At 39.1% G+C, this 111,755-nt stretch carries 116 protein-coding genes and 1 other annotated feature (1 of these 117 cut by a window edge); of the genes, 106 read left to right on the top strand and 10 right to left on the bottom strand.

The genetic code is table 11. The annotated features are described in order from the left end of the window. Positions 1-76: 76 nt before the first annotated feature. Positions 77-1,156, bottom strand: coding sequence for a sporulation integral membrane protein YtvI (gene ytvI, locus ACRX5O_RS08450; protein ID WP_433905521.1), 1,080 nt, complete (start codon positions 1,154-1,156; stop codon positions 77-79). Positions 1,157-1,288: 132 nt separating this feature from the next. Between ytvI and ACRX5O_RS08445 the strand changes: the two genes are divergently transcribed. Next, complete coding sequence (locus ACRX5O_RS08445; protein ID WP_433905520.1) at positions 1,289-1,627, top strand: hypothetical protein; 339 nt, start codon at positions 1,289-1,291, stop codon at positions 1,625-1,627. Between the two features lie 30 nt (positions 1,628-1,657). Here ACRX5O_RS08445 and ACRX5O_RS08440 read toward each other — a convergent pair whose 3' ends face one another. Further along, positions 1,658-2,017, bottom strand: coding sequence for a YugN family protein (locus tag ACRX5O_RS08440; RefSeq protein WP_433905519.1), 360 nt, complete (start codon positions 2,015-2,017; stop codon positions 1,658-1,660). Positions 2,018-2,236: 219 nt separating this feature from the next. Here ACRX5O_RS08440 and ACRX5O_RS08435 point away from each other — a divergent pair, with 219 nt between their 5' ends. After that, positions 2,237-2,668: a CBS domain-containing protein gene (locus ACRX5O_RS08435; RefSeq protein WP_433905518.1), complete on the top strand. Its 432-nt coding sequence runs from the start codon at positions 2,237-2,239 to the stop codon at positions 2,666-2,668. 195 nt (positions 2,669-2,863) lie between these two features. Beyond that, positions 2,864-3,901, top strand: coding sequence for a CAP domain-containing protein (locus ACRX5O_RS08430; protein WP_433905517.1), 1,038 nt, complete (start codon positions 2,864-2,866; stop codon positions 3,899-3,901). Between the two features lie 24 nt (positions 3,902-3,925). Here ACRX5O_RS08430 and ACRX5O_RS08425 read toward each other — a convergent pair whose 3' ends face one another. Together ACRX5O_RS08425 and ACRX5O_RS08420 are read right to left on the bottom strand one after the other, a co-directional pair. Beyond that, positions 3,926-4,288, bottom strand: coding sequence for a hypothetical protein (locus ACRX5O_RS08425; RefSeq protein ID WP_433905516.1), 363 nt, complete (start codon positions 4,286-4,288; stop codon positions 3,926-3,928). Positions 4,289-4,299: 11 nt separating this feature from the next. Continuing rightward, on the bottom strand, positions 4,300-4,785 hold the full coding sequence (locus ACRX5O_RS08420; protein WP_433905515.1) for a PaaI family thioesterase: 486 nt from the start codon (positions 4,783-4,785) through the stop codon (positions 4,300-4,302). A gap of 118 nt (positions 4,786-4,903) precedes the next feature. On the opposite strand from ACRX5O_RS08420, the gene ylbD reads away from it, so the two are divergent. The 5 genes from ylbD to ACRX5O_RS08395 all read left to right on the top strand — a co-directional run bounded on the left by ylbD (position 4,904) and on the right by ACRX5O_RS08395 (position 6,997). Beyond that, the gene (gene ylbD / locus ACRX5O_RS08415) at positions 4,904-5,353 is read left to right on the top strand and encodes a spore coat protein YlbD (protein WP_433905514.1); all 450 of its coding nucleotides are present in this window, start codon (positions 4,904-4,906) and stop codon (positions 5,351-5,353) included. A gap of 14 nt (positions 5,354-5,367) precedes the next feature. Then, positions 5,368-5,607 (top strand): YlbE-like family protein, encoded by a 240-nt coding sequence (locus ACRX5O_RS08410; RefSeq protein WP_119707426.1) that lies wholly within the window; start codon positions 5,368-5,370, stop codon positions 5,605-5,607. A 106-nt stretch (positions 5,608-5,713) separates the two neighbouring features. Continuing rightward, positions 5,714-6,127 (top strand): hypothetical protein, encoded by a 414-nt coding sequence (locus ACRX5O_RS08405; protein WP_433905513.1) that lies wholly within the window; start codon positions 5,714-5,716, stop codon positions 6,125-6,127. Between the two features lie 60 nt (positions 6,128-6,187). After that, the gene (locus tag ACRX5O_RS08400) at positions 6,188-6,625 is read left to right on the top strand and encodes a YlbF/YmcA family competence regulator (protein ID WP_433905512.1); all 438 of its coding nucleotides are present in this window, start codon (positions 6,188-6,190) and stop codon (positions 6,623-6,625) included. Positions 6,626-6,721: 96 nt separating this feature from the next. After that, the gene (locus ACRX5O_RS08395; protein ID WP_119707429.1) at positions 6,722-6,997 is read left to right on the top strand and encodes a YlbG family protein; all 276 of its coding nucleotides are present in this window, start codon (positions 6,722-6,724) and stop codon (positions 6,995-6,997) included. Positions 6,998-7,027: 30 nt separating this feature from the next. Here the strand turns inward: ACRX5O_RS08395 and ACRX5O_RS08390 are convergent, their stop codons facing one another. Further along, positions 7,028-7,417: a DUF7147 family protein gene (locus tag ACRX5O_RS08390; protein WP_433905511.1), complete on the bottom strand. Its 390-nt coding sequence runs from the start codon at positions 7,415-7,417 to the stop codon at positions 7,028-7,030. A 155-nt stretch (positions 7,418-7,572) separates the two neighbouring features. Here ACRX5O_RS08390 and ACRX5O_RS08385 point away from each other — a divergent pair, with 155 nt between their 5' ends. The 3 genes from ACRX5O_RS08385 (at position 7,573) to coaD (ending at position 10,355) form a co-directional block, all read left to right on the top strand. Next, positions 7,573-9,000: a stalk domain-containing protein gene (locus ACRX5O_RS08385; RefSeq protein ID WP_433905510.1), complete on the top strand. Its 1,428-nt coding sequence runs from the start codon at positions 7,573-7,575 to the stop codon at positions 8,998-9,000. A gap of 292 nt (positions 9,001-9,292) precedes the next feature. After that, positions 9,293-9,856: a 16S rRNA (guanine(966)-N(2))-methyltransferase RsmD gene (rsmD, locus tag ACRX5O_RS08380; protein ID WP_433905509.1), complete on the top strand. Its 564-nt coding sequence runs from the start codon at positions 9,293-9,295 to the stop codon at positions 9,854-9,856. Between the two features lie 13 nt (positions 9,857-9,869). After that, on the top strand, positions 9,870-10,355 hold the full coding sequence (gene coaD, locus ACRX5O_RS08375) for a pantetheine-phosphate adenylyltransferase (RefSeq protein ID WP_433905508.1): 486 nt from the start codon (positions 9,870-9,872) through the stop codon (positions 10,353-10,355). Between the two features lie 36 nt (positions 10,356-10,391). On the opposite strand, the gene ylbJ is transcribed toward coaD, so the two are convergent. Continuing rightward, a complete protein-coding gene (ylbJ, locus tag ACRX5O_RS08370; protein WP_433905507.1) occupies positions 10,392-11,606 on the bottom strand; it encodes a sporulation integral membrane protein YlbJ in 1,215 nt (404 codons plus the stop codon). Positions 11,607-11,816: 210 nt separating this feature from the next. Between ylbJ and ACRX5O_RS08365 the strand changes: the two genes are divergently transcribed. Both ACRX5O_RS08365 and ACRX5O_RS08360 read left to right on the top strand, forming a co-directional pair. After that, on the top strand, positions 11,817-12,599 hold the full coding sequence (locus ACRX5O_RS08365) for a patatin-like phospholipase family protein (RefSeq protein ID WP_433905506.1): 783 nt from the start codon (positions 11,817-11,819) through the stop codon (positions 12,597-12,599). A 6-nt stretch (positions 12,600-12,605) separates the two neighbouring features. Next, positions 12,606-13,634 carry a SepM family pheromone-processing serine protease gene (locus ACRX5O_RS08360; protein ID WP_433905505.1) on the top strand — a complete coding sequence of 343 codons (1,029 nt, stop codon included), beginning with the start codon at positions 12,606-12,608 and terminating at the stop codon, positions 13,632-13,634. A 9-nt stretch (positions 13,635-13,643) separates the two neighbouring features. On the opposite strand, the gene ACRX5O_RS08355 is transcribed toward ACRX5O_RS08360, so the two are convergent. Beyond that, entirely contained in the window at positions 13,644-14,870 is a 1,227-nt protein-coding gene (locus ACRX5O_RS08355; protein WP_433905504.1) for a nucleotidyltransferase, read from the bottom strand. A 164-nt stretch (positions 14,871-15,034) separates the two neighbouring features. On the opposite strand from ACRX5O_RS08355, the gene ACRX5O_RS08350 reads away from it, so the two are divergent. The 4 genes from ACRX5O_RS08350 (at position 15,035) to ACRX5O_RS08335 (ending at position 17,361) form a co-directional block, all read left to right on the top strand. After that, a complete protein-coding gene (locus ACRX5O_RS08350) occupies positions 15,035-15,559 on the top strand; it encodes a YceD family protein (RefSeq protein WP_119707438.1) in 525 nt (174 codons plus the stop codon). Positions 15,560-15,643: 84 nt separating this feature from the next. Further along, complete coding sequence (rpmF, locus tag ACRX5O_RS08345; RefSeq protein ID WP_023615018.1) at positions 15,644-15,817, top strand: 50S ribosomal protein L32; 174 nt, start codon at positions 15,644-15,646, stop codon at positions 15,815-15,817. A gap of 87 nt (positions 15,818-15,904) precedes the next feature. Continuing rightward, positions 15,905-16,672: an enoyl-CoA hydratase/isomerase family protein gene (locus ACRX5O_RS08340; RefSeq protein ID WP_433905503.1), complete on the top strand. Its 768-nt coding sequence runs from the start codon at positions 15,905-15,907 to the stop codon at positions 16,670-16,672. A 110-nt stretch (positions 16,673-16,782) separates the two neighbouring features. After that, positions 16,783-17,361, top strand: a complete 579-nt coding sequence (locus ACRX5O_RS08335; RefSeq protein WP_433905502.1) for an RsfA family transcriptional regulator — start codon at positions 16,783-16,785, stop codon at positions 17,359-17,361. A gap of 50 nt (positions 17,362-17,411) precedes the next feature. Here the strand turns inward: ACRX5O_RS08335 and ACRX5O_RS08330 are convergent, their stop codons facing one another. Further along, entirely contained in the window at positions 17,412-17,876 is a 465-nt protein-coding gene (locus tag ACRX5O_RS08330) for an N-acetyltransferase (RefSeq protein WP_433905501.1), read from the bottom strand. A gap of 240 nt (positions 17,877-18,116) precedes the next feature. On the opposite strand from ACRX5O_RS08330, the gene ACRX5O_RS08325 reads away from it, so the two are divergent. From ACRX5O_RS08325 to pyrE, 47 genes are all read left to right on the top strand, one after another. Next, the gene (locus tag ACRX5O_RS08325; protein WP_433905500.1) at positions 18,117-19,451 is read left to right on the top strand and encodes an acetyl-CoA carboxylase biotin carboxylase subunit; all 1,335 of its coding nucleotides are present in this window, start codon (positions 18,117-18,119) and stop codon (positions 19,449-19,451) included. A gap of 15 nt (positions 19,452-19,466) precedes the next feature. Next, on the top strand, positions 19,467-19,679 hold the full coding sequence (locus ACRX5O_RS08320) for an acetyl-CoA carboxylase biotin carboxyl carrier protein subunit (RefSeq protein ID WP_433905499.1): 213 nt from the start codon (positions 19,467-19,469) through the stop codon (positions 19,677-19,679). Between the two features lie 37 nt (positions 19,680-19,716). Beyond that, entirely contained in the window at positions 19,717-21,252 is a 1,536-nt protein-coding gene (locus tag ACRX5O_RS08315) for an acyl-CoA carboxylase subunit beta (protein WP_433905498.1), read from the top strand. A 111-nt stretch (positions 21,253-21,363) separates the two neighbouring features. Next, complete coding sequence (locus ACRX5O_RS08310; protein WP_433905497.1) at positions 21,364-22,266, top strand: 2-dehydropantoate 2-reductase; 903 nt, start codon at positions 21,364-21,366, stop codon at positions 22,264-22,266. Between the two features lie 2 nt (positions 22,267-22,268). Then, a complete protein-coding gene (locus tag ACRX5O_RS08305) occupies positions 22,269-22,658 on the top strand; it encodes a DUF3397 domain-containing protein (RefSeq protein WP_433905496.1) in 390 nt (129 codons plus the stop codon). Between the two features lie 96 nt (positions 22,659-22,754). Continuing rightward, the gene (gene bshC, locus ACRX5O_RS08300) at positions 22,755-24,389 is read left to right on the top strand and encodes a bacillithiol biosynthesis cysteine-adding enzyme BshC (protein WP_433905495.1); all 1,635 of its coding nucleotides are present in this window, start codon (positions 22,755-22,757) and stop codon (positions 24,387-24,389) included. A 208-nt stretch (positions 24,390-24,597) separates the two neighbouring features. Beyond that, the gene (mraZ, locus tag ACRX5O_RS08295; protein WP_251515898.1) at positions 24,598-25,029 is read left to right on the top strand and encodes a division/cell wall cluster transcriptional repressor MraZ; all 432 of its coding nucleotides are present in this window, start codon (positions 24,598-24,600) and stop codon (positions 25,027-25,029) included. A gap of 39 nt (positions 25,030-25,068) precedes the next feature. Continuing rightward, complete coding sequence (rsmH, locus tag ACRX5O_RS08290; protein ID WP_433905494.1) at positions 25,069-26,001, top strand: 16S rRNA (cytosine(1402)-N(4))-methyltransferase RsmH; 933 nt, start codon at positions 25,069-25,071, stop codon at positions 25,999-26,001. A 21-nt stretch (positions 26,002-26,022) separates the two neighbouring features. Then, on the top strand, positions 26,023-26,376 hold the full coding sequence (gene ftsL, locus ACRX5O_RS08285; protein ID WP_119707451.1) for a cell division protein FtsL: 354 nt from the start codon (positions 26,023-26,025) through the stop codon (positions 26,374-26,376). After that, positions 26,376-28,613: a penicillin-binding protein gene (locus ACRX5O_RS08280; RefSeq protein ID WP_433905493.1), complete on the top strand. Its 2,238-nt coding sequence runs from the start codon at positions 26,376-26,378 to the stop codon at positions 28,611-28,613. The genes ftsL and ACRX5O_RS08280 overlap by 1 nt, the downstream gene beginning before the upstream one ends. 97 nt (positions 28,614-28,710) lie before the next feature. After that, positions 28,711-30,660, top strand: a complete 1,950-nt coding sequence (locus tag ACRX5O_RS08275; protein ID WP_433905492.1) for a stage V sporulation protein D — start codon at positions 28,711-28,713, stop codon at positions 30,658-30,660. A gap of 148 nt (positions 30,661-30,808) precedes the next feature. Next, a complete protein-coding gene (locus ACRX5O_RS08270) occupies positions 30,809-32,278 on the top strand; it encodes a UDP-N-acetylmuramoyl-L-alanyl-D-glutamate--2,6-diaminopimelate ligase (RefSeq protein ID WP_433905491.1) in 1,470 nt (489 codons plus the stop codon). A gap of 147 nt (positions 32,279-32,425) precedes the next feature. After that, the gene (gene mraY, locus ACRX5O_RS08265) at positions 32,426-33,400 is read left to right on the top strand and encodes a phospho-N-acetylmuramoyl-pentapeptide-transferase (protein ID WP_433905490.1); all 975 of its coding nucleotides are present in this window, start codon (positions 32,426-32,428) and stop codon (positions 33,398-33,400) included. Next, on the top strand, positions 33,401-34,753 hold the full coding sequence (gene murD / locus ACRX5O_RS08260; RefSeq protein ID WP_433905489.1) for a UDP-N-acetylmuramoyl-L-alanine--D-glutamate ligase: 1,353 nt from the start codon (positions 33,401-33,403) through the stop codon (positions 34,751-34,753). A gap of 95 nt (positions 34,754-34,848) precedes the next feature. Then, the gene (gene spoVE, locus ACRX5O_RS08255; protein WP_433905488.1) at positions 34,849-35,949 is read left to right on the top strand and encodes a stage V sporulation protein E; all 1,101 of its coding nucleotides are present in this window, start codon (positions 34,849-34,851) and stop codon (positions 35,947-35,949) included. Positions 35,950-36,154: 205 nt separating this feature from the next. Further along, positions 36,155-37,261: an undecaprenyldiphospho-muramoylpentapeptide beta-N-acetylglucosaminyltransferase gene (gene murG / locus ACRX5O_RS08250; RefSeq protein WP_433905487.1), complete on the top strand. Its 1,107-nt coding sequence runs from the start codon at positions 36,155-36,157 to the stop codon at positions 37,259-37,261. A gap of 78 nt (positions 37,262-37,339) precedes the next feature. Beyond that, positions 37,340-38,248 carry a UDP-N-acetylmuramate dehydrogenase gene (gene murB, locus ACRX5O_RS08245; RefSeq protein ID WP_391558306.1) on the top strand — a complete coding sequence of 303 codons (909 nt, stop codon included), beginning with the start codon at positions 37,340-37,342 and terminating at the stop codon, positions 38,246-38,248. A gap of 164 nt (positions 38,249-38,412) precedes the next feature. Next, on the top strand, positions 38,413-39,207 hold the full coding sequence (locus ACRX5O_RS08240) for a cell division protein FtsQ/DivIB (RefSeq protein ID WP_433905486.1): 795 nt from the start codon (positions 38,413-38,415) through the stop codon (positions 39,205-39,207). Beyond that, entirely contained in the window at positions 39,185-39,886 is a 702-nt protein-coding gene (locus ACRX5O_RS08235; protein ID WP_433905485.1) for a DUF881 domain-containing protein, read from the top strand. The genes ACRX5O_RS08240 and ACRX5O_RS08235 overlap by 23 nt, the downstream gene beginning before the upstream one ends. A 52-nt stretch (positions 39,887-39,938) precedes the next feature. After that, positions 39,939-40,655, top strand: a complete 717-nt coding sequence (locus tag ACRX5O_RS08230) for a DUF881 domain-containing protein (RefSeq protein WP_433905484.1) — start codon at positions 39,939-39,941, stop codon at positions 40,653-40,655. Positions 40,656-40,669: 14 nt separating this feature from the next. Further along, positions 40,670-41,020, top strand: coding sequence for a small basic family protein (locus ACRX5O_RS08225; protein ID WP_119707461.1), 351 nt, complete (start codon positions 40,670-40,672; stop codon positions 41,018-41,020). Positions 41,021-41,148: 128 nt separating this feature from the next. Continuing rightward, a complete protein-coding gene (ftsA, locus tag ACRX5O_RS08220; protein WP_251515876.1) occupies positions 41,149-42,432 on the top strand; it encodes a cell division protein FtsA in 1,284 nt (427 codons plus the stop codon). 51 nt (positions 42,433-42,483) lie between these two features. After that, positions 42,484-43,629 (top strand): cell division protein FtsZ, encoded by a 1,146-nt coding sequence (gene ftsZ, locus ACRX5O_RS08215; protein ID WP_251515874.1) that lies wholly within the window; start codon positions 42,484-42,486, stop codon positions 43,627-43,629. Positions 43,630-43,870: 241 nt separating this feature from the next. After that, complete coding sequence (gene spoIIGA / locus ACRX5O_RS08210; RefSeq protein WP_433905483.1) at positions 43,871-44,809, top strand: sigma-E processing peptidase SpoIIGA; 939 nt, start codon at positions 43,871-43,873, stop codon at positions 44,807-44,809. 44 nt (positions 44,810-44,853) lie between these two features. Then, positions 44,854-45,573: an RNA polymerase sporulation sigma factor SigE gene (gene sigE / locus ACRX5O_RS08205; protein WP_066053008.1), complete on the top strand. Its 720-nt coding sequence runs from the start codon at positions 44,854-44,856 to the stop codon at positions 45,571-45,573. Between the two features lie 175 nt (positions 45,574-45,748). Continuing rightward, entirely contained in the window at positions 45,749-46,528 is a 780-nt protein-coding gene (sigG, locus tag ACRX5O_RS08200; protein ID WP_119707465.1) for an RNA polymerase sporulation sigma factor SigG, read from the top strand. A 99-nt stretch (positions 46,529-46,627) separates the two neighbouring features. After that, on the top strand, positions 46,628-46,900 hold the full coding sequence (locus ACRX5O_RS08195) for a YlmC/YmxH family sporulation protein (RefSeq protein WP_119707466.1): 273 nt from the start codon (positions 46,628-46,630) through the stop codon (positions 46,898-46,900). 75 nt (positions 46,901-46,975) lie between these two features. After that, on the top strand, positions 46,976-47,806 hold the full coding sequence (pgeF, locus tag ACRX5O_RS08190) for a peptidoglycan editing factor PgeF (protein ID WP_433905482.1): 831 nt from the start codon (positions 46,976-46,978) through the stop codon (positions 47,804-47,806). Next, complete coding sequence (locus tag ACRX5O_RS08185; protein ID WP_433905481.1) at positions 47,803-48,477, top strand: YggS family pyridoxal phosphate-dependent enzyme; 675 nt, start codon at positions 47,803-47,805, stop codon at positions 48,475-48,477. The genes pgeF and ACRX5O_RS08185 overlap by 4 nt, the downstream gene beginning before the upstream one ends. Positions 48,478-48,494: 17 nt before the next feature. Continuing rightward, entirely contained in the window at positions 48,495-48,944 is a 450-nt protein-coding gene (locus tag ACRX5O_RS08180) for a cell division protein SepF (RefSeq protein ID WP_119707469.1), read from the top strand. A gap of 7 nt (positions 48,945-48,951) precedes the next feature. Then, entirely contained in the window at positions 48,952-49,215 is a 264-nt protein-coding gene (locus tag ACRX5O_RS08175) for a YggT family protein (protein WP_119707470.1), read from the top strand. 71 nt (positions 49,216-49,286) lie between these two features. After that, entirely contained in the window at positions 49,287-50,060 is a 774-nt protein-coding gene (locus ACRX5O_RS08170; protein WP_433905480.1) for a YlmH family RNA-binding protein, read from the top strand. Between the two features lie 92 nt (positions 50,061-50,152). Continuing rightward, positions 50,153-50,677, top strand: a complete 525-nt coding sequence (locus ACRX5O_RS08165) for a DivIVA domain-containing protein (RefSeq protein ID WP_433905479.1) — start codon at positions 50,153-50,155, stop codon at positions 50,675-50,677. Positions 50,678-50,723: 46 nt separating this feature from the next. Continuing rightward, positions 50,724-50,960: a binding site (T-box leader), on the top strand. Between the two features lie 88 nt (positions 50,961-51,048). Continuing rightward, positions 51,049-53,820: an isoleucine--tRNA ligase gene (ileS, locus tag ACRX5O_RS08160; RefSeq protein ID WP_433905478.1), complete on the top strand. Its 2,772-nt coding sequence runs from the start codon at positions 51,049-51,051 to the stop codon at positions 53,818-53,820. Positions 53,821-53,995: 175 nt separating this feature from the next. Further along, positions 53,996-54,280 carry a TraR/DksA family transcriptional regulator gene (locus ACRX5O_RS08155; protein ID WP_119707474.1) on the top strand — a complete coding sequence of 95 codons (285 nt, stop codon included), beginning with the start codon at positions 53,996-53,998 and terminating at the stop codon, positions 54,278-54,280. 82 nt (positions 54,281-54,362) lie between these two features. Beyond that, on the top strand, positions 54,363-54,851 hold the full coding sequence (gene lspA, locus ACRX5O_RS08150; protein WP_433905477.1) for a signal peptidase II: 489 nt from the start codon (positions 54,363-54,365) through the stop codon (positions 54,849-54,851). Continuing rightward, on the top strand, positions 54,826-55,737 hold the full coding sequence (locus ACRX5O_RS08145) for an RluA family pseudouridine synthase (protein ID WP_433905476.1): 912 nt from the start codon (positions 54,826-54,828) through the stop codon (positions 55,735-55,737). The genes lspA and ACRX5O_RS08145 overlap by 26 nt, the downstream gene beginning before the upstream one ends. Positions 55,738-55,915: 178 nt before the next feature. After that, positions 55,916-56,458, top strand: coding sequence for a bifunctional pyr operon transcriptional regulator/uracil phosphoribosyltransferase PyrR (pyrR, locus tag ACRX5O_RS08140; protein WP_433905475.1), 543 nt, complete (start codon positions 55,916-55,918; stop codon positions 56,456-56,458). A gap of 142 nt (positions 56,459-56,600) precedes the next feature. Then, positions 56,601-57,902 (top strand): solute carrier family 23 protein, encoded by a 1,302-nt coding sequence (locus ACRX5O_RS08135; RefSeq protein ID WP_433905474.1) that lies wholly within the window; start codon positions 56,601-56,603, stop codon positions 57,900-57,902. A gap of 160 nt (positions 57,903-58,062) precedes the next feature. Then, entirely contained in the window at positions 58,063-58,995 is a 933-nt protein-coding gene (locus ACRX5O_RS08130; RefSeq protein WP_433905531.1) for an aspartate carbamoyltransferase catalytic subunit, read from the top strand. After that, positions 58,958-60,244 carry a dihydroorotase gene (pyrC, locus tag ACRX5O_RS08125; protein ID WP_433905473.1) on the top strand — a complete coding sequence of 429 codons (1,287 nt, stop codon included), beginning with the start codon at positions 58,958-58,960 and terminating at the stop codon, positions 60,242-60,244. Before ACRX5O_RS08130 ends, pyrC begins: the two co-directional genes overlap by 38 nt. After that, positions 60,241-61,344: a carbamoyl phosphate synthase small subunit gene (locus ACRX5O_RS08120; RefSeq protein ID WP_433905472.1), complete on the top strand. Its 1,104-nt coding sequence runs from the start codon at positions 60,241-60,243 to the stop codon at positions 61,342-61,344. The genes pyrC and ACRX5O_RS08120 overlap by 4 nt, the downstream gene beginning before the upstream one ends. Next, positions 61,323-64,538 carry a carbamoyl-phosphate synthase large subunit gene (gene carB, locus ACRX5O_RS08115; protein ID WP_433905471.1) on the top strand — a complete coding sequence of 1,072 codons (3,216 nt, stop codon included), beginning with the start codon at positions 61,323-61,325 and terminating at the stop codon, positions 64,536-64,538. Before ACRX5O_RS08120 ends, carB begins: the two co-directional genes overlap by 22 nt. After that, positions 64,535-65,314 (top strand): dihydroorotate dehydrogenase electron transfer subunit, encoded by a 780-nt coding sequence (locus tag ACRX5O_RS08110; RefSeq protein ID WP_433905470.1) that lies wholly within the window; start codon positions 64,535-64,537, stop codon positions 65,312-65,314. The genes carB and ACRX5O_RS08110 overlap by 4 nt, the downstream gene beginning before the upstream one ends. After that, positions 65,311-66,252 (top strand): dihydroorotate dehydrogenase, encoded by a 942-nt coding sequence (locus ACRX5O_RS08105; RefSeq protein ID WP_433905469.1) that lies wholly within the window; start codon positions 65,311-65,313, stop codon positions 66,250-66,252. Before ACRX5O_RS08110 ends, ACRX5O_RS08105 begins: the two co-directional genes overlap by 4 nt. Continuing rightward, positions 66,224-66,955: an orotidine-5'-phosphate decarboxylase gene (gene pyrF, locus ACRX5O_RS08100; protein WP_433905468.1), complete on the top strand. Its 732-nt coding sequence runs from the start codon at positions 66,224-66,226 to the stop codon at positions 66,953-66,955. Before ACRX5O_RS08105 ends, pyrF begins: the two co-directional genes overlap by 29 nt. Next, positions 66,936-67,571, top strand: a complete 636-nt coding sequence (gene pyrE / locus ACRX5O_RS08095) for an orotate phosphoribosyltransferase (RefSeq protein ID WP_433905467.1) — start codon at positions 66,936-66,938, stop codon at positions 67,569-67,571. The genes pyrF and pyrE overlap by 20 nt, the downstream gene beginning before the upstream one ends. A gap of 93 nt (positions 67,572-67,664) precedes the next feature. Here the strand turns inward: pyrE and ACRX5O_RS08090 are convergent, their stop codons facing one another. Continuing rightward, positions 67,665-69,374, bottom strand: coding sequence for an Rqc2 family fibronectin-binding protein (locus tag ACRX5O_RS08090; RefSeq protein WP_433905466.1), 1,710 nt, complete (start codon positions 69,372-69,374; stop codon positions 67,665-67,667). A 338-nt stretch (positions 69,375-69,712) separates the two neighbouring features. Between ACRX5O_RS08090 and ACRX5O_RS08085 the strand changes: the two genes are divergently transcribed. From ACRX5O_RS08085 to spoVM, 17 genes are all read left to right on the top strand, one after another. After that, entirely contained in the window at positions 69,713-72,391 is a 2,679-nt protein-coding gene (locus tag ACRX5O_RS08085) for a calcium-translocating P-type ATPase, SERCA-type (protein ID WP_433905465.1), read from the top strand. A 78-nt stretch (positions 72,392-72,469) separates the two neighbouring features. Next, positions 72,470-73,345, top strand: a complete 876-nt coding sequence (locus ACRX5O_RS08080; RefSeq protein ID WP_433905464.1) for a YicC/YloC family endoribonuclease — start codon at positions 72,470-72,472, stop codon at positions 73,343-73,345. Between the two features lie 59 nt (positions 73,346-73,404). Further along, a complete protein-coding gene (gene remA / locus ACRX5O_RS08075; RefSeq protein ID WP_066053091.1) occupies positions 73,405-73,668 on the top strand; it encodes an extracellular matrix/biofilm regulator RemA in 264 nt (87 codons plus the stop codon). 9 nt (positions 73,669-73,677) lie between these two features. Then, complete coding sequence (gene gmk, locus ACRX5O_RS08070) at positions 73,678-74,292, top strand: guanylate kinase (protein ID WP_119707490.1); 615 nt, start codon at positions 73,678-73,680, stop codon at positions 74,290-74,292. A 3-nt stretch (positions 74,293-74,295) separates the two neighbouring features. Next, positions 74,296-74,508 carry a DNA-directed RNA polymerase subunit omega gene (gene rpoZ, locus ACRX5O_RS08065; RefSeq protein ID WP_119707491.1) on the top strand — a complete coding sequence of 71 codons (213 nt, stop codon included), beginning with the start codon at positions 74,296-74,298 and terminating at the stop codon, positions 74,506-74,508. A gap of 108 nt (positions 74,509-74,616) precedes the next feature. Continuing rightward, a complete protein-coding gene (gene coaBC / locus ACRX5O_RS08060; RefSeq protein WP_433905463.1) occupies positions 74,617-75,825 on the top strand; it encodes a bifunctional phosphopantothenoylcysteine decarboxylase/phosphopantothenate--cysteine ligase CoaBC in 1,209 nt (402 codons plus the stop codon). After that, positions 75,822-78,224 carry a primosomal protein N' gene (gene priA / locus ACRX5O_RS08055; protein ID WP_433905462.1) on the top strand — a complete coding sequence of 801 codons (2,403 nt, stop codon included), beginning with the start codon at positions 75,822-75,824 and terminating at the stop codon, positions 78,222-78,224. The genes coaBC and priA overlap by 4 nt, the downstream gene beginning before the upstream one ends. Positions 78,225-78,290: 66 nt before the next feature. Then, the gene (gene def, locus ACRX5O_RS08050; protein WP_433905461.1) at positions 78,291-78,776 is read left to right on the top strand and encodes a peptide deformylase; all 486 of its coding nucleotides are present in this window, start codon (positions 78,291-78,293) and stop codon (positions 78,774-78,776) included. Continuing rightward, entirely contained in the window at positions 78,773-79,723 is a 951-nt protein-coding gene (gene fmt, locus ACRX5O_RS08045) for a methionyl-tRNA formyltransferase (RefSeq protein WP_433905460.1), read from the top strand. The genes def and fmt overlap by 4 nt, the downstream gene beginning before the upstream one ends. Beyond that, positions 79,720-81,066: a 16S rRNA (cytosine(967)-C(5))-methyltransferase RsmB gene (gene rsmB / locus ACRX5O_RS08040; RefSeq protein ID WP_433905459.1), complete on the top strand. Its 1,347-nt coding sequence runs from the start codon at positions 79,720-79,722 to the stop codon at positions 81,064-81,066. Before fmt ends, rsmB begins: the two co-directional genes overlap by 4 nt. A 4-nt stretch (positions 81,067-81,070) precedes the next feature. Next, the gene (gene rlmN, locus ACRX5O_RS08035) at positions 81,071-82,156 is read left to right on the top strand and encodes a dual-specificity RNA methyltransferase RlmN (RefSeq protein WP_433905458.1); all 1,086 of its coding nucleotides are present in this window, start codon (positions 81,071-81,073) and stop codon (positions 82,154-82,156) included. Between the two features lie 6 nt (positions 82,157-82,162). Beyond that, on the top strand, positions 82,163-82,924 hold the full coding sequence (locus ACRX5O_RS08030) for a Stp1/IreP family PP2C-type Ser/Thr phosphatase (protein ID WP_433905457.1): 762 nt from the start codon (positions 82,163-82,165) through the stop codon (positions 82,922-82,924). Next, the gene (pknB, locus tag ACRX5O_RS08025) at positions 82,918-84,885 is read left to right on the top strand and encodes a Stk1 family PASTA domain-containing Ser/Thr kinase (protein ID WP_433905456.1); all 1,968 of its coding nucleotides are present in this window, start codon (positions 82,918-82,920) and stop codon (positions 84,883-84,885) included. The genes ACRX5O_RS08030 and pknB overlap by 7 nt, the downstream gene beginning before the upstream one ends. 46 nt (positions 84,886-84,931) lie before the next feature. Further along, positions 84,932-85,816, top strand: coding sequence for a ribosome small subunit-dependent GTPase A (rsgA, locus tag ACRX5O_RS08020; protein ID WP_433905455.1), 885 nt, complete (start codon positions 84,932-84,934; stop codon positions 85,814-85,816). A gap of 2 nt (positions 85,817-85,818) precedes the next feature. Then, positions 85,819-86,463 carry a ribulose-phosphate 3-epimerase gene (rpe, locus tag ACRX5O_RS08015; RefSeq protein WP_433905454.1) on the top strand — a complete coding sequence of 215 codons (645 nt, stop codon included), beginning with the start codon at positions 85,819-85,821 and terminating at the stop codon, positions 86,461-86,463. Between the two features lie 56 nt (positions 86,464-86,519). Then, entirely contained in the window at positions 86,520-87,158 is a 639-nt protein-coding gene (locus tag ACRX5O_RS08010; protein WP_433905453.1) for a thiamine diphosphokinase, read from the top strand. A 93-nt stretch (positions 87,159-87,251) separates the two neighbouring features. Next, on the top strand, positions 87,252-87,332 hold the full coding sequence (gene spoVM / locus ACRX5O_RS08005) for a stage V sporulation protein SpoVM (RefSeq protein ID WP_019381739.1): 81 nt from the start codon (positions 87,252-87,254) through the stop codon (positions 87,330-87,332). 186 nt (positions 87,333-87,518) lie between these two features. Here spoVM and rpmB read toward each other — a convergent pair whose 3' ends face one another. Further along, positions 87,519-87,707 (bottom strand): 50S ribosomal protein L28, encoded by a 189-nt coding sequence (gene rpmB, locus ACRX5O_RS08000; RefSeq protein ID WP_066053137.1) that lies wholly within the window; start codon positions 87,705-87,707, stop codon positions 87,519-87,521. Between the two features lie 317 nt (positions 87,708-88,024). Between rpmB and ACRX5O_RS07995 the strand changes: the two genes are divergently transcribed. From ACRX5O_RS07995 to ACRX5O_RS07875, 25 genes are all read left to right on the top strand, one after another. Next, positions 88,025-88,387, top strand: coding sequence for an Asp23/Gls24 family envelope stress response protein (locus ACRX5O_RS07995; RefSeq protein WP_119707502.1), 363 nt, complete (start codon positions 88,025-88,027; stop codon positions 88,385-88,387). Positions 88,388-88,468: 81 nt separating this feature from the next. Further along, positions 88,469-90,145 carry a DAK2 domain-containing protein gene (locus ACRX5O_RS07990; RefSeq protein ID WP_433905452.1) on the top strand — a complete coding sequence of 559 codons (1,677 nt, stop codon included), beginning with the start codon at positions 88,469-88,471 and terminating at the stop codon, positions 90,143-90,145. A 169-nt stretch (positions 90,146-90,314) separates the two neighbouring features. After that, the gene (gene sdaAB / locus ACRX5O_RS07985; RefSeq protein WP_433905451.1) at positions 90,315-90,977 is read left to right on the top strand and encodes an L-serine ammonia-lyase, iron-sulfur-dependent subunit beta; all 663 of its coding nucleotides are present in this window, start codon (positions 90,315-90,317) and stop codon (positions 90,975-90,977) included. Positions 90,978-91,040: 63 nt separating this feature from the next. Then, the gene (gene sdaAA, locus ACRX5O_RS07980) at positions 91,041-91,937 is read left to right on the top strand and encodes an L-serine ammonia-lyase, iron-sulfur-dependent, subunit alpha (RefSeq protein WP_433905450.1); all 897 of its coding nucleotides are present in this window, start codon (positions 91,041-91,043) and stop codon (positions 91,935-91,937) included. After that, the gene (gene recG / locus ACRX5O_RS07975) at positions 91,918-93,975 is read left to right on the top strand and encodes an ATP-dependent DNA helicase RecG (protein WP_433905449.1); all 2,058 of its coding nucleotides are present in this window, start codon (positions 91,918-91,920) and stop codon (positions 93,973-93,975) included. Before sdaAA ends, recG begins: the two co-directional genes overlap by 20 nt. Positions 93,976-94,097: 122 nt before the next feature. Then, positions 94,098-94,661: a transcription factor FapR gene (fapR, locus tag ACRX5O_RS07970; protein ID WP_119707506.1), complete on the top strand. Its 564-nt coding sequence runs from the start codon at positions 94,098-94,100 to the stop codon at positions 94,659-94,661. An 18-nt stretch (positions 94,662-94,679) separates the two neighbouring features. Continuing rightward, positions 94,680-95,681, top strand: a complete 1,002-nt coding sequence (gene plsX, locus ACRX5O_RS07965; protein WP_433905448.1) for a phosphate acyltransferase PlsX — start codon at positions 94,680-94,682, stop codon at positions 95,679-95,681. A 2-nt stretch (positions 95,682-95,683) separates the two neighbouring features. Then, positions 95,684-96,631 (top strand): ACP S-malonyltransferase, encoded by a 948-nt coding sequence (fabD, locus tag ACRX5O_RS07960; RefSeq protein ID WP_433905447.1) that lies wholly within the window; start codon positions 95,684-95,686, stop codon positions 96,629-96,631. Further along, positions 96,628-97,371 carry a 3-oxoacyl-[acyl-carrier-protein] reductase gene (fabG, locus tag ACRX5O_RS07955; protein ID WP_433905446.1) on the top strand — a complete coding sequence of 248 codons (744 nt, stop codon included), beginning with the start codon at positions 96,628-96,630 and terminating at the stop codon, positions 97,369-97,371. The genes fabD and fabG overlap by 4 nt, the downstream gene beginning before the upstream one ends. A 67-nt stretch (positions 97,372-97,438) precedes the next feature. Further along, positions 97,439-97,672, top strand: a complete 234-nt coding sequence (locus ACRX5O_RS07950; protein WP_119707510.1) for an acyl carrier protein — start codon at positions 97,439-97,441, stop codon at positions 97,670-97,672. A gap of 151 nt (positions 97,673-97,823) precedes the next feature. Then, positions 97,824-98,603 carry a ribonuclease III gene (gene rnc, locus ACRX5O_RS07945; protein WP_433905445.1) on the top strand — a complete coding sequence of 260 codons (780 nt, stop codon included), beginning with the start codon at positions 97,824-97,826 and terminating at the stop codon, positions 98,601-98,603. Positions 98,604-98,622: 19 nt separating this feature from the next. Further along, the gene (gene smc / locus ACRX5O_RS07940) at positions 98,623-102,189 is read left to right on the top strand and encodes a chromosome segregation protein SMC (protein ID WP_433905444.1); all 3,567 of its coding nucleotides are present in this window, start codon (positions 98,623-98,625) and stop codon (positions 102,187-102,189) included. A gap of 14 nt (positions 102,190-102,203) precedes the next feature. Next, positions 102,204-103,196, top strand: a complete 993-nt coding sequence (ftsY, locus tag ACRX5O_RS07935; RefSeq protein WP_433905443.1) for a signal recognition particle-docking protein FtsY — start codon at positions 102,204-102,206, stop codon at positions 103,194-103,196. Positions 103,197-103,324: 128 nt separating this feature from the next. Further along, complete coding sequence (locus tag ACRX5O_RS07930) at positions 103,325-103,642, top strand: putative DNA-binding protein (RefSeq protein ID WP_066053186.1); 318 nt, start codon at positions 103,325-103,327, stop codon at positions 103,640-103,642. Between the two features lie 14 nt (positions 103,643-103,656). Next, positions 103,657-105,009, top strand: coding sequence for a signal recognition particle protein (ffh, locus tag ACRX5O_RS07925; protein ID WP_066053187.1), 1,353 nt, complete (start codon positions 103,657-103,659; stop codon positions 105,007-105,009). Between the two features lie 109 nt (positions 105,010-105,118). Further along, the gene (rpsP, locus tag ACRX5O_RS07920; RefSeq protein ID WP_119707515.1) at positions 105,119-105,391 is read left to right on the top strand and encodes a 30S ribosomal protein S16; all 273 of its coding nucleotides are present in this window, start codon (positions 105,119-105,121) and stop codon (positions 105,389-105,391) included. A 10-nt stretch (positions 105,392-105,401) separates the two neighbouring features. Then, the gene (locus tag ACRX5O_RS07915; protein ID WP_066053193.1) at positions 105,402-105,632 is read left to right on the top strand and encodes a KH domain-containing protein; all 231 of its coding nucleotides are present in this window, start codon (positions 105,402-105,404) and stop codon (positions 105,630-105,632) included. 67 nt (positions 105,633-105,699) lie between these two features. After that, positions 105,700-106,086, top strand: coding sequence for a YlqD family protein (locus ACRX5O_RS07910; protein ID WP_433905442.1), 387 nt, complete (start codon positions 105,700-105,702; stop codon positions 106,084-106,086). A 15-nt stretch (positions 106,087-106,101) separates the two neighbouring features. Continuing rightward, positions 106,102-106,620 (top strand): ribosome maturation factor RimM, encoded by a 519-nt coding sequence (gene rimM, locus ACRX5O_RS07905; protein ID WP_433905441.1) that lies wholly within the window; start codon positions 106,102-106,104, stop codon positions 106,618-106,620. Beyond that, positions 106,617-107,363, top strand: coding sequence for a tRNA (guanosine(37)-N1)-methyltransferase TrmD (trmD, locus tag ACRX5O_RS07900; RefSeq protein ID WP_433905440.1), 747 nt, complete (start codon positions 106,617-106,619; stop codon positions 107,361-107,363). Before rimM ends, trmD begins: the two co-directional genes overlap by 4 nt. Positions 107,364-107,499: 136 nt before the next feature. Next, positions 107,500-107,844 carry a 50S ribosomal protein L19 gene (gene rplS / locus ACRX5O_RS07895; protein WP_066053208.1) on the top strand — a complete coding sequence of 115 codons (345 nt, stop codon included), beginning with the start codon at positions 107,500-107,502 and terminating at the stop codon, positions 107,842-107,844. A 187-nt stretch (positions 107,845-108,031) separates the two neighbouring features. Next, positions 108,032-108,583: a signal peptidase I gene (gene lepB, locus ACRX5O_RS07890; protein ID WP_433905439.1), complete on the top strand. Its 552-nt coding sequence runs from the start codon at positions 108,032-108,034 to the stop codon at positions 108,581-108,583. A gap of 16 nt (positions 108,584-108,599) precedes the next feature. Further along, complete coding sequence (ylqF, locus tag ACRX5O_RS07885; protein WP_433905438.1) at positions 108,600-109,475, top strand: ribosome biogenesis GTPase YlqF; 876 nt, start codon at positions 108,600-108,602, stop codon at positions 109,473-109,475. Positions 109,476-109,562: 87 nt separating this feature from the next. Next, complete coding sequence (gene rnhB / locus ACRX5O_RS07880) at positions 109,563-110,336, top strand: ribonuclease HII (RefSeq protein WP_433905437.1); 774 nt, start codon at positions 109,563-109,565, stop codon at positions 110,334-110,336. Between the two features lie 21 nt (positions 110,337-110,357). Next, a protein-coding gene (locus tag ACRX5O_RS07875; protein ID WP_433905436.1) for a TP0910 N-terminal domain-containing protein crosses the window boundary here: on the top strand, positions 110,358-111,755 show its 5' portion. 360 nt of this gene lie beyond the right edge of the window; only the first 1,398 of its 1,758 coding nucleotides appear in the window; the start codon lies at positions 110,358-110,360; its stop codon lies off the right edge, out of view.

The raw sequence follows: 111,755 nt of genomic DNA, 5'->3' as shown, positions 1-111,755 counted from the left end.
TCTTGTTAATTTTACAAATCCATTATAGAACAAGAGTTCGTTGTAATCAAATATCAACAGAGTTATTTAACATAGCTTAAATTTTAAAATTTAGCTTAATTATTCCGGCTTCTTTTGCCGAATTGAATGCAATTAGTAGTAAAGGGCCAATAATAAATCCTAGTATTCCAAGCAACTTCAGACCAAGATACATCGCTATTAAAGTAGATAAAGGTGAGAGGCCAATATGTGTCCCCATCACTTTTGGTTCGACCGTTCGACGTATAATTAACAAAATAACTGCTAAAATAGCTAGTTTTGTACCTAAAACTACATCACCGGTAATGAAATGGAATAAAGCCCATGGTGCCATGATCACAATAGACCCAATAATTGGGATAAAATCAATAATCCAAATGATGGTGGCCATTAATAAAGCTACGTTTGGAGTGATAATGAATAGCCCAATTAATGTAACTAAGAAAATGAGTACAGAAACAAGAAATTGAGCCTTAACAAAGCCTATTACAACAAAGGATAGACGAGAGGTCATAAAATGAACTTTCTCAGCGGTTTTCTCAGTTAAGTGACTGTATAAAGAAATTTTTAACCTTGGTAAATCTAATAGGAAAAGAAATAAAGCGATCAAATACACTAAAAAACTGACAAGATAGCTAGGGATATTTGTGAGTAAAGACCGGACATTATCGATGTTTACGTAAGCTAATAAATCATTTTTCGTTCCGTTAAGAAAAGTTTGTACTTGGCTGCTTATTCCATCTACTACTTCCCTCGGTAATTCTTTTGCTGCTGAGGTTAATTTCTCTTCTGTATCTAACCAAGCTCGAGTAATTTCATTTATTAGCTGAGGAGCGTATTCAACTACTTGAATGGCTTCTGTGATTACCTTGGTAACAATGAAGTAGCCGGTAACCCCAACAAAGAGTAAAAAGCCCAAAAATACAACTAAGACAGATACTTTCTGATTAAGTTTGGTACGATTTTGTAACATTTGTACGAGCGGTTCGAGAAATAAAGCAGTTATAAATGCAGTAATCAAAGGGATAGAAACAGGCAGGATAAGATATAACAAAAGGGCTGCTATACAGACACCTAGAATAATTAAAAAATAACGTTTCTTAAAAAAGCTTAGTAACAAAAGATGTTCTCCTTCCATAAGTGAAAAATATTTGTTAATTTCGGAACACTTAAATTATAGTATGCATTTAATAAAATAACCAATGAAAATAATAAAAATATGAAGTTATATTTTTGAGGTGTTTATTAGACGAGCCTAAAAGGAGGGATTATGTTGGTAAGTATGTTTGAGCAAAATGAAAGCAATCGAGCCGTTCACAACATTATTTCAGCAATAGTCGAGTCTAATATAATTGAAAGCGATAACTACGTCGTACTCAAAAAAAGAGGAAATATCATTGATCGCATCCAAGGACAATTCCATCCGACAAAAAGTCAAACGTACGAAGTGATACTGAAAGAAAGCGTTGTTGGAATCATTTTAAGATTAAGTGCCATTAATTATAAAGGAATTATCGAAAAAATAGAAAATTTACAGGCAGCAATTCAAGAGGAAGTGTACTTGTTGACTGGGTATAAAGTAAGTTATATTCATGTGAAACTTAGTTAAAAATAAAAAAGACGCGAAAAAGCGTCTTTTTTATTTAGCGAATTTTTCTACTTCTACTTTTACTTCATTAAGAAGTTTTTCGCATTGGCTGACAAGTCCTTTTGGAAAGGTTTCACCTTCACCGTATTCTACACCGTGTGGATAATAATGCTTACCTAATAGTGGTGTCATTAATTGAACGGTTGCTTTGTGTGCTCCAACATCACCTTCTACAGCATATCCGAATACACGAAGGTAGAAAGTTCCTTCTTTTAGGATAAACTTACGGTCGTATGTTACTCTTTCATAGTCCCATTGTCCTTCACGAACTAACCCATGATCAAGCATAACTTCGTCCAAACGATTTAAATCCGCTTTTACGCTCTCAATGCCTACATTTTCAAACTTCATTATTTTCCCTCCTACAAACACGATACCCGTCTACTTGAAACTGAACTTTTCACTATGTAATGATAACTTCTTCATTTTTAATAATAGTAGAAATGATAGGAAGTTGCAATGAGAACGTTCACAAAAGTCAGATATGTTTTCCTCATATACAATGCGGGAATAGTTGACCATACAAAAGGGAACGATACAACTGACAGATATTTTTTAGGAGGGCTCAGGATGAAGACCATAAATGAATTGATGACTAAGGAAGTCGAATGCTGTACACTTCTTGATAATGTGTACGAGGTCGCACTTAAAATGAAAGAACTAAACGTAGGTGCGATTCCAATTGTTGATGATGATAAGTTAATCGGAATGATTACCGATCGTGATATTGTCGTTAGAGGTGTTGCTGAAAAACATCCTGGTTCGACGAAAGTAGAAGATATCATGAGTAAGCAGATTATAACTGTATCACCTGAAACAACTGCTAGAGACGCGGCTGAATTAATGGCCAAGCATCAAATTCGACGTCTTCCTGTAACAGAAGGAAAAAAACTAGTAGGAATAATAGCACTAGGGGATTTGGCTGTTGAAAAGATCACCGACTATCAAGCCGGTAGAGCCCTATCTGACATTTCCGAACATACTTCTTCTGACATGCATTAATGAAGGCACCTTTTTGGTGTCTTTATTTTATTTATGTACAGAGCCTGGTAGGGTATAATAAGATAAATAACTACCTTATTAACCTATTTTATTTTCTATGAAATACTATACTAATTATTTAATGCATGCATACAATGATAGAAAGAATGATAGAGAGGAGGATGGCCTCTGAGAAGTTTAGGAAGAATATTGATATTGATTACTGCTATATTAGGAATTGTATTTTATTTTAATATTCAAAATGGTGACGAGGAGATACTCTTAGAAGACGGGACACAAAAGAGAGGAAGTAACCAGGACTTATCAAATAATACGAGCGATGAAGGAACAAACTCTGAAAGACCAACGGAGGGAGTTTCAACTTATATCGGAATGTCTATAGAAAGCTTGGAGGAAAATTTAGGTCAACCTAACAGAGTAGATCAGACTTATTATGGGTTTGATTGGTGGATCTATAATGCTGACCCTGCCAATTATTCTCAGATTGGTGTGAAAGACGGGAAGGTAGTAACCGTTTATGCCATCGGTTCGGAAGTGAATATAAGTCCCTTCAAGATAGGACAACATGTAGATGAAATTTTTTCTTCAAGTTATGTAGAAACAGAAATAGGGTTAGATTATGAAGGAAGTTCCTATCAATTTGAGCTATCAGAGTCGGATCTAAATACAAGACCATTGTTGAAAATGGGGGATATCTTCGTTCAACTCTATATTGATAAATTTACGGCAACATTATCTAGTTTTAGGGTAATGGATGCAGAAACTTTATTGAAGCTAAGACCTTATGAATTGGTTTATTTTGGTGAGTTACAAGAAATAGAACCGGATGAGATGGCACCAGATGAAAAAGTCGAAGATGCAAATGAAAAACAAATATATGATATTACGAATATTATGAGAATGAGATTTGGACTTGCTACCTTACAATGGGATGAAAAAACGGCAACTGTAGCTTATGGGCATAGCAAGGATATGGAAGAGAGCAATACTTTTTCGCATACATCTGAAAAGTTCGGGGAGCTCTCCGATCGCTTAGAGGCCGGGGAAGTATTCTATCAGGTAGCTGGTGAGAATATTGCCGCAAACTATGCTGATGCTCCAGCAGTTACGGAAGGCTGGTTAAATAGTAAAGGTCACCGGGAAAGCTTATTAAACGAAGACTTTACACATATCGGTGTAGGTGTATATAAAAAATATTACACGCAAAACTTTATCCAAGCATGGGAAGAATGACGAAAAGGAGCTGAGTGCTCCTTTTTATTTTTGAAGAATTTCATATCTACCAAAACGAAAATGGCCTTCCTTCCAATTACCGTACACACGCACCTCATCACCCAGCTGAAAATCATTCATAAGGACTTTCCCTTTTACACTTGGAGTAATTTTTGAGACAACAGTCGTTGTCGGGTTATTTATAAGTGTGAGTTCGACAATAAGTACATATCGATGATAATAAAAACGTTCTTTTCTTATATGTATTTGTTGAATCTTTCCTGTTACGATCGCTTCTTCATATACTTGCTCTAGTGCTAACCATTGCTCCGTATGAGATTGTAACTCTCGCTTTGAAATAATATAAAAGTAAATAATAATGATAGGTATTACAATGGCAGTTACCAAATCGATTCACCCTATATTCTTTTTTCAATGACAAGAAAACTACCTGTCCCAATAGCTATCTTCACACCATCTGAACGATGAATTTCTGCGGACAATACGAGTGTTTTTGAGCCTTTATGTTCCATTTTTGCTCTACAGACCATATGTTCTCCAATTCCAGCGGCAATATAATTAATATTCAACTGGGTAGTGACGGCGCCATAGCCATCAGGAACAAGTGAATTTGCTAATACACCCATTGCTGTATCAAGTAAAGTCGCAGTAATTCCTCCATGAACAATATACAAAGTATTATATAAAAGCGGAGAAATGGGTATGGTTATTTCACAGTCATCATCCGTTATTTTACGTTCCATTTGCAAAAGACTAGAGATAAACGTGGTGTTCTTTCCTGATTTCCAAAGTTGAAAACCTTTTAGAAGCTGTTCGAGCATTACTAAGTCATGCTCGGTAGCATGAAGAGTAATGTCTTGGATTTGTTTTTGAATATTCTCCATTATATCCCTCACTTTATCTTTCCTTTCCTTTCCATTTTATCATGAAATCTGATGTGCACATATTTTTCTTTTTTTCATATCGTATTATAGGCATTCGTTTATGTTGAGGTGAAATATAATGGCCAAAAAGCAACTGCATCCTTCTGTGCAAGAGTTCAAGGAGTATGTTCGAGCCCACCCTGAACTCATTAAGCAGGTTAGAAGCGGGACAAATACGTGGCAAGAGTTATACGAGGAATGGTATCTATTCGGTGAGGATGATTCTAAAGGAAATGGAAACGTTGATGACCGTAACCAATCAACGGAAGCTTCAAAGGAAGAAACATCTCCAAAGGAAGAATCATCTCCAAAGGAAGAATCATCTAAAAAGGATTGGATGTCAACCGTACTAGGTGCTGTGAGGAATATGGATCCAAACCAGCTTCAACATCATATCGTGAGTATTAGTTCTGCCTTAGGTGCGATTCAAGGTGTAATTTCCTCCCTGCAAGGAGGGAGTAGCGTCCAAAATCCGCCTAAAAAAAATGTAAGCCCACCATCACATCCGTTTCAATTTAGACAAGACTAGAAGGGGGCTCTTGGATGCGAGAAGAAATTAATGAATATTTACGTATGCAACCACAATTAAAACAGTTCTTAAGGGAACAGCCCATTTGGTACAGAAAGCTCGGAAGAAACCCACATGATATACAAAGCTTTGAAATATCAGCTTTACACCATTATAAAAAGACCATTCCCCATCGTGTGGAGCAATTCAATCATAGTGTACAAATGGCGAATATGATGATGAGCATGTTTCAAGCCATGAATAGTAACCAATAAGGAGCCTTCACTTTACGAGAGTTTGAAGGCTTTTTGGTTGATTTTTGACTAAGCTTGCTGATAATTGCACAAGATATGTAAAATTGTGTGATTGGGGGCAGCCGAGTTGGTAAGGAAAATGGTCTTTGTTTTTCTGATTGGACTTCTGTTAAATGCTTGTCATAAAGATATCCCAGATCCTGAAGTGAAAAGAGAAGTATCTATTGTACCTATGCACACTGTAAGAGCAGAAAATGATGTGGTCGTATTAGGAATGAAATCAGAACATTCATTTACAGTTCAGCACCATGTGAAGGAAAATAATGTTTATGTAGAGTGCTTTATTCCTGATATTTCATTTACGAATCGTAATACGAGCTTAATTGTCTCAGTGGATGGGAAACAAAAAAAAGTAGTAACAACAGCTGCCTTTATTATTAAAGGGCTTTCAAAAGGCTCCCATCAAATTCAATTACAAGTAGTTGAAAGAAATCAAAAAAGAGAAGATATGAAAAAAGATTTTGAAGTTCTCGTACGGTAGGATGTAAAAAGTTCATTTCTGTGCTTATTCATGGTAAAATATGAAACGGAGGTGAGCGGATTGCTTGCTACATCAGAAAGTATGGAAATTCTAGAGTATGCGGATGAATTAGCTACAATGGTGCTCGAGTCAACAGTGGTTGAGGCTTATTATATATGCTTGAATAATGTAAAAAAAGATAAAGAAACACAAAAAAAAATTAATGCGTTTATACAAATGAAGGATCGTTATGAAGAGGTTGAACGCTTTGGAAGATATCATCCTGATTATAAAACAGTCATGATGGAAATCCGTAATTTGAAAAGAGAAGTCGATCTCGACCTTAATGTTGCTGAATTCAAAAAAGCGGAGAACGATCTACAAGCACTTCTTGATGAAATAAGTGTACTCATTGGCCGATCAGTATCTGATTTTATCAAGGTTCCAACCGGAAATCCGTTCTTTGAATCAAGTTGTGGTGGAGGCTGTAGCACAGGCGGAAGCTGTGGTTGCTCATAAACTAACTGTAAGCATAGGAGAATTCCTATGCTTTTTTTATATAAATGTATGTGTTAGAATAAAAAGACAATTGTGTAATTAAAAAGGAGTAAAGCGATGCTAGGTCAACGTCAAGGAATTATTGTATGGCTATTTTCTCTTAAGCAAGCGAAAATGCTTCGCAAATTTGGGAATGTTCATTATGTATCAAAAAGATTGAAGTACGTGGTCTTATATTGCAACCAAGATGAAACCGAAACAATCATGGAAAAAATAAAAAGCTACTCCTTTGTCAAAAAAGTCGAGCCATCCTTTAAACCTTTCTTAAAGGTTGAATACGAAAATTCGAGACCAGATAAAGCAAAGGAATACGACTATAAAATGGGAATTTAAAAGATCAGGAAGGATACCCTTCCTGATCTTTTATTGTAGTGGAGCGATATAATGATTTAAACGTAAGATACCTATTACATATTGATAGAATAATTCCTTTTCTGAAAAAGCAGTAGAAGGTTTTACATCAAATTGGATAATTTCTTTCCCATATTCAAAAGCTAACTTTTCGAATAACTCAAAACGCTTGTTTTTTGTTACATGTGGATTCGGAATTCCTTCGCGACAAACATACAGTGGTTGGAAGTTGCCAGGATCAGTGGGCTTTAAAACAACGATTAATGAAGTTACAGATCTTTTATTTATTTCTGTATGTAACGCCATGAAATGCATGAGTCGCTGTTTATTTGCTTTGGCAATTTCTAGTAACTCATAAATGTCTGAATAACCCTCTCCTAATTCAATAAACCTTTGGATCAATGAAATGACCTCCTTTTTAGTTATATTGTACTCACAGACTGGTGTCGAACTAAGTCAAATTTCGTAGTTTTTTCAAAAATTCTGTGTGACGTTAATCCTTCTATCTGCTATTGTAATGGTAAGAGATTTAAGAGATTTTAACAAGGGGAATGGATATGTGGAAGATACCGTTCACATTTTTTATCATATTATCAGCTGTCATCAGTGGCTTGTTATTTTGGCAATGGGATGCCTATTCTAAGGAAATGGAACAGCCTGCTGACATGGAGCTTGCAAGTCAAAAGATTTCTATTAAAACAGAAACAGACACGTTAGTAATCACACAAAAGCTAAGTGGTCTTACAGGAAAAAAGGAAATACCTTTTGCTCTTCCAAGTGGAGTGATTACCTGGGAATGTCTTCTTGAGGATGGAAGTGAATGTAAAAAACAGGAAGAAAGTGTAGCATCACTAAAGCCCGATAATAAAGGAAATATTCAAATACAATTCACACTACCGATAAAAGCGAACGAAAAAGCTTTTCTTTTCAATCAATGGTTAGCTTCGTTTACAAATGTTCAAGTGACAGATACAAAGGTCGAGCTTATCGATTCAACGAAGAGAAATGGAACATGGGTAATGGGTATTCCCTTAATAGGAAACAAAAAGCTTGATCTTATTGATTATTATGTTTTTGAGGGCCAATTGGCTAATCCCTCTCTTTATTGGCAGGCTAATTCTTTATTGCAAGAAGAAGTCGACAGCAAGCTTATGATCTACTCTGAGCAGGAAGGCAATCTTGGTCAAACATTTAACTCCCTACAGCAGATATCTAACAGACCTCACGTGACAGTGGTAATAACCAACCAACTACAAGAGGGCAATGGAAACGGAATGATTATTACTCGTCCGGACATAAAACCAGAAATGCTAGAAAAGAAACTTCTTTACTCATTATTAAAATTTAAATTTGACAATCTTCCGATGGAACAAAGCTGGTTAGTTGATCTTCATGTGTCATTGTTATTAAACAGTGAAAGTCAAATTTCTAAAAGTAATCAAATAATCCAAGAATTAAAATTGAAGCTGACTGAAGAGGAGCTAGAGAGCTATCTCCAAACATTTTTGTCAGAAGAAATTCTTTATACTCCTCAAAAGTTAGACGATATACTTGTAAGTGTAACGGGGAAACCAACTAGCTTCTTTGATGATAATAAAAATGAAGACACGAATTTGATTCCGTTGTATTTCTTAGAAAAGAGAAATATATCTGTAAACGGCAAAATCCAAAAAGATCTTCACATTATTTATATGGGAGATCAAAAGCTTTTTCCATTTGTTGAGACGTTATCATCCCTTGGTTTTCAAGTAAAAGTTCTTTCTGATAATGAGACCTTATTGCTCACAAAGGGACTAAATAGTTATCGCTTTTACGTTAACCAAAATATATTTATTTATAATGAAGAAGACTATGGACTGTTAGAAAATCCACTGACGAAGATTAATCATACCATTTATATTAATTATCAATGGTTAACCTCATTATTTAACATACAGATTGATGAGGATGAAAATACAGTCTATCTGAAAGAATCAACGGAATAAAAAAAGAAAACCCTGCAGAAAATTTTCTGCAGGGTCCTTCTATATCCTACTGGATAGAAGGCAAAGGGAGAGGAGAAACCGGAGGAAGAACTTATGGGGAAACGTAAGTCTTCTCCGCGGTTGGCAACAACATCTCGAATAGATGTTGTTATTTACATTATTTCCACTCCTTGGATGAATATACACGAAAAATCGATATTTTCTTTATAAGTTACAACTATTGGCTTCATAAGGACATTATGTTAGGATAAGAAGGAAATTTACATGAATATGAATTGATAGTGGTGAGACAATGAGGGTTGTATCTGGTGAATATAAAGGGAAAGCATTGAAAGCGGTTCCTGGAAACTCAACAAGACCTACTACAGATAAAGTGAAAGAATCGATTTTTAATATCATTGGACCTTATTTCAGTGGTGGAATAGGACTGGATTTGTTTGCTGGTAGCGGTGGGCTTGGGATTGAAGCGCTGAGTCGCGGAGTAGAAAAAGTAATCTTTGTCGATCGTGATGGAAAGGCAATTGCTACAATTAAGGAAAATCTGCAAATATGTGGATTGTTAGATCAATCAGAGGTATATAGAAACGATGCGGATCGAGCTTTAAAGGCAATAATGAAAAGGGAGATCATGTTTGACTATATTTTTCTTGATCCTCCATATAAAAAACAACAACTTGAGCACTTGCTTGAAACCATACAAAATGAAAAACTCCTTACGAATAATGGAATCATTGTTTGTGAGCACTCAAAGGATGTTGTCCTTCCTGTTGAGGTTGGACGTTTGCAGCAAGTGAAATTCGAGAATTATGGGATTATTTCCATTTCAATTTATGCTCTTAAATCGGAAGAAGAATAAGGAGTGACATCTTATGGCAAGTATTGCTGTTTGTCCAGGGAGTTTTGACCCGATTACATATGGCCATCTAGATATTATTACACGAGGTGCAAAAGTATTTGACGAGGTTTTTGTTGTAGTCTTAAGTAATTCATCGAAAAAACCTTTATTTTCAGTTGAAGAACGTACGGAAATGATTCGAGAAGTAACAAAGCACTTACCGAATGTTAAGGTGGACTCGTTTCAAGGGTTGCTTGTGGACTATGCTAGTTCAGTCGGTGCAAGTGCCATTATTCGTGGATTACGAGCCGTTTCAGACTTTGAGTATGAAATGCAAATCACTAGTATGAATAGAGTATTAAATGACCAAATCGAGACATTTTTTATCATGACGAATAGTCAGTACTCTTTCTTAAGCTCAAGCATTGTAAAAGAAGTAGCAAAATACAAAGGGAATATTTCTGAATTGGTTCCACCTCTGGTAGAAAGAGCACTTTTGGAAAAGAACACAGTTAAGTAAATACATAAGAAAACGAGCACCATGAAGTGCTCGTTTTTATTTTACATTCAATCTTCTTGAATATACAAAAATATAGATTACTAGAGAAACAATGGTCACGAGTGGACCGATTTGTGCTAGATAAGAATACGTGTTTAAAGCCCATGATCCTGTTTCTAGGACAGACACGGGGATGGCGTTCGAGGGCTGGTCACTCTTAGCTAGTCCTTCGTATACGGTTCCCCAAAGTAAAAAGGCATATATAGCAGCGAAAAAACCGTGCATAATTCGAGCAATAAAAAAAGGCTTAAAAGCAATATCGGTTTGCGAGGTGATACTTGCTACTTGTGCTTGTACACTAAATCCGCTAAAGGCAAGAATAAAGCTAGTAATGACCGCTTGTTGCATAAGGGTTGCTTCCTGAACCTGACTAGTCAGCTGACTTCCCAAGGTAATCTCAAACAATCCAGAAATATAGGGAATGCTTAATACATCGGGTAAATGTAAGCTAACAAGGATAAACTCAACAAACTGACCTAAAAAAGCTGTGATGTGCAGATGGAACAGAAGCTTATTTATCACTGAAAATAAAATGATAAACCCGCCAATCATAAGTAATGTCTGCACGGATGACATGACGGCATCTCCTAGCAGTCGTCCTAAAGGTCTCTGTTCTTTCAATCTTGTTCGATGCAGTTCTCTTAATGCGAGAATAATAGAGAATTTCTGCTCTTTGGTACGTTTTTTCTCCTCCGTGTCATTTCCGTAAAATCTCATAATTAACCCAACCGAAATATTACCAAGATAGTGAGCCAGAGCCAATAGGAAACCGAGTTTTGCATTTCCGAAAAAACCAATGGAAACAGCGCCAAATATAAAGAGGGGGTTTGAGCAATTCGTAAATGAAACCAATCTTTCTGCTTCTACTTTAGTTAATTGTCCTTCCTGCCTTAATCTTGCAGTGAGTTTAGCTCCTGAAGGGTATCCCGATGCCATCCCCATTGCCCAAACAAAGCCTCCAACACCAGGTACTTTAAATAGTGGACGCATAAGGGGCTCTAATAATACTCCAATAAACTTAACAACTCCAAAACCTATAAGCATTTCTGATACGATAAAGAAAGGAAGCAAAGAAGGAAAGACAATTTCCCACCACATGTCTAAGCCGCGAATCGACGCATCAACAGATTCTTGTGGGAAAGCTATCAATGAAATAGCCATTAATGTTACAGATAGTGCTAATACAACGGTTTTCAGTCTGGATCGAAACACACCTATATCCTCCCTTGAAGGTGAACTTACTGTGCAAGTATGGAAAGAAGTGATAAAATATGAGAAAAGTGGGGACCCCTACATGGAAGGTTACAAAAAAGGATTTCTTTTTATAGGTCTTGTCCTCATAAATCAATATACTCATACAAAATGAAAATAGACCATAAGATTAGAATATGTAACACAATCTTTTTAAAGGGGGAGGAGTACTTGTCTCGTCCGAAAATTGGATTAGCACTTGGTTCTGGTGGGGCAAGAGGCTTTGCCCATTTAGGTGTAATTAAAGTGTTACAAGCCGAAGGTATCCCTATTGATTTTGTTGCTGGAAGCAGCATGGGGGCACTAGTGGGCTGTTTTTATGGAGCAGGATTAGATGTAGAGAGGCTATACAAACTTTCAAAAGCATTTAAAAGAAAATATTATTTAGATTATACTGTACCAAAAATGGGCTTTGTTGCTGGAAAACGAGTAAAGGAGCTTATCCGCGTATTTACTCATGGGAAAAATATAGAAGAGTTAGACATTCCGGTTGCGGTGATAGCTACTGATTTAATGACTGGAGAAAAGGTCGTTTTCAAGGATGGGCCCATAGCAGATGCAGTTCGAGCTAGCATCTCCATTCCTGGGATTTTTGTGCCAGAAAAGCATAATGGTCGTTTGCTTGTAGACGGTGGCGTTGTTGACCGTATACCGGTTTCTGTCGTGGAAGAAATGGGTGCAGATATTATCGTTGCGGTTGATGTTAGTCCAGTAAAATCCACAGCAGAAATTACCACGATTTATGATGTGATTATGCAAAGTATAGACATTATGCAAATGGAACTCGTTTCAAATCGTGAGGTAAAGTCCGATGTCATGATTCGTCCTCCTGTACAGATGTATAATTCTCGCGCGTTTACAAATATCGAGGAGATTATAGCTATCGGGGAGGAGGAGGCTCTTAAAGCTGTACCAAAGATTAAAGAGCTGTTAAGTAATTGGAAGGGGTACTAGAATAAAATGAATAAAAAATGGATCGGGCGTATCGTACTATATACAATTGCCATCGCCTTATTAGTCGGCGCCTTTTTTTCACTACCATATTATATAACAAAACCCGGAATGGCAAAGGAACTCGAACCCATTATTGAAGTGGAAGGTGGGTACGAGGAAGAAGGAAGCTTTATGCTTACTACGGTTGTCATGGGGCAAGCAAATATTTATACGTATATGTTAGCAAAAATAAGTGAGTACCAAGAAATTTATCCTCTATCAGCCATTCGAGCGGAAGAAGAAAGCGATGAGGAATATAAAGTAAGACAATTGCATTCTATGTCTACTTCTAAGCTTGCCGCTATTGAGGTAGCTTATAAAAAAGCGAATAAACCGATCTCATTTGAATATAAAGGAGTTTATGTATTAAGTGTCATGGATGGAATGCCTGCCATGGGACAATTAGAGCCTGGTGATCGAATTTTTCAAGTAGATGAACTTACATTTCAATCATCAGAAGAATTTATCAACTATGTAAGTAAAAAACAAGCAGGCGATACAATCACTTTATATTTTGAACGTAACGAGAAAGAAGAAAATGTTACTCTTCCATTAAAAGCATTTGAAGCAGATCAAACAAAGGTAGGAGTAGGAATTGGTTTAGTAGATGATAAAGAAATTATTGTGGAGCCAGAGGTCACAGTTGAGACAAGTGATATTGGAGGCCCTTCAGCTGGACTTATGTTCTCTCTTGAAATATATAACCAATTGGTGAAAGAGGATCTAACAAAAGGTTACAATATCGCAGGGACTGGAACAATCGATGCAAACGGTACGGTTGGACGTATCGGAGGCATTGAACAAAAGGTAATTGCGGCAGATAAAGCAGATGCAGAAATTTTCTTTGCGCCAAATGAGGATGGTGCTGCGGACTCAAACTATTTAGCAGCCGTCGAAACGGCAAAGGATATTGATACGAATATGAAAATTGTACCGATTAATACATTTGAAGATGCAATCAAGTATTTAGAAGCATTAGAGAAAAAAGAAGAATAGCCGCCCGAGCTATTCTTCTTTTTTTGAAATGAACATTGGTGCTTGTTTATATTCTAAGGATAGAGCGCTATGACGATTGGTTTTCTCCAAACCGAGGGAATAGGTTTTAGCAGCCTTAATATCAAGTTCAATCTCTTTTCCGTTGTAGGAGGCAAGTCTTGAGACAATTGGTAGACTACTGTGTTTTTTCCACTTGTTTAAGTACTGCCTTCCCAAATCTGTCATACCGAGTAGGCGAAGATAACTAGCTCGGTCGCTCAGGGCTTTCATTTGCTCTTTATTTGTATTTGTCAAAATATGAACGCAAAGCCGTTGCAAACGTGTCCATGTATACCTTTTTGTTTTAAGCAAGGTCATAAGCTCGGAAAATGAATTTGCTTTTTCAACCATTTGTAAGACTCGATTTTCTATTCCCTCTTCCACTTCGTAAATTCTAGCGAGTTCACTTTTATCAGTTGTTAGTAAACGATACTGAAGAAGTGGCCAATAGTCTTCCCATCGAAGAAATTGCCCAAACTGTCTCTTATAGTCCACAAGTTCTGTGTACGTGGTGTTAGGGACATAAGAGGAAAGTTCATTCAACTGTCCGTCATTCGAAAAGATAGATTTACGAATGCTTGTCGCACTTGCAATATGGGTGGAGGATAATTCTGGATCATGATAACCCGCATTTTTTCTGGCAACAGTTAGCGGTGTTAAGCTTAGGTTTAACTTTTCAATTGCTCGAATATATTGAAAGCCAAGAATATTGTTTGGTTTTGATAGGTCCATCATCTGACTCGAAGGACTAAGCTCTTGGAAAGCGGAAGAAGTTGCTCTTGGATAGCTCATTCCTTCATCCATATTCTTTTTGATTAGATGGTCATACGTTTCTTGATGTGTATGAATAAAACGTAGTGTAGAATAAAAGTCTTCTAAGTGACCAGATTCACTACCAAAGCAGACGTAATCACAACCTGCTGCAGCTAAAATGTCAATCGCTCCACGAGCAAAAATTTCTGCCTTTTGTGTTGCAAAAGCGTAAGGAAGTTCAAATACAATATCAACTCCACCTAATAATGCCATCTTAGCTCGATGCCATTTTGATAAAAGGGCAGGTTCTCCACGTTGTAAAAAAGGTCCGCTCATGACAGCAATGACCACATCAGCACCTGACAAAATCTTTGATTGTTCTACATGGTAGAAATGTCCGTTATGAAATGGGTTGTACTCAACTACTACTCCAACAGCCTTCATAAAAAACTCCTTGATTTTATTGTGAAAAATAAAGATAATAAGCAAATAATGCTTTTTTACGATTAAGAACGAGGTTTAATGTCTACATTATAGTGTAAAGAAAAAATATTGACAAATAATTATATGAAAGCTATAATTACCTTTGTTGCCTTGAGGTGATTCGTATGAAATGGACATTAAGTCAGTTACAAAAATATCGAAGCAAGGACTTTCCTGTCGATGAAACAGTTAATATGGATGAGATTATGAAGATTGATCCAACCATACGTCGTGTATCACCAATTCGTGTGACGGGACGAGCTGATATAGATTCGTCAAAAGTAACCTTTCATTTAAAAATAAAGGGTTATCTCGTGTTGCCTTGTTCTCGTACGTTAGTTGACGTGAATTTTCCAATTGATGTCGAAACAACAGAAACTTTCCTCTTAAAAGGACTCGATTATGAGCTTGAAGAGGAAGTTCATCAAGTAAAAGGTGAAGTGATTGATCTTTTACCGGTCATACAAGAAATCCTTTTGCTAGAAGTACCTATGCAAGTATTTTGTGAAGACTATACTGGGACGGATGGTGCTCCTCAATCGGGTAAAGATTGGGAAGTTATTCACGAACAGGAGAAGCAGGATAAAATTGATCCTCGTCTAGCGGGACTTGCGAAATTACTGGATCAAAATGATCCTTCTTCACAATGAATGTGAAGAAGACAAGAAACATTTGAAGCTCAAGGAAACTTGGACTTCATAACTTTCTTAATACTCTTTAAGGAGGTGGGAAGAATGGCTGTACCTTTTAGAAGAACATCTAAAACTGCGAAAAGAAAGCGTCGTACTCACTTTAAACTACAAGTACCTGGTATGGTAGCATGCCCAAACTGTGGTGAAATGAAACTTGCTCACCGTGTATGTAAAGCTTGTGGAACATACAAAGGAAAAGAAGTTGTAAACGACTAATTTGAATGGCGTAAGCGTCTTACTTAATAGTAAGGCGCTTTTTGCATTTTTGTATTATTTACTCTTTTATCTGCAGGAGGGATTCTTTTGGCTTACGAGATTATAGAATTAGAAGAAGGCTTTTTGCAATTTGTTATCAAGCGGCATGAAAGAAGAAATGCAGTAAATTTTGAAGTTATGGACGGTCTTCAAAAAGCTATCGATACAGTGAAGAAATCCAACCATTTAGGACTGGTTATATCAGGTGAAGGAGATAAAGCCTTTTGTTCTGGTGGGGATTTGTCTGTTTTCCATAAATTAAAGACAGAGGAAGAAGCATACGCCATGCTCTCTAGAATGGCAAATATTCTGTTTGATTTATTTATGCTTCCAAAGCCGACTATTGCTTTATTAAACGGAATAGCGATTGGTGGAGGTTGTGAAATAGCAGCGGCATGTGATTTCCGATTTGCTCATTCCAGTGTTACAGCTGGATTTGTACAAGGAAATCTAGCCATTACAACTGGATGGGGTGGGGGAACGATGCTCATTGAGAGAATATCCTCTAGCCAAGCTCTATCAATGCTTATGAAAGCAAAAATATACGAAGCTTCCGAGTTAAAAGAAATGGGTTTTGTTGATTTTATGTATGAAGGCAGTCATTTAGAAGGCTTACGGGCAGGATTAGAGACGATGCCGTCCATAGAGACAGGTGTGCTTCAAGCTTATAAGCAAATCGTTCTTAGTAGAAGAGATCCGATTAGATTGCAGGAGCAAGTGATAAGGGAAGTTCGTCAATGTTCCATTCTATGGGAAAAAGAAGCCCACCATGAGAAGGTGAACCGTTTCATTAACAGAAAAAATAGTAATATATAAATATTTTTTACGTTTATAAGAGAAATTGTTACGAAACCTCTTACATTATCAGTCTATCTTTCCTAGTAGAAGCATATGAATGAATAAAAAACACTAGGAGGGATTTGACAATGCCAACAAATCGTCAAGATGCTTGGTCACAAGATGAAGATTTGCTACTTGCTGAAGTAGTTTTACGTAATATTAGAGAAGGTGGAACACAGCTGCAAGCATTCGAGGAAGTAGGAAAACAGCTTTCAAGAACCGCTGCTGCTTGTGGATTCAGATGGAATTCATACGTACGTAAGCAATACAAATCTGGAATTGAAATAGCAAAAAAACAGAGAAAAGAACTAAAGAAGAATGCTATTGCTCCAAGTGAATTTGAGGATTTGGAAGAAAGTGCTTTAACTGAGCAACCTGCAGTCGAAGTACCGCAGACACGCTCCTATCAAATAGAATTCAATGATCTTGTTGCTTTCTTAAAGGAACTGTACGAAAAAGCAGATTCAAGTCAAAGGGAAGAACATGAGAACTATAAAAAGCACATTCAAGAGTTAGAAAAACAGCTTTATTATTTAGCAGCAGAAAATGAGAAGCTTGAAAAGGAACTAAAGCTTATTGAACAAGATTATAAAGCGCTTATAGATATTATGGAGAGAGCTAGAAAGATGGTTGTTTTACACGAAGAAGATCGGCAGAAAAAATAAATAACAAACAGATAAAGCGGACAAATGTCCGCTTTTTAATTTGTTCACTATTATTCCTTTTCCAAATCGCTTGACCAGATTAATGGATTTTCTCCAAAGTCCCGTCCAAGATCGTATTCAACTGGTTGGAAGCCCATATGAATCCAAAAGTCTCTTGAATTTACTCTCGGGTTTGTCTTAATCGGAAGCCCGATATTCTTCGCAAATGCTACTAAGGCATAACCGTACCCTTTGTGCTGGTAATCTGGTAAAACTTCAAGCTTCCAAAGCTCTAAATAGTCACAAGGTGGTTCAAAGTAGCGGTTGTATTTAGCGTCCACTTGATACAAGCTCATTCGTGCTACAAGCTTATCTCCAAAATAAATTCCATAAAACGGAGATTCACTATCGTTCTCTATAATGTTTGCCTCTAAATCCTCTACCATCGAGAGCTCTTGTAATCCATATTCCTTAAACTTTTTAAACTCTTCTAGCGTTTTATAATTAACTTTTAGTTTTTCAACCTTGTACCCCATATACCTTCCCCCTTGTCTTGTTGCAGTGAAATTCGTTTTATTTTGTATAAGTTTATTTCCCCTTGAATAAACATGAATGGAATCTTCACTACTGCATATGAACTAGAATTGCTTTAATTATATAACAAATTAACGAAAAATTCTGCTTAATATTCGAGAAAACGCTTTCAAAATTAGAAGGAAATTGGCATGCTTATGAAGAAATGATTTTAGATGCTTCATTTAGAAAGGGGAACAATGATGCAAAAGATTCTAATTGCTAATCGAGGAGAGATAGCTTCAAGAATTATTAAAACATGCAGCAAAATGGGTATACAAACCATTGCTATTTATTCAGACGCGGACAAGGATTTACCTTTTGTATCCGAGGCAACAACCTCATATCGAATCGGTGAAGCTCCTGTCGGAAAGTCATATATGAATCAAAAAGTAATATTAGAGATAGCTAAAAAAGAGAAGGTAGACGCTGTTCATCCGGGGTATGGATTCTTATCTGAAAATGCTAGCTTTGCCGAAGAAATTAGAAAAGAGGGTATTATTTTTATTGGACCGAATTCCAAAACCATACAAATGATGGGAGATAAAATTCTTTCACGTGAAAAGATGTTGGAAGCAGGGATTTCTGTTGTACCTGGCAGTAATGAAGAACTTACGACAGAAGAAGAGGCAGTAGCAGCAGCAAATTCTATAGGTTATCCTGTGATTTTAAAAGCAAGTGGAGGTGGTGGTGGAATCGGAATGGTTAGGTGCGAGGACGAAAAAACTCTACGAAAAAACCTGGAAACTACCAAAAAAAGAGCAAAAACTTATTTTGCAAATGAGAAAGTATATGTTGAAAAGTACATACAATATGCACGCCATATAGAAGTCCAGATCTTTGGTGACAAAGCAGGGAATATCGTTCATTTATTCGAAAGGGATTGTTCGATTCAGCGTCGTCATCAAAAGGTTGTAGAAGAATCACCTTCTCCATTTTTATCAGAGGGTGCTAAAGAGAAAATGCTTCAGGCGGCTGTCCGGGCAGCGAAAGCAGTAGGGTATGAGAATGCTGGAACAGTAGAATTTATCGTCGATGAGGAGGAGAATTTTTATTTCCTTGAGATGAATACGAGATTACAAGTAGAGCACCCGGTTACAGAAGCCATTACTGGCATAGATCTTGTAGAATGGCAAATTCTCGTGGCGAGGGGAGAAACATTGCCGTATAAGCAGGAGGAGCTGGAATCAAAAGGGCATGCCATTGAGTTTCGATTATATGCAGAAGACCCTGTGACCTTTATGCCTTCACCGGGGCATATTGAGGTATTGGATTGGGGGAAGGGTGATACGAGAGTGGACTTTGGATATAAAAAGGGTGTAGCAGTAACTCCTTTTTATGATCCAATGATCGCGAAATGTATTGTTCATGGGGAAAATAGAGATGAGGCTATTGAGAAAGCATCAAGTTTTTTTAACCAACTTCAATTACAAGGAATAAAAACCAATGCTCCATTATTTAAGCATATTTTAAACGACACTGACTTTAAGATCGGCAAGTATTTTACTAATTACTTATCAGTAAAAAGATTTAACTAACAAGGGGGAGTTTTTATGTTACGAATTACTTCTACAATGGCGGGGACAATTCTTCAAATCAACATATCAGTTGGTGATCAAGTAGAAAACAACCAAGAAATTGCTATCCTTGAATCAATGAAAATGGAAATTCCTGTGGAAAGTCAAGAAGCAGGAAGAGTGAAGGAGATAAAGGTCGCTGAGGGTGATTTTGTTAATGAAGGGGACGTATTAATCGTACTGGAATAAAGGGGCAATTCCATTAACCGGCCGAGGAGGGATAAAGATGGAGAAGCATTTTTCGGAACAATTAGGGGAAAGAATTAGGAAGATTGAAGAAGGTGGTCACAAGAAATATCATGAGAAACTTGAGGAACAAAAAAAGCTTTTTGTCAGAAAGAGATTAGAGCTTTTATTCGATGATGGCATTTATGAGGAGGATGGAAAGTTTGCCAATTGTCAAAAGGAGGACCTTCCAGCAGATGGTGTCATTACAGCTTTAGGGAAGATAAAGGGGAGGACAGTTTGTGTCATGGCCAATGACTCCACTGTGAAAGCTGGTTCATGGGGAGCTAGAACGGTAGAAAAGATTATACGAATTCAGGAAGTGGCTGAGAAATTAAAGGTTCCACTTTTGTACTTGGTCGATTCAGCAGGGGCTCGGATTACTGATCAACTTGACATGTTTCCAAATCGTCGGGGTGCAGGGAAAATATTTCATAATCAAGTAAAACTATCAGGGATGATCCCTCAAATTTGTATTTTGTTTGGTCCATCTGCAGCAGGTGGAGCGTATATTCCTGCGTTTTGTGATATTGTGATTATGGTCGATGGAAATGCCTCGATGTACCTTGGGTCACCACGTATGGCAGAAAAGGTTATTGGGGAAAAGGTTACATTAGAGGAGATGGGTGGAGCAAGGATGCATTGTTCAGTCAGCGGCTGTGGGGATGTACTCGCTCAAAGTGAAGAGGATGCAATTGAAAAGGCTATTATCTATTTACAATACTTCCCGCAAAACTATCAGGTAGTGCCAAGCATAATCAAAGCCGTGGATGCAAAATTTGAAAAGCATCTGGAGGAGATCATACCCTCAAATCAAAATGCACCATTTAATATGTATGACTGTATTGACACATTGGTCGATGAGGGAAGCTTCTTTGAAATAAAAAAGCTGTTTGCAAGCGAACTTATTACCGGATTGGCAAGGATGAATGGTAGGGTTATAGGTATTATAGCCAATCAGCCAAAGGTAAAGGGTGGAGTCTTATTTATTGATTCAGCTGATAAAGGAGCAAAGTTCATTCAATTATGCGACGCATTTCATATCCCATTATTATTTTTAGCGGATGTTCCAGGCTTTATGATTGGTACAAAAGTAGAAAGGGCTGGAATTATTCGTCACGGTGCAAAATTAATTGCCGCCATGAGTTCAGCTACTGTTCCAAAAATCTCCGTCATAGTTAGGAAAGCTTATGGTGCTGGATTATACGCGATGGCTGGTCCCGCATTTGAACCTGATTATTGTGTTGCGTTACCAACAGCTCAAATTGCCGTCATGGGTCCGGAGGCTGCGGTAAACGCAGTGTACTCGAATAAAATTAATGAAATCTCTGATCCTAAGGAGCGGTTAGCCTTTGTGAAAGAGAAGCATGAGGAATATAAAGAGCATATTGATATTTATAAATTAGCTTCTGAATTAATCGTGGATGACGTTGTAGGAGCGAATGATTTGCGCCAGGTGTTGATTCAAAGATTTTCTATATATGAAACAAAGGATGTTGTATTTAGTACGAGAAAGCATCCGGTGTATCCTGTGTGAGTAAAGACCTCTCTTCCGGAGGTCTTTTTTGATACGAATGACCTTTCTAATACCTTCTTTCAAATAGTTCTGGTAAACTAATAGTAATATTGACGCATCGAGGTAGATAGAATGAAAATTGCGATCATTGGCGGTGGAGCTGTAGGTCTTTTGTTTTCTTCTTACTTACAAGAAGAAAATGATGTAATCCTTTACACGAGGTCAGAGGATCAGAGCGAAAGTATACGTACGAATGGTTTGGTAAGGAAAAGTGGTGAAGAATCTATTTGTTTGCCAATAAACGTTCGACCGATTAGTCAATGGGACGAAACCGGAATTGAACTTGTGATTCTTTGTGTGAAGGAATATATGTTAGATGAAATAATAAAGGACCTAACTTTTCCTCCCAACTTACCATTATTGTTTGTTCAGAATGGAATGGGACATGTATCTCTTCTGAAAAAAATAAATACAAGGTCCCTATTTATAGGTTCTGTTGAGCATGGAGCATTAAGAGTAAATAACCATACGGTGAGTCATACAGGTATAGGGGTTACGAAACTAGCAATATTTCGAACGGTTGAAGGAGACCGGTGGATTCTTGATGAGCTTATCTTACAGTCCATAATGAATTTTCCGGCTCAATTCGAACAGGAATACATGGTCATGCTAACGAAAAAGCTCGTTGTGAATGCGGTAATAAATCCTTTAACAGCTATATTAGGTGTTACCAATGGAAGTCTTTTAACAAATAAATACTATCAAATGCTATTTGAACAGTTGTTTGATGAGGTTTGTCTTGCACTAAGTTTAGACCGCCATACATATTATGAAAACCTTGTTCATGTGTGTAAAAATACAGCAAAAAACGAGTCGTCTATGCTTAAGGATTTAAAAAATGATAGAAGAACAGAAATTGATGCCATTCTCGGGTACGTTCTTGAGGAAGCACAAAGGAAGGAAATAAAAGTGCCGCTCACTTTAGCCTATTATCATTGCATTAAAGGCAAAGAAATAAAGGAGGAGGGGATGTAAAAATGGGAAGCTTTTTTGCTACAGTATTTGCCACATTAGTGACCGTTCCAATTATAGGGTATTTTGTTGTCTTTGTTATTGCTAAACAGATTACAAAAAAACATAGAAAAGCAGTTCATCTTGCTTTGGATATCACTACAGTACTTTTTATCCTTTCTGTTCATTATCTTATTGTTACAATCTGGGACTTTTCATTATTGTGGCTTATTCTTATTTTAATGATTGCCATGGCCATTCTATCTTTACTCCTTCAGTACAAATTAAATGAAGAAGTTGATTTGAAAAAAGTGTTTCGGGGATTTTGGAGGTTTAATTTCTTATTGTTTTTTTCTGCCTATATCATATTAATATGCGTAGGTATCTTTTTAAGCGTGACAAAATCTATTTCGTGAACGAATGCATGATGAAAATGCAAAGGTTTTTATTTTCCATAAACACAGTGCTATACTGAAGATTAGAAATACTGTAAAGAGAAAGGAAGTACATAAATGGAGATGGTTAATCTCTTTCTCCCATCAACGAATCAGTTTGCTACCGATTATAGTACTGGGAATTCATTCATACGTCCGTTATTTCATTATCAATTTCAAGAAACAGAGAGCTATAGGAAAAGAGTAAAGGATTTAGAAAATATAAGCTTTAAAAGGGAAGAGCTTGCTGACTATATTGGGGAGTACATGAGTAAGTTCCCTAGTTCGAATGAGGTTGTTGCATCAATTTCTAAACTAAGGAACCCGGATAGCGTGGTGGTCATTGGGGGACAACAAGCAGGTATCTTAACCGGACCTCTATACAGTATACATAAAATCCTCTCTATTATTTTATTTGCTAAGAAGCAGGAAGCAGAACTGTCTGTTCCGGTTGTTCCGGTTTTCTGGATAGCAGGTGAGGACCACGACTATGATGAAGTGAATCATATTTTTGTAGAAAAAGACAATCAACTTGAAAAGTCAATGTACCCTGAGAAGGTTCTTGATAAACGAATGGTTACCAATATTGACATCAAGAAGGATGTTTTAAAGAATTGGGTTACTGACATCATCTCCTCCTATGGGGAGACGGAACACACGAAATCCCTGCTTCAATTTGTGGATGCTGCTATTGAAAAGTCAGTAACGTTTGTTGACTTTTTTGCACATATTACGATGAGCTTGTTTAAAGATTATGGATTACTTATCGTTGATTCCGGTGATAAGGGATTAAGAAAGCTGGAAAAAGAATATTTTATTAATCAAATTAAAAGTACAAAAGAGATCACTGAAAAGGTAAAAAAGAAGCAGCAAGAACTTGAAGGCATAGGAATGACACAAACGATTGTGATAAATGATCTTTGTGCAAACCTCTTTTATTACGATGAAGTTTCTCATGAGAGAATTTTATTAGATTATATTCCACAGCAACAACAATTTGTAGGCGCGTCTGGTTCTGTCTCTTTTTCATATGATGAAATGTTAGAAATTGCTAGTGAGTTTCCTGAACGCTTAAGCAATAATGTCGTGACGAGACCTCTTATGCAAGAGTGCTTGTTTCCGACATTAGCGTTTATTGCAGGACCAGGAGAGATTGCTTACTGGGCTGAATTAAAGGAAGTGTTTGAGCATTTTGATATGAAAATGCCTCCGATTGTTCCGCGGCTAAACATTAGTTTGATTGAACGAAATGTGAGCTCAGACATGGAAGAACTAGGGTTAAAGTTAGAAGACGTTCTAACTGCTGGAACGGGAAAACAAAAGGAATTATTTCTAGATGCCAACCGTGACAGTAGTTTCCAGACATTGTTTACTCAAACAAAAGACCAGTTAGTCAAAAACTACATGGAAATCGAGAGAAAGACAGAGCAGCACTATAAAGGCATGCTTCCGTTGTTGAAAAAAAATGAAAGCTTACTTTTAAAGCAAATCGATTTTATGGAAAATCGACTTGAACTTGCGTTACTACAAAAGCATGAAGTGGCTATAGAAAAATACAATCGAATCGAACGTAAACTGAAGCCATCGGGTTCACCGCAAGAAAGAATGTGGAACCTCTTTTATTTTCTTAACCAGTACGGACTCTCGTTTATTGATGAATTATTAACACAACCGTATTTGTTTGATGGAAGTCACCAAGTGGTAAAATTATAAACTAGGAAAGACCTTGTCGTTATGATAAGGTCTTTTTTGTCGGTTTTTATAAATTTTTATATGATTTTAAAAGTTTTTATAAGAAAAAGAGGAATCATTCTCATTCTATTTTTGCAGGAAAATAACAGTGGGGGGAGAATTTATAAAAACATGTGGAGGAAAGTGGGGGATTGTGGTACATTTAGGGTAGAGAGTGGGGGTAGCGGGCATGTTTATGGGTGAATACCATCATAATGTTGATACGAAGGGACGTTTAATTGTGCCTGCAAAGTTCCGTGAACACTTAGGAGAAACCTTTGTGTTAACACGCGGCTTAGATCAATGTTTATTTGGTTATCCTCTTAGTGAATGGGATCAGATTGAGGAAAAGCTCAAAGGGTTACCATTAACTAAAAAAGACGCTCGTGCATTTACCCGGTTTTTCTTCTCAGGTGCGACTGAATGTGAAGTGGATAAACAAGGAAGAATAAACATTGCTACTCCACTAATGCAATACGCAAAGCTTGAAAAAGAATGCGTCGTTCTCGGAGTCTCAAACCGAATTGAAATTTGGAGTAAGACATTATGGGAAGAATACTTTACAGAATCCGAGCAATCTTTTGCTGAAATTGCAGAGAATATGATTGGATTTGATATTTAAGGATTCTATTCATGGGCGTAATTCGAAAGGTGGACAACAATGTTTGAACATACTACCGTGCTTTTGCACGAAACTGTTGATGGACTCAATATTAAACCAGATGGTATATATGTGGACTGTACAATGGGTGGAGCGGGGCATAGCGCGCTTATCCTATCAAAGTTGTCAAAGGAAGGAAGATTATTTGCCTTTGACCAAGATGACGTTGCCATTGAAAATGCAAAGGAAAAATTAGCTGCATATGAAGGGCAATTAACAATTGTAAAAAGTAATTTTCGATACCTACAAGAGGAATTACACAAGCGAGGGATTGAAAAGGTTGATGGAGTTCTTTATGATTTAGGCGTTTCCTCCCCACAATTAGACACACCGGAACGAGGATTTAGTTATCACCATGATGCCCCTTTAGACATGAGAATGGATCAACAGGCAGACCTCTCCGCATATGACGTTATTAATTCCTGGAGTTTTGAAGAGCTAGTAAAAATATTTTTTAAATATGGAGAAGAGAAATTCTCCAAACAAATTGCTAGGAAAATTGAGGCGGCAAGAGAAATAAAGCCGATTTCAACAACAGGTGAGCTAGTGGACTTGATCAAAGAGGGAATACCGGCTCCGGCTCGAAGAAAAGGTGGACATCCAGCTAAACGAATTTTTCAAGCAATCCGAATTGCAGTTAATGACGAACTAGGTGTATTTGAAGATTCGTTAAATCAAGCGATGGATTTACTAAACCCTGGTGGAAGAATTAGTGTCATTACTTTCCACTCATTAGAGGACCGAATTTGTAAGGTGATATTTAAGAAGGCTAGTGAAACACCAGACCTTCCAAAAGGATTGCCTATTATCCCGGATGAGTACAAACCAGAACTAAAGTTAATTACGAGAAAACCAATTGTGCCATCAGAAGAAGAATTAGAACATAATAATCGAGCACGTTCGGCAAAGCTACGTGTTGCCGAAAAGTTGTAAACCTATCTAGGAGGGAATAGGATGAGTAACTTAGCAAGGAAGCTTCAGCAGGAACAGCAGCAACAAACCGTACAAGCACCTCAAAAGGTAAGAAAGACCAACTCATGGTTGTCTCCTGGAGAGAAAATCCTTGGTGTCACTTTTTGTGCCGCTCTATGCTTTGGTGCCGTACATATTATCTCAAATCAAGCGGCGATTTATGAATTAAATAAGGATATACAAAATACCTCTGTTAAATTAGAGGACCAACAGAAGATTAATAATGATTTGAGAATGCAAGTGGGTGAGTTAAGCACTCCAGATCGAATCCGCAGCATGGCAGAAAAGCTTGGATTAAAGCTTAATGACAATAATGTTAAGGTTGTGCAGGAGTAATGACAAAGAAACAGCCCAATATGAATGTGGGAGCAGCGATATTATTTATAATATTTAGCCTGCTCTTTTTTGTCTTAATTTTTCGGTATGTAACGATTTTGGCAACAGGAGAAGTGCACGGGCAGAATTTGTCTGCTTTAGCTAAGCAAAAGTATGAGAAAGAGGCAACGATTGAGGCTACAAGAGGAACGATTTATGACAACAATGGTGAAGTGATTGCAGAAGATACAGCTTCCTTCAAGTTAGTTGCGATTCTGGATGAAACATTAACCACCAACCCTAAAAATCCAAGGCATGTTGTTGACAAAGAAAAGACGGCCAGAGAGCTGTCAAAGGTAATTGATTTAGAAGAATCAGAGATTTATAGAATTCTATCTAAAGAGGGTGCTAAGCAGGTAGAGTTCGGAACGAAGGGTAGAGATATTTCAATTCAAGTAAAAACAGAAATTGAGAATCTGAAACTTCCAGGAATAACATTTATACGTGGATCAAAGCGTTTTTATCCAAACGGCATTTTTTCCTCTCACGTAGTTGGCTATGTTGATGTCGATGAAGAAACGAATCAAACGGTTGGGCAGCTTGGAATTGAAAAATCAATGAACGAGGAATTAACCGGAATTAACGGGAAAGTAAATTACCCTGGTGACTTTTGGGGGTATATCCTACCCGGCGGTCAGGAAAATGTAACAGCGGCTAAAGATGGATATGATATTTATTTAACACTCGATAAAAAGATCCAGACTCTTCTTGAGGATGCTATGAACAAAGTGGATGAACAGTATGATCCAGCTAAAATGGTCGCGGTAGTAGCTGATCCAAAGACCGGTAAAATTTTAGCGATGGCGCAAAGACCAACGTTTCATCCAACAACAAGAGAAGGAATCTCCGACACCTGGCACAATGAGGTGATCGAAAACTCATTTGAACCAGGATCAACAATGAAAATTTTTACACTTGCTGCGGCTGTACAGGAGGGAGTTTTCAATCCGAACGAGGGGTACCAATCAGGTTCATATAAACCAACGGAAAATTCGCAAAGGATTCACGACCATAATGGTAGCGGGTGGGGTACAATTTCCTACTTAGAAGGATTACAAAGATCTTCGAATGTAGCATTTGCTAAGCTTGTAAAGGAAAAGATCGGTTATGATACGTTTCGAGAGTATTTAACGAAGTTTGGATTTGATCAGCCAACAGGAATTGATCTTCCAAACGAAACGAGTGGAAAGATTGTTTACCAATACCCAATCGATAAAATTACAACAGGATATGGACAAGGTACAGCCATTACACCAATTCAGCAAATCCAAGCAGCTACTGCTATAGCAAACGGCGGTAAAATGGTGAGACCCCATGTTATTGATAAGATTGTAGATCCAGCGTCAGGAAAGACGATTAAGCAAACAGAAACAGAAGTTGTCGGAACACCGATCTCAAAGGAAACCGCCAACCAGGTTCTTGAGTATCTAGAGACAGTGGTTAGTTCTCCGAAGGGAACCGGGTATAACCGATATAATATTGAAGGATATCAAGTTGCTGGGAAAACAGGTACTGCGAGTATGACCCAAAATGGTAAGTACTTAAACGGGAAAAATGACTATGTCTTTTCTTTTTTAGGAATGGCACCTGCAGATGACCCGCGATTAATTATTTATGTTGCAGTACAACAGCCGAAAGTAGACCATTATTCAGAGGGATCTATACCAGTTTCAATGATTTTTAATCCTGTTATGAAAAATAGTCTTCAGTATTTAAATATTGAACCAGCTGAGCAAAAAGAGGTAGAGCCAATTACTGTTCCAGATTTTCTAAATAAAAACGTTGGAGAGTCCGAAGAGCAAGTGAAAAGTTTTGGAGCTCATACCATTGTTATTGGGAATGGAACAAACGTAATTGCACAATCTCCACAAGCGGGAGAGAAAATACTCGCTGGAGAAAAGGTATTCGTTGTAACAGACGGCGATTTAACGATGCCAGATGTTACAGGATGGTCCTTAAGAGATGTTGTTAAGATTGCCTCGCTTGCTAATTTACAACTAAGTACAACTGGGAGCGGCTATGTGACAAAACAAAATATAAGTGTAGGAAGTGTTGTAGCAGCGGGTGATCATTTAGTGATTCACCTGAAGGCACCGACAGAAGAAGAAGCTAAGCTTGGTGATGATGCTTCTGAGGAAACTGAGAAAGAAACCGAGGAAGGCACAGAAGAACAAGCAGAAGAAGTGGAATCAGAATAAGCTTAGAACGTACAAGTAATGCTTGTGCGTTCTATTTTTTTTGGTACAAGCATATAGTGGAACGAGCCATATATGTTGTTAGGAGGTTCTAACGAAGATGCGAGTGTCAAATGTTACAGTACGAAAAAGACTAACGATCTCACTTTTAGTAGGGTTTCTCATTTTCTTTATTATTGATGTAAGGCTAGGGTATGTACAATTTGCCTTAGGAAATATTTTAACCGATGGAGCGAAAGATCTTTGGAGTCGGAATATTCCTTTTGAACCCGAGCGTGGTGAAATTGTCGATCGTAACGGTGTTGCACTCGCTACAAATAAAAGTGCACCGACCGTTTATGTAGTGCCAAGACAGGTGAAGGATCCTGCGAAAACAGCAGAGCAGCTAGCTGCAGTTTTAAACTTTTCAAAAGAGAAGGCGTACCAATATGTGACCAAATCAGCTTCCATCGTAAGAGTTAATGAAGGTAGAAAAATTACCCATGAAAAGGCAAATGAAGTCCGCGATTTGAACATAGAAGGTGTCTATATCGGGGAAGATTCTAAGCGTCACTATCCGTTTGGTAATTACCTCTCCCATGTTCTCGGTTTTGCTGGAAGTGATAATCAGGGGTTAACAGGCTTAGAAGCTGTTTATGACAAAGAGCTCATGGGGGAAGAAGGTTCTGTAAAATTCTATGCAAATGCCAAAGGACAAAGAATGAATGATATGGCAGATGACTATGAGGCTCCTGTGGATGGATTAGATTTAAAACTAACCATTGATTCAAAGGTACAAACAATAGTAGAAAGAGAGTTAGATAATGCGCAGGCACAATATAATCCTGACGGTATGATAGCCATTGCTATGGACCCGAATACCGGAGAGATTTTGGCTATGTCAAGCCGGCCGGGGTTTGATCCAGCTGAGTTCCAGGAGGTAAATCCTGAAGTGTATAACCGAAATCTCCCTGTTTGGAGTACGTATGAACCTGGGTCTACCTTTAAGGTTATTACACTAGCAGCTGCACTTGAAGAGGGGAAAGTAGATTTAGAGAATGATCACTTTCATGACTCTGGATCGGTCAAGGTTGGTGGAGCGACGCTAAGATGCTGGAAACGAGGGGGACATGGATCGCAAACCTATTTGGAGGTTGTGCAAAATTCCTGTAACCCAGGTTTTGTTCAATTAGGTGAAAGTCTCGGGAAAGATACATTATTTAAGTATATAAAGGATTTTGGATTTGGACAGAAAACAGGAATTGACTTACAAGGAGAAGGAAAAGGAATCTTATTTAATCTAGATCGAGTCGGACCAGTGGAATTAGCTACGACTGCATTTGGTCAAGGGGTATCAGTTACACCAATTCAACAGGTTGCTGCGATATCGGCAGCAATTAACGGTGGTACGTTATACACCCCATATATTGCGAAGGAATTAGTTGATCCGCGAACCGGTGAAGTCGTAATGAAAAAGTCACCAGTAGCGAAACGAAAGGTAATTTCAGAAGAAACCTCAGAGAAAATTCGATACGCTCTTGAAAGTGTTGTGGCACAAGGTTCAGGTGGAAGAGCCTTTGTTGAAGGCTATCGAGTTGGTGGTAAAACAGGAACAGCGCAAAAGGTAAAGGATGGAAGGTATATGGAAAATAATCATATCGTTTCTTTTATTGGATTTGCGCCAGCGGACGACCCGCAACTCGTTGTGTATGTGGCTGTTGACAATCCTAAGGGAACTACACAGTTCGGGGGAGTGGTTTCAGCACCAATCGTAGGCAGCATTATGGGTGATAGTTTGAGAGCTTTAGGAGTAGAACCAAGAAAGGGTCAGCTAGAAAAAGAGTACAAGTGGCCAGATGTACCAATGATTGAGGTTCCTGATGTAGTTGGTATGACCAAAACAGAACTTGGCGATTTATTTGTTAATCTAAAAATCGAAACCTCCGGAGAAGGTAATGTAGTTGTAAAACAGACACCGGAAGCAGGGGTAAAGTTAAAAGAAGGATCAACTATTCGATTGTATTTTGATAATGTGGAACAGAAAGAAGACGAGAAAGAGACAGAAGAATAGACTGATTCAGTGTGTAGGCGGCGAAGTTTTTTCGCCGTCTTTTCAAAATGCTACATTATAGAATAGCGAAAAAGGGTAACTTCATGTAAAATAGATAGGCGCATGCTTTTTTTTGGAAGTAGGTTAAATTATGAGAGGATTTGAGGAAATGAAACTACATACACTGGTCAATCACCTTCAACCGCTTGTTCCTTTCGAGGGTGAAAATCCAGACATATTACACATACATAATGACAATCGTAAAGTAACAGAAGGTAGTTTATTTATTTGTATAAAAGGCTTTACTGTCGATGGTCATGATTTTGCTGAGAATGCGGTGAAGTCTGGTGCGGTAGCCGTTATAGCAGAAAGACCGTTACAAGTGGGCGTACCTGTTGTAATTGTAAAAGATACAAAACGTGCAATGGCAGTTATAGCAGATGCTTTTTATGGACAGCCAAGTCAGAAAATGAAAGTTGTTGGAATCACCGGGACAAACGGGAAAACAACAACGAGTCATATTATCGACCATATTCTGAAAGAGGCAGGAAAGAAAACCGGGCTAATTGGGACCATGTATACGAAAATTGGTGAAGATGTTCTTGAAACAAAAAATACCACTCCTGAAAGCTTAACTTTACAGAACATCTTTCATCAAATGATAGAAAAGCAAGTTGATTGTGCTGTTATGGAGGTTTCCTCTCATGCGCTAGTGGAAGGGAGAGTTCATGGTACGGACTTCGATGTTGCTGTGTTTACAAATTTATCACAGGATCATTTAGATTTTCATGGTTCGATGGAGGAGTATAAGAGAGCAAAAGGTTTATTGTTTGCCCAGCTAGGGAATAAATTTACACTCAATCAACCGAAATATGCTGTACTAAATGCAGATGATGAGGCTAGTGAGCAGTACGCACATTCCACTTCGGCACATATCCTAACATATGGAATTCGGCATGATGCAGATATTAAAGCAACTAATATTTCCATGTCAGCAAAAGGAACCACTTTCTTATTAGTTACTCCAATCGGTTCCTCTAACGTGACGATCAAACTTGTTGGGAAATTTAATGTATATAATGTACTCGCGGCTATAGGTGCAGCAATGGCACTTGGAATTCCATTATCTGTTATAACAGACGCTTTAAGCATCATGGAAGGTGTAGCAGGACGATTTGAACTAGTCGATGCAGGGCAAAATTTTACTGTTATTGTAGATTACTCGCATACACCAGATAGTTTGCAGAACGCACTTGAGACCATTAAAGAATTTGCTGTAGGGAAGACTCATGTGGTCGTTGGCTGCGGCGGGGACCGCGACCGTACAAAGAGACCATTGATGGCAAGAATCGCTTGTGATTATGCTGATGAAGCCATTTTTACTTCTGATAATCCGAGAAGTGAGGATCCGTTTGCGATTCTAAAAGAGATGGAAACAGGGGTTTCAGGAAGAAAATATAAAGTCATTGAAAATCGAAAACAGGCGATTTACGAGGCGATTAACCAAGCCGAAAAAAATGATATTATCCTCATTGCTGGAAAAGGTCATGAAACATATCAGCAAATTGGCAAGGATATCCACCATTTTGACGACAGACTCGTTGCAAAGGATGCTATTTTAGAAAAAAATAAAGCGTAAAGCAAGAAAGGCTAGAATTTACATGATATTATACAAATTTTCACATGAAAAACTTCTGAATACAAAGGAACAAACATATGATATTGCTGTACTACATAAACAGCTTATTCATACTAGTGTTTCCGTGATGGAAAAAGTGGGGGGAAAGTGATGGAGCAAGTTATTTTATTCACCATATTAGTGGGATTTCTCATCTCGGTCATCCTATCCCCAATTTTGATTCCGTTTTTAAGAAGGTTGAAATTCGGACAAAGCATTAGAGAAGAAGGACCTAAATCGCATCAAAAGAAATCAGGTACTCCGACGATGGGCGGAACGATGATTTTATTATCTATCGTTGTTACGACTATTGTGATGACATCGAAGTATTCGGAGCTTTCCGTACAAACATATTTACTACTTTTTGTAACAATAGGGTTTGGTCTATTAGGATTTTTAGATGACTTTATTAAAGTGGTCATGAAGAGGAATTTAGGATTAACTTCTAAACAAAAGCTATTTGGACAAATCGTTATTTCGTTTATTTTTTATTTTATTTTAAGACAAAATGAATTCTCAACAACAGTCTCCATTCCTCTAACAGACATTAGTTTTGACCTTGGTTGGCTGTATGTATTTTTTATCATTTTCTGGCTGGTCGGGTTTTCGAATGCGGTAAATTTAACAGACGGTTTAGATGGGCTAGTTTCGGGGACAGCTGCTATTGCTTTTGGAGCTTTTGCTGTACTGTCTTGGAACCAGGGGGCATATGATGTAGCCATTTTCTCTTTAGCAGTTGTTGGTGCTGTACTAGGATTTCTTGTTTTTAATGCCCATCCTGCTAAAGTGTTTATGGGAGATACGGGATCACTTGCTTTAGGGGGAGCGATAGCTACTATTGCTATCTTAACTAAGCTAGAAATTCTGCTAATCATTATTGGAGGAATATTTGTTGTTGAAACATTGTCTGTGATTCTGCAGGTGATTTCTTTTAAAACGACTGGTAAAAGGATATTCCGTATGAGTCCTTTGCATCATCATTATGAGTTAATTGGTTGGTCCGAATGGAGAGTAGTTGTCACTTTCTGGACAGTTGGGTTATTATGTGCAGTATTAGGAATCTATATCGAGGTGTGGTTGTAATTGAGAGATATTAAAGATTATGTTCATAAAAAAGTACTTGTACTTGGTTTAGCGAAGAGTGGGGTCGGTGCAGCAAATTTGTTGCACCGATTAGGTGCGTTTGTCACTGTAAATGATAATAAGCCATTATCTGAGAATCCTGAAGCTCAGGGGTTGCTTGAACAAGGGATCACAGTTATTTGTGGAAGTCATCCAGTTGAGCTTTTAGATGAAGGATTTGAGCTTATCGTAAAGAACCCAGGTATTCCTTATCATAATGAAATGATCCAGGCGGCCATTGAAAAAGGAATTCCAATTATTACTGAAGTTGAGCTTGCGTATCAAATTTCTGAAGCTCCTTTTATTGCCATTACAGGTACGAATGGAAAAACAACAACAACCACTCTTATTTTTGAAATGTTAAAGGCGGGAAATAAGGCTCCTTTAATTGCGGGGAACATTGGAACGGTTGCGTCAGAAGTGGCTCAGGAAGCTACATCTGAAAATACGATTGTTATTGAACTATCATCGTTTCAGCTAATGGGAATTACAACATTTAAGCCGAGGATTGCTGTACTCACTAATCTGTATGATGCTCATTTAGACTATCATGGTACTAGAGATGAGTATTGGAGCGCGAAAGCAAATATAACGAAGTACCAAACAGATGAAGATTACTTTATCGTTAATGGAGACCAAGAGAGCACATTCGAAATAGGCCAAAGAAGCAACGCAGTCTCTGTTCCTTTTTCTACAAAACAAATTCACCCAAATGGTGCCTACGTATTAGAGGAATCTCTGTACTTTAAAGAAGAAAAGATTATCGAAATCGCTGATATTGTTTTACCTGGTGCGCATAACCTTGAAAATATCCTTTCAGCAGTAGCTGCAGCAAAGCTTACAAATGTTTCAAATGAAGCAATTGTAGAGGTACTGTCTACTTTTACTGGTGTTAAGCATCGTCTTCAATATATAGGAGAGATCGAAGGACGTAAATTTTATAATGATTCAAAAGCAACGAATATATTAGCGACAGAAAAAGCTTTAACAGCATTTAAAACACCTATTGTGTTACTTGCCGGAGGATTGGATCGTGGAAACGGGTTTGACGAGTTAATTCCATTCTTACACAATGTGAAAACCGTTGTCACGTTTGGACAAACAGCTCCTAAAATTGAGGAGGCAGCACAGAAGGCAGGAATAAAAACAATTGTCCGTGTCGATAATGTGGAAAAAGCCGTACCTGTTGCCTTTACACACTCAAGTCCAGGAGATGTGATCCTTTTATCACCTGCATGTGCTAGCTGGGATCAATACAAAACTTTTGAGGTTAGAGGAGACATTTTTATCAATGCGGTGCATAAGCTTAAGTAAGGGCTTGTCTTATGGAGACTATTGAACGTAATGGTATCTAATTAAGGTGTAATCCTCACTGTAAGCCCTAAAACTTGCATTCGAGGTGTGTTCTTTTGCCGACTAAAAAAGCTACTCCAGATCTGATATTATTGATTGTAACATTTACCCTATTAGCGACCGGATTAATTATGGTTTATAGTGCGAGTGCCATTTGGGCTGACTATAAATTTGACGATTCCTTTTATTTTGCCAAACGACAAATGTTGTTTGCTGGGGTCGGAATTGTGGCCATGTTCTTCATTATGAATGTCGATTATTGGACGTGGCGAACTTTCGCAAAATTGATCATAATCATCTGCTTTGTGCTTCTTGTTCTTGTACTCATCCCAGGGATAGGAAATGTAAGAAACGGTTCCCGAAGCTGGATTGGGGTAGGTGCGTTTTCTATTCAGCCTTCAGAGTTTATGAAGCTCGCGATGATTGCGTTTTTAGCTAAGTTTCTTTCAGAAAATCAAAAAAAGATTACTTCTTTCAGAAAAGGTCTGATGCCATCCCTTGGCTTAGTATTTCTTGCATTCGGGATGATTATGCTACAGCCAGACTTAGGGACTGGAACGGTGATGGTTGGAACGTCGGTTGTCATGATTTTTATCGCAGGTGCCAGAATTGGCCATTTCGTGGGCTTAGGACTGCTAGGGGTTATTGGGTTTGTTGGGCTTGTTATATCAGCCCCTTACCGGATTAAGAGGATTACCTCCTTTTTAGATCCATGGGAGGATCCACTCGGAAGTGGTTTTCAAATCATACAGTCCCTATATGCGATTGGTCCAGGAGGATTATTCGGTTTAGGATTAGGACAAAGTAGACAAAAGTTCTTCTATTTACCTGAACCACAAACCGATTTTATCTTTGCCATCTTGGCTGAGGAATTGGGTTTCATTGGAGGCTCCTTTGTTCTGCTTCTATTCGCTTTATTATTATGGCGTGGAATTCGGATTGCTCTTGGTGCTCCAGATTTATATGGTAGTTTTTTAGCAGTTGGAATTGTTGCAATGGTCGCTATTCAAGTAATGATTAATGTGGGTGTAGTTACAGGACTGATGCCGGTTACTGGAATTACTCTTCCATTTCTGAGCTATGGAGGTTCTTCCTTAACACTCATGCTTATGGCCATTGGGGTGCTACTAAATGTTAGTAAACACTCGAAATTATGAGATAGGTAAGCTTAAGAACCCTGTTATTCATGCAGGGTTCTCTTCTGTTTTTTATTACATTTAGATGACAATCGTTCGTTGTTTTTCGATTTGTCGTTTGAAATATAGTAAAATGGGGTAAAACGTGAGGGTGATTTTTTTCAGATTACATCATGATTATCATCGAGAATAGTTGATTTTTCAACGTTAAGGAGAGTGGAAAGAATTGCGTATTGTTGTAAGTGGTGGTGGAACCGGTGGTCATATTTATCCGGCTCTTGCCCTTATTAGAGAGATACAAAAGGAACATAAAGATGCTGAGTTTTTATATATCGGTACCGAAAAAGGATTAGAAAACACCATTGTTAGAAGAGAAAATATTCCTTTTCAATCAATACATATTACTGGGTTTAAACGTAAGATTTCAATAGATAATGTGAAAACGGTGATTAGATTCTTAAAGGGTGTTCAGAAAAGTAAGCAATATTTAAAAGAATTTAAAGCAGATGTTGTCATAGGAACGGGCGGGTACGTATGCGGTCCTGTTGTTTATGCTGCTTCTAAGCTTGGAATTCCAACAATAATACATGAACAAAACAGTGTACCAGGATTAACAAATAAGTTTTTAAGTCGATATGTTGATAAGGTTGCTATTTGCTTTGAAGAAGCTAAAAGCTATTTTCCTCAAGAAAAGGTTGAGCTAACAGGAAATCCAAGGGCATCTGAAGTATTAAATAAGGATGGTATTAAAGGGAAGCTGTCTGTTGGTTTAAAAACGAATGTCCCGTCAGTGCTAGTAGTAGGTGGAAGTCGTGGGGCACGGCCAATAAATGAAGCGATCTTAAAATCATTATCAGTGCTTAGTGAAAAACCTTATCAAGTATTATATGTAACTGGAGAGGTTCACTACGATGAAGTACTTAAAGAAGTGGAACTAGTTGGGAATCCTGATAACGTCATTGTAAAGCCTTTTATTCATAATATGCCAGAAGTGCTTGCAGGGATGGATTTAATTGTTGCTCGAGCAGGTGCCACGACTTTAGCTGAATTGACATCCTTAGGAGTACCAAGCATACTAGTTCCTAGCCCTTATGTAACAAACAATCATCAGGAAAAAAATGCTCGCGCCTTAAGTGATCATGGTGCTGCCATTTTAATGCTTGAAAAAGATTTAACGGCTACTAAATTAATAGAGCAAATGGATTCTCTATTACTTCATAAAGAAAGCTTAAAAGAAATGAAGCAAGCAGCCTATAAATTAGGGATTCGTGATGCGGCCCAGAGACTGTATCGATTAATGGAGACGTTATTAAAAGAAAGAAACAGTCGATAATAATGATTCCTTCGTTTGTAGCCTAGGTTTGACACGATGCATAAGATAAAATAACTCCGACTGAAAGGGGAGGTAGGAATGATTGGATTAGCTGAAGAATTAAAGCAGTCTAAGATTGGAACGGTTAAAGAAAATGAGCCAATGGCGAATCATACAACGATTAAGATTGGTGGACCTGCAGAACTTTTTGTAGAGCCCTCATCAGTAGAAAACTTAGAAACGACCATGAATTTGATCCGAAAGTATAAAGTACAGTGGATTGCTATTGGAAGAGGGTCAAACTTACTTGTGTCTGATCGAGGAATTTCCGGTGTGGTCATTAAGCTTGGTTCAGGATTAGATAAGGTTGAAATAAATGGTACTACACTTACGGTTGGTGGTGGTCACTCACTTGTGAGCTTGGCAACTTCAATCAGTAGAAAAGGATTATCAGGATTAGAGTTTGCTAGTGGGATCCCTGGGTCTGTCGGTGGAGCAGTGTTTATGAACGCGGGGGCACATGGATCTGATATTTCTAAGATACTTGACAAAGCTCTCGTACTATTTGAGGACGGTACATTAGAATGGGTTTCGAATGAGGAAATGGAATTTTCCTATCGAACCTCTGTGCTGCAAAAAAAACGTCCAGGAGTTGTTGTTGAAGCAGTTTTTTCATTGAAAGAAGGAAATAAGGATTCTATTTTTAGTGAAATGCAAAAGAACAAAGACTACCGAAAAGAGACCCAACCTTGGAATTTCCCGTGTGCGGGTAGCATTTTCAGAAATCCACTGCCGAATTATGCAGGTAAGTTGATTGAGGTTGCTGGCCTAAAGGGTTACCAAATCGGTGGGGCTAAAATATCAGAAATGCATGGGAATTTCATCGTAAATACAGGAAATGCAAAGGCAGACGATGTTTTACAGTTAATTCAGCATGTCAAGGATACGATATATGACTTGTATGAAGTAAAAATGGAAACAGAAGTTGAAATAATAGGAATAAAATAGGATGAATGTCCCCCTTACAAAGTAGTGGTATATGGTATAATAAATACTTGGGAAATTACTTATTACCTAAAAAATAACGGCATGATTTCTCGTGCCGTTGTTTTCACTTATAAAAAATTATTGGATTATCTGTTTATTACACAAAATATATTTGCGTTGGTGAGGTGATTGGATTGGATCAGGGGAAAATAGTCTCGATTGAAGAACGGATTCCCAAGTTGAAACAACAAAGACGAAAAAAGGCTAATAGAAGACTGGTCACTTTATTAAGTTTATTCTTCTTGTTAATCGTTTGCGTCGTTTATTTCCAATCACCGTTAAGTCAAATTAAAAAAATAAGTGTTACAGGTAATGACTTATACAAGGCTGAACATCTAGTGAAAAACAGTGGCTTGTCCACTGGTATGAATATTTGGAAGCTCGATAAAAAAGAAGTGGAAAAGGAAATAGAGAAGCTTCCGGAAATAAAATCAGCAACTGTAAAATGGTCATTCCCTAATAATGTATTAATTACTGTAAAGGAATATGATCGGATTGCAGTTATTGCAAAAGAAAATTCGTTTATTCCTGTTTTAGAGAATGGTGAAATACTAGAGGATGATGGAAGTACGAGCTCACCTTCTAATGCTCCAATATTAATTGGTTTTACAGAAGGAGAGATACTTGAAGAGATGGTTAGTAGTCTGAAAGAGCTCCCGTTTGAAATTCTTTACTCCATTTCTGAAGTGAACTATACACCAAAAGAAACGGATCATTTCCATATTTCTTTATACATGAATGATGGAAATGAAGTTAGTGCATCTTTAAGAAGCTTTTCAAAAAAAATGATACACTACCCTTCCATCGTGAGTCAGTTAGATCCGTCACAAAAGGGAGTTATTGATTTAGAGGTTGGTTCGTATTTTAAAACATACGAATCAGGAGGAGTTGAAACAAGTGAAGAAGAGGGTGAAGGGTAAACATGTTATCCTCTCGTTAGTTTTCCTTGTATTAGGATATATGGTGTCTTTTTCTTACCACTTAACTAAACAGGAAAAAGCACAAAATACGATATCGGACAAGCAGTGGAATCGTGATTTAGAACTGCGCAATCAGTTGATTGCTCAGGAAGAAAGAAACCGAGAGCTTCAAAATGAGCTAAAGGAAAAGCAAGATAAAATTGTAGAGATTGAAGAAGAATTAGCGAAGGAAGAACAAGTTTTCTTCAATCTTGCGGAAGACGCAGAGAAATATCGTATGTTTGTAGGTAAAGTTAAGGTGAAAGGGAAGGGAGTAGAAGTGTCCCTTGCTGATGGTGACTACAATCCGAATGAAGAAAACATTAATAACTATATTGTTCATGAGCATCATGTCTTTAAAGTGATCAATGAGTTATATATATCGGGTGCTGCGGCAATTGCGATTAATGGGCAAAGGCTCACACATAATTCCTATATTCTTTGTAATGGTCCAGTGATTGAAGTGGATGGATACCAACATCCTGCTCCATTCGTAATTACGGCTATTGGTGATCCTGATGTGATGACCTCTGCTTTGAATATAACAGGTGGAATTAAAGATATGCTTGTAAGTGACAATATTGAAGTAACGATCGTGAAAAAAGAAGAAGTTATTTTAGATCCACTATTAGGTACTTAACTCGTTTACAAGTTTTGTCCACAAATATTGTAGAAAGCTAGGTGATTATTGCGTGGACAGAAAAAAAATAAATAGCTTGGTAATCATCGGGGTGATTGTAGGCTTTATGCTTGCTATCCAATTTCAAACTGTCTCTAAGCCAGAGGTAAGAGACACAAGGGATACATGGCAGCTTCGTGAAGACTTAGTGAAGGAAAAGGAGCTTCAATCCCGACTGATTAAAGAAATTCGTTCCAATGAAGAAAAATTGAACGAATACGAAACGGAAAGGGAGCAGGGCAAGGGAAATACATTAAGGAATACTCTAGAGGAATTAAAGCAAGAAGCAGGACTAACTGAGTTGTCTGGACCAGGTTTGACGATTTACATAGAACAACTGAATGAAGAATTGATCCTAGGGACTTCAGGTGCTACGCTTTCAGCGGACCTATTAGAACGACTTCTTAATGAAATAAATATGTATGGCGCAAAACATGTTTCAGTCGCAGGTCAAAGGGTGATCAATACAACTGTTATCCGTGATATCAATGGCGAAACGAAAATAAACGGACGTTCCTTAACGAAATTTCCTATCGAAATCATCGTTTTGACGGAGGATTTTACCGTTGCGGAAAAGCTGTACAATCAAATGCAGGTTTCCAAATCAGCAGAAGAATTCTTTATTGATAATCTAACAGTTACCGTAAAGAAGCCTGAGCTTTCCATTACTGTCCCAGCCTTTGAAGATTCCATTCGAATTAGAGGTATGGAGCAAGTAAAATCTGACTAAGGAGATAGTTAATCATGTGGCTTCCCCTTTTAGGATTAATAATTGGAGTCGTCCTAGGTTTATTAACCGATATATCTGTTCCTGAGGAATATTCTAATTATCTATCCATCGCCGTACTAGCTGCCCTTGATACTTTATTCGGGGGAATCAGGGCGCATTTGCAAAATATATATGACGAAAAGGTTTTTGTTTCCGGTTTTTTCTTTAATATTATTCTTGCTGCAAGTTTAGCTTTTCTAGGTGTTCATCTTGGTGTAGACTTGTATTTAGCAGCAGTTTTTGCCTTTGGAGTAAGGCTATTTCAAAATATAGCCGTTATTCGAAGAATTTTGCTAACAAAATGGTCTACAAGTAAAGAAAAATAGAAAAAAATTGTATATTTTAAAAGGGAATATATTAATTTTGCCGAATAATTTTATAGATACAATATTATACGGTCTGAAAAACGGGAATTGTTGTTCAATTTTTGAATTGTTAAAGGAGGTGCCAAAGAATGAACAGCAATGAAATATATGTAAGTCTTGACATCGGTACATCCAGTGTAAAAGTGATCATTGGGGAAATGGTCAATGACTCTTTGAATATTATTGGTGTTGGCAATGTTAAATCCGAAGGACTAAGAAAAGGATCCATTGTTGATATAGATGAAACCGTTCATTCTATTAGAAAGGCAATAGAACAAGCTGAGAGAATGATAGGCATGGAAATTAATAAGGTAATTGTTGGTGTAACTGGGAACCATGTGATGTTACAGCCCTGTCATGGTGTAGTAGCTGTTTCAAGTGAAAATCGTGAAATTACCAACGATGATGTAGCTCGAGTAATTGATGCAGCACAAGTAATATCTATTCCTCCTGAGCGTGAGATTATTGATGTCATTCCTAAGCAATTTATTGTTGATGGACTAGATGAAATTAATGACCCGCGGGGAATGATAGGTGTAAGGCTTGAAATGGAAGGAACGATAATTACAGGTTCTAAGACGATTTTACATAATACTCTTCGATGCGTAGAACGTTCTGGATTAGAAATTCTTGATATTACTTTACAACCACTAGCTTCTGGTGCATTTGCACTCTCAAAGGATGAAAAAAACTTAGGTGTGGCACTCGTTGATATAGGTGGAGGGTCAACAACCATTAGTGTCTTTGAACAAGGATTTTTGCGAGCAACAAGTGTACTTCCAGTTGGTGGAGACCATATAACAAAGGATATCTCGATTGGTCTTCGCACATCTACTGAAGATGCTGAGAAAATAAAAACGAAACATGGACATGCATTTTATGACCATGCTTCCGAGGAAGAAGTGTTTAGCGTACCGATTATCGGAAGCGATCAGCATCAACAATTTAACCAGCTTGAAGTTTCAGATATTATCGAAGCAAGAATGGAAGAAATTTTTGACCTTATTCAAAATGAAATTAGACGTTTGGGCATTCGTGATTTACCTGGTGGTTATGTGTTATCAGGTGGAGTTGCAAACACTCAAGGAATTCTTGAATTAGCTCAAGTGGTTTTCCAAAACCGAGTTCGCATTGCCATTCCAGATTATATTGGAGTGCGTGAGCCGCAGTATACTACTGCAGTCGGTTTAATAAAATTCGCTTACAAAAATGCTAAAATACAAGGTAGGTCTATTGGTAACAGTACGGCTGCCTCTGAAACAAAGGAAAAAAGAGTTCAAAAGCAGCCACAACCAAAAGCAAAACCGGACAAGCAGCCGGAAGAAAAAATGACATCACGAGTGAAAAAATTCCTTGGTTACTTTTTTGAATAGTGTTTTCAATTGACCGCTACCGGGAATATCGACGAATTAGGAGGATACGTCATGTTGGAATTTGATACAAATTTAGATTCATTGGCAACTATAAAAGTAATCGGCGTTGGTGGAGGCGGAAATAATGCTGTTAATCGTATGATTGAGCATGGCGTCCAGGGTGTCGAGTTTATTGCTGTAAATACAGATGCTCAGGCATTGAATTTATCGAAGGCAGAAACTAGAATGCAAATTGGGGGAAAGCTTACTCGCGGACTTGGAGCAGGAGCAAACCCTGAAGTAGGAAAAAAAGCAGCTGAAGAAAGTAGAGAACAAATTGAAGAAGTGTTAGCTGGAGCGGATATGGTTTTCGTTACAGCTGGTATGGGTGGCGGAACTGGAACAGGAGCTGCACCTGTTATTGCTCAAATTGCTCGTGAGTTAGGGGCATTAACAGTAGGTGTTGTAACAAGACCATTTACGTTTGAAGGTAGAAAGCGTTCGACTCAAGCTCAAGGCGGAATCTCTTCTATGAAGGAAGCGGTTGATACACTTATTGTGATTCCAAACGATCGTCTTCTTGAAATTGTGGATAAGAGTACGCCAATGCTTGAAGCTTTCCGTGAGGCTGACAACGTTCTTCGTCAAGGGGTTCAAGGTATTTCTGACCTTATTGCAACACCTGGTCTTATCAACTTAGACTTTGCTGACGTAAAGACAATTATGTCTAACAAAGGCTCAGCTCTTATGGGGATTGGTGTAGCTGCAGGAGAAAACCGTGCAACAGAAGCAGCGAAAAAAGCCATTTCTTCTCCGCTTTTAGAAAAGTCCATTGATGGAGCTCAAGGTGTGTTGATGAACATTACTGGTGGGTCAAATTTAAGCCTATATGAAGTACAAGAAGCAGCAGACATCGTTGCTTCAGCATCAGACCAAGAAGTCAACATGATCTTTGGTTCAGTAATCAATGATAACTTAAAGGATGAGATTGTTGTAACCGTCATTGCGACTGGATTCAACGAAGACATTTCTCAACCGAAACCAACAAATCGTCCATCATTTGGGCAACAAAAACAATCAGTAGCACCTACAAAGCCACAAAGAGAAATCATTCGTGAGGAGGAGTACAATGAACCTGTACGTCCAACTACTTCACACAGCAGTGACGATACGTTAGATATACCTACTTTCTTACGTAATCGTAATAGAAGGCGATAGGTATACCCTATCAATACAAAAAGCAGAATTCGACCAGAATTCTGCTTTTTATTTTGTTTTAAGAGGAAAATCTATTTTCCCAAACTCATATGAGAAATTTTGACAAAAAACGGAGGGATTTGTGAAAATCTCTTCTTTTTTGTGTACATAAAGTGACACACTTCCAACATCTATGTACGTTATACTTTTTCATAACAGAATAATAGATTGAAAAAGGAGAAACGAGCAAGGAGGAAAATCTTTGACACTATATTTAGATGTGATTTGGCTGCTAAATCTCCTTTTCGATACGTTACTTCTTTATTTAACTGCCATAATAGTAAAAAGAGAGTATAAGATTTGGAGACTGTTTTGTGGAGGACTCATCGGATCCTTCATTATTATATTGGCTTTTACTCCTTTTCAGAATTATTCTGGTCATCCTATTGTGAAATTAGCATTTTCTTTAGTGATGGTTCTTGTTACCTTTGGATTCAAAAGATTACGTACCTTCATACGTACGACGATGACCTTCTATTTCGTTACCTTTTTGGTAGGGGGAGCTCTTATTGGGGTTCATTATTTCATTCAGTTTGATAATCAATTGACATCCTCTGTGTTAATAGGAAGTGTAAAGGGATTTGGTGATCCGATTAGCTGGTTTTTTGTTCTCATAGGCTTTCCGATTGCATGGCATTTCTCCAGATCAAATATTGAACAATTTGAAATGACGAAAATACAATTTGATCAAATGGTTTCTATTCACATTCAGATTGGAGAAAGTCATTTGACATGTAAAGGGCTTATAGACAGTGGGAATCAACTTTACGATCCTCTCACCAAAATGCCTGTCATGTTTGTTTCTGTCCATAACCAATTAGACACGATCCCTGAATCCATTAGGAGACTTTCAAGTGAAAAGGATGAAATCATTTATGGATCCGTCTCTCTTCCAACTGAATGGGAAAATAAGCTCCGGATTATCCCATATAAAGTAGTTGGACAAGAGCATCAGCTTATCATTGCTATTAAGCCTGACCAACTTCAAATTGAGATGGAAGAAAAAATAATACAAGTGGACAAAGGATTAGTTTCCTTTACAACCCAGCAGCTTTCCTCTGACGATACGTTTCAATGTATTGTTCATCCAAAGATGATAACAGGTGTCGCAAAGGTGAAATCAGATGTAAAGGTAAGCTAATAATACTATACTCAGAAAAACATAAATTAGAAGGAGGACAACTCATGAAAAGTATAAAACTTCGACTTTCTTATTACTGGTATAAATTATTAATCAAGCTAGGACTCAAGACAGATGAGGTCTTCTATATAGGTGGAAGTGAGGCATTGCCTCCTCCGTTATCTAAAGAAGAAGAGGAAGTGTTGCTTCAAAAGCTTCCGAGCGGGGATAAAGCAGCGAGGTCCATCCTCATTGAGAGAAATTTACGACTTGTCGTTTATATCGCTAGAAAGTTTGAAAATACAGGAATTAATATTGAGGATTTAATTAGTATCGGAACCATAGGTTTAATTAAGGCAGTAAACACGTTTAATCCTGAAAAGAAAATTAAGCTAGCTACATACGCATCAAGATGTATTGAAAATGAAATACTCATGTACTTACGGAGAAATAATAAAATTCGTTCAGAAGTTTCCTTTGATGAGCCACTGAATATTGATTGGGACGGTAACGAACTGTTATTGTCCGATGTATTAGGAACAGAAGAAGATATTATTACAAAAGACTTGGAAGCCAATGTTGATAAAAAGCTTTTATTAAAAGCATTGCATCAGCTGAACGACCGTGAAAAACAAATCATGGAGCTGAGATTCGGATTAGGTACAGGGGAAGAAAAAACCCAAAAAGACGTCGCTGATATGCTTGGTATATCACAATCCTATATTTCAAGGCTCGAAAAAAGAATTATTAAAAGACTGAAGAAAGAGTTTAATAAAATGGTTTAGATCAATTCTTCGTAGAAAGAAAAATTTTTTACGATAAAATTATATGTGTAATACCTTGTCCTACAGACATTTATAGGAAATTCTAAGTATGCATGTCCATTTTGGATGTGCATATTTTTCCTTCTCGGGGAGATACTGTTTTTTGTACAGCAGCTCCTGTGAGGAGGGAAAAGAATTGACTCGTAATAAAGTTGAAATTTGCGGTGTTGATACATCTAAGTTACCAGTTTTGAAAAATGAAGAAATGCGTTTGCTATTTAAAGAAATGCAAGCCGGGGATATAACAGCCCGAGAAAAGCTCGTGAATGGTAACTTACGCCTTGTGTTAAGTGTCATTCAGCGATTTAACAATCGTGGTGAGTTTGTTGATGACCTGTTTCAAGTAGGGTGTATCGGGTTGATGAAATCAATTGATAATTTTGACCTAGGTCAAAACGTAAAATTCTCTACTTATGCTGTTCCAATGATCATCGGAGAAATCCGACGGTACTTAAGAGATAACAACCCAATTCGTGTATCTCGTTCTTTAAGGGATATTGCTTACAAGGCTTTACAAGTTCGAGAAAAACTAATGAGTGAGACGTCAAAGGAGCCAACTGCTGAAGAAATAGCAAAAGTACTAGATGTTTCTCATGAAGAAATCGTATTTGCTTTAGATGCAATTCAAGACCCTGTTTCGTTATTTGAGCCAATATATAACGACGGTGGAGATCCAATTTATGTGATGGATCAATTGAGCGATGAACGTAACAAGGATGTTCAATGGATTGAAGAAATTGCTTTAAAAGAAGGAATGAGACGACTCAACGAAAGAGAAAAGCTCATTCTAAGAAAGCGATTCTTCCAAGGAAAAACTCAAATGGAAGTCGCCGAAGAGATTGGAATCTCCCAAGCACAAGTATCAAGATTAGAAAAAGCTGCTATTAAACAAATGAATAAAAACATACAAACATAAACTACCGAATAGTCTCGGTAGTTTTTTTGTATAAAACAATCATGAATTCTCCTCCCATCTTCATATATTTAACTATCGAATAGTCGGGAGTGAAATGTGATGGTGAAAATTTCAGAATTTCAAATTAAAGATGTGGTCAATGTTGCAGATGGTAAAAAGTTAGGGAATATTAGTGATATAGAAATAAACTTATCAAACGGTAAAATTGAGGCAATTATTGTGAGTGGTAACGGACGGATGTTGGGCTTCTTTGGAAAAGAAGAAGAGATTATTATTTCTTGGAGAAATATACTTAAAATCGGCGAGGATGTCATTTTAGTTCGTTACAGAGGGGTTAATGAAGGGCAATACGATGAAGCAGAGGCCAAGTAAGCCTGAATTCACTGGGAGTATACTGCGAATTATGGTAAACTATAGAAAAATCAACAAACAATTGAGGTTTTTAAAATGGAACCATTTATTCTAAAAGAAACGTCTCATTTCATCATAAAAGATTGGGCAAATCAATTCGATGGCCTTGTTGCAGGTTTTACCACGAAAAACGGAGGACAAAGCAAAAACTCCTTTTCAACATTGAATACAGGATTTCACGTTGGGGATCAGGAGAAGGATGTTTGCTTAAATCGAGAAATCTTGTCAAAAAGCACTGGTATCCCGCTAACTCATTGGGTTGGCGCCGAGCAGACGCATGATGTACATGTAAAAAAAGTCTCGGTACATGACCGTGGGCTTGGCTCAAATTCATATGCAGATGCTTTCAGGGATACCGATGCTTTCTTTACCTATGATAAAAACCTGCTTTTAACATTGTGCTTTGCTGACTGTGTTCCGCTCTATTTTATTGCTCCAAAATATGAAGCAATTGCGATTGCTCATGCAGGGTGGAAAGGGACAGTTGGAGGGATCGCGAAAAGTGTGATAACTGTATTTGAGGACGAAAATATTCCTGTTTCGGAAATTTTCGCAGTAATTGGCCCCTCCATTTGCGAAAAATGTTATATTGTAGATGATAAAGTCATTTCATTTGTGGAAAATTTAGTGGAAGATGTCGAAAAAAAACCATATAATCGAATCAAAGATAACAAATACCACTTAAACTTAAAAGAGTTAAATAAACTGATTCTCCTCAAAGCGGGAATGAATGAGTCAAATATTCAGGTAACTGATTTATGTACGAGTTGTGATTCTGATTATTTTTTCTCTCACCGAAGAGACAAGGGGAAAACGGGTCGGATGATGAGTTTTATTGGTTGGAAGGAGGAGCAATCGAGAGAATGAAAGTTAGTGATAATCTACGTATGCTCCAGGAAAAGGTAAATGTGGCATGTCAAAGGAGCAAAAGAGATCCAGAGGAAGTAAAAATCATTGCCGTAACAAAATATGTAACGACAGAAAGAGCGTTAGAGGCATTAAAATGTGGGGTAACACATCTTGGTGAAAACCGTGATGAAGGCCTTCTTGAAAAGTGGAGCACTTTAGGGGACAAGCCTACCTGGCATTTTATCGGAACTCTTCAAACAAGAAAGGTAAAAAATATCATAGATAAAGTGGATTATATTCACTCTTTAGATCGTGAGTCCTTGGCAAAGGAGATTAATGCAAGAGCCGGAGATAGAACGATTTCTTGCTTCGTTCAGGTGAATGCGTCAGGCGAAGAATCAAAGCATGGATTAACGCCAGAAATGGTGGTACCATTTATAAGGGAATTAGAAAAATTCCCTAAAATAAGAGTAGAAGGGCTAATGACGATGGCTCCCTTTACTGAGGACGATACGATCATTAGACAATGCTTTCAAACGTTAAAAAAACTTCAGCTTGAAATTCAACATATTGATTTACCATATGCTCCATGTCTGGAGCTTTCAATGGGTATGTCTAATGATTTTGAAATTGCCATTGAAGAAGGGGCTACAATGATACGAATCGGCACCGCTTTGGTGGGCGAATAGTGTGGGAGGTGTAATGGATGAGTCTTAAATCAAAATTTAAAACATTCTTTTTCCTAGATGATGAATATGAGTATGAAGAAGAGGAGTACGAAGCTCCAGCAGCAAAGCCGCAAAGACAACCACAACAACAGCAACAAAGTGTGTCTCCTAAACAGAACGTGGTAAGCTTGCAGAGTGTTCAAAAATCTTCAAAGGTTGTTTTAATTGAACCGAGAGTGTATGCAGAAGCTCAGGAAATTGCAGATCAATTAAAAAACCGTCGGGCAGTTGTTGTGAATTTACACAGAATTGAACGAGACCAAGCGAAACGGATTGTTGATTTTTTAAGTGGTACTGTGTATGCCATCGGTGGAGATATTCAAAAGATTGGTGCAGAAATTTTCTTATGTACCCCAGATAATGTGGAGGTATCAGGCAATATCTCGCAACTTATGCAAGAAACAGAATTCGAAGATACGAGGTGGTAATGCGTAAATGGATTTACTTCTAACGATTTTAATTCGAGTGGTTGATATCTACTCTTGGGCATTGATTATTTATATTCTTATGTCATGGTTCCCGAATGCAAGAGAAACGGCTATCGGGCAATTTTTAGCAAGAATTTGTGAACCGTATTTAGAGCCATTCCGAAGAATTATTCCTCCGATCGGTGGAATGATTGATATTTCCCCGATTGTTGGTATTTTTGTTTTAAAATTGGCATCAACTGGCTTATATACGTTATTTGGTTGGTTTTAGCTAAAAGGGGCATAATTGCCCCTTTTTTGCACTTTCATATCTTTATAAATAGGATAGGAGATTAGATTAATATGGATTTGCATCAGCACTTCCGACGTGAAGAGCATAGTTTTGTCGATCAAGTAATGAGTTGGAAGGAACAGGTGGAGAGTAATTATGCTCCAAAGCTGACGGACTTTCTTGACCCGAGAGAGCAGAAAATTGTCGAGATGATTATTGGAGCGAATTCGGAGGTAAAGGTTCAATTTTTCGGTGGAGCAGAGCAAGTGGAAAGAAAGAGAGCCTTCATCTATCCAGATTATTTTTCTGTAGAGAAAGAGGCTTTCCAAATTTCCTTATATGAGCTGATCTACCCTAATAAGTTTGTTTCAATTGAGCATCGGCAAATTTTAGGTAGCATGATGTCGCTTGGACTAAAAAGGGGGAAATTTGGAGACATCCTTATAGAAGGAGAAACCATTCAACTCTTTGTCGCCAATGAAGTAAGTGATTATATTTCCATGCAGCTAGAAAAGGTAGGACGTTCAAAGGTAAGTTTAAAAGAGCGTAGTCTAGACGAAGCCATTCAAATGAAGGAACAATGGATTGAGTACACGACAACCGTTTCTTCCTTGAGATTAGACGCAATTATAGCTGCTGTTCATAATATTTCTCGTCAGAAATCTCAAACATTAATTGCAGGTGGAGTAGTGAAAGTTAATTGGATGACCATTGAAAATCCCTCGTTTGAATGTAAGGAAGACGATGTCTTATCGGTACGAGGCTACGGGAGAGCAAAACTATCTTCCATCGATGGGAAAACAAAGAAAGATAAATGGCGAATTGTTGTAGAAAAACATCAATAATTTATAAAAAATTTGCAGGAATTTAAAAGTACTTGTCGAATATCTGTTACAATGAATAGTATATACTATTAAGCAATTGGAGGTGGCTTATAATGCCATTAACACCGTTAGACATACATAACAAGGAGTTTACAAAAGGATTCCGTGGTTACGATGAAGATGAAGTAAATGAATTCCTTGACCAAGTAATCAAGGACTACGAATTGATTATTCGAGAAAAGAAAGAACTTGATGAACGATTAAACGATATGAATGAGCGTTTAACTCATTTTTCGAATATTGAAGAAACCTTAAATAAATCAATTGTTGTAGCTCAAGAAGCAGCGGAAGAGCTAAAGCGTAATGCTCAAAAAGAAGCTAAGCTAATAATTAGAGAAGCAGAGAAAAATGCGGATCGCATTGTAAATGAGTCCCTTTCTAAAGCTCGTAAAATTGCTCTAGAAATTGAGGATCTGAAAAAGCAATCTAAAGTATTTAGAACTCGCTTTAAAATGCTTATTGAAGCACAGCTTGATATGCTTAATAATGATGATTGGGATCATCTCTTACAATATGAGCTTGATTCAGCAGAATTAAAATCTGCAAATTTAAAAGAAGAAGAAGATTCATTGGCTTGACGAAAAGCGGTTTCTTCGAATATAATTTTTTAACAAGTAAAAATTGTATGTTGCGATGACAGGGATAGTAGAATTTATCAATGCTTTTTCTAGCGAGTTAACAGTTGGTGGGAGGTTAACAAAAGCGATAAGTTTGAATATCACCCTTGAGTACCAAGCTGAACGTCCACTAGGAATAGTAAGCTTTGGCGTCTAAATTCACGTTACGAATTTTAGAGCGGATGGGTTTTTAACCTATCTACTAGGGTGGTACCGCGGGAATATAAGCCTTCTCGTCCCTTTTTGGGATGAGAGGGCTTTTTTGTATTTATTTTTACTAATAACTGGTAACAATGAAGCTAGATGAGGAAGATTTAGGAGGAAGTTTAAAAATGGATTATAAAGATACGTTATTGATGCCGCAAACGGAATTCCCGATGCGTGGAAATTTGCCAAAGCGTGAGCCAGAGATTCAAGAAAAGTGGAACGAACTGGATATTTATTCTCTAGTTCAAGATCGTACGAAGGATCGTCCGATGTTTGTTCTTCACGATGGGCCTCCGTACGCAAACGGAGATATTCACATGGGGCACGCATTAAATAAAATCCTAAAGGACTTTATTGTGCGTTATAAGTCAATGAGTGGTTACAACGCGCCATACGTTCCTGGTTGGGATACACACGGGTTGCCAATCGAGCAAGCTTTAACAAATAAGGGTGTTAAGCGCAAGGAGCTTACAGTTGCGGAGTTTCGAAAGCTTTGTGAAGAGTATGCTTTAGGCCAAATTGATTCTCAGCGCACTCAGTTTAAGCGTTTAGGTGTTCGTGGAGATTGGGAGAATCCTTATATCACTCTTGATCCAGCATATGAAGCACAGCAAATCAAGGTCTTTGGTGAAATGGCTAAGAAAGGCTATATCTATAAAGGATTAAAGCCGGTATACTGGTCACCTTCTAGTGAATCAGCTTTAGCAGAAGCGGAAATTGAATATCAAGATAAAAGATCTGCTTCTATTTATGTAGGGTTCCCTGTTCAAGATGGGAAAGGTGTATTAGATGCGGGTACAGAAATTGTTATCTGGACAACAACACCTTGGACGATTCCTGCAAACCTTGGAATTTCCGTTCATCCAACCTTGAACTATGTTGTTGTGAAAGTGGATAATAAAAACTACCTTGTGGCTGAAGAGCTTTTAGAAGCAGTGACAAAAGAAATTGGTTGGGAAGATGTAACAGTAGTTAAGACAGTAAAAGGTCAAGAGCTAGAACATATTTTAGCAAAGCATCCATTATATGACCGCACATCTTTAGTGATGCTTGGGGAACATGTTACGACAGATGCAGGAACGGGCTGTGTTCATACGGCTCCAGGGCATGGGGAAGACGATTTCCATGTAGGTCAAAAATACGGTTTAGACGTCCTTTGTCCAGTTGATGATAAAGGGGTAATGACGAAGGAAGCAGTTGGCTTTGAAGGACTTTTCTATGATACAGCAAATAAGCCGATTACGGAAAAGCTTCAAGAAGTGGGTGCTTTATTAAAACTAACATTCATTAATCACTCTTATCCGCATGACTGGAGAACAAAGAAACCAGTTATTTTCCGTGCAACGGCACAGTGGTTTGCTTCAATTAAAGATTTCCGCGAAGACTTGTTGGAAGCTGTTAAGGAAACGAAGTGGGTTCCAGCTTGGGGAGAAACACGTCTATTCAATATGGTACGTGACCGTGGAGATTGGTGTATTTCTCGTCAGCGTGTATGGGGTGTTCCAATTCCTGTATTTTATGGCGAAGACGGAGAACCGATTATCACGGATGAAACAATTGAACATGTATCGCAATTATTCCGTGAACATGGTTCGAATGTTTGGTTTGAAAGAGATGCAAAAGATCTTTTACCTGAAGGATTTACACATCCATCAAGTCCAAATGGAAAGTTCACGAAAGAAACTGATATTATGGACGTTTGGTTTGATTCTGGGTCTTCTCATCAAGCCGTTCTAGAAGAGAGAAGCGATTTACAAAGACCAGCGGATCTTTATCTCGAAGGATCTGACCAATACCGTGGATGGTTTAACTCTTCATTATCTACAGGGGTAGCTGTAACAGGTAAAGCTCCTTATAAGGGAGTACTAAGCCATGGTTTCGCCCTTGATGGTGAAGGCAGAAAGATGAGTAAATCAATTGGTAATGTTGTTGTCCCTGCTAAGGTAATGGATCAGCTAGGTGCAGATATTTTACGCCTATGGGTAGCATCAGTGGATTATCAATCAGATGTTCGTGTGTCTGACGCTATCTTAAAGCAAGTAGCTGAGGTATACCGTAAGATCCGTAACACATTCCGATTCCTATTAGGAAATTTAGCAGACTTTAATCCTGCTACTGACAAAGTAGAATTTGATAAGCTTCGTGAAGTAGATCAATTCATGCTAGTGAAGCTAAACAAACTAATTAAATCCGTGACAAAGTCTTATGAAGAATACGAATTTGCGAGCATTTACCATGCAATCAATAACTTCTGTACGCTAGACTTAAGTGCATTTTACCTTGACTTTGCAAAGGACGTTCTATATATTGAGGCAAAGAATCACTACGAGCGCCGTGCAATCCAAACGGTTCTATATGAAAGCTTATTAGCGTTAACAAAATTATCAGCTCCGATTCTTTCTCACACAGCTGATGAGGTTTGGGCATACATTCCTAATGTGGAGGAAGATAGCGTTCAATTAACCGATATGCCTTCACACGTTGACCTTCCTAATGCAAAGCAGCTTGAAGAAAAATGGACGAAATTTATGAAGGTTCGTGATGATGTCCTCAAAGCTTTAGAAGAAGCACGTAATGCAAAGGTGATCGGAAAATCATTAACAGCAAAAATTAGCTTGTATGCAACAGGAGAAACAAAGGAACTATTACAATCTGTTAAAGAAAACCTTCAACAATTATTTATTGTGTCTGGTTTTGAGTTAGCTGGAGATATGGATTCTGCGCCTGCGGAAGCTGTAAAGCTTGAAACAGCTGCTATTGTCGTATCAAAAGCTGAAGGTGAAACTTGTGAACGTTGCTGGACAGTAACAACTGAAGTCGGCAAAGTAGAGGAACACCCAACCCTTTGTCCACGTTGTGCAGATGTAGTGAAAGAAAACTACAGCCATCTTGTATAAAAAATGGAAGAACTCTCTGGATTTCCGGAGAGTTTTTCCTATGTTTAGGGAATATGTATGAGTAATTATTCCACTTTCGTTAATGATTGTTTTCGTTGTTAAATGTTGTTCGTGTCGAATCGTGTCCATCGCGATATACTAACGGAAAACATCTGAAAACGGAGGTATGAACAAAATGGAAGCATTTGAACAAAAGCTCTATTTGGAACTCCGGAAATCGCGTACTGAATTAATGATGCAATTATCAAATTCGAAAGGATCTCCCTTAGTAAAACCGCTTATTGAGGAAGAATTAAGAGACATCAATAGTGCCATTCAAAAATTGGAGAATGGTACGTTTGGCAGATGCGAAATATCAGGTGAATTGTTACCTTATGAACTACTTCAAATGGTTCCAACCTTAAAAACGGTGGAGGACTGTGGGAAGCTTGAACAATATTTATGTAAACCGCTTTTTTAATTAGAAGCGTTTGCTGTCGTTTTTAAAGAGAATGTGCTAAAATGCAAAGGGAATATTAAGAGTAGGTTTGGAGGTTTCCTTTGTGTTTTATTACATAATCGCATTAATTGTCATTATTCTTGATCAATGGACCAAATGGTTAGTTGTGAAAAGAATGGAGCTTGGAGAAAGCATAACCGTTATAGAAAACTGGTTTTATATTACCTCCCACCGTAATAGAGGGGCTGCTTGGGGAATTTTGCAGGGACAAATGTGGTTTTTTTACTTAATAACCGTGATTGTGATTATCGGGATTGTTTATTATATTCAAAAAGCAGCGAAAGGTAAAAGGCTTCTAGGAGTGGCACTCGGGTTAATGCTAGGAGGAGCGATTGGTAATTTCTACGACCGAGTAGTACATAAAGAAGTAATCGATTTTATTCATACGTATATTTTTAACTATAATTTCCCTATCTTTAATATTGCTGATTCAGCCTTAGTTATTGGAGTAGGTTTATTAATGATACAAATGTGGCAAGAAGAGCGACAATCTAAGGAGATAGCAAATGGAAAAAGTCATACAAACAATTAATGAAGAGCATAAAGGCGAAAGACTCGATAAGGTCCTTTCGAGTGTAAACAGTGAATGGTCGAGGTCTCAAGTGCAGCTATGGATGCAAGATGGGAACGTTGTTGTTAACGGCCAAAAAGTAAAAAGCAGCTATAAATGTTCGGTTGGAGATGTAATAGAAATAAGCATTCCTGATCCAGAGGAGCTAGATGTGGTTCCTGAGCCTATGGACCTTGAGATCTTTTATGAGGATAGTGATGTACTAGTTGTAAACAAGCCTAAGGGAATGGTGGTACACCCAGCCCCTGGTCATACAACAGGAACACTTGTGAATGGATTAATGGCTCACTGTAAAGATCTGTCGGGCATCAATGGAGTGCTTCGACCAGGTATCGTCCATCGAATCGATAAGGACACTTCCGGGTTATTGATGGTTGCTAAAAATGATTTGGCTCACGAAAGCCTTGTGAATCAACTCGTTGCAAAGACAGTAACCCGTAAATACCGTGCCATTGTCCATGGAGTCATTCCTCATGATTATGGGACAATTGATGCCCCACTAGCAAGGGACCCTAAGGATCGTCAAAGCATGACTGTAGTGGATAACGGAAAGCATGCGGTTACGCATTTTCAAGTGATGGAGCGTTTTAAAGATTTTACACTTGTCGAATGTCAGTTAGAGACAGGACGTACCCATCAAATTAGAGTCCATATGAAGTATATTGGTTACCCGCTAGTTGGAGATCCCAAATATGGACCTAGAAAAACGCTAGATATAGGCGGACAAGCTCTGCATGCGGGTGTGTTAGGTTTTAATCACCCTCGAACCAATGAATACTTAGAGTTTGAAGCACCATTACCTGAGTACTTTATAGAGCTTCTCGAGTCTTTAAGAAATAATCGTTGACAAAGTTCTACATCTGATTTATGATTTCTATAGTTGAATAAGTCCTTTAAAGACGGTCCTGTGAGGCTGAGAAGGAGACGGAGATTGCATGGCATGCGTATGCCTGCATATCGAATTCGTGTACCCTCTAAGCCCTGGCCTAGAGGTTTTTTTTATGGATAAATGAGGAGGGAAGACCTTGTCACAAAAAGCAATTGTACTTGATGAACAAGCCATTAGAAGAGCATTGACAAGGGTTGCACACGAAATTATAGAAAAAAATAAAGGTGTAGAACGAATTGTTCTCATTGGAATACGGACAAGAGGAATATTTCTCGCTGAGCGTCTTGCTGAAAGAATTAAAGAAATTGAAGGCACAGAGGTTCCAGTAGGAGAATTAGATATCACTTTGTATCGGGACGATCTAACAAAGAAAACAAATGATCAGGAACCTTTAGTAAAGGGGTCAGATATCCCGCACGATATTACAAACAAAATTGTCATCCTAGTCGACGATGTTTTATACACAGGCAGAACTGTACGCGCTGCATTAGATGCATTAGTCGATATTGGAAGACCTGCTTCTGTACAGCTGGCAGTACTAGTAGACAGAGGACATAGAGAATTACCAATACGAGCAGATTATGTTGGGAAAAACATCCCAACATCTGGTTCGGAAAAGATTGTTGTTCAACTAGCAGAAGTTGACAAACATGATACAGTAAGTATCCACGAAAAATAAATATAACCTTTTAAAAAAGCACAGAGAGGCTTTCAAGGGGAAATGTAGACTCGAGGGGTGAAATATATACCTTGACCTGCAACTAGACCCTCTTGTGCAAAAGAGGGTTTTTATTTTAACTAACCAGAGGAGAGACACATACATGAACAACAAACCGATCCTAGATGTACACGAAACACCGAAACCAGTCCATTGGCTCACACTTAGCCTACAGCACTTATTCGCTATGTTTGGAGCTACTATATTAGTACCATTCTTAGTTGGACTTGATCCAGCGATTGCACTTATCTCCAGTGGTTTGGGAACGATCGCATTCCTTATGATAACGAAATGGCAAGTACCTGCTTATTTAGGATCATCATTCGCATTCATTACACCAATCATTGCGGCAAAAGCAGCAGGCGGTCCAGCAGGAGCCATGATTGGAAGCTTTATTGCTGGTTTAGTGTACGGAATTGTTGCACTAATCATTAAAAAAGCAGGTTACCGTTGGATTATGAATCTCCTTCCTCCAATCGTAGTAGGACCAATCATTATTGTAATCGGGTTGGCTTTAGCAGGAACTGCAGTTAGTATGGCAATGAATAACCCGGCAGGAGAGTACAGCCTACTGCATTTCTCAGCGGCACTTGTAACATTAGTAGCAACCATCATTTTCTCCATCTACGGAAAAGGAACATTGAGCATGATTCCAATTCTCGCAGGTATCATTATCGGATATGTGTACTCATTAATAGTAGGAATCGTTGATTTTGCCCCAGTAGCAGCAGCAAAATGGTTCGAAATGCCAAACTTCTTTGTACCATTCGTTGATTATGAAGTGAAAGTAACACTTGATTTGGTATTATTAATGGCTCCAGTAGCCATCGTAACATTATCAGAACATATTGGTCACCAACTTGTATTAGGGAAAGTGGTTGGTCGTGATTATATTAAAAACCCTGGTTTACACCGTTCGATTTTAGGAGATGGAACAGCAACCATGATCTCTGCACTAATCGGTGGACCTCCGAAGACAACATATGGTGAAAACATCGGGGTCTTAGCCATAACAAGAGTATACAGCGTGTATGTACTTCTTGGAGCAGCAGTCGTTGCAACAGTATTTGGATTCATTGGTAAAGTAACAGCACTAATAAGCTCAATCCCAACCCCAGTAATGGGTGGAGTATCCATCCTCCTATTCGGAATTATCGCATCATCAGGATTACGTATGCTAGTTGATAGCAAAATCGACTTCGGAGACAAGCGAAACCTTGTGATTTCATCAGTAATCTTAGTAGTAGGTATTGGAGGAGCAGTTATTAAAGTATCAGAAGGATTTGAAATTCATGGGATGGCATTAGCGGCTATTTTAGGAATTTTGATTAATTTAATCCTTCCTGGTAAGCCAGAAGCTGCCGAAGATATGTTTGAAAGTGATAAGGAAAATGAAGTAGCATAGTTACACCTTTTAAAGAAAGTCCAGAGAGGCTTGAAAGGGTGCATAGGAGAAGTGGAGATACCTTAGTCGGGTGTGTTCTACTTCTGCCTATCTGCATAGCACCCTGACAAAAAAGTCAAGGGTGCTATTTTTCTACATAAACCACAAAAGGAGTGTTTTGATCATGAATCTGCTTACTACTTCAGAGCTTTCCGTTACCGAGATATACGACATCCTAGCAGAGGCGAAAAAATTTTCTGAGGGTGCTGCGTGGCAGCCTAATCAATCTTCCTTTGTTGCAAACTTGTTTTTTGAACCGAGTACTAGAACAAAATGTAGTTTTGAAATTGCTGAAAGAAGACTGGGCTTAAACATTATTCCATTTGAAACACACTCATCAAGTATCACTAAAGGAGAAACACTATATGATACGGTTCGAACTTTAGAATCCATTGGTGTCCAGGCAGTGGTCATTCGCCACACAGAAGATGAGTACTTCAAGCAGCTAGTTGGCAAAACAAACGTTAAAATTATTAATGCTGGAGATGGATGCGGTCATCATCCAACTCAATCGTTGCTCGACTTATTAACGATTTATGAAGAATACGGACATTTTCAAGGCCTTAAGGTAGGAATTGTGGGAGACCTAATACACAGCCGTGTGGCAAGGTCAAACGCGATTGCCCTTCACCGATTAGGGGCAGAGATCGTCTTCTCAGGGCCAAAAGATTGGATTGACCAAGAGCTTTTACAATACGGAAGTTATGAAGATATTGATACGTTAACAGAAACCGTTGATGTGCTCATGCTCCTTCGTATCCAACACGAAAGACATCAAGTTGGTGGAGAAACGGTTGATTATCATCAAGCTTTTGGTTTAACAGTAGAAAGAGAGAAACGAATGAAACAGGGAAGCATTATTATGCATCCTGCGCCAGTAAATAGAGATGTAGAAATCGCTGATAGTTTAGTCGAATGCGAGCGTTCGAGAATCTTTAAGCAAATGGAAAATGGCGTCTACGTTCGTATGGCAGTATTAAAAAGAGCATTACAACAATCTGAAGGGGGAAAATACAATGACAATTCTAATCAAAAATGGTCAATGGCTTACTGATAAAGGACAAAAAGAGGCAGTCGATATTTTAATAAAAGACGAAAAGATTGCAGCAATTGGTCCGGATCTTCAAGCGGAGGATGGAGAGATCATTGATGCAACAGGATTGCTAGTATCTCCTGGGTTTGTTGACTTGCATGTTCATTTACGTGAGCCAGGAGGAGAGAAGAAGGAAACGATTGCTACTGGTACACTAGCGGCAGCTCGTGGTGGTTTTACAACGATTGCAGCTATGCCTAATACAAGACCGGTTCCAGATTCAGTCGAAACTCTTCAAAACCTAAATAAACGAATTGCAGAAACAGGTGCTGTTCGAGTGTTGCCATATGCTTCGATTACCATCCGAGAGCTAGGAAAAGAACTTACTGATTTTGCAGCATTAAAAGAAGAAGGAGCATTCGCCTTCACGGATGACGGAGTAGGGGTCCAATCAGCAGATATGATGCTTCAAGCGATGCTGCTTGCGGCAAGTGTAAATATGCCAATCGTTGCACATTGCGAAGAAAACACGTTAATTCATAAGGGTTCTGTACATGAAGGGGAATTTTCAAAAAAACATGGGTTGAACGGAATTCCTTCTGTGTGTGAATCGGTTCATATTGCTAGAGACGTATTATTAGCAGAAGCAGCAAATTGTCATTACCATGTGTGCCATATTAGTACGAAAGAATCGGTCCGCGTGGTACGTGATGCCAAGCGTGCAGGCATCCGGGTAACAGCAGAAGTAACACCTCACCACCTATTATTATGTGATGAGGATATCCCAGGATTAGATACGAACTATAAAATGAATCCTCCACTAAGAGGAAAATTGGATCGTGAGGCATTGATTGAAGGTTTACTTGATGGAACGATTGATTTTATCGCTACAGACCATGCCCCACATACAGCAGATGAAAAAGCTGAGGGAATGGCTCTTGCACCATTTGGAATCGTTGGGTTAGAAACAGCATTCCCACTTTTATATACAAATCTTGTTGAAAAAGGAATCTTAACAGAAAAGCAGCTAGTTGATTTCTTAACAGTGAAGCCGGCTCAAGCGTTTAACTTACCATATGGAAAGCTTGAGGTTGGAGCGGTCGCTGATCTAGTGCTTGTAAATCTTACGGAAGAAGAAAGTATTGATCCAAACACATTCTTATCAAAAGGTAGAAACACTCCGTTTGGTGGTTGGGAGTGTAAAGGATGGCCAGTAGTAACAATCGCAGCTGGGAAAATCGCATGGAAAAGAGGGTATGTAACAGTATGAAAAGGCAATTAATTCTAGAAAACGGTACAGTCTTTATCGGAAAAGCTTTTGGAAGTGACACAGAAAAAATGGGGGAAGTCGTGTTTAACACCGGAATGACTGGTTATCAGGAAATTCTCTCTGACCCATCTTACTGTGGACAAATCGTTACTTTTACGTATCCGCTTGTTGGAAATTACGGAATTAATCGTGATGATTTTGAATCAATTTCTCCTTCTGTTCATGGAATGGTTGTTAAGGAAGCAGCAGAGTTTGCATCGAACTGGAGAAACGAAAAAACATTAGATGAATTACTAAAAGAAAAGAATATTCCTGGGATTTCAGGTGTAGATACAAGAAAGCTTACAAGAATCATTCGACAATATGGAGCACTAAAGGGTGCCATCTGTTCGACCGATGCAAGTGTCGAGGAAGTTCTCGAGGGGTTAAAAGCACCATTTAAAAACGATCAAGTAAAGCAGGTTTCCACAAAATCTGCTTATGCAAGCCCTGGTAGAGGAAGAAGAATCGTTCTTGTTGACTTTGGAATGAAGCATGGAATCTTACGCGAATTAAATAAGCGTGATTGTGACGTTATCGTTGTTCCATATAATACAACAGCTGAAGAAATTAAACGTTTAAAGCCAGACGGAGTGATGCTCTCAAATGGACCTGGAGATCCAAAGGATGTTCCAGAAGCGATTGAAATGATTCAACAAATCATTGGACATGTTCCTCTGTTTGGGATTTGCTTAGGTCATCAGCTATTTGCCTTAGCATGTGGAGCAAACACAGTTAAGTTAAAATTTGGACATAGAGGATCGAACCATCCGGTGAAGGATTTAGCAACAGGAAAAGTTGCTCTTACTTCACAAAACCACGGGTACACAGTTGAAGAAGAATCGCTTCAAGGAACTTTGTTAGAGGTTACACATATCGCCTTAAATGACGGTACTGTTGAAGGATTAAAGCATAAAGAAGCAAAAGCATTTACAGTCCAGTATCATCCGGAAGCATCACCAGGGCCAGAGGATGCAAATTATTTATTCGAACAGTTTTTACAGTTGATTGAGACAGAAAAAGAGGAAGGTGCAATCGAATGCCAAAGCGTACAGATATAAAAAGCATACTAGTTATCGGATCAGGTCCCATCGTCATTGGGCAAGCAGCAGAATTTGATTATGCAGGTACTCAAGCATGTATCGCATTAAAAGAAGAAGGGTACCGTGTCATCTTAGTAAACTCAAACCCAGCAACAATCATGACAGATACTACGATTGCGGATGCTGTATACATCGAGCCGTTAACATTGGAATTCGTGAGCACGATTATTCGTAAAGAACGCCCGGATGCACTTGTTCCAACACTTGGTGGGCAAACAGGCCTAAACTTAGCAGTGGAACTAGCTAAATCAGGTGTGCTTGAAGAATGTAATGTAGAAATTTTAGGTACCAAGCTTTCGGCCATTGAGCAAGCGGAGGATCGCGATTTATTCCGTACATTAATGAATGACTTAGGCGAGCCAGTACCTGAAAGTGAAATTATTCATACACTTGAAGAAGCATATGACTTCGTGGCTCAAATTGGTTATCCAGTCATCGTTCGTCCAGCGTTTACACTCGGCGGAACTGGTGGGGGTATCTGCCATAACGAAGAGGAATTGGTTGAAACCGTAACAAGTGGGTTGAAAAATAGCCCGGTTACACAATGTTTATTAGAGAAAAGCATTGCTGGATTCAAAGAAATTGAATACGAAGTGATGAGAGACGCTAATGACAATGCAATCGTTGTTTGTAATATGGAAAATATCGATCCAGTAGGTGTTCATACAGGCGATTCAATCGTTGTAGCACCGAGTCAAACGCTAAGTGATCGCGAGTATCAAATGCTTAGAAACACATCATTAAAAATCATCCGTGCCCTTGGAATTGAGGGTGGATGTAACGTCCAGCTGGCATTAGATCCTGACAGCTATGATTATTACATTATTGAAGTGAATCCGCGCGTGAGTAGATCTTCTGCTCTTGCATCAAAAGCAACAGGATATCCGATTGCGAAGCTTGCTGCAAAAATCGCGGTTGGGTTAACGCTTGATGAAATGATGAACCCTGTAACAGGAAAAACCTATGCAAGTTTTGAACCTGCACTTGATTATATTGTTTCAAAAATTCCAAGATGGCCGTTTGATAAGTTTGAAAGTGCTAACCGTACGCTAGGTACACAAATGAAGGCTACTGGTGAAGTAATGGCGATTGGTCGTACATTTGAGGAATCTTTATTAAAAGCAATTCGTTCACTTGAAGCGAATGTGTTCCATTTTTCACTAAACGATGCAGATGAAATTTCTGATGAGTTACTTGAGAAACGAATTCGTAAAGCTGGAGATGAGCGCCTGTTCTATATCGGGGAAGCCTTAAGACGTGGAGTCACGATCGAAACCATCCATGCATGGAGCAAAATTGATCTATTCTTCCTTGCAAAATTTGCTAAGATTGTCGAGTTCGAAGCAAAGTTACTAACTCTTCCTTTTAACGAGGAAATCACGAGAGAAGCAAAGGAACTAGGATTTGCTGACAGTACCCTTGCTAAGCTATGGGGGTCAAATGAGCGTGCTGTTTACGATTGGAGAGTAGAAAAGGGCATTGTTCCAGTTTATAAAATGGTTGATACCTGTGCAGCTGAGTTCGAGTCTGAAACCCCTTATTACTACGGTACGTATGAAGACGAAAATGAATCGATTGTTACTGAACGAGAAAGTGTAATTGTGCTTGGTTCTGGTCCAATCCGAATCGGTCAAGGGATTGAATTTGATTACTCAACGGTTCATGCGGTTTGGGCGATTCAAGAAGCTGGCTATGAAGCCATCATCATTAACAATAATCCTGAAACAGTATCAACTGACTTCAGTATCTCTGATAAGCTCTACTTTGAGCCTTTAACAATCGAAGATGTTATGCATGTGATTGATTTAGAAAAACCAGCTGGTGTAGTTGTCCAATTCGGTGGACAAACAGCGATTAACCTAGCTTCTAAGCTTGTAGAAAGAGGAGTTAAGATTCTAGGTACGAGCTTGGATGATCTTGACCGTGCAGAAAATCGCGACCGTTTTGAAGCTGCATTGCAAGAGCTAGGAATACCTCAGCCGTTAGGAAAAACTGCAAGAACAGCGGCTGATGCAGCCGTGATTGCTAATTCAATCGGATATCCGGTATTGGTTCGACCATCATATGTACTTGGTGGAAGAGCGATGCAAATCGTTTATCAAGAAGCTGAGTTATTGCAATACATGAAGGAAGCAGTAAAGATTAATCCTGAGCATCCAATATTAATTGACCGTTACCTAACAGGAAAAGAAATCGAAGTAGATGCAATCTGCGATGGCGAAACAGTAATCATTCCTGGAATTATGGAGCATATTGAAAGAGCTGGAGTTCACTCTGGTGACTCAATCGCTGTGTACCCGCCACAAAGCGTATCACAAGCAGTAAAAGACAAGCTTGTTGATTACACAATTCGTTTGGCTAAAGGTTTAGGAATCATTGGACTTTTCAACATTCAATACGTGGTTTCAAAAGAAGAAGTGTATGTGTTGGAAGTAAATCCTCGTTCAAGCCGTACGGTGCCATTCTTAAGTAAAATCACAAACGTACCAATGGCTAATCTGGCAACAAAAGCGATTCTTGGCTTATCACTGAAGGATCAAGGCTATGAGACAGGACTGGTAGAAGAAAAGCAAGGTGTATTTGTTAAAGTACCGGTGTTCTCTTTTGCTAAGCTAAGACGAGTGGATATAACATTAGGACCAGAAATGAAGTCTACTGGTGAAGTTATGGGGAAAGATCACACGCTTGAAAAAGCCCTTTACAAAGGCTTAGTTGCTTCAGGAATGAAAATTCAAGGATTTGGATCGGTTCTTATGACGATTGCTGACAAAGATAAGCAAGAAGCTTTAGGGATCGCGAAGCGTTTCTTCTCAATCGGGTTCCAGGTAATGGCAACGGAAGGGACAGCGAAGTTCTTCCAAGACCAAGGAATTCCAGTGAAGGTTGTTGAGAAGATTGGTGGAGGCCACCCTGATATCGTTGATGTAATCCGTAATGGGCAAGCACAGTTTGTGATTAACACCTTAACAAAAGGAAAGCAGCCAGAACGTGATGGGTTTAGAATTCGTAGAGAATCAGTTGAAAACGGTGTTCCTTGCTTAACTTCATTAGATACAGCAGAGGCCATTTTACGAGTAATTGAATCAATGAATTTTTCAGCTGAGGCGATGGAGAAAAGTCCCGCAAACAGCAGGGAGGCAGTACTACTATGATTTGTAATGAGGAATGTATCGTACTTTCCAATCAAGAAATAGCTCACAATATTTTTGAGCTCACCCTTAAGGGTGAGCTCGTCCAACAGATGAATGAACCAGGTCAATTTGTACATCTAAAGGTTAGTGATAGTGTAGATCCACTTTTGCGTAGACCAATTAGTATTGCAAAAATCGACCAAGTAAACAACATGTTTACGATGATTTTCCGGGCAGAAGGTAATGGAACAAAGCTACTTGCACAGAAAAAAGTCGGAGATGTTGTAGACGTTCTAGGGCCATTAGGAAATGGATTTCCAGTAGAGGAAGCAAAGGCTGGTTCAACCGCCCTTTTAGTAGGTGGCGGCATTGGTGTACCTCCGCTATATGAATTATCTCTAAGGCTAAAGGAAAGAAACGTGAATGTCATTCATGTGTTAGGCTTTGCAACAAAAGATGCGGTATTTTACGAAGAGAAATTTGCTGAATTAGGTGATACGTATATCGTAACGGTTGATGGATCTCATGGAGAGAAAGGATTTGTAACGGATATGATCTCCGCACAGAATCTTTCGTTTGATACATTGTACACATGTGGTCCTACCCCGATGTTACGAGCATTAGAGACCGCGTATCCAGAGAAAAACGTATATCTTTCTCTTGAAGAGCGAATGGGTTGTGGAATTGGAGCTTGCTTTGCATGCGTATGTAGAACACAGGAAGATCCTACAGGATATACTTATAAAAAGGTTTGTACGGATGGGCCAGTGTTTAAAGGAGGGGAGGTTCTAATATGAGTCAACTAGCGGTGAACCTACCTGGTTTACAATTAAAAAACCCAATCATGCCTGCGTCAGGATGCTTTGGATTCGGTAGAGAATATAGTCAGTTTTATGATTTAAGTACATTAGGTTCCATAATGATTAAAGCAACAACAGTAGAACCTCGGTTTGGGAATCCAACTCCACGGGTAGCAGAGACAACTGCTGGGATGTTAAATGCGATTGGCTTACAAAATCCCGGCCTTAGAAAGGTAATTGATGAGGAGCTTGCTTGGTTAGACCAATTTGATGTACCGATCATCGCAAATGTGGCTGGCTCACTTGAAGAGGACTATATTGAGGTTGCACGTGAAATTTCAAAGGTAAGCAATGTTCATGCTCTTGAACTGAATATCTCTTGCCCAAATGTAAAAACAGGTGGTATTGCTTTTGGAACGATTCCTGAAGTGGCAAAGGAATTAACGAAAAAGGTGAAAGAAGTATCGAGTGTACCTGTTTATGTCAAGCTTTCACCGAATGTATCGAATATTGTTGAGATGGCCAAAGCGGTCGAGGCAGGCGGTGCGGACGGGTTAACCATGATTAATACTTTAATTGGCATGAGGCTTGATTTGAAGACGGGTAAGCCTGTGCTTGCTAATAATACAGGGGGACTTTCAGGTCCTGCCATTAAACCGGTTGCGATTCGAATGATTTATGAAGTAAGTCAGCACGTAAATATACCTATTATTGGGATGGGTGGCGTTCAATCGGCAGAAGATGTGATTGAATTTTTTTATGCCGGAGCGAGTGCGGTGGCAGTTGGTACAGCTAATTTTGTGGATCCGCTTGTATGTCCGAAAATCATTGAACAACTTCCAGCGTTATTAAGTGAGCTTGGATTTGATCATATTTCAGAATGTACGGGAAGGAGCTGGAAAAAGAATGAAAAACTCGCTTATCATCGCGCTTGATTTTCCAGATAAAAATGATGTGTACGGTTTTTTAAAGAAATTTAATAATGAGCAATTATTCGTTAAAGTTGGCATGGAACTTTTTTATAAAGAAGGCCCTGCTATGGTTAAAGAACTAAAGGAAATGGGTCATGATATCTTCTTAGATTTAAAATTGCACGATATTCCAAATACAGTGGGTCGTGCGATGAGAAATCTAGCTAGCTTAGGCTGTGACTTAGTGAATGTTCATGCGGCAGGCGGAAAAGAAATGATGATGGCAGCTCTAGAAGGACTTGAGGCTGGAACGGCTTCAGGTGCGAAAAGGCCAAGCATCATCGCAGTAACACAGCTAACAAGTACTTCAGAGGAACAAATGAAGGGTGAACAATTAATTTCAGTGAGCCTTGAACAATCCGTTCTTCATTATGCAAAGGTAACGAAGGATGCGGGACTTGATGGTGTGGTTTGCTCCTCAAATGAAGTGAAGCTCATTCGTGAACAATTGGGTGAACACTTCTTAACTGTTACACCAGGAATTCGCATGAGTTCGGAGTCAGTTGGTGACCAAAAGAGAGTAGCTACTCCTGAGTTTGCTAGGAACGCAGGTGTATCCATGATTGTTGTAGGTCGCTCCATTACAAGAGCCGAAGATCCGGTACTAGCTTATCAGCTTTACAAAAACTCGTGGGAGGGAAAAGTATATGAAACAAAAAATAGCTAACACACTTTTAGAAATCGGAGCAGTCTCGTTACAACCGAATCATCCTTTTACTTGGACATCAGGAATTAAATCACCTATTTATTGTGATAACCGTCTAACTTTATCTTTCCCTGAAGCAAGAAGAGAGATTGCAGCTGGACTAAAGGAACTTATACTTAAGAACTTCCCTGAAGCAGAAGTGGTAGCTGGAACAGCAACTGCTGGAATTCCTCATGCTGCATGGGTAAGTGAACTACTTGATTTACCGATGAGTTATGTCCGTTCATCAGCTAAAGGTCATGGCAAAGGAAATCAGATTGAAGGCCGTGTCGTTGCAGGTCAAAAAGTAGTAGTAGTGGAAGACTTAATCTCAACAGGTGGAAGCGTAATTACAGCAGTTGATGCATTAAGGGAAGCGGGTTGTGAAGTATTAGGAGTCGTTTCTATCTTCACGTATGAACTGGAAAAAGGAAAGAAGCTATTAGAGGAAGCAAACATTAAGACATATTCACTAACAGATTTCTCAACATTAGTAGATGTTGCATTAGCGGCTGGAAGCATCGAAGAGGATGCAGTAGCTAGTCTTCGTAGCTGGAGCCAAGACCCAACAGCTTGGAAACCAGTAGTAAAAGCCTAATATAAATACAGAAAAAAGAGTGTCCACCCCAGACGGACAAAAACAGCAAATCTGTCCATTTGGGGTGTCTGACACCCTTTTTTTACGCTTTTCTTATTTTTTTAACTGGATGATAAGGTTTTCGTCAGGTGTGACGTATACCGTTTGTTGGTTGTCATATATGACGAAGCCTGGTTTTCCTCCATTTGGTTTCTTTACATGTCTAACCTGAGTGAAGTCAACGGGAACGGAGCTTGAGCTTCGTGCTTTACTAAAGTAGGAAGCGATATTGGCTGCTTCTAGAATGGTTGCATCACTAGGATTTTTGCTTCGAATGACAACATGTGATCCAGGAATATCCTTAGTATGAAGCCATAAATCGTCACGACTAGCTACTTTGTTCGTTAAATAATCGTTTTGCTTATTATTTTTTCCCACGAGGATGTCTGTTCCGTCGGTGGATACATATTGATCAAGTACTGGCTTTGCTACTACTTGTTTTTTTGATTTATTTTTTTGTCGGTCACGAATATATCCTTCTTCAATTAACTCTTGACGAATTTCCTCAATATCTTTGATAGAGGCGGTCTCCATTTGCTGAATTAAGGTCTCAAAATACAGCACTTCCTCGTTCGCTTTTTCAATTTGTTCTTGAACAATCTTACGTGCTGTTTTTGCTTTTTGATACTTTGTAAAGTATCGCTGCGCATTGTCTGAAGGTGATTTCTGAGGATCGAGTGGAATGGTAACCATTCCAGCATTCTCATCATAATAATTGATAACTTCGACGGATGTCATTCCTTTTTCAACTGCATAGAGATTGGCCGTTAATAACTCGCCGAATAATTGATATTCCTCCGCATTTTGTGCATCTACCAACGTTTTTTGAAGCTTATCGATTTTCTTCTTGTTTTTATCTCGTTCATTAATAATCAACCGTTCCAGATCATTTCCTTGCTGCTTCACACGGTCTCTTTCGGCTTTCCCAAAATAAAAACGGTCGAGCATTTCACTAATATTGGAAAACGACTGAACTTCACCTGATGTATGAGTCATCGGGAATAGATAAAACATTTCTTTTCCGTGGGTATTCATAATCGATGGCTCATTTTGATGGGTTTGAATTTTTTCCATGCGACTAATAAAAGCTTTGGGTAAGGTATTCCGGTTGGCAATGCCTGCTTCATGGACGATTTCTTTTGCTAATAAAGGAGATAAACCAGCAAAATGCTCAACCAGCTGCTTATCCATTGTTCCTGCATTAAAGTCCAATCTCTTTAACACATCCTCCTCTGTTGCCTCTAGAGGATTATATTTGTTTTGAGCAGGAGGAAGCTTGTACTCCTGACCAGGTAGAATCGCACGATGGCTGTTAAGAGCATAAGAAACATGCTTGATACTGTCTAAAATCATGTTTCGTGTTTTATCAATTAAGATAATATTGCTATGGCGTCCCATAATTTCAATTACGAGTTGTTTGCTCGACAGATCTCCGAGTTCGTTTCTTCCCTTCACATCCAAAACAATCATTCTTTCAAGTCCCACTTGATGAATATCCTCTAATATGTATCCTTCTAAATGCTTTCTTAATAACATGCAAAACATTGGAGGCTCATTGGGATTTTCATAAGACTCTGTGGTTATTTGTGCCCTCGCGTAACTAGGATGAACAGAAAGCAACAGCTTATGGTTCTTTCCGCCCGCACGAATAACAAGCACGATTTCATTTTTAAATGGTTGATGAATTTTATTAATACGCCCACCTCGTAAAGCCTCAGAAAGCTCCTTAGTGATAGCACGCGTAAACAGTCCGTCAAATGACATAAGAGAACATCCTTTACTATAAATTGCAAAAAAGCGGTCGCTTCCACTTTTGAAATAATTATATCATTTTTTTGGACGAGGCTGAATAAGCTTAGTTTAGAGTGAGTTGGGACAACTCTGTAGACTAGTGGCAGTTTTCGCATTGCTTGTTGTTTTTACGTACTAAGTGAGTTACACGAATCTAATTACGTTTCGTGCTCTTTTCCTCAGAATGGAGTCAAAACATCCTGATTCAGTATGTAGAGGGATAGAAAAAACCTTAATTCCGGTTTTTTCTTGCTCCTATAGCAAACAAGTGAACGAAAAGAGCCTAATCAAAAGGAGGAAGGGATTGCCGGATGAAATTCCATGGGATGGAAAAAAAGGAAGTAGAAAAAGCCTTAAATACTGATTACATGGTCGGTTTATCTGAGGCTGATGCAGTAAATCGTATAAAACAACATGGATTCAACGAGCTAGAAGAAGGAGAAAAGCAGTCCGCTTTAATCTTATTCTTTAGTCAATTCAAAGACTTCATGGTTCTTGTTTTATTAGCAGCAACGTTAATTTCGGGACTGTTAGGTGAGTATATAGATGCGATTGCTATCATCGCGATTGTCATTATCAATGGATTTTTAGGTTTTTTCCAAGAGCGTAAAGCCGAACGTTCCCTTCAGGCACTAAAGGAGTTATCAGCGCCACAAGTATATGTCTTAAGAGACGGGAATTGGATCAAAATTGCTTCAAGAGAGGTCGTACCAGGAGACATTTTACGATTTACAAGTGGCGACAGAATCGGGGCAGATGTGAGATTAATAGAAACCAATAGTTTAGAAATTGAGGAATCAGCATTAACGGGAGAATCGTTACCCGTACAAAAAACAGATAACAAATTGCAAGAAGAAAACCTTGGCCTTGGTGATATGCAAAACATGGCCTTTATGGGGACGATGATCACGCGGGGAAGCGGTGTTGGAGTTGTCGTTGGAACCGGAATGAAAACGGCGATGGGCCAAATTGCTGACCTGCTGCAAAATGCGGAAACAATGGAAACACCTCTTCAAAGAAGACTAGAGCAATTAGGGAAAATTTTAATCACAGCAGCCCTTCTTTTAACTGTATTAGTTGTGATTGCAGGAGTATTTGGCGGGCACGATTTATATACAATGTTTTTAGCTGGGGTATCTCTAGCAGTAGCTGCGATTCCTGAGGGTCTACCTGCAATTGTAACAGTTGCTTTATCCCTTGGAGTTCAACGAATGATTAAGCAAAAAGCCATCGTTCGAAAGCTCCCTGCTGTTGAAACCCTAGGTTGTGCTTCTGTTATTTGCTCTGATAAAACAGGAACGATGACACAGAATAAAATGACCGTTACTCATTTATGGAGCGGTGGAGAGGTTTCCCAAGTTGGTGGAGTTGGTTATGAGCCTAGAGGCGAATTCTATCGGGGAGATCATAAGGTTTCCATAAAAGAAGAAAAAGCACTTCAGCAAATGTTAATGTTTGGAATGCTTTGTAACCACGCCGAAATAACTCAAAAAGACAATGAATATGTTATTGACGGAGACCCTACAGAAGGTGCGCTTCTCGTATCTGCACTAAAAGCAGGGTTTAAAAGAGACCAACTTCACAAGCAGTATGAGTTAGTAAAAGAATTTCCGTTTGACTCAGCCCGGAAAATGATGAGTGTTGTTGTGAAGGATACGAACGGAAGACAATTTATTGTCACAAAGGGTGCCCCAGACGTCTTAATTTCAAAAAGTGAATCAATCCTCTGGGAAAATCGTCGACAGTTTATGTCTCGTGACATGGAGGGAAAAGTAAAGGATGCCATTGAAGGGTTAGCATCTCAAGCGTTACGTACAATCGCGATTGCTTACCGAGAGGTATCACCTGGAACGCTCATCCTTGATGAAAGAGAAGCAGAGAAGGATCTCACTTTTATCGGGTTACAAGGGATGATTGATCCACCACGACCAGAAGTGAAGCATGCAGTAAAAGAATGTAAAGAAGCAGGCATTAAGACCGTCATGATCACAGGAGATCATATCATTACAGCGAAGGCGATTGCCAAACAGCTAGGTATTTTAACACCAAAAAGTAAGGTACTAGATGGTAATGCACTGAATGAAATGTCTGTAGAAGAACTTGAAGAAGTTGTGGATGATGTTTCAGTATTCGCACGTGTTTCTCCAGAACATAAGTTAAAGATTGTAAAAGCATTACAAAGTAGAGGACATATCGTTGCGATGACTGGTGATGGGGTCAATGATGCGCCGGCTATTAAGGCAGCAGATATTGGTGTTGCAATGGGAATTACCGGTACAGATGTAGCGAAAGAAGCGTCTGCATTAGTTCTTCTCGATGATAATTTTGCAACGATTAAAGCAGCGATTAAAGAAGGAAGGAATATTTACGAGAACATTCGTAAATTCATTCGTTATCTGCTTGCTTCCAATGTTGGTGAAATATTAGTGATGCTGTTCGCCATGTTGCTTGCACTCCCACTGCCTCTAGTGCCAATTCAAATTCTTTGGGTCAACCTTGTAACGGATGGTTTGCCAGCCATGGCGTTAGGTCTTGATCAGCCAGAGGAAAATGTGATGAAGCGTGGTCCGCGGAGTCCTAAAGAAGGAGTTTTTGCAAGAGGGTTAGGTTGGAAGGTCATATCGCGAGGCTTTTTAATTGGAACTTCCACTTTGCTTGCGTTTATGATTTCGTATAATGAAAATCCTAATGATTTAATCCATGCTCAAACAGTTGCTTTTGCCACTCTTGTTTTAGCTCAATTGATTCATGTTTTCGATTGCCGCAGTGAAAAATCAGTTTTCTCAAGAAATCCATTCGGAAACATGTATCTTGTATGGGCGGTTATTTCTTCATTAGCTTTAATGCTAGTAGTTATGTACTATCCGCCATTTCAACCAATCTTCCATACCGTTCCACTGGCTCTTCGTGATTGGTTATTAGTCATTGGTTTTGCTTCCATCCCAACTTTTTTACTAGCAGGTTCATTTTTGGCAAGTAAAAATAAATAAAGTATGTTATAATCCAAAAGGTGATAGAGAAAGCTCTATTACCTTTTTCTATACACAAAAAGTTATGGGGTGTTGGGTTTGGTAAGAAGCATGACAGGCTTTGGTAGGAGCATCCGCAGCAATGAACATATCAAGGTAACTGTTGAGGTTAAAACGGTGAATCACCGATTTGCCGAATATCACTTCCGAATACCTAGAAGTCTTTCTAACTTCGAGGATAAGCTAAAAAAGAATCTAAATGAATACATAAAAAGAGGAAGAATTGAGGTCTTCATTACCATAGAAGGTGAAGAACTGACAAATCGAAAACTCTTAGTCGATTGGAGTCTCTTAGAGGACTATCTTCAGTACATAAAGGAAATTCAGAAACGTTTTCAAATAAATGAGGGTGTTTCATTAAAGGATATACTTAATCGTGACGAGATATTTAGTATTGAAGAGCAAGAATCTGGCACCGAGTGTATTGAAGAGCTTGTGTTAGATGCAAGCTTAGAGGCTGCTCAAAATTGTGTGAATATGCGTGAAGCGGAAGGGAAGGCATTGCAACAGGATATTCGCTCACATATTGAAAAGATACAATCGACTGTCCAAGCACTTAGACAATATGCGCCAACTGTGGTTGAACAATACGCGAATCGGTTAAAAAAGAGAATTCAAGAATATGTAGACCTGCAGCTGGATGAAGCGAGAATCGTGACTGAAATTGCCATTTTTGCAGATAAAGCAGATATCAATGAAGAGCTTGCAAGACTCGATAGTCATGTTGTGCAATTTAATACCTTCCTTAATGATCAGGAGCCTGTTGGAAGAAAACTTGATTTCCTTGTTCAAGAGATGAATAGGGAAACAAATACAATCGGATCAAAGGCAAATGATGCAAAGATAGCTACCGAAGTGGTAGAGTTAAAAAGCTTGATTGAAAAGATTAAGGAGCAGATTCAAAATATTGAATAGCTCTTGGTTTAGAAAAGCTTTAGGAAGGTAAAAATAATTCTTATGATTGGAGGACAATCATGTCAATTAAACTAATAAATATCGGTTTTGGAAACATCGTTTCTGCAAATCGAATTATTTCTATCGTTAGTCCCGAATCAGCTCCGATAAAGAGAATTATTCAAGATGCTAGGGATCGTGGTTCGTTAATAGATGCTACATATGGAAGAAGAACTCGTGCAGTAATTGTGATGGATAGTGACCATGTTATTCTTTCTGCGGTACAGCCAGAAACGGTTGCGGCCCGATTAAATGATAAAGATGATATTATTGATGAAGGGTAGGATTGATTCATGCAAGAAAAAGGGTTATTAATTGTATTATCTGGACCCTCTGGAGTAGGAAAAGGTACGGTAAGGAAAGAGGTATTTTCACAGCCTGATACCGCCTTTGAATACTCTATTTCAATGACTACCCGTGCTCCAAGAGAAGGGGAAGTTGATGGAGTTGATTACTTCTTTAAGTCTAGAGAAGAATTTGAACAACTTATAAAAGAGGAAAAGCTACTTGAGTATGCCGAATTTGTGGGCAATTACTACGGGACACCCGTTGATTACGTAAGACAAACATTAGATAGTGGTAAAGACGTATTCTTGGAAATTGAAGTACAAGGTGCGAGACAGGTTAGAAAGAAGTTTCCGGATGGACTTTTTATTTTCCTCGTTCCTCCAAGTTTATCTGAGTTGAAAAACCGGATTGTCACACGTGGTACGGAGACTGAGGATGTAATCAACAATCGAATGAATGCAGCACGAGAAGAATTAGAAATGATGCATTTGTATGATTATGTTGTGGAAAACGACCAAGTCGACAGAGCTGTTGAAAGAATTAAAGCGATCGTCATTGCCGAGCATTTACGTCGTGAAAGAGTAGAACCTAGATATAGAAGAATTTTGGAGGTAGATTAATCCATGTTATATCCATCAATTGATTCATTAATGACAAAAATTGACTCAAAGTATTCACTAGTTTCGGTTGCTGCAAAAAGAGCACGAAAGCTACAACAAGGAGAAAACCTGCACTTAGATAAGTATGTTTCTCATAAGCAGGTTGGAAAAGCATTAGAAGAAATTCATGCCGATAAGCTTACTTACCGTATCGTAAAAGACGAATCAGCTGAATAAAGACGGGGAACAACCTAAATTTTAGGTTGTTTTTTGTTTTAAAGATGCAAATGAAGTTAGGTTCTTGCATAATGGAAGAAAGATGTTTATCGAACGGAGGTTTTTTCTGTGAGAGGAAAGAAGATTTTACTATGTGTTACTGGGGGAATTGCGGTTTTTAAAGCAGCAGCTTTAACAAGCAAACTCACCCAAGCTGGGCTTGAAGTAAAGGTCATTTTAAGTGAATCGGCTTCAAAATTTGTGACACCCTTAACCTTTCAGGCACTTTCAAGAAACGATGTACATATAGACACGTTTGATGAAAAGAATTCAAAGGTAATTGCCCATATTGATTTGGCTGATTGGGCAGATTTAATCGTTGTTGCTCCGGCAACAGCGAATGTCATTGGAAAGATAGCGAATGGAATCGCTGATAATATGATTACTACGACCTTGCTGGCTGCAACATCACCGGTATGGATTGCCCCTGCAATGAACGTTCATATGTATGACCATCCTGCAGTGAGAAAGAATTTAGAAACATTACGAAGCTACGGATATGGATTTATCGAGCCTGGAGAGGGTTATTTAGCATGTGGGTATGTGGGGAAAGGCAGAATGGAAGAGCCTGAGACGATTGTTGAGAAAATTGCTGAATTTTTCCAACCTACGAATACTCCTTTAAAGAGTAAAAAGGTACTTGTAACAGCAGGTCCAACACGAGAAAAAATAGATCCTGTCCGATATATTACGAATTTTTCGTCCGGAAAAATGGGGTATGCCATTGCCGAACAAGCTAGGAATCTTGGAGCGGAGGTTACTCTCATTACAGGACCTGTTTCCATTGATCCGCCACTGGGAGTTAAGGTTATCCATGTGGAAAGTGCGCAGGATATGCTTGATGAGACAATCGCCCAATATGAATCTAGTGATTTAATTGTAAAAACAGCTGCGGTTGCTGATTATAAGCCAAAGACGGTTTCTGATCGCAAAATTAAAAAGCAGGAAGGCAATGAAAGCATCACATTAGAAAGAACCAAGGACATTTTATTTGAGCTTGGAAAAATCAAAAAGCACCAAGTATTGGTTGGTTTTGCTGCGGAAACTGACCATGTAGAAGAGTACGCAATGAGAAAACTCGAGAAGAAAAATGCTGATATCATCGTGGCAAACAATGTTGCAGAAGAAGGATCTGGATTTGGGACAGATACAAATAAAATAACGATTTATAAGCGGGATGGACATTCTATCTCGTTACCATTAATGACAAAGCAAGAAGCGGCAAAAACCCTTCTTTTAGAGGCTTTAAAGCTCCTACCAAAAGAGGAAGCTGAATGATTGCAAGTGTAATTGTGGATGTCCCAGCTAAGCAAACCGACAGACCATTTGATTATCGCATTCCTGAGCATTTAGAAGGGGTGATCACCCCAGGAATGAGGGTGGTTGTTCCGTTTGGGCCTCGGAAAATTCAAGGGTTTGTCATTTCCGTTCAGCCTAGCTCAGAGTTTGAAAAGCTTAGAGATATTATTGCTCCTATGGATATTATACCGGTATTAAATGAAGAACTTTTACAGCTTGGGGATTGGTTATCTGAAGAAACTCTTTGTTATCGAATTTCTGCCTATCAGGTAATGCTACCGGCAGCACTTAAAGCCAAATACGAAAAAAAAATCCGCATGACGACCGATTTGAATCTGTTGCCACAGGTCCTACAAAAGGTATTTGAGAAAAGTCAAATTGTTTCTTTTGATACGATTGAAAAGGATGCATGGAAGGTATTACAAAAAGAAATCGCTAGTAAACATGTTGAATTTATATATGAAGTAAAGGAACGGGTGAATAAGAAAAAGCGTAAGTATGTTATGCCGCATATGAATGAAGAGGAGCTATCTGATTCACTCAAGCTATTATCCATTCAGGCAACGAAGCAAAGGGAAATTATAGAGTTTTTCCTAGCTAACCCAGATCCAGTTCCTTTACAACAATTGATGAACCTATTAAACACCTCTTCATCTGCTATAAAGGGTCTCGTTAATAAAGGGATGTTAAGGGAAGAAGAAGTAGAAGTGTACCGAGATCCTTACGAAAATCGTGTATTTGAACGGACACAGGCTTTGCCATTAACTCCTGAGCAGTCGATAGCTATTACCCCCGTTTTACAAACTATTGAAGAGGATCTTCATCAAGTGTTCTTACTTTATGGGGTAACAGGTAGTGGAAAAACGGAAGTATATTTACAATCGATTCAACGAGTGTTAGAGAAAGGAAAGGAAGCGATCGTTCTCGTCCCAGAAATCGCCTTAACTCCACAAATGGTGAAACGGTTTAAGGGAAGATTCGGAGATGAAGTGGCTGTCATGCACAGCGGACTTTCTACAGGGGAAAAATACGATGAGTGGCGAAAGATTCAAAGAAAAGAAGTAAAAGTGGTTGTAGGGGCAAGGTCTGCCATTTTTGCGCCCTTTGAAAACCTCGGAATTATTATCATTGATGAAGAGCATGAAACAAGTTATAAGCAAGAAGAAAATCCTAGATACCATGCAAGAGACGTAGCGATTCAACGTGCCAAAAAATATGGCTGTCCAGTTGTACTAGGAAGCGCAACTCCAGCACTCGAATCATTTGCTCGTGCAAAAAAAGGTGTGTATGAGCTTTTAACATTACCGAGCCGGATGAATAGTGGTCCGATGCCTCATGTAGAAGTCGTGGATATGAGAGAAGAGCTTCGCGAAGGAAATCGCTCCATGTTTTCAAGGGTGTTAATGGAAAAATTGAAGGATAGACTCGAAAAGCAGGAGCAAACAGTTTTGTTTTTAAACAAACGAGGACATTCCTCCTTTGTGATGTGTAGAGATTGCGGGTATGTTGTTAACTGTCCGGATTGTGATATTTCGTTAACTTATCATCGATTTAGTGAGAGAATGAAGTGTCATTATTGCGGCTATGAGTCCCTTGTTCCAACACAATGCCCAGAATGCCAATCAGAGTATATTCGTTATTTTGGGACAGGCACACAAAAGATTGAAGAAGAACTTGGCAAAGTGTTGCCAGAGGCAAGAGTTATCCGAATGGATGTGGATACGACTTCAAAAAAAGGGGCGCATGAAAAGCTGTTAACTGATTTTGGTGATGGAAAAGCAGATATTCTGTTAGGAACGCAAATGATAGCAAAAGGATTAGATTTTCCTAAGATTACACTTGTAGGAGTTCTTTCAGCTGATACGATGCTGCATATCCCTGATTTCCGTTCATCTGAGAAAACTTTTCAGCTGCTAACACAGGTAAGTGGAAGAGCCGGAAGACATGAGCTAACAGGGGAAGTTATTGTACAAACCTATACGCCTGAGCATTATAGTATTCAGTTTGCCGCTCAGCAGGACTATGATTTGTACTATGAAAGGGAAATGCAAATAAGAAAGCTTCACCATTATCCCCCTTTCTACTATATATCCCTGATCACAGTAAGCCATGAAAATTTGATGAAGGTGGTGTCGGTGACAGAGAAGATTACCGGATACATTCGGAAAAGTCTTTCTCCAGAAGCGATTGTTCTAGGCCCTGTTGCCTCACCAATCCCTCGAATCAAAAATAGATATAGATACCAATGTTTGATAAAATACAAACGTGAGCCACAGTTAGGTCGTGCCATTAAAACTGTACTTGATCAATATCAGCATGAATCTGCAACAACCGGGTTAACCATTTCTACAGACGTGAATCCTTATATTCTCATGTAGTTGGTTATGAAGCGAGTTGTTTTCGTAGAGAATAGTGATAAATATGAAAAAATCGGAGGAAGTATTTTGACGGTAAAGAAGCTAGTTACTCATCCTGCAGAGGTACTTGAGCAAGATTGTGAGAGAGTAACGGTATTTGATAAAAAACTAGAAAAGCTACTAAACGATATGTACGATACTATGATTGAATTCGATGGGGTAGGTCTTGCAGCCCCTCAAATTGGCATAGCAAGACAGATTGCCATCGTTGATATAGACGATGAGTCGGGGACGATTGAACTAATTAACCCTGAAATATTAGAAGTGTCCGGCGAACAAACAGGTCCGGAAGGTTGTCTTAGTTTCCCAGGAGTTTACGGAGAGGTAACAAGACCGTATTTTGTAAAGGTGAAAGCTCGAAACCGAAAAGGAAAAGCGTTTGTGATCGAAGCAGAAGATTTTTTAGCACGTGCGATTCTTCATGAAATCGATCATCTTCATGGCATCCTATTTACATCCAAAGTAACAAGGTATTTGACTGAAGAAGAGTTAGAGGGAGTCGAAAGCGAATGACAAAAATAGTATTTATGGGTACTCCTGATTTTTCTGTTCCCGTATTAAGAAGTGTGATAGAAGCAGGATACGAGGTGATCGGTGTAGTTACTCAACCAGATCGCCCAGTTGGAAGAAAAAGAGTACTTACTCCACCTCCGGTAAAAGTAGAAGCGGAAAAGCATGGTATTCCTGTTCTTCAACCTGAAAAGATTCGTGTAAGAGAGGACTTAGATCAAGTATTAAGCTTAAAGCCTGACTTAGTCGTAACGGCAGCGTTCGGACAAATCCTTCCGAAGGAACTGTTAGAAGCGCCACCGCTCGGATGCATTAATGTTCATGCCTCTCTGTTACCAGAATTGCGTGGAGGGGCTCCCATCCATTACTCCATCATTCAAGGAAAAGAGAAAACAGGAATTACGATCATGTATATGGCAGAAAAGCTTGATGCAGGTGATATATTAACTCAAGTAGAAGTAGAAATTACAGAAACAGATACGGTTGGTTCTTTACATGATAAGCTTAGTGAGGCAGGTTCTAAGTTATTGTTAGACACATTGCCAAGACTGATTAAGGGGGAGTTAGAACCAATTCCCCAAAATGAGAAGGAAGCAACATTTGCGTATAATATAAAGCGCGAGGAAGAGAAAATTGTTTGGTCTAAAACAGGCGAAGAAATTTACAACCATATCAGGGGCATGAACCCATGGCCAGTTGCATACACCCACCTTTCAGATTCAGTGTTGAAGCTATGGTGTGCGACGAAGGTAAAGGCAGTGAAAAAGGCAGATCCAGGAGAAATTATTGCGATCGAAGAAGATGGTTTTGTTGTTGCAACTGGCAATGATACAGCGATCAAAGTGCTTGAGCTCCAGCCTTCTGGTAAAAAGAAAATGACAGCCGATCAATTTTTACGTGGGGCAGGTTCGTTTTTAAAGGTTGGAGATCGTATAGGAGTTAGCAAATGACAGAAAAATCAAATGTTCGAGAAAGTGTTGTAACCATTCTGGAGCAAATCGAAAAAAATCAATCATATAGCAATCTACTTTTAAACCATGTGATTAAAAAGAATCAAATTGCAACGAAGGATATTGGATTGTTAACGGAATTAACATACGGAACGTTACAAAGAAAAATGACTCTTGATTATTACTTAGAGCCATTTATAAAAAACCCAAAAAAGCTTGAAAACTGGGTGAAGCAGCTACTGCGAATGACGTTATATCAAATGCTTTATTTAGATAAAATACCCGACCGTGCAGCCATTCATGAGGCAGTGGAAATTGCTAAAAAGAGAGGGCATAAAGGGATATCTGGGATGGTTAATGGTGTTCTCCGCTCTTTGCAACGTGAAGGCATAAGAGATATGGATGAGATTAAGGATGAAGTCGAACGATTGTCCATAGAAACCAGTCATCCTACTTGGCTTGTTAGAAGATGGATCGAGCAATTTGGGTATAATAAAGCGAAAGAGATGTGTGAGATAAATTTAACTGCACCAATGCAAACAGCACGAGTTAATACAAATAAAATCACCAGAGAAGCTTGCATCAAAAGGCTTTCAGAAGAAGGCTTTCAAGTCGGGGAAAGTGTGGTTGTTCCTGAAGCAATTAAATGCTTAAAAGGAAATCTTGCCCATTCGGAAAGCTTTAAAGAAGGCTTGATTACGATTCAGGATGAAAGCTCCATGCTTGTAGCATATGCATTAGGAATCGAACAAAATGAAACGATTTTAGATGCATGCGCAGCTCCTGGTGGAAAGTCGACTCATATCGCTGAAAAGCTAGAAGAAACAGGACAAGTTATTTCATTAGATCTTCATGAGCATAAAGTGAGGTTGATTAATGAAAATGCTGCCCGACTTGGACTGACAAATATAGAAACTAAAGCTATGGATAGTCGTAAAGTACAAGAAGAGTTTGAGGGTATGACGTTCGATCGGATATTGCTTGATGCCCCATGCTCTGGTCTTGGTGTAATGAGAAGAAAGCCAGATATGAAATACACAAAAAAAGAAGAGGATTTAAATCGTCTTCAGAGTATTCAGTTGCAGTTATTAGATTCTGTTACTCCACTGTTAAAGCCAGGTGGAACGTTGGTGTACAGTACATGTACAATCGACCGCTCTGAAAATGAAGAGGTAGTGGCAGCGTTTTTACAAAAGCATACAGATTTTGAAGGAGACCTTTCGGTTATTGAGAGGATGCCAAAGGCTATTCAGCCACTTATGACGGACTTTCAGCTTCAGATTTTCCCTCAAGATTTTGGTTCAGATGGATTTTATATTGCAAGTTTAAGGAAGAAGGTGTAAAGAAATGGAACAGACAACTATCGAAAAAGAACAAACATCCGTGCAAAAACCATCCATTTACTCTATAGAATTACACGATTTAAAAGCATGGTTAGTAGAACATAATGAAAAGGCATTTCGTGCCGAGCAAATCTTTGATTGGTTATACAAAAAGAGAGTGACAAGTTTTGAGGATATGTCTAATCTCTCAAAAACTTTACGTGAAACGTTAGAAAATCATTATTCACTAACCACACTAAATACGCTTATTCAACAACAATCATCAGATGGGACGATTAAGTTTTTATTTGAACTACATGATGGTTACTCTATTGAAACAGTCCTTATGAGGCATGAATATGGGAATTCGGTGTGTGTAACCACACAAGTTGGCTGCCGAATTGGTTGTACTTTCTGTGCATCAACATTAGGTGGACTGAAACGAAATCTAGAAGCAGGGGAAATCGTCGCTCAAGTAGTAAAAGTACAGCAAGCATTAGATGAAACAGATGAAAGAGTAAGCTCTGTCGTTATTATGGGAATAGGAGAGCCTTTTGATAATTACAATGATATGCTTTCATTTTTGAAGATTATCAACCATGATAAAGGATTGAATATTGGAGCTAGACATATTACGGTTTCGACAAGTGGAATTATCCCGAAGATTTATCAGTTTGCCGATGAAAGTATGCAAATTAACTTTGCGATTTCACTTCATGCACCAAATACGGAAATTCGCAGTCGTCTAATGCCTATTAACCGTGCGTATAAGCTCCCTGATTTAATGGATGCGGTACGTTATTATATTGAGAAGACAGGAAGAAGAGTAAGTTTTGAATATGGGCTATTTGGCGGCGTAAATGACCAGGTTGAGCATGCCGAAGAGCTAGCAAAGCTCATTAAAGGTGTGAAATGTCACGTAAACTTAATTCCAGTAAACTATGTGCCGGAAAGAGATTACGTTCGAACACCTAAAGATCAAATTTTTGCATTTGAAAAAACGTTAAAAAATCATGGAGTAAACGTAACGATTCGTAGAGAGCACGGTCATGATATTGATGCAGCATGTGGACAACTTCGTGCAAAGGAACGAAAAGAAGAGACGAGGTGACAATAGGTGAAAGCGGTATTTAAAACGGACCGAGGTCGGATTCGCCAGCATAATGAGGACAGTGGGGGAATCTTTATCAACCGTGATGGGCAGCATCTATGCGTAGTTGCAGATGGAATGGGTGGACATCGAGCAGGAGATGTCGCCAGTTCCATGGCGATAAAGCATTTAGAAGAGATGTGGAAGGATTCAAGTGGAATTGAAACCGCCTCTCATGCAGAGGACTGGTTAAGCAAGAGTATTCCTCATATCAATCAAGTAGTATTTCAGCATTCACAGCAACACGCCGAGTGTGAAGGGATGGGAACAACAGTTGTTGCTGCCATTGTTACGCCATTATTTTCAACTGTGCTGAATATTGGTGATAGTCGCTGCTATATTTTAAATGATACAGGTTTTCAGCAGTTAACAGAGGATCATACACTTGTGAATGAGCTTGTTAGAACTGGACAAATTTCAAGAGAGGATGCAGAACATCATCCACGCAAAAATGTTATTTTACGTGCTCTTGGAACGGAACAAGACGTAAAAATGGATATTCGCACCATCATGTTTGAAGAAGGAGATGTCCTCCTTTTATGCTCTGATGGTTTATCTAATAAGGTTTCAATCGATGAAATGGTTAGTATTTTAAAAAATGCTGAAAAATTAGAGGAGAAGGCAACCACTCTCATCAACCTTGCAAATGAGCATGGTGGTGAGGACAATATTACCTTAGTCATTTTACAATTTGACGTTGGCGATGATTGGGGTGGGGATACATGCTAATCGGGAAGCGTTTAAGCGGCCGCTACAAAGTGCTTGAGATGATTGGTGGCGGCGGAATGGCCAATGTTTATCTTGCTCATGATATGATCTTAGATCGAGACGTGGCTGTTAAGGTACTGAGACTTGATTTTTCTAATGACGAGGAATTTATTCGACGCTTTCACCGAGAAGCACAATCCGCAACGAGCTTGGCTCATCCGAATATTGTTAGTATATACGATGTTGGTGAAGAAGATTCTATCTATTATATTGTTATGGAGTATGTGGAGGGGCAAACTCTCAAACAATACATACAGCAGCAGCTATCGTTACACGTAGTGGATGCCATTAATATTATGAAGCAGTTAACCTCAGCTATTTCGCATGCTCATCAAAATCACATTGTTCATAGGGATATTAAACCACATAATATTTTAATTGATCGTGAAGGAAATGTGAAAATTACTGATTTTGGAATTGCTATGGCGATGAGTGCGACGAGTATTACACAAACAAACTCAGTGCTTGGCTCCGTGCATTATTTATCTCCAGAACAAGCAAGAGGTGGAATGGCAAATCGCAAATCGGATATCTATTCTCTTGGAATTGTAATGTTTGAGCTGTTAACAGGAAGGCTGCCATTTTCAGGTGAGTCAGCGGTCTCTATTGCTTTAAAACACTTACAATCGGAAACACCTTCGTTAAGAAGATGGAATCCAAAAATTCCACAAAGTGTGGAAAATATTGTATTAAAAGCAACGGCAAAGGATCCTTTTCATCGATATGATAGTGTAGAAGATATGGAGATGGATTTAGTAACCGCCCTCGATCCTGATCGAATCGACGAGCCGAAGTTTGCTCTTCCGATTGATGATGATGCAACAAAAGCAATTCCAGTCATTACCGCTGATCAGTATCTAACTTCTGATGAGACTCTCGTACATAGTAAAGAGCATCCTGTTCTTCAACAGACAACTGACAAAGACGGAGATAAAAAGAAGAAGAAAAAGAAGAGGAAATGGCCCATTGTACTTGTATCTATTTTTCTTACATTGGTTATACTTGCAGTTTTAACTGTAACAGTTTTACCTTCATTATTAGGACCAAAAGACGTGCTAGTTCCTGATGTTTCTGGAAAAGAGTTAGATGAATCAATGGAAATCCTTCAGGAGCAAGGTTTGAAAATTGGCGAAACGATTGAAGTTACAGATGAAGAAGTAGAGGAAGGACTCATCATAAAAACAAACCCTAAGGAAGGGAAAACGGTAAAAGAAGGGCAGGAAGTTGACCTTTATTTAAGTATTGGCAAAGAGAAATGGACTTTGCTAGATTATACCGGACGTCAATATGATGATGTAATTGATTTATTAGAAGCAAGGGGCTTTAAAGACATTACAAAAACGGAAGTGTACCATGATTCTGCCCCAGTGGGACAAATCATCTCTCAGGATCCATCTAGCGGGGAAGAAATTATTCCAGCAGAAACGGAACTGGAATTTACCGTTAGTAAGGGGCCGCAGTTAATAAAGCTCAAGGATCTTTCGGGTTATAATGAAAAAGGAATCCAAGAGTACGCACAATCCTCTGGATTATACGTTGAGATCGCAACTGAGGGCGAATTTAGCGATACGGTAGCGGAAGGGTTAGTTGTCTCGCAAAAGCCTTCTGCAGGTACAGATTTACAAAAAGGGTCTAAAGTGACCGTAGTCCTCTCTAAAGGAAAAGAGGAGATTCCGAAAGAAGTAACAAGGGAAATTACCATCTCTTATGAGCCGTTGGTTGAAGGAACTCCCCAAAGTGTCCAAATCTATATCGAGGATATGGAACATAATAGCACAGAACCAGTGCAAACCTTTGAAATTACAAAAACAGAAACTAGAACCATTCAGTTAATTATCGCTCCCGGTCAGCAAGCTAGTTACAGAGTTCAAAGGGACGGTGAAGTTATCGATGAACAAACTGTTCCATACCCTTCAAGCTGAATGGGGATAGGAACAGTAGTTCACATTCTGTTAAAGGAGTGTATGTATGCCAGAAGGCAAAATTATTAAAGCATTAAGTGGGTTCTATTATGTTTTCTCAGATGATAATCAAGTGATTCAATGCAGAGGAAGAGGGGTATTTCGCTTAAATAAAGTGACTCCACTTGTAGGAGATGAAGTTGTTTTCCAAGCTGAAAATGAATCTGAGGGTTATATTTTAGAGGTGAAGGATCGAAAAAACGAGCTGGTAAGACCACCGATATCTAACGTTGATCAGGCGATATTGGTGTTTTCGGCTGTTGAACCTGATTTTAGTACGTCATTGCTCGACCGCTTTCTTGTATTAGTTGAGTTTAATCGAATCAAGCCTATTATTTGTGTGACGAAAATGGATTTAACGAGTGCTGATGATAGAGTAAAGATCGAAACCTACCGGGATCAATATACGAAGGCGGGTTATGAAGTGATTTTAACCTCATCAGAAACGGAAGATGGGCTAGAGCAGCTGCTCCCGCATTTAAAAGGAGTCATATCCGTGTTTGCTGGTCAGTCAGGTGTAGGAAAATCATCGCTTCTAAATGCAATTCGACCTGATCTGGATTTAAAGACAAACGATATATCCTCCCATTTAGGTCGAGGAAAGCATACAACGAGACATGTGGAATTAATCAAGGTTGGGGAAGGGTTAGTTGCAGATACTCCTGGCTTTAGTTCACTGGAATTCACTGACATTGAGGTGGAGGACTTAAACTATTGCTTCCCTGATATTGAAAAACTAAGTGAAGACTGTAAATTTCGTGGATGTATTCACTTAAAGGAACCTAAATGTGCGGTAAAGGAAGCGGTGAATAACGGAGAGCTTCCTGAATATCGATATGAGCATTATGAGCTTTTTGTTCAAGAAATCAAAGAGAGAAAGCCGAGGTATTAACTATGGTGAAAATTGCACCTTCCATACTATCCGCTGATTTTTCAAAATTGGGAGAAGATATTAAAGATGTAGAACGTGGAGGAGCCGACTATATCCATGTCGATGTCATGGACGGACATTTTGTTCCAAACATAACAATTGGCCCTTTGGTGGTAGAAGCGATTCGTCCAATTACCAAGCTACCCCTTGATGTTCATTTAATGATCGAAAATCCTGACCAATATATTGAGGCGTTTGCTAATGCAGGGGCAGATTATATTACTGTTCATGTAGAAGCTTGTAAGCATCTCCATCGGACTGTCCACTACATTAAATCCTTTGGAGTAAAGGCAGGGGTCGTTCTAAATCCTGCAACACCTGTTCAAACGATTGAGCATGTGATTGATGATATCGATATGGTACTATTAATGACTGTAAATCCTGGCTTTGGAGGTCAGAAATTTATTGAAGGAGTCCTTCCAAAGATTAGACAGGTAAAAGACCTTGTAGACAAAAAAGGGCTATCCGTTGAAATTGAAGTAGATGGTGGAGTGAACGAGGAAACGGCTAGGAAGTGTGTAGAAGCTGGTGCGAATGTTCTCGTGGCTGGATCGGCTATATACAACGAAAAAGATAGAAAAAAAGCGATAGAAAAAATAAGAGGATAAGATTGTTGGCTAGCTTTTTAAAAGCTAGCTTTTCCTTATTACAAGGAGGATTCAAAATGGAGATCAATATATTAGCAGGTGGTCCATTAGAGCTTATCCCTTCTCTTCACTCATTCAGTGGAGAATGGATTGGTGTAGATCGTGGAGTACTAACACTAATAAAAGAAGGAATCTTTGTTGAAAAAGCCTTTGGTGATTTTGATTCTGTGGAGGAAGAAGAGCTATCGTTTATAAAGAAACATGTTGGAGAATTACTTACGTTTCCACCAGAAAAAGATGAAACGGATATGGAAATTGCGATTTCATGGGCAATCAAACAAGCTCCGGAAAAAATTCGTATCTTTGGTGCTACGGGTGGGAGGCTGGATCATTTCTTTGCAAATGTACAGCTGCTTTTTTCACCGGTGCTATTACATGAAGAGATTCCTATTGAAATCATTGATCGCCAAAACATAATTTCATTAATCCAAGCAGGTGCACATAAAATAGAAGTAAATAATGAGTACACATATATTTCTTTTATTCCTTTCCATGGCGAGGTAGAAGGCTTAACCCTTGTTGGTTTTAAGTATCCATTAACAGATCGTCATATTCCGGTCCATTCCACTTTATGTATTAGCAATGAACTAATTTCTGATATTGGTACTATATCTTTTTCGGAAGGCATATTAATGGTGATAAGGAGTCGCGATTAAACTTCCTTATATTGAGTACTTATCTTTATATTTTGAATATGATAATGAGAGTTCTGAAACTTGTTCATGCGTGAGATGGTGAGGAGGGACATTATGAGATTTTACACGATTAAATTGCCGAAATTCTTAGGCGGCATTGTCCGCGCGATGCTGGGTACGTTTAAAAAGGGCTAAACCAAAGTGGTATTTGTAACACGTTTTCAAGAAAGACAACCTTAAAAACCAATGTACACCGATGTAAGAGATTCACATCGGTGTATTTTTTTGTGAATAATTAAAAGTCTATTTCTAAAGGTTAATGGGAAGGCTAGTTTTAAAAGGAAAATGAAAAAGAGCATCCAGATGGATACTCTTTACACATTATACGCGCTCAACTTTACCTGATTTAAGTGCTCTTGCAGAAACCCAAACACGCTTTGGCTTTCCGTCTACAAGAATACGTACCTTTTGAAGGTTAGCACCCCAAGTACGCTTGTTAGCGTTCATAGCATGAGAACGTGCGTTACCTGAACGAGTTCCTTTACCAGTTACAACACATTTACGTGGCATATACATTTCCCTCCTTACTATCAAAGGTGAAGCATTATTTGTTCATCTTTAAAATGCAATGTAAAATTGCTTTCAAGTTTTATTTAATGTGAAAATAGCGGATTGTCCGTTTTTCAAGCATTAAAAGATACTTTAATAATTTATCATACAACCATTCGGAATGCAACAGTTGTAACAAAAGGTTTCAAGAAAATTTCCTTGACATAGGTAAAATCTTAATGCTCTATTATAAGGGCGGGGAATATGACTTTTAAATTTGAAGTCCATATAGTAAAATGACTGTAGTTAAGGAGCAAATTCCAAAGGGGGAAGCATTTATGTCCATCGAACTGAAAACAAATTTCGGACAAATTGATATCTCAAATGAAGTAATTGCAACAATCGCTGGAGGAGCAGCTGTTGATTGCTACGGTATAGTAGGAATGGCTTCAAAACATCAACTAAAAGATGGCCTTACGGAAATATTAAGAAGAGAGAACTTTACTCGAGGTGTAATTGTTCGTCAGGAAAATGATGAAGTACATATTGATATGTATATAATTGTTAGCTATGGTACAAAAATTTCTGAGATTGCTCATAATGTGCAATCAAAAGTGAAATATACCTTAGACAAAACAGTTGGCCTTGCCGTTGACTCAGTTAATATTTACGTTCAAGGTGTTCGCGTCACGAACCCGTAAGTAAAATGCGTTGCTCAGGAAGCTTAGGCTTCCTAGAGCGGTACGTTCGTAGTGACGAACATTAGTGAGGAGGAAAGACTTGTGTCAATTAAATCTTTAGATGGAAAACGTTTCGCTGAAATGGTGCTACAAGGAGCGAATCATTTGTCCTCTAATGCAAAATATGTGGATGCACTGAACGTGTTTCCCGTTCCAGATGGTGATACTGGAACAAATATGAACTTATCGATGACTTCTGGAGCAAAGGAAGTAAGAAATAATGTTCAAGACCATATTGGAAAGGTTGGTATTGCGCTTTCCAAAGGGTTGTTGATGGGTGCAAGAGGAAACTCTGGTGTTATTTTATCCCAGCTTTTCCGAGGCTTTTCTAAAGCAATCGAATCAAAAGCTAGCATCAATGCATTTGAATTTGCCGCTGCTCTTGATGCAGGAGTGATTACTGCTTATAAAGCGGTTATGAAGCCTGTGGAAGGAACAATCTTAACGGTTGCAAAAGACTCTGCGAAGCAAGCAGTTGAAGCAGCGAAAAAATCAGATGATATTGTTACAATTATGGAGGCAGTAGTTGCAGAAGCAAAGGCATCCTTAAAGCGTACACCTGATCTTCTACCGGTATTAAAGGAAGTAGGAGTAGTTGATAGTGGCGGACAAGGGCTTGTGTTTGTGTATGAAGGCTTCCTAGCGGTACTAAAGGGAGAAAAATTACCTGAAGGTCCTTCACTAGCATCCTCAATGGATGATCTAGTCAATGCAGAACATCACAAGAGTGTACAAAGCCATATGAACACAGAAGACATCGAGTTTGGCTATTGTACAGAATTTATGGTCAAGTTGGACGACGAGAAACTCCACTCTAAACCATTTAGCGAGCAAATCTTCCGTCAAGATTTAAGTCAGCACGGTGACTCTCTCTTGGTTATTTCTGATGATCAGCTTGTAAAAGTACATATTCATGCAGAGTATCCGGGAAATGTGCTAACGTATGCACAAACCTATGGAAGCTTAGTGAACTTAAAAATTGAAAATATGCGTGAGCAACATACGAATTTGTTGTCCGATTCGAATGAGAAAGCAAGCGCTCCTGCAAAGCCGAAGGAAAAGCTAGAGTACGGTATTGTAACCGTTTCTATGGGCTCAGGAATTGCAGAATTGTTTAAGAGTATTGGTGCACATGCTGTTATTGAAGGCGGACAAACGATGAATCCAAGTACGGAGGATATCGTTAAGGCAATTAAAGAAGTGAACGCAAAGAAAGTTATTATTTTGCCGAATAACAAAAACATCATCATGGCAGCTGAACAAGCAGCCGAAGTAACAGAGGAAGATGCGATTGTTATCCCATCTAAAACTGTTCCACAAGGGATGTCTGCTCTTCTTGCCTTTAACCCAGGTGCAGACCTAGAAGGCAATAAAGAGGGAATGACAGAAGCATTACAAAATGTAAAAACAGGTCAAATTACGTATGCCGTCCGCGATACCAGTATCGATGGCCTTGAGATTGAAAAAGATGACTTCATGGGAATTGCCGAGGGGAAAATCGTTGTTAAGGATAAAGACAAAGTTGTCTCTGCAACGAAACTCCTAGATCAGCTTCTTGATGGAGAATCTGAGATATTGACGATCTTAAAAGGTGAAGATGCAACAGACGCGGATGTAGAAGCAATTGTCCAGTTTGTAGAAGCAAATTACGGTGATGTTGAAATCGAAATCCACGATGGAAAACAACCGTTATATGCATTCATTTTCTCGGTTGAATAAATATTATGGAAGCATGGCTCAAAGCTGTGCTTCCTTTCATTTGAAAAAATCCACTTTGTAGATAGTGGAAATAGAAGAAACTACAATGTTTTTTTCATACAATAATGTATAATACAATGTGGGAAACCATTAAGTGTAAATAGGATATTCTCCACAAGGGGGAAAAGTGATGAAGTACAAAAGTGTTTTTGATATTATTGGTCCTGTAATGATTGGTCCTTCCAGCTCACATACAGCAGGGGCAGCACGAATTGGAAGAGTAGCAAGAAGCCTTTTTGGCCGTGAACCAAAGTGGGCGAAAATTTCTCTTTACGGCTCTTTTGCACAAACATATAAAGGACATGGAACAGATGTAGCAATAATCGGCGGATTATTAGACTTTGATACATTTGATGAACGAATTATTGGGTCCATTTCTATCGCTCAAACGAACGGAATGGAAATCACATTTATTGAAGAAGAAGCGATTCCAGAACACCCGAATACAGCTAAAGTATTCATTGGTGACGATCAAGGAGAGTTAGAGTTAGTAGGAATCTCTATTGGCGGTGGCAAAATCGAAATCACTGAGTTGAATGGTTTTGAGCTAAGGTTATCAGGTCACCACCCAGCGATTTTAGTAGTTCATAATGACCGTTTTGGTGCGATTGCCAGTGTTTCAAATATATTAGCTTCACACGAGCTAAATATCGGACATATGGAAGTTTCAAGGAAAGAAAAAGGGATGCTTGCGTTAATGACGATTGAAGTAGATCAGAATATTGACGATTCAGTTATTAAAGAATTAGAAGCGCTTGACCATGTGGTAAAGGTTGCCAAAATTGTAGAATAGAAGAGGAATTTTATGGTAGCGCTTTCAAAAATAGATTACTAGAATGCAGGGAGAGTGTACATCATGTTTCGCAATGTCGCAGAGCTAGTAGAGCTCGCTAGTACACGAAATAAAAAAATATCAGATATCATGATTGAGCAAGAAATGGAAGTTACCGGTCGAACAAGAGAACAAATTTTAGAGCAAATGAATGTGAATTTGACCGTAATGGAGCAAGCTGTTGAACGCGGCCTTAATGGGGTAAGGTCCCATTCGGGTCTCACTGGTGGAGATGCCGTGCTCCTGCAAAAATATATTCAGTCTGGAAAGTCATTATGTGGAGACACGATCCTCGATGCCGTCTCAAAGGCAGTTGCTACAAACGAAGTGAATGCGGCAATGGGGACGATTTGTGCAACGCCTACAGCAGGATCAGCTGGTGTGGTTCCAGGAACCTTATTTGCCGTAAGAGATAAACTACATCCTACGAGAGAACAGATGATAGCCTTTTTATTTACATCAGGAGCATTTGGGTTTGTTGTTGCCAACAATGCATCGATCTCTGGTGCTGCAGGAGGCTGTCAAGCAGAGGTTGGATCTGCTGCTGGAATGGCTGCAGCTGCCATTGTAGAAATGGCTGGTGGATCTCCTGCTCAATGTGCAGAAGCTATGGCGATCACATTAAAAAATATGTTAGGATTAGTGTGTGACCCCGTTGCTGGTTTAGTAGAAGTCCCTTGTGTAAAACGTAATGCAATGGGAGCTGCAAACGCAATGGTGGCAGCGGATATGGCATTAGCAGGAATCACTAGTCGAATACCATGTGATGAAGTAATTGATGCGATGTATAAAATCGGTCAAACGATGCCTACCGCTCTTAAAGAAACGGCGCAGGGAGGGTTGGCGGCAACTCCGACAGGTCGCAGACTGGAAGCGAAAATTTTCGGAATACCGCATGTTCATGGAGAACAACAACAGTAATTTAAAGCAATCCGTAACAGCTGTAAAAGGAATCGGTGCTGAGACAGCACAAAGTCTAGCTGAAATGAGAATAGTAACTATTGAAGATTTACTTGAATATTTTCCATATCGTTATGAAGATTATCGCCTTCGCGACTTAACAGAAGTGAAGCATGACGAGAGGATTACCGTAGAAGGGAAGGTTCATAGTGAGCCTTCTCTTATGTATTATGGAAAAAAGCGGTCGAGACTAACAATCCGATTGTTAGTGGAGAGATATTTGATTCAAGTTGTATTTTTTAATCAGGCTTATTTGAAAAATAAGTTTCAAGTAAATGAAATGGTTACCGTAACCGGCAAATGGGACCAACATCGTCAAATGATCACAGCCTCGCAAGCAAAAATCGGATCAAATGAATCAGAAAAAAAGTTTGTTCCCGTTTATAGTGTGAAAGGAGATGTGACGGTTAAAGGTCTTAGGAGATTTATTAATCTAGCATTCTCCCAGTATGGGAATGAAATTACAGAGACCCTTCCTGAAAAAATGATTAGCAAATATAAGCTTGGAAATCGGAAGGAATCGTTGCTTTCCATGCACAATCCGCTAAACGAAGAAGATGTAAAAAAAGCTCGTCGAAGATTTGTGTATGAAGAATTTTTGCATTTTCAGTTAAAGATGCAAGCGTTACGAAAGTTTGAAAGGGAGAATTCCAAGGGACTTCATCAAAACTATAACTTAGATAAAGTAAAGGACTTCATTGATCATCTACCTTTCCCGCTTACAAATGCGCAGAAACGAGTGGTAAACGAGGTGTTAAAGGATCTGAAATCTCCATACCGGATGAATCGTTTGCTGCAAGGGGATGTAGGTTCTGGAAAAACAGTCGTTGCTGCTATTGCTCTTTTTTCTAGTTATACAGCTGGATATCAAGGAGCTTTAATGGTGCCCACAGAAATATTAGCTGAGCAGCATGCGGAATCGTTAAAGGCGTTATTAGAGCCTGTTGGATTATCAGTCGAGCTGTTAACAAGCTCGGTAAAGGGAAAGAGACGCCGAGAAGTGTTAGAACGATTAAAAAACGGTGAAATTCATATATTAATCGGGACACATGCGTTAATTCAGGATGAAGTCGTATTTGCCAAACTTGGCCTTGTCATTACCGACGAGCAGCATCGTTTCGGGGTAGAGCAAAGAAGGGTTTTACGTGAAAAAGGAGAGAATCCGGATGTGCTCTTTATGACAGCTACTCCAATTCCTCGTACACTAGCGATTACAGTGTTTGGGGAAATGGATGTGTCAATCATTGATGAAATGCCTGCAGGTCGTAAAGCGATTGAAACGTTTTGGGCAAAGGCAGATATGCTTGATCGTGTCCTTTCCTTTATGGAAAAAGAGCTTGTAAAAGGACGACAAGCATATGTGATTTGTCCACTCATTGAGGAGTCGGACAAGCTCGATGTACAAAATGCGATTGATGTTCATGTTTCCTTACAAACATACTTTCACAATCGATATCAAGTTGGTTTGATGCATGGAAGACTTAGCTCTGATGAGAAAGATGAAGTGATGAAGGCATTCAGTTCGAACCAATATCAAGTACTTGTATCAACTACGGTTGTAGAAGTGGGAGTAAATGTTCCTAATGCGACGATGATGGTCATCTATGATGCCGAAAGATTTGGATTGGCGCAGCTTCACCAGCTACGGGGACGAGTGGGGAGAGGAAGCGAACAATCGTATTGTGTCCTTCTGGCCGATCCGAAAACAGAGGTTGGGAAAGAGCGAATGAAAATTATGACCGAAACAAATGACGGCTTCGTTGTCAGTGAGAAGGACTTGGAGCTTCGAGGACCTGGAGATTTCTTTGGTCGAAAGCAAAGTGGCCTTCCTGAATTTAAGGTAGCTGATATGGTCCATGATTACCGAGCGTTAGAAACCGCTCGAAACGATGCTATGGTCTTAATAGAATCAGAGGGGTTTTGGAAAGAGGATGAATTCGCTGGGCTGCGTTCAAAGCTTGCAGACTCTGGTGTATTGGAAAATGAAAAGCTAGATTGATAAAAAGCGGATGTACCTAGATCAAAAAGTAGATTGCAAAAAAAAGTTTGTTGCAATCTGCTTTTTAGTTTTATATACTACTATTAGTACCTAGTCTTAATACTTCGGACGGTGTTTTACATATGCGAAAAAGTAAAAAAGAACGTCAACGACTTTTAATAGAAACTATAAAAGAAAACCCGTTTATTACCGATGAGGAGCTTGCTGAACAATTTACGGTTAGCGTACAAACCATCCGGTTAGATCGGTTAGAGTTATCGATCCCTGAGCTACGGGAAAGAATAAAGAATGTCGCTGAAAAGCGGTTTGACGATGAAGTACGTTCTTTACCAATCGATGAAGTGATTGGTGAAATTATTGATATTGAGCTTGACCAAACGGCTATTTCTATTTTTGATGTCAAGCATGAACATGTGTTTAAAAGAAACCAAATCGCAAGGGGTCACCACGTTTTTGCTCAGGCTAATTCATTAGCGGTTGCAGTGATCAACGATGAACTGGCTTTAACGGCAAAGGCAAATATTCAATTTACCAGATCAGTTAAGGAAAATGAACGCGTCATTGCAAAAGCAAAAGTGTTACGAATTGATGAAGAAAAAGGTAGAACTCTTGTGGAAGTCAATAGTTTTGTGAATAATGAACTAGTATTTACTGGTGAATTTGAAATGTATCGCTATAAAAAATGACATAAGGAATGAATAACAATGAAATTGGCCCTTGATGCAATGGGAGGCGACCATGCTCCAAAAGAAATCGTTCTAGGAGCGATAAAGGCCGTTCAAGCATTTGATGATTTACATATATGTTTAGTGGGTGATGAAGCAAAAATTAAGGAGCATCTCACACCACACGACAGAATATCGATTTTACATACGGAAGAGGTTATTTTAGGCACTGATGAGCCTGTAAAAGCGGTGAGACGGAAGAAGAATTCATCCATGGTTCTAGCTGCAAAGCTTGTTGCTGACGGAGAGGCAGATGGTTGTATTTCTGCTGGTAATACAGGGGCTTTAATGGCGACCGGTTTGTTCGTAGTAGGACGTATTGAAGGAATTGAAAGACCAGCATTGGCACCGACTTTACCGACGATTGGTGGAGAAGGGTTTCTTTTGCTTGATGTTGGTGCAAATGTTGATGCAAAGCCTGAGCACTTATTGCAAAATGCCATCATGGGTTCCATCTACGCTGAAAACGTAAGAGGGGTAAAGAATCCAAGAGTCGGGCTTTTGAATATAGGAACAGAAGAGAAAAAGGGAAATGAGTTATCCAAACTTGCTTTTGATCTTCTAAAGGAAGCACCTGTTAACTTTATTGGAAACGTGGAAGCTAGGGATTTGCTTGATGGTGTTGCAGATGTAGTGGTCACCGATGGTTTTACTGGCAATATGGTATTAAAGACGATTGAAGGAACGGCTTTATCAGTATTTAAAATGCTTAAAACAACTTTGTATAGCTCTTTGAAGACAAAGATAGCAGCAGCTGTTCTAAAGCCAGACCTTATGGAATTAAAAGCAAAGATGGACTATTCAGAGTATGGTGGTGCGGGATTGTTCGGACTAAAGGCACCTGTCATTAAAGCTCATGGATCATCAGATTCAAACTCAGTTTACAATGCAATTAGACAAACGAGGGACATGGTGGACAAGAAGGTTGCGCCTACGATTAAAGAGGCGATATCAAAATACACAGAAGCTAGAGAGGAGTAACTATGGGTAAATTAGCGATTATCTTTCCTGGACAAGGTTCTCAAACAGTTGGGATGGGAAAAGTCTTTGCAGAGACAAACAAGGAAGTTCAATCTGTTTTTGAACAAGCGGACAAAAAATTAGGGTTTTCTCTATCTAATCTTATTTTTGAAGGCCCGCAAGATGAGTTAACGAAAACAACTAACACTCAACCTGCGCTTTTAACAACATCCATTGCGCTTTTTGAGCAATTCAAGAAAGCTGAGATAAAAGCAGACTATATGGCTGGGCATAGCTTAGGTGAATACACAGCATTGGTAGCTGCTGGAGCGATTGGTTTTGAGGATGGAGTGTATGCGGTTCGTAAACGTGGTGAGTTTATGGAAGAAGCTGTACCCAATCGGGAAGGTACGATGGCGGCGGTATTAGGTCTAGACCGTGATACTTTGGCAGAAGCGGTAGAAAAAGCAGCGGCTGAAGGAGACATAGTAGGCCTAGCGAATATGAATTGCCCTGGCCAAATCGTTATTTCAGGCTCTAGAAAAGGAGTGGAACTTGCATCCCAGTTTGCAAAGGAAGCTGGAGCAAAACGAGTTCTTCCGCTTGAAGTTAGTGGGCCATTTCATTCGCAACTTATGAAGCCAGCATCAGGTCGTTTGCGTGAAGTGTTAGACGGAATATCAATCAGTGAAGCGACTGTTCCTGTCATCGCCAATGTGAATGCACAAGAAATGACTGGCGCTGAGGAAATTAAAGAGCGATTGCTTGAGCAGCTTTACTCACCTGTGTTATGGGAAGATAGCGTGAAGCATATGATTGAACTTGGTGTAGATACTTTTGTTGAAATCGGACCTGGGAAAGTGTTGTCTGGTTTAGTAAAGAAAGTGGAACGTTCTGTTCAAACCTATTCAATTTCTGATGAAGAAACGCTACTGGCAACGATTAATGCATTAAAGGAGAGAACAGTATGAAGCTTTTAGGAAAAGTGGCACTTGTTACAGGTGCTTCACGTGGAATCGGAAGAGACATTGCTATTGAACTAGCAAAAGCGGGCGCAAATGTTGCGGTTAACTACGCTGGAAGTGAAGCTCGTGCAAATGAAGTGGTTCAAGAAATTCAAAGTCTTGGAAGAGAAGCATTTGCCGTTCAATGTGATGTTGCTAATGGAGAGTCCGTTGCGGAGATGGTGAAGCAAACGATAGACCGTTGGGGAAGTCTAGATATTCTTGTCAATAATGCAGGAATCACTAGAGATAACTTAATTATGCGTATGAAGGAAGACGAATGGGACGATGTTATTAATACAAACCTAAAAGGTGTGTTCCTTTGTACAAAGGCCGTTACTCGTCAAATGATGAAGCAGAAGAGTGGCAGAATTATTAATATTTCTTCCGTTGTCGGGGAAAGCGGGAACGCTGGTCAAGCCAACTATGTGGCAGCAAAGGCTGGAGTAATCGGTTTAACGAAGACGACAGCAAAGGAACTTGCTCCTCGTGGGATCACGGTTAATGCTGTTGCACCTGGTTTTATTACGACTGATATGACAGATAAGCTAACCGATGAGATTAAAGAGGGAATGTTAAAGATGATTCCACTGGCTAAGTTTGGTGAACCGAAGGATATTGCCAATGCAGTTACGTTTTTAGCATCTGATGACAGCAGCTATATTACAGGACAAACAATCCATGTTAACGGCGGAATGGTCATGTAACTGAAAATTCATCGTTTATTAATTTTAGGAAATACACTATAATGTCCCTTGAGGGGAGGTGAAAAGCATGGCAGATGTATTAGAGCGCGTAACGAAGATTATCGTTGACAGACTTGGAGTAGAAGAAAATCAAGTGACTCTTGAAGCTTCTTTCAAGGATGATCTTGGTGCTGATTCCCTTGACGTAGTAGAACTAGTTATGGAATTAGAGGACGAGTTTGATATGGAAATCTCTGACGATGATGCTGAAAAGATTTCTACAGTGGGTGACGCTGTGAATTACATAAAAAGTACTCAATAATCGTTAGAATGTATGAAAAAGCTCCGCAGCTATGCGGGGCTTTCTTCTGTTGTAAATAAAAATTGAAAAACCTTCAATCTTCCTTTGCGTTTTTAAGAACTTTTACGTAAACTTGATATGGTATGTAAACTATTAGCAAGGTGGAGGCAAAATGAGCAAGTACGGAAAAGAAAGAGAGAAACGTAGCTTTCGCTCTTATGATAAATTATTTAAAGAATTTCAAGCAGAACAAGGAATTAACTTTACAGACGAGAAGCTATTAAAACAAGCATTTACCCATTCATCATATGTGAATGAGCATCGTAGAAAGCCCTATGAAGATAATGAGAGGCTTGAATTTTTAGGAGACGCTGTATTAGAATTAACCGTTTCACAATTCCTTTACAAGAAATACCCGATGATGAGCGAAGGAGAGTTGACGAAGCTGCGTGCAGCTGTTGTTTGTGAGCCCTCTTTAGTAAGGTTTGCAAACGAACTTTCTTTTGGGAAACTAGTGCTTCTTGGAAAAGGGGAAGAAATGACAGGTGGACGTGAGCGTCCAGCACTGTTAGCGGATGTGTTTGAGGCATTTATTGGTGCACTCTTTTTGGACAAAGGAATTGAAACAGTGATTGGATTTTTAGAAAGAGTTGTATTTCCTAAAATTAACGAAGGTGCTTTTTCTCATGTGATGGATTTTAAAAGTCAGCTGCAAGAGCTTGTACAAAGAGATGGAATTGGTACAATCGAATACAAAATTTTACTAGAGCGAGGACCGGCCCATAACAGGGAGTTTGTCTCAAAGGTTTGTTTAAACAACGAAGAGCTTGGACAAGGTACAGGGAGATCAAAGAAAGAAGCGGAGCAGCATGCTGCACAAATGGCTTTAGAAAAGATCAAATCTCACCTTAATGGAGCAAAAGAACAGCTAGAAGAAAAACAACAGGAGTAGAGATAAAGGGGGAAAAGCTGTGTATCTCAAACGTTTGGATGTAGTCGGATTCAAGTCGTTTGCTGAGAGAATTGGGGTCGATTTTGTCCCGGGTGTCACAGCAGTGGTTGGTCCAAATGGAAGCGGAAAAAGTAATATCACCGATGCGATTCGTTGGGTGTTAGGAGAGCAGTCAGCGAAATCGCTTCGTGGCACAAAGATGGAGGATATTATCTTTGCTGGTAGTGATTCGCGAAAAGCATTGAATTTTGCTGAAGTAACGTTGACGTTGGATAATGAAGATCAAGCATTACCGATTGAATACAATGAGGTAAGTGTCACTAGACGTGTGTATCGCTCTGGAGATAGTGAGTTTCAAATCAATAAGCAAACATGCAGGCTAAAAGATATCGTTGATTTGTTTATGGACTCTGGATTAGGGAGAGAAGCGTTTTCGATCATCAGCCAAGGAAAAGTAGAAGAAATATTAAACAGCAAGGCCGAAGAAAGAAGAACGATCTTTGAAGAGGCTGCTGGTGTTCTAAAATATAAAAATCGTAAAAAGAAAGCTGAGTCAAAGCTAACAGAAACTCAGGATAATTTAAATCGTGTGAGTGATATCTTGCATGAACTAGAAACGCAAGTAGAGCCACTTAAAATTCAAGCGTCGATTGCAAAGGATTTTCTGCAGCAAAAAGAAGAGCTCGAAAAGATTGAAGTAGCGGTAACGGTGCACGAAATTGAGGATCTTCATGAAAAGTGGGAAAAGCTGACTAGTCAGCTTGAACAGCATAAAGAGGATGAAATGAATCTATCTATCGTTATTCAATCGAAGGAAGCTAGGATTGTAGAAATGAGAGATCATATGGCGGCCCTCGATGAATCGATTACCGATTTGCAGGACGTTCTACTGCGTGTTAGTGAGGAGCTTGAAAAGGTTGAAGGCAGAAAAGAGGTTCTAAAAGAGAGAAAGAAAAATGCTTGGCAAAACAAAGAGCAGCTTAGAAAAAGCATAGAAGAAGTTTCTCTGAAAATCCAAGAGTTAACCTCGCTTCAACTTGAGCAAGAGGAAAGCTACCAGCGTATGAATGATGAGGTACTCTCTCTTAAAAAACTGTTAAAAGAAAAGCAGGAAGTTCTCGCATCGTTTAGTGAGAATATTGAAGAGCGAATCGAGTCATTAAAAAGTGATTATATTGAAATTTTAAACAGACAAGCATCTAGTAAGAATGAGCTTCAAAACACAGAAAAGCAACTTGGACAGCAAGGTGTGAAAAACACAAGATTAGAAGCTGATAACGAAAAGTATCTTCAAGAAAGACGTGTTATTTCCATTCGTAAGCAGGAAATTGAAGCTAGTATTGCTGGTGTTCAAAAAAATCTTGAAGAACAAGTGCATGTATTTAGAGAAGAGCAGAAAAAGCTAGAGAACTTGAAGAATAAGTATCAAAAGCAAGAAACTCAGCTTTATCAAGCATATCAATTTTTACAAAAAGCAAAGTCTAGAAAAGATATGCTAGAAGAGATGGAAGATGACTATTCTGGTTTTTTCCAAGGAGTAAAGGAAGTATTAAAGGCAAGAGATGGCAAACTTTCTGGGATTGAGGGGGCTGTCGCCGAGCTTATCCAAGTACCTAAATCGTATGAAGTTGCGATTGAGACTGCTTTAGGCGCTGCGATGCAGCATGTAGTCGTTGCGAATGAGGAAAATGGGAGAAAAGCAATTCTCTATTTAAAGCAAAACTCCTTTGGACGAGCAACATTCCTGCCTCTTAGTGTCATAAGAGGGAAGAGTCTATCAAGTAGTCAGCTTCAGGCACTAAAAGGGCATCGATCTTATGTAGGAGTAGCGAAGGATTTAATTGGGTTTGATCAAAAATATGAAGAAATCTTTTCAAATCTTTTAGGTACGGTGGTTATCACGAAGGACTTAAAGGGTGCGAACGAGCTCGCTAAGCTTTTACAATATCGATGTCGATTTGTTACGACAGATGGGGATATCGTAAACCCAGGTGGTTCGATGACTGGTGGTGCAGTAAAGGCAAATACATCTTCGCTACTGAGCCGTAAAGGTGAGCTTGAAGAGTTAAAAGGTAAACTAGTGGGAATGGAAGCTCAAACACATGAGCTAGAAGCTCAGGTGAAGGAGCTTAAATCTTCTATCACAACTCAGGAGCAAAAGCTTGAGGATATTCGAAAACAAGGGGAGGATCTTCGCCTTCTCGAGCAATCGAAAAAGGGTGACCTCAGAGAAATTGAGATTGAAGAAAAAAATATCAATGAAAAGCTAAAAATCTATGATCTCGACATGTCTCAATTTTTACAAGACCAGACGCATTTGTCTTCACGTAAAGTTGAGTTAACGGAATTGCTATCAACGTATGCGAATGAACTAGCCGAACTTGATAGGCAAATTCAAGCATTATCAGAAAAGAAATCTTCGCAAAATAGTTCTAAAGAATCAGTGGTCAATGAAATTGGGGAACTGAAGGTGAAGCTCGCTGCACTAATGGAGCAGCATCACGGGTTGTCCGAAAAGCTTGAAGCAACAAGAGCATCTCTTTTAGAGCATACGAAACGACATGAAACGTATGAAGAGGATTTATCCTTGTTATCAACGGAGATGAACTCTAGTAGTTCAGGGGAACAGCTCTTGGAACAAGAGGCTTCCAAAAAGCTGCAAGATAAAAATGAAACCATCTCTATGATTTCTTCACGGCGTGAAGAACGATTGAAGCTTCACAGTACCTTAGAGGATTCTGAGGTTGAATTAAGAGAGCTTTTAAGACAGCATAAGGGTTTAACACTTGCGCTTAAGGATGAAGAAGTAAAGCTAGGGCGTCTCGATGTGGAGTTAGAAAACAGACTTTCTCACCTCCGAGAAGAGTACCTGCTGTCATTTGAAGCGGCGAAAGAAGAGTATCCTCTCGTTCTACCGGTTGAGGAGGCTCGTAAAAAAGTAAAGCTGATTCGTCTTGCAATCGAAGAGCTCGGAGTCGTAAACATCGGTGCAATTGAAGAATATGAGCGTGTCTCCGAACGCTACGAATTCTTGCTCGAGCAGAAAAATGACCTGCAGGAAGCAAAGGATACATTGTTCCAGGTTATCGATGAAATGGACGAAGAAATGAAGAAGCGATTTGAGCAAACTTTCTACGGAATTCGTTCGCATTTTGAATTTGTTTTCCAAGCATTGTTTGGCGGAGGAAGAGCAGACTTAAAGTTAACGAACCCAGAAGACTTATTAAATACAGGGGTAGAAATCGTTGCACAACCACCAGGGAAAAAGCTGCAGAATTTAGGACTCTTATCCGGTGGAGAGCGATCGCTTACAGCAATTGCTCTATTGTTCTCCATTTTAAAAGTTAGACCTGTACCATTTTGTATTCTCGATGAAGTAGAAGCTGCTTTAGACGAGGCCAATGTGTATCGTTTTAGCCAATATTTAAAACGATACAGTGCCGAAACGCAGTTTATCGTTATTACTCACCGAAAAGGCACAATGGAAGAAGCGGATGTGCTTTACGGGGTAACGATGCAGGAGTCGGGGGTTTCAAAGCTTGTTTCTGTTAGATTGGAAGAAACAAAAGAATTGATTGAAACGTAAAGGACGTGTGAGTTTTGAGTTTTTTTAAAAAGCTAAAAGAAAAAATTACAAAGCAAACGGATGCAGTAACCGAAAAGTTTAAGGATGGCTTGACAAAAACGAGAGACAATTTTTCAGGCAAAGTAAATGATCTTGTTGCTCGCTATCGGAAAGTTGACGAAGACTTTTTCGAGGAGCTAGAGGAGATCTTAATTGGCGCCGATGTGGGCTTCGATACTGTCATGGAACTGATTGATGAGCTAAAAATGGAAGTTAAGCGTAAAAACATTCAAGACCCAGCAGCCGTTCAGGCTGTCATCTCTGAGAAGCTTGTTGACATCTACAAGGGTGATGAGGAAGAAGAAGTTAATACGATTAATATCCAAGAGGGCTTAACGGTTATTTTGTTCGTAGGAGTAAATGGTGTCGGAAAAACAACGACAATCGGAAAGCTTGCACATAAATATAAAAGTGAAGGCAAGAAAGTGTTGTTAGCAGCGGGAGACACCTTCCGTGCCGGGGCAATTGAACAGCTTGAGGTATGGGGAGAAAGAGTCGGAGTGGAAGTGATTAAGCAAAGTGCTGGCTCCGATCCAGCTGCGGTTATGTACGATGCCGTTCAAGCAGCCAAGTCAAGAAACGCAGATATTCTATTGTGTGACACAGCTGGACGACTTCAAAATAAAGTGAACCTGATGAAGGAGCTCGAAAAGGTAAAGCGTGTTATTGAACGTGAAATTCCAGGCGCCCCACATGAAGTACTCCTTGTCCTTGATGCTACGACTGGTCAAAACGCGATGGTCCAAGCAAAAACATTCAAAGAAGCGACAGATGTTAGCGGAATTGTGTTAACGAAGCTTGATGGAACTGCGAAGGGTGGAATTGTTTTAGCGATTCGTAATGAGCTCAAAATTCCAGTAAAGTTTGTAGGTCTAGGTGAAAAAATGGATGACCTTCAACAGTTTGATGCCGAACAATACGTGTACGGATTATTTGCAGACTTAGTTGATATGGAAGTAGAAGAGTAAACGAGTGAAGCCCGGGTTAGAATACCTGGGCTTTTTCTTTGAAAATCGTGGTCTCCCTTGACATTAAACGCCTCTGTGTGTAAACTACAGTATGTAAAGGCTTTTCACTTAACAAAGGGGGATGAGCGATGCTGGAGAAAACAAATAGGATGAATTATTTGTATGACTTTTATCAGTCATTACTTACTCCTAAACAGCAAAGCTATATGTCCCTGTATTATTTGGACGACTATTCGCTAGGCGAAATTGCTGAAGAGTACAATGTCAGTCGTCAAGCGGTCTATGATAATATTAAACGAACAGAAGCGATGCTTGAAGAGTACGAGGAAAAGCTATTATTATTCCAGAAATTTCAGGAGCGTAATAAGCTGCTAGCAAAGCTCAAGGATTCTTTATCAGATGACACGCAGCTAGAGCTAATAGCACAGCTTGAGAAATTAGACTAGGAGGCGGCCTAAAGATGGCATTTGAAGGATTAGCCGACCGACTGCAAAATACGATCCAAAAAATTCGCGGCAAAGGGAAAGTCAATGAGGCCGATGTTAAAGAAATGATGCGCGAGGTGCGCTTAGCTCTTTTAGAGGCGGACGTTAACTTTAAGGTTGTCAAAGAGTTCGTCAAAAAAGTAAGCGAGCGTGCTGTTGGTCAGGAAGTCATGCAAAGCTTAACACCTGGACAACAGGTCATTAAAGTGGTTAAGGAAGAACTGACAAACTTGATGGGCGGAGAACAAAGCAAAATTGCTGTCTCTAATCGTCCGCCAACCGTTATTATGATGGTTGGATTGCAAGGGGCAGGGAAAACGACGACTACAGGGAAGCTTGCTAACCTGATTCGAAAAAAATATAACCGCAATCCGTTATTAGTTGCGGCCGATATTTATCGTCCTGCTGCTATTAAGCAGCTAGAAACGCTTGGAAAGCAGCTCAGCATGCCGGTATTTTCACTTGGTGATCAAGTAAGTCCGGTTGAGATCGCTAAGCAAGCGATTCAAAAGGCGAAAGAGGACCATCATGACTACGTTTTAATTGACACTGCTGGTCGTTTGCATGTCGATGAAGCCCTTATGGGAGAATTAAAAGAGATTAAAGAACTCACAAACCCGGATGAAATCTTTCTCGTTGTCGATGCGATGACAGGTCAAGACGCTGTGAACGTAGCTTCAAGCTTTAATGAACAGCTTGGACTTACTGGGGTCGTCCTAACGAAGCTCGACGGAGACACTCGAGGAGGAGCCGCCCTCTCTATCCGTTCCGTAACGAATACACCGATTAAGTTTATCGGTCTAGGAGAAAAAATGGATGCCATTGAGACGTTCCATCCAGAACGAATGGCTTCACGGATCCTCGGAATGGGCGACGTCTTAACGTTAATCGAAAAGGCACAGGCTAATGTCGATGAAGCAAAGGCAAAAGAGCTTGAACAAAAAATGCGTACAGCTTCGTTTACATTTGATGACTTTTTAGATCAGCTTGGACAAGTTCGTAATATGGGGCCTCTTGATGAACTATTAAAGATGATGCCTGGTGCGAACAAAATTAAAGGCCTGAATAATCTGCAAATCGATGAAAAGCAAATTTCTCATGTAGAAGCGATCATCCAGTCTATGACAAAGGAAGAAAAAACTCATCCAGAAATCATTAATGCTGGACGAAGAAAGCGGATTGCAAAGGGAAGCGGAACTTCAGTACCTGAAGTAAACCGTCTTTTAAAGCAATTTGAAGACATGAAGAAGATGATGAAACAGATGTCGGGTATGCAGGGCAAGGCTAAGAAAAAGGGCGGATTTAAGCTTCCGTTTAACCCTTTTTAAGCCTGAAAAAACAGGAAAATAATAGTGACAAGAAAAAAGACTTTACAAACTAAAAAACAATTGATATTATACTATCTTGTGTGAAACTATTCGGAGGTGCTTATTTAAAATGGCAGTTAAAATTCGTTTAAAGCGTATGGGAGCAAAAAAATCTCCTTTTTATCGTATTGTAGTAGCAGATTCTCGTTCACCACGTGATGGACGTTTCATTGAAACAGTTGGAACTTACAACCCAGTTGCTGAGCCAGCTATCGTTGAAATCAACGAAGACTTAGCGTTAAAATGGTTAAAAGACGGCGCAAAGCCATCTGACACAGTTCGTAACTTGTTCTCTAAACAAGGCCTTATGGAAAAATTCCATAACGCAAAATTAAGCAAGTAATCTGCAGATAATGAAAGAGCTCATCGAAACCATTGTCAAGGCACTTGTTGATCTTCCAGACGAAGTTCGTGTAACCGAGCTGGAAGAAGCCGACAAAATTACGTATCAACTAGCTGTTCACAAAACAGATATGGGGAAAGTAATCGGAAAACAAGGCCGTGTCGCAAAAGCTATTCGAACTGTTGTCTATTCAGCAGGAGCATCACAGCAGAAGAAAGTTTACCTAGAAATTATTGAATAAATGCTACTGGAGAAGGAGGGGACAACCCTCCTTTTTTCGTAGTTATTTCTGAAGGGGGATGCGGTCCATGAACATTCTTCAAACCGTCGTGGTAAAGCAAGTATTAACGGAAACTAGCAAACAAGTATTGCTAAGCAAGTTTGAACTTGAGAAAAGCCAACTTCAGAAGGAATCAGAACAGCTTCGTTTTGAAATGAGGAAGCTTGAAAAATCAAAGAAAATGACCGTTAACCCATTTAAGAATCGATTCGAAAATGAGATTCATACAAGATTAGAAAAGATTAAGCTACTTGATTTTAAAATAGAACAATTACATATGCTACCTTTAGGAAGCGAATTAAAGGAAAAGGAATGCCAAGCGATCGTGGAAGTGAATGTAGGTGACGCTTGGGAGGATATCCAGACTGAAAAAACGATTATCATCAAGGACGGAATCGTTGATGAAATTCGGTAGTTTGAGGTGAAGATAATGGAAAAATGGTTTAATGTCGGAAAGATTGTTAATACGCATGGTATCAAAGGGGAAGTTCGAGTAATATCACAGACTGACTTTGCTGATGAACGGTATAAGCCAGGTAATCACGTGTATTTGTTTATGCCTAACTCAAAGGAGCCAATTAAGCTAACGGTTGAATCTCACCGGAAGCACAAATCATTTGATTTATTAACCTTTAGTGGTTACCCAAATGTGAATGATGTGGAGCCGATGAAGGGTGGAATTCTGAAAATCACAGAGGAGCAGCAAGGTGAGCTAGAGGAAAATGAATTTTACTTCCACCAAATTATTGGCTGTCTCGTGTTTACTACACATGGGGAAGAAATCGGGAAGATTCGAGAGATCCTAACCCCTGGAGCCAATGATGTATGGGTGATAAAGGGTAAAGGTGGAAAGGATATTCTCATTCCCTATATTGAACAGATTGTGAAAAAAGTGGATGTGAAGGAAAAGATCGTTTTAATTGAGCCGATGGAAGGGCTGCTATCATGATGAACATAGATGTACTAACCCTGTTTCCTGAAATGTTCCATGGGGTGTTCGGACAATCGATTTTAAAAAAAGCGGCGGAACAGCAGACTGCCCGGTACAATATTGTCAACTTTCGTGAGTTTGCTGATAATAAGCACCAGACGGTGGATGATTACCCTTATGGTGGAGGAGCAGGAATGGTCTTGAAGCCGCAACCGATCTTTGATGCGGTTAAGAGTTGTCAAGAACATGCCAAAACGGCGAAGCCACCACGTGTGGTGTTACTCTGTCCGCAAGGTGAGCGTTATAACCAGAAGAAGGCGGAGGAGCTATCAAAGGAAGAGCATCTAATCTTTGTGTGCGGTCATTACGAGGGATATGACGAGCGAATTAGGCAGCATGTGGTGACAGATGAGATCTCGATTGGTGATTTCGTGTTAACGGGTGGAGAGCTCGGTGCCATGGTCATTATCGATAGTGTGGTTCGTCTGCTTCCGAACGTATTAGGAAAAGAAGAGTCACATTTACAAGATTCTTTTAGCACAGGTTTATTAGAGCATCCTCATTATACACGACCAGCCGATTTTCGCGGGTTAAAGGTACCAGAAGTATTAACATCAGGAAATCACCGTTTAATAGATGAATGGAGAGAGAAAGAGTCTCTTAAGCGTACTTATGATAGGCGCCCAGATTTATTAGACACCTATGAACTGACAGAGAAGCAAAAGAAATGGTTACTAGAATTTCAAAATCAAAAGAAATAGTATTGAAGTTCATTGATATATATGATATGATATTTTTTGTGACTGTGACTAGAGTCTCAGTCTTATAACGATGTTCCGCTGCAATCAGTAAGTGCTTCAGTTATGCATGAGCGTCTGTTGGAAGGAGTTGAAAACGATGCAAAAATTAATCGAAGAAATCACAAAAGAACAACTTCGCTCTGATCTACCTACTTTCCGTCCTGGTGATACTGTACGTGTACACGTTAAAGTTATCGAGGGTACGCGTGAGCGTGTTCAGGTGTATGAAGGTGTTGTGATTAAGCGTCGTGGTGGTGGAATTAGCGAAACTTTCACAGTACGTAAAGTTTCTTATGGTGTAGGCGTTGAGCGTACATTCCCAGTACACACACCAAAAATTGCGAAGCTTGAAGTGATCCGTCGCGGTAAAGTACGCCGTGCGAAACTTTACTACCTACGTAACCTACGTGGTAAAAAAGCTCGTATCAAAGAAATCCGATAAAAAAGAAAAGCAACTGTTTCATGATAAATGGACGATTGCTGGACAAATGCGAAAGGAGCTTGTCATACAAGCTCCTTTTTCGTAGTCTATCTAAGTGTTATTACGTGTATAATAAATACCGATACTGTAAAATAAAAGCTGTACGGCGATAATTAGACGACAAGAACAGTGATTGGTGGGATGTGTTATGGCGAAGAGTAAAAATGAATTATGGGAATGGACAAAGGCACTAATCATTGCGGTGTTATTAGCAGCAATTATTCGATATTTTTTATTTGCACCGATAGTAGTGGATGGGTTATCAATGATGCCGACATTACATGATCAGGACCGTATGATCGTTAATAAATTTAGCTATCAAATTGGGGAACCAGAACGGTTTGATATTATTGTGTTCCATGCCCCTGAAAATAAAGACTACATAAAAAGAGTGATTGGTTTACCAGGAGATAAAATTGAATACAAGGATGATACACTCTATGTAAATGGGAAAGCTTATGAGGAGCCGTACCTTGATGAATTTAAAGAGCAAGTAGTAGATGGTCCTTTAACTGAGCCATTTACATTAGAAGAAATTATCGGTCAAGAAACCGTTCCTGATGGACACCTATTTGTGATGGGAGATAATCGACGATTCAGTAAGGACAGTCGTCATATTGGAACCGTCCCAATGGAGAAGGTGCTAGGAAATACGAGCGTGATTTACTGGCCGATTGAAGACGTGAAAATAGTAAAATAGAAGGAGGGGTGCACCCATGACGATTCAGTGGTTTCCGGGCCATATGGCGAAAGCACGCAGGCAGGTCACGGAAAAGCTAAAACTTGTTGACATCATATTCGAATTAGTGGATGCAAGAATACCGTATTCTTCTAGAAATCCAATGATAGATGAAATTATTCAGCATAAGCCAAGGTTAGTGCTGCTAAATAAGGCGGATATGGCAGATCCAAGGATTACGAAGGAATGGATTCAATTTTTTGGAGAAAAAGGCATCAAGGCACTTGCGATTAATTCTCAAGCAGGAGTGGGAATGAAAGAAATTGTCTCCGCATCCGAATTTATCTTAAAAGAAAAATTCGATCGCATGAAAGCAAAAGGAGTTGTAAGGCCGCGGGCCATTCGAGCGATGATCGTTGGAATCCCGAATGCGGGTAAATCGACGCTTATTAATCGACTTGCGAAAAAGAATATCGCAAAGACGGGCAATACACCTGGTGTGACGAAAGCTCAACAGTGGATCAAAGTAGGCAAGGAGTTAGAGCTATTAGATACACCGGGAATATTATGGCCGAAATTCGAGGACCAAGAAGTAGGCTCAAAGCTTGCATTAACAGGGGCAATTAAAGATGCCATTCTTAATTTACAGGATATTTGTGTTTATGCTCTTCGCTTTTTAGAGCGAGAGTATCCTGAACGCTTAAAGGAACGCTTTCAGCTTGAATATATCCCAGAGGATATTGTAGAGTTCTTTGATGAAATCGGTAAGCGTAGAGGCTGTCTAATGGGCGGTGGCGAGGTAGACTATGACAAAGTAGCTGAATTAGTTATCCGAGAGTTTCGCTCCGAACTATTTGGTCCTATGACGCTAGAAAGACCATCTGACCTTGTTACAAGTGATATAGAAGAGTAAATGGGAAGCCTTCTTTTCGAAGAAGGCTTTATTTTTTTGGTAATATGCCGATATACAAGATATAAGTATTGAAGGGACGTACTTGTTTTGAACAGATTAACGATTGATGAAATTCAAATAAAGTTAGAAACCGTTGAGGATGAAAAAGACCCTTTTCTTATCGATATTCAAAAAGATAGTAGAAAAGGTGTACAGCATTTAGTGAAAAAGTGGATGCAAAAAAAAGAGTTGCTCGAAAAGGCTAGGCTTAAGCTGAACGCAATGAGTGAATATGAGAGATTATATAAAAGCCAAGGTTTTACTTATATAGCTGGAATCGATGAGGTTGGAAGAGGCCCGCTCGCAGGTCCAGTCGTTGCTGCGGCAGTTATTTTACCAGACGACTTTCAGGTTCTGGGAATTGATGATTCAAAAAAATTGACGGAAACCAAGCGTGAGGAGCTTTATGATTTAATCCGTACAGCTGCTGTCTCTATAGGTGTGGGAATTATTGAAGCAAAGGAAATTGATGAAATCAATATCTATGAGGCAACTAAAAAGGCGATGTATGCGGCCTTAAACGAATTACATATCAGTCCTGATTTTCTATTAGTGGATGCCATGAAGCTAACGACGCCAGTCCCATCAGAAGCCATTATTAAAGGGGATAGCAAAAGCATTTCTATCGCAGCTGCTAGCATCATCGCAAAAGTCACCAGAGACAGGATGATGAAAGAGATCGCCCTAAGTTATCCCGAATACCGATTTGAACAAAATATGGGGTATGGGACAAAGGAACATATTGAAGCGTTACAACTTTACGGGGCCACTCCGCATCACAGAAAATCATTCGCACCTGTTAAAGAGTTAAACAATCGATAAACTAGAGAGGAGGGAACTCACTTGATACAAGCTAATCTTGTTCAAACAATGATTAATCGCCCAGAATCTATAGAGGGAAACAAACAAAATTTTCGGGCTGGACAAGTATTTCAAGGAAAGGTATTGAAGCTTTTTCCTAATCAAACTGCAGAAGTGCAAGTGGGTTCTCAAAAGGTAATCGCCCAGTTAGAAATCCCACTTTCAGCAGGGGAACGATATTGGTTTCAAGTACAACAAGGAGAAGGACAGGTTCGTCTAAAGGTACTAACGGAAGGAAAAGGGACAGGGAATGCCAACTTAGAAGGACTATTAAAGCAGTTCTCCATCCCTGAAACAAAAACGAGTATCGCGATATTACGTTTTTTTCTTAGTGAACAGCTCCCAATCACAAAAGAATCCATTTCAATGGCAAATAGCCTATTTCAAGGGAAAACGGTGACGAAGGAGGACTTGGAGGCAATTAAGCAGTTGATCAGTCGGGAACTGCCTTTAACAAAGGCGACGTTTGATGCGGTTCGATCAACGATAAATAGTCCTTCGTTTCATTCTGTCATAACTTCCCTCAAGAATGAGCTAGACGCTCTAGATACCCTGCCACAAACAGGGACACGTTTAAAAGTGGCTATAGAGCCGTATATCCAAACAGGGAAAGAAAAGCTCTCTGCTCAAGTGCTACAGGAGATAGTTAGAGGTTGGACACTGGCCAAGGACTCATTCGCCTCGCAACAGTCATTGAAAGCATTGCAGCAAACGGGGATCTTACCTATTGAGGATGAACATAACATCTTGCAACAAGCCGCTAAAAGGCTAATTGGACTTTCAGAAGGAAATGCACAGGTTCAGCTACCTGGAATGGATCGAACGGCAAAACAAGTTTCGGCACTGATAACAGCAGGAAATACAGAAGATGTATCGACAGTATTGAAAAACTGGATCGGTGGGATCATGAAGGATTCTCATGTAAGCAATCAAACGATAAAGCAATTATTCAACTTATTATCACCAAACATGGATTCGGCCACATTTGACGAAGCGGTTTCCTCCCTAGTGAGTAAGGCCGGAATAGATGCTAATAAAGCTCTTAATAAAGAATTGACACTAGAGCTGCAAGCGGTACTTCCACAGGTAGACAGAGAGCCAGTTGAAGAGTTTAAATCATTGTTAAAATCAGGTATACAAACGCTAGGACTTTCTCATGAATCTGAGTCATTTGATATGATAAAAGGAAAAGTGTCTGATGAAGGTGTAAAAGTAGAGAATGTGAAATCGTTATTGATTCAGTTACTGAATGAAGATATTCCGACCAAGGTAAAGGATACAGCAGAAGCTTTACTGAACCGGTTAACAGGAATACAACTCATGTCATCAGATACAACTCCAGTCCAGCAAATTGTCATGCAGATTCCACTTGTTATAATG

The organism is Robertmurraya mesotrionivorans (genome assembly GCF_050971805.1).
Lineage (GTDB): Bacteria > Bacillota > Bacilli > Bacillales > Cytobacillaceae > Robertmurraya_A.
Note: the sequence above shows the minus strand (reverse complement) of the source record. Positions and strands in the feature narration are given on the sequence as shown.

Bases quoted from the DNA above. Each gene is read 5' to 3' on its own strand.
- ytvI (WP_433905521.1), bottom strand. From the start codon at position 1,156: ATGGAAGGAGAACATCTTTTGTTACTAAGCTTTTTTAAGAAACGTTAT.
- ACRX5O_RS08445 (WP_433905520.1), top strand. From the start codon at position 1,289: ATGTTGGTAAGTATGTTTGAGCAAAATGAAAGCAATCGAGCCGTTCAC.
- ACRX5O_RS08440 (WP_433905519.1), bottom strand. From the start codon at position 2,017: ATGAAGTTTGAAAATGTAGGCATTGAGAGCGTAAAAGCGGATTTAAAT.
- ACRX5O_RS08435 (WP_433905518.1), top strand. From the start codon at position 2,237: ATGAAGACCATAAATGAATTGATGACTAAGGAAGTCGAATGCTGTACA.
- ACRX5O_RS08420 (WP_433905515.1), bottom strand. From the start codon at position 4,785: ATGGAGAATATTCAAAAACAAATCCAAGACATTACTCTTCATGCTACC.
- ylbD (WP_433905514.1), top strand. From the start codon at position 4,904: ATGGCCAAAAAGCAACTGCATCCTTCTGTGCAAGAGTTCAAGGAGTAT.
- ACRX5O_RS08410 (WP_119707426.1), top strand. From the start codon at position 5,368: ATGCGAGAAGAAATTAATGAATATTTACGTATGCAACCACAATTAAAA.
- ACRX5O_RS08395 (WP_119707429.1), top strand. From the start codon at position 6,722: ATGCTAGGTCAACGTCAAGGAATTATTGTATGGCTATTTTCTCTTAAG.
- ACRX5O_RS08385 (WP_433905510.1), top strand. From the start codon at position 7,573: ATGTGGAAGATACCGTTCACATTTTTTATCATATTATCAGCTGTCATC.
- rsmD (WP_433905509.1), top strand. From the start codon at position 9,293: ATGAGGGTTGTATCTGGTGAATATAAAGGGAAAGCATTGAAAGCGGTT.
- coaD (WP_433905508.1), top strand. From the start codon at position 9,870: ATGGCAAGTATTGCTGTTTGTCCAGGGAGTTTTGACCCGATTACATAT.
- ACRX5O_RS08360 (WP_433905505.1), top strand. From the start codon at position 12,606: ATGAATAAAAAATGGATCGGGCGTATCGTACTATATACAATTGCCATC.
- ACRX5O_RS08355 (WP_433905504.1), bottom strand. From the start codon at position 14,870: ATGAAGGCTGTTGGAGTAGTAGTTGAGTACAACCCATTTCATAACGGA.
- ACRX5O_RS08350 (WP_119707438.1), top strand. From the start codon at position 15,035: ATGAAATGGACATTAAGTCAGTTACAAAAATATCGAAGCAAGGACTTT.
- rpmF (WP_023615018.1), top strand. From the start codon at position 15,644: ATGGCTGTACCTTTTAGAAGAACATCTAAAACTGCGAAAAGAAAGCGT.
- ACRX5O_RS08335 (WP_433905502.1), top strand. From the start codon at position 16,783: ATGCCAACAAATCGTCAAGATGCTTGGTCACAAGATGAAGATTTGCTA.
- ACRX5O_RS08330 (WP_433905501.1), bottom strand. From the start codon at position 17,876: ATGGGGTACAAGGTTGAAAAACTAAAAGTTAATTATAAAACGCTAGAA.
- ACRX5O_RS08325 (WP_433905500.1), top strand. From the start codon at position 18,117: ATGCAAAAGATTCTAATTGCTAATCGAGGAGAGATAGCTTCAAGAATT.
- ACRX5O_RS08320 (WP_433905499.1), top strand. From the start codon at position 19,467: ATGTTACGAATTACTTCTACAATGGCGGGGACAATTCTTCAAATCAAC.
- ACRX5O_RS08315 (WP_433905498.1), top strand. From the start codon at position 19,717: ATGGAGAAGCATTTTTCGGAACAATTAGGGGAAAGAATTAGGAAGATT.
- ACRX5O_RS08310 (WP_433905497.1), top strand. From the start codon at position 21,364: ATGAAAATTGCGATCATTGGCGGTGGAGCTGTAGGTCTTTTGTTTTCT.
- ACRX5O_RS08305 (WP_433905496.1), top strand. From the start codon at position 22,269: ATGGGAAGCTTTTTTGCTACAGTATTTGCCACATTAGTGACCGTTCCA.
- bshC (WP_433905495.1), top strand. From the start codon at position 22,755: ATGGAGATGGTTAATCTCTTTCTCCCATCAACGAATCAGTTTGCTACC.
- mraZ (WP_251515898.1), top strand. From the start codon at position 24,598: ATGTTTATGGGTGAATACCATCATAATGTTGATACGAAGGGACGTTTA.
- rsmH (WP_433905494.1), top strand. From the start codon at position 25,069: ATGTTTGAACATACTACCGTGCTTTTGCACGAAACTGTTGATGGACTC.
- ftsL (WP_119707451.1), top strand. From the start codon at position 26,023: ATGAGTAACTTAGCAAGGAAGCTTCAGCAGGAACAGCAGCAACAAACC.
- ACRX5O_RS08280 (WP_433905493.1), top strand. From the start codon at position 26,376: ATGACAAAGAAACAGCCCAATATGAATGTGGGAGCAGCGATATTATTT.
- ACRX5O_RS08275 (WP_433905492.1), top strand. From the start codon at position 28,711: ATGCGAGTGTCAAATGTTACAGTACGAAAAAGACTAACGATCTCACTT.
- ACRX5O_RS08270 (WP_433905491.1), top strand. From the start codon at position 30,809: ATGAAACTACATACACTGGTCAATCACCTTCAACCGCTTGTTCCTTTC.
- murB (WP_391558306.1), top strand. From the start codon at position 37,340: ATGATTGGATTAGCTGAAGAATTAAAGCAGTCTAAGATTGGAACGGTT.
- ACRX5O_RS08225 (WP_119707461.1), top strand. From the start codon at position 40,670: ATGTGGCTTCCCCTTTTAGGATTAATAATTGGAGTCGTCCTAGGTTTA.
- ftsA (WP_251515876.1), top strand. From the start codon at position 41,149: ATGAACAGCAATGAAATATATGTAAGTCTTGACATCGGTACATCCAGT.
- ftsZ (WP_251515874.1), top strand. From the start codon at position 42,484: ATGTTGGAATTTGATACAAATTTAGATTCATTGGCAACTATAAAAGTA.
- sigE (WP_066053008.1), top strand. From the start codon at position 44,854: ATGAAAAGTATAAAACTTCGACTTTCTTATTACTGGTATAAATTATTA.
- ACRX5O_RS08195 (WP_119707466.1), top strand. From the start codon at position 46,628: ATGGTGAAAATTTCAGAATTTCAAATTAAAGATGTGGTCAATGTTGCA.
- pgeF (WP_433905482.1), top strand. From the start codon at position 46,976: ATGGAACCATTTATTCTAAAAGAAACGTCTCATTTCATCATAAAAGAT.
- ACRX5O_RS08185 (WP_433905481.1), top strand. From the start codon at position 47,803: ATGAAAGTTAGTGATAATCTACGTATGCTCCAGGAAAAGGTAAATGTG.
- ACRX5O_RS08180 (WP_119707469.1), top strand. From the start codon at position 48,495: ATGAGTCTTAAATCAAAATTTAAAACATTCTTTTTCCTAGATGATGAA.
- ACRX5O_RS08175 (WP_119707470.1), top strand. From the start codon at position 48,952: ATGGATTTACTTCTAACGATTTTAATTCGAGTGGTTGATATCTACTCT.
- ACRX5O_RS08170 (WP_433905480.1), top strand. From the start codon at position 49,287: ATGGATTTGCATCAGCACTTCCGACGTGAAGAGCATAGTTTTGTCGAT.
- ACRX5O_RS08165 (WP_433905479.1), top strand. From the start codon at position 50,153: ATGCCATTAACACCGTTAGACATACATAACAAGGAGTTTACAAAAGGA.
- ileS (WP_433905478.1), top strand. From the start codon at position 51,049: ATGGATTATAAAGATACGTTATTGATGCCGCAAACGGAATTCCCGATG.
- ACRX5O_RS08155 (WP_119707474.1), top strand. From the start codon at position 53,996: ATGGAAGCATTTGAACAAAAGCTCTATTTGGAACTCCGGAAATCGCGT.
- ACRX5O_RS08145 (WP_433905476.1), top strand. From the start codon at position 54,826: ATGGAAAAAGTCATACAAACAATTAATGAAGAGCATAAAGGCGAAAGA.
- ACRX5O_RS08135 (WP_433905474.1), top strand. From the start codon at position 56,601: ATGAACAACAAACCGATCCTAGATGTACACGAAACACCGAAACCAGTC.
- pyrC (WP_433905473.1), top strand. From the start codon at position 58,958: ATGACAATTCTAATCAAAAATGGTCAATGGCTTACTGATAAAGGACAA.
- ACRX5O_RS08120 (WP_433905472.1), top strand. From the start codon at position 60,241: ATGAAAAGGCAATTAATTCTAGAAAACGGTACAGTCTTTATCGGAAAA.
- carB (WP_433905471.1), top strand. From the start codon at position 61,323: ATGCCAAAGCGTACAGATATAAAAAGCATACTAGTTATCGGATCAGGT.
- ACRX5O_RS08110 (WP_433905470.1), top strand. From the start codon at position 64,535: ATGATTTGTAATGAGGAATGTATCGTACTTTCCAATCAAGAAATAGCT.
- ACRX5O_RS08105 (WP_433905469.1), top strand. From the start codon at position 65,311: ATGAGTCAACTAGCGGTGAACCTACCTGGTTTACAATTAAAAAACCCA.
- pyrF (WP_433905468.1), top strand. From the start codon at position 66,224: ATGAAAAACTCGCTTATCATCGCGCTTGATTTTCCAGATAAAAATGAT.
- pyrE (WP_433905467.1), top strand. From the start codon at position 66,936: ATGAAACAAAAAATAGCTAACACACTTTTAGAAATCGGAGCAGTCTCG.
- ACRX5O_RS08090 (WP_433905466.1), bottom strand. From the start codon at position 69,374: ATGTCATTTGACGGACTGTTTACGCGTGCTATCACTAAGGAGCTTTCT.
- ACRX5O_RS08085 (WP_433905465.1), top strand. From the start codon at position 69,713: ATGAAATTCCATGGGATGGAAAAAAAGGAAGTAGAAAAAGCCTTAAAT.
- remA (WP_066053091.1), top strand. From the start codon at position 73,405: ATGTCAATTAAACTAATAAATATCGGTTTTGGAAACATCGTTTCTGCA.
- gmk (WP_119707490.1), top strand. From the start codon at position 73,678: ATGCAAGAAAAAGGGTTATTAATTGTATTATCTGGACCCTCTGGAGTA.
- rpoZ (WP_119707491.1), top strand. From the start codon at position 74,296: ATGTTATATCCATCAATTGATTCATTAATGACAAAAATTGACTCAAAG.
- priA (WP_433905462.1), top strand. From the start codon at position 75,822: ATGATTGCAAGTGTAATTGTGGATGTCCCAGCTAAGCAAACCGACAGA.
- fmt (WP_433905460.1), top strand. From the start codon at position 78,773: ATGACAAAAATAGTATTTATGGGTACTCCTGATTTTTCTGTTCCCGTA.
- rsmB (WP_433905459.1), top strand. From the start codon at position 79,720: ATGACAGAAAAATCAAATGTTCGAGAAAGTGTTGTAACCATTCTGGAG.
- rlmN (WP_433905458.1), top strand. From the start codon at position 81,071: ATGGAACAGACAACTATCGAAAAAGAACAAACATCCGTGCAAAAACCA.
- pknB (WP_433905456.1), top strand. From the start codon at position 82,918: ATGCTAATCGGGAAGCGTTTAAGCGGCCGCTACAAAGTGCTTGAGATG.
- rsgA (WP_433905455.1), top strand. From the start codon at position 84,932: ATGCCAGAAGGCAAAATTATTAAAGCATTAAGTGGGTTCTATTATGTT.
- rpe (WP_433905454.1), top strand. From the start codon at position 85,819: ATGGTGAAAATTGCACCTTCCATACTATCCGCTGATTTTTCAAAATTG.
- ACRX5O_RS08010 (WP_433905453.1), top strand. From the start codon at position 86,520: ATGGAGATCAATATATTAGCAGGTGGTCCATTAGAGCTTATCCCTTCT.
- spoVM (WP_019381739.1), top strand. From the start codon at position 87,252: ATGAGATTTTACACGATTAAATTGCCGAAATTCTTAGGCGGCATTGTC.
- rpmB (WP_066053137.1), bottom strand. From the start codon at position 87,707: ATGCCACGTAAATGTGTTGTAACTGGTAAAGGAACTCGTTCAGGTAAC.
- ACRX5O_RS07995 (WP_119707502.1), top strand. From the start codon at position 88,025: ATGTCCATCGAACTGAAAACAAATTTCGGACAAATTGATATCTCAAAT.
- sdaAB (WP_433905451.1), top strand. From the start codon at position 90,315: ATGAAGTACAAAAGTGTTTTTGATATTATTGGTCCTGTAATGATTGGT.
- sdaAA (WP_433905450.1), top strand. From the start codon at position 91,041: ATGTTTCGCAATGTCGCAGAGCTAGTAGAGCTCGCTAGTACACGAAAT.
- recG (WP_433905449.1), top strand. From the start codon at position 91,918: ATGGAGAACAACAACAGTAATTTAAAGCAATCCGTAACAGCTGTAAAA.
- fapR (WP_119707506.1), top strand. From the start codon at position 94,098: ATGCGAAAAAGTAAAAAAGAACGTCAACGACTTTTAATAGAAACTATA.
- plsX (WP_433905448.1), top strand. From the start codon at position 94,680: ATGAAATTGGCCCTTGATGCAATGGGAGGCGACCATGCTCCAAAAGAA.
- fabD (WP_433905447.1), top strand. From the start codon at position 95,684: ATGGGTAAATTAGCGATTATCTTTCCTGGACAAGGTTCTCAAACAGTT.
- fabG (WP_433905446.1), top strand. From the start codon at position 96,628: ATGAAGCTTTTAGGAAAAGTGGCACTTGTTACAGGTGCTTCACGTGGA.
- ACRX5O_RS07950 (WP_119707510.1), top strand. From the start codon at position 97,439: ATGGCAGATGTATTAGAGCGCGTAACGAAGATTATCGTTGACAGACTT.
- rnc (WP_433905445.1), top strand. From the start codon at position 97,824: ATGAGCAAGTACGGAAAAGAAAGAGAGAAACGTAGCTTTCGCTCTTAT.
- ACRX5O_RS07930 (WP_066053186.1), top strand. From the start codon at position 103,325: ATGCTGGAGAAAACAAATAGGATGAATTATTTGTATGACTTTTATCAG.
- ffh (WP_066053187.1), top strand. From the start codon at position 103,657: ATGGCATTTGAAGGATTAGCCGACCGACTGCAAAATACGATCCAAAAA.
- rpsP (WP_119707515.1), top strand. From the start codon at position 105,119: ATGGCAGTTAAAATTCGTTTAAAGCGTATGGGAGCAAAAAAATCTCCT.
- ACRX5O_RS07915 (WP_066053193.1), top strand. From the start codon at position 105,402: ATGAAAGAGCTCATCGAAACCATTGTCAAGGCACTTGTTGATCTTCCA.
- ACRX5O_RS07910 (WP_433905442.1), top strand. From the start codon at position 105,700: ATGAACATTCTTCAAACCGTCGTGGTAAAGCAAGTATTAACGGAAACT.
- rimM (WP_433905441.1), top strand. From the start codon at position 106,102: ATGGAAAAATGGTTTAATGTCGGAAAGATTGTTAATACGCATGGTATC.
- trmD (WP_433905440.1), top strand. From the start codon at position 106,617: ATGATGAACATAGATGTACTAACCCTGTTTCCTGAAATGTTCCATGGG.
- rplS (WP_066053208.1), top strand. From the start codon at position 107,500: ATGCAAAAATTAATCGAAGAAATCACAAAAGAACAACTTCGCTCTGAT.
- lepB (WP_433905439.1), top strand. From the start codon at position 108,032: ATGGCGAAGAGTAAAAATGAATTATGGGAATGGACAAAGGCACTAATC.
- ylqF (WP_433905438.1), top strand. From the start codon at position 108,600: ATGACGATTCAGTGGTTTCCGGGCCATATGGCGAAAGCACGCAGGCAG.